Genomic DNA, 115343 nt, shown 5'->3' with positions numbered 1-115343 from the left:
TTCTTCGACCAGTTGCTGCTGGTCATCCGCGCCCTCGTGCCAGGAGAGCACCACCGGATCGAGCGTGTTCCAATGCTCCGGCGCGCGGACCCGCGTGCCCAGGCGCGGCTTGGCCTCGATGAAGCCCTTGGTCGACAGGATCTTCAGCGCCTCGCGCAAGGTCGTCCGACTGACGCGCAGATTGCCCAGCATCTCGGACTCCTTGGGCAGGATCTCGCCGGGCTTGAGTTCGCCGAGCGCAATCCGCCGGCCGATTTCCGCCGCGATCTGTGCGGGCAAGCCCCGGTCTCCGATCGTAAATGTCGTCATCAGCCGTCCGTTTCCGAAATCCCGGCGCGCACTTTGGCGCGATTCGACCCCTTGCTACCATAGCCGTCGCCACGCCCCAACAACGGGCGGTCGGCCCCTGGCATGGCGATAACGCCTATTCCTCGCCGAGCCGGCCAAGCTCTTCGGCAAAACGCTCAACCATCGCCAGGCCGGTCGCCGTCGGCCGCAGCGCCGGCGCACGGTCGAACACGGGCAGGCCGGCGCGTTCACCGAAGAGACGTTTGCCGTAGCACATCAGGTTCTCGATCCCCTGCATGGTGAACACCACGGCCGGCAGCATGTTGCGATAGGCCGCTTCCGCCTCCTCGTCCCAGCCGTCGCGATAGAACTCGTAAGCCCTGACGGCATGATCGATGCAGTCGGGCGCAAGAATGAAGCCGCGGCATCCGGCCCGCAGGTTGTCGATGAGTTCGAGACCGGCCCGGCCGTTGAAAACCGGCAATCTTCCCTCGGTAACCTCGATCAGTGCGGCGATATCGACCACCGGTCCCTCGCCCTTGATCAGCGTAATGTTCGGATGCTGGCGGACGAGCTCTGCAATATCGGTTGCGGTCAGTCCCCTCCCCATGAATGCCGGCGCATTCTGGATCGCGACAGGTACGTCGATCGCATCGGCGACACGGCCGAAGAAACGGATATACTCCTGGGCGGAGAACTGGCCGACGATCGGCGGCTGCAGGATCAGCCAATCGGCGCCAGCACCAACGGCATGGCGCGCCTGGCGTACCTGTTCCTCGACCGAGGGCCCGAAGATGGTGAGCGCCACCGGCACTTGGCCGGCCGTGTCTTCCACCAGCCATTCCATCACGGCCATGCGTTCGGCCTCGCTCAATTTCGAGGCTTCGGTTGCAAGACCGAGGGCCGCCATGCCATGCACGCCGGCATCAAGACAGACCTCAGTCTGGCGCCGCATGGCTCCGCGATCGAGCTTTTCGTCGCCGTCAAACAGCGCGTAGAGGATGGCGTGGATGCCGTGCAGGTCAGCGGGGTCGAACCGGGACATCGCCGCTCCTCCTCAGTGGCTTTCGCGCGGCACGGCGTGCCCGCGACAACCGACAAGGAAATCGAGATCAGCGCCGCGATCGGCCTGCATCACCCGTTCGACATAAAGGCCCTGGTAGCCGCCCGGCATGGCGATCTCAGGCGGCGTCCACAGCTGCCGGCGGCGAACAAGCTCCGCCTCGTCGACATCGAGGTGCAGCCGGCGCCCGGCGACGTCGAGTTCGATCCAGTCGCCGTCCCTGACCAACGCCAAGGCACCACCAACGGCCGCCTCCGGCGCGACATGCAGCACGACAGTGCCAAAGGCGGTGCCCGACATGCGGGCGTCGGAAATGCGCACCATGTCGCGCACGCCCTGCTTCAGGAGCTTCTGCGGCAGCGCCATGTTGCCAACCTCGGCCATGCCTGGATAGCCCTTGGGACCGCAGTTCTTCAGAACCATGATCGAGGTCTCGTCGATATCGAGGTCGGGATCGTCGATGCGCTGCTTGTAGTGGTCGATCGTTTCGAAGACGACCGCGCGTCCGCGATGCTGCATCAGGCCCGGCGTTGCCGCCGAAGGCTTCAGGATCGCCCCCTGGGGCGCGAGATTACCCTTCAGGACGGCGATACCGCCCTGCTGCGTCAACGCCACGGCGCGCGGCAGGATGACATCGGGATTGTAGTTTTCCGCATCCGCGATGTTTTCCCCGACGCTCTTGCCCGTCACCGTCGGGTTGTCGAGATCGAGCAGGTCGGCGATTTCCTTCATGACGGCGGGAAGGCCGCCGGCGTAACAGAAGTCCTCCATCAGGAAGGTGCCCGAAGGCATGAGATTGAGGATCGTCGGGATGTCCCGGCCGAACCTGTCCCAATCCTCGAGCGTCAGTTCGGTGCCCACCCGTCCTGCAATCGCCAGCAGATGCACGACAGCGTTGGTGGAGCCGCCGATGGCACCGTTGACGCGGATGGCATTGGCAAAGGCTTCCCGCGTCAGGATATGCGACGGGCGCAGGTCCTCGGCAACCATCGCGACGATCCGCCGACCGGAGAGCCGCGCCAGGCGCGCGCGATGAGCGTCGACCGCGGGATAGGCCGCGTTGCCGGGTAGAGCCAGCCCCAAGGCTTCGGCCATCGACGCCATGGTCGAGGCGGTGCCCATGGTCATGCAATGACCTGGTGAGCGCGACATTGCGCTTTCCGCCGCCATGAATTCGGCCGGCGTCATGACGCCGGCCCGCACATCCTCGGAAAACTTCCAGACATCCGTACCCGAGCCGATGGTCCTGCCCTTCAGTCGGCCGTTCAGCATCGGCCCGCCGGAAACGACGATTGCCGGCAGATCGCAAGAGGCGGCCCCCATGACGAGCGACGGCGTGGTCTTGTCGCAGCCGGCCATCAGCACGACGCCATCGATCGGGTTGCCGCGGATCGCCTCTTCCACATCCATGGAGGCGAGGTTGCGAAAGAGCATGGCGGTCGGACGCAGATTGGACTCGCCGCAGGAAAACACCGGAAATTCCAGCGGCAGGCCACCCGCCTCCAGCACGCCCGCCTTGATGTGTTCGATCAGGCCGCGAAAGTGGGCGTTGCAAGGTGTGAGTTCGGAGAACGTGTTGCAGATGCCGATGACCGGGCGTCCATCGAAGGCGTCATCCGGCAGGCCGTTGTTCTTCATCCAGCTGCGATGAATGAAACCATCCTTGTCGAGCCCTCCGAACCAATGCTGCGATCTCAGTTTTCTCGACATGTCCACTCCCCCGCCGTGCGCCCGCCCTCCGAGTGGCGTGTCGCGCTTTTTATTTCTCATATAATCGGAGTTATTCGCGGTCAAGCGTCAAACCGCACAACAAGCCGGCTTGCTCGCCCGTTCGAAAAGCGGGAGCAGCGATCGAGAAGTTGAAGGTTAGGCAGGATGAGGAGGTGAGAGCCGCGGTAAGCGCGCAGGGCGCTGCCGGCCCGGCATCAAACGGCGGCCGGCGGGGAACGCCAACCACCGCGCAGCGCAGTGATTGGCGAATGCAATTCAGACCAGACCTGCCGGTCTGGCTCAGGGATGGTGCAGGACGCTCAAGCCGCCGTCGACAGTCAGGCAGGTGGCGTTGATGAAGGTGCATTCGTCCGACACCAGGAACAGTGCGGCGCGGGCGATCTCGTCAGCCGTGGCGATGCGGCCGCCCGGATGCAGTTTCATCGTCTCGGCCTCAGCGGCAACCGGGTCCGGGAAGCTGTTCCAGTATTCGACCGCCTTCTGCGTCAGCACGTATCCCGGCGCAAGGGCATTCACCCGGATCCCCTTTGAAGCGTATTCGATGCCGAGCGACTTGGTCATGCCGAGAAGCGCATGTTTCGCCAACGGATAAGGGAAAGTGTGCGGGATGATGGTGAAGGCATGGGTGGACGCGATATTGAGGATGACGCCGCCGCCATCCTCGATCATGCCCGGCAAAACGGCCCGGCTGCAGTTCCACGCCCCCTTGAGATTGACGTCGAAGCAGCGCTGCCAGTCGGCGTCACTCAACGCCAGTGGTTCAGAAAAGACGTTGATGCCGGCATTGTTGACGAGCGCATTCGGGCGCCCGATCGTGTTTTCGGCCTGACGGATGGCTTCGGCAATCCCATCGGCGTCGGTAATGTCTGATGTCGTCGAGGCGACCGTGCCGCCAGCCGCCTTGAGCCTTGCTGTCTCCTGGTCGAGCAGCGGTCCATCGCGATCGATCAGAAAGAGGCTGGCGCCTTCCTTCAGAAATTCCTCCGCCATGGCGAGGCCAATGCCCTGCGCTGCCCCGGTGATGACGATGCGCTTGCCAGCAAGCCGCTTGCTCATGCCTGTTCCCTCTCTATCCGATCAGTCGGTGCGGCCGTTACCACTCGGCGACGCTGCCATCCTCATGACGCCAGATCGGGTTGCGCCAGCGGTGGCCTTCCTTGGCGCGCTCGATGACATAGGCCTCGTCGACCTCGACGCCGAGGCCAGGGCCCTGCGGGATCGAGACGAAGCCGTCTTCGTAGTGAAAGACGTCCTTGTTGGAGACGTAATCGAGGATGTCGTTGGCCTCGTTGTAGTGAATGCCGAGGCTCTGTTCCTGGATGAAGGCATTGTAGCTGACGGCATCGATCTGCAGGCAGGCGGCAAGCGCGATTGGGCCCAGCGGGCAATGCGGCGCCAGCGCCACGTCATAGGCTTCGGCCATCGACGCGATCTTGCGGCATTCGGTGATCCCTCCAGCATGGGAAAGGTCGGGCTGGATGATGTCGACATAACCGTCCGCCAGCACCGACTTGAAGTCCCAGCGCGAATAGAGCCGCTCGCCGAGCGCGATCGGGGTCGAGCAATGGTTGGCGATCTCCTTCAGCGCCTCGCGGTTTTCCGAAAGCACCGGCTCCTCGATGAACATCAGCTTGAACTGCTCGAGTTCCTTGGCCAGCACCTTAGCCATCGGCCGGTGCACCCGGCCGTGGAAATCGACGCCGATGCCGATATTCGGTCCGATCGCATCACGAATGATACCGATCGTTTCCACCGCCTTGTCGATCTTCTCGTTGGTGTCGACGATCTGCAGTTCCTCGCAGCCGTTGAGCTTGATCGCCTTAAAGCCGCGCGCCACCACGTCCTTGGCGTTGCGGGCGACATCGCTCGGGCGATCGCCGCCGATCCAGGAATAGACCTTGATCTTGTCGCGGCATTGGCCGCCGAGCAGGGAGTGCACGGGCTGGCCAAGCGCCTTGCCCTTGATGTCCCAGAGCGCCTGGTCGATGCCGGCAAGCGCGCTCATATGGATGGCGCCGCCGCGGTAGAAACCGCCGCGATACATCACATTCCAATGATCCTCGATCAGGAACGGGTCCTTGCCGACGAGATAGTCTGCAAGCTCGTGCACGGCCGCCTCGACTGTCAGTGCCCGCCCCTCGACGACGGGCTCGCCCCAACCGACGATGCCCTCGTCGGTCTCCACTTTGAGAAACAGCCAGCGCGGCGGGACGATATAGGTCGTTAGCTTGGTGATCTTCATGGAATGATGTCCGGTTCGGTGAGGATAGCGTGTCGTGACCAGCCGTGCGCGTGCATGCCGGCGGGAATTTTCAGAGAACGGGTTTGGCGGGGCTGTGCTGCTTGACCGCGGTTGCCAGGTCGCGCGCGGCGAGATCAAGCATGCGCGTCGAGCAGTCGCGCGCAGCGGCCTTGTCGCGCATGCGCAGCGCCTCGACCAGTTCGCGATGGATGTCGATCGCCTCGTCGCGCCGCTCGGCGGCTTCGTTGGAGGCATGCAGCGAAAACTTCAGCGCCGCCTGGATGATGCCGACCAGTTGCAGGAAAACCTGGTTGTGGCTGGCCTTGAGCAGGCAGGTGTGGAACGCTACGTCCGCATCGGTGAAGCCGGCGATATCGCGCTCGCCGTCACGCATCGCCTGCCAGGCGCGCTCGAGATCGGCGATTTCCTGAACGGTCGCGCGCTCCGCGGCAAATTCGGCCGCGACCGGCTCGATCGCCCGGCGCGCTTCCAGGATGCAATTCAACAGGTCGAATTCGAAGATGCGCTCGCCGATCCATTCGAGCACCTGGGCATCGAGGATGTTCCACTCGTCCTTGCCGCAAACGACGGTGCCGACCCGCGAGCGGCCACGCACCATGCCCTTCGATTCCAGGATCTTCAACGATTCGCGAATGACGGTTCGGCTGACGCCGTAGCGCTCACAAAGATCATTTTCCCGCGGCAGATAGGAGCCGACAGGAAAGATATCGGCGCAGATATCGGAAGCGATCGTCCGCGTCACGTTCTTCTGGACGCGCGGCCGGCGCTGTACTTGCTCCGCGGCCACGGCCTGCGGCTCCTGTCCTTCCATCTGCATCTCCACCCATCCCTTTCAGTTCCGCCGACGCTTTTATCCCAGATCACCTTTCCTCGCGACAGGGATCCGGGAGCACTTCAGCAATAGTTATACATCACTATCTCAATCATCATACAAAGGCAATTGACGGATATGATGATTCATCATACACAAAAGGCAACTGCAGGAGGCAGTTCACTAGGGAGAGAAATCATGCGCTTCTTCAAAGCCGCCATTCTGGCCGGCACCGTTGCCGTATTCGCAGCAACCTCGGCCTTCGCCGCCGACGTCAAGATCGGCTTCATCGTCAAGCAGCCCGAGGAGCCGTGGTTCCAGGACGAGTGGAAGTTTGCCGACGTCGCCGCCAAGGAAAAGGGCTTCACGCTGGTCAAGATCGGCGCCGAAGATGGCGAGAAGGTTCAGTCGGCGATCGACAACCTCGGCGCCCAGGGCGCGCAGGGCTTCATCATCTGCACGCCTGACGTCAAGCTCGGCCCCGGCATCATCGCCAAGGCTGAAGCCAACGACCTGAAGCTGATGACGGTCGACGATCGCCTCGTCAACGCCGACGGCAGCCCGATCGAGAGCGTGCCGCATATGGGCATCTCGGCCACCAAGATCGGTGAAGCCGTCGGTCAGTCGATTGTCGACGAGATCAAGAAGCGCGGCTGGGACATGAAGGACGTCGGCGCCATCCGCGTTTCCTACGACCAGTTGCCGACCGCCGTCGACCGCGTCGAAGGCGCGCTCTCGGTGCTGAAGGCCAACGGCTTCCCGGAAGCTAACATCTTCGACGCGCCGCAGGCAAAGACCGACACGGAAGCCGCGCTTAACGCCTCTACCGTCGTGCTCAACAAGAACGCCGGCATCAAGAAGTGGGTCGCCGTCGGCCTGAATGACGAAGCGGTGCTCGGCGCGGTGCGCGCAACCGAGACCGTCGGCATCGCTCCGGACAGCATGATCGGCGTCGGCATCGGCGGCGCAGACTCGGCGATCAACGAGTTCAAGAAGCCCGCGGCAACCGGCTTCTTCGGCACCGTGATCATCTCGCCCAAGCGCCACGGCTACGAGACCGCACTCAACATGTACGAGTGGGTCGCCAACGGCAAGGAGCCGGAAAAGCTGACGCTGACCGCCGGCCAGATCGCGCTGCGCGATACCTACGAGGCCGTTCGCAAGGACCTCGGCATCGAGTAATCGTCGTCTTCGATGACTTTGAAGCCCGGCGGTTCGACACCGCCGGGCGCCCCATTGCGGAGCGTCGCAGATGCAAGACTTCCTCGAATTCCGATCCATCTCCAAGGGCTATCCCGGCGTCCAGGCGCTGTCGAACGTCTCGTTCTCGGTGAAAAAAGGCGCCGTGCACGGATTGATGGGCGAAAACGGCGCCGGCAAGTCGACGCTGATCCGCGTCCTCTCCGGCGACCAGTCCGCCGATACCGGCGAAATCCTGATCGACGGCGCGCAGCAACACTACCGCTCGGTGCGCGACGCCTTCCACGCCGGCGTCATCGTCATCCACCAGGAACTGCAGCTCGTGCCTGAGCTGACGGTCGCCGAAAACCTCTGGCTCGGACGTTTTCCCGGCAAGGCCGGCGTCATCGATCGCCAGCAACTGATCGGATTCGTCTCGGCGAAACTTGCCGAGATCGGCATCGACGTCGATCCCTCCGTGAAAGTCGCCTCGCTATCGATCGGCGAGCGCCAGATGGTGGAAATCGCCAAGGCCGTCATGCTCGATGCGCGCGTGATCGCACTCGACGAGCCGACCTCGTCGCTTTCCTCCAGGGAAAGCGAGATCCTCTTTGCGCTTATCGATCGGCTGCGCGCCAATGGCACGGTCATTCTCTACGTCTCGCATCGCCTCGACGAGATTTTTCGTCTGTGCGACAGCCTGACGGTGCTGCGCGATGGAAAGCTCGCCGCCCATCACCCCGAGATTTCGAAGGTAACGCGCGACCAGATCATTTCCGAAATGGTCGGCCGCGAGATCGCCAACATCTGGGGCTGGCGCGAGCGGACGCTCCGGCAAGAGCGGTTGCGCGTGGAAGGCATTTCCGGACCAAAGCTGCGCAACCCTTTAAGCTTTTCCGTCCGGCGCGGCGAAATCCTCGGCTTCTTCGGGCTGATCGGTGCCGGGCGCAGCGAAATGGCTCGCCTGGTCTACGGCGCCGATGCCCGCAGCAGCGGAACGGTCTCTGTCGACGGCACCTTGATCCAGGCGGACAGCCCGCCGCACTCCATCCGCTCCGGCATCGTGCTCTGCCCGGAAGACCGCAAGTTCGACGGCATCGTCCAGGGACGCTCGATAGAGGAGAACATGACGATCTCCTCGCGCCGCCACTTCTCGCCCTTCGGCATCATCAACCCGAAGAAGGAGGGTGCGCTTGCCGACAAGTTCATCGCCAAGCTGCGCGTGCGCACGCCGTCGCGCCGCCAGGACATCATCAATCTCTCGGGCGGCAACCAGCAGAAGGTAATCCTCGGCCGATGGCTGTCCGAAGAAGGCGTCAAAGTCCTGATGATTGACGAGCCGACGCGCGGCATCGATGTCGGCGCCAAGTCGGAGATCTACGAAATCCTCTACGAACTGGCCGCCGAGGGCATGGCGATCGTGGTGATCTCCAGCGAACTGCCCGAAGTCATGGGTATCGCCGATCGCATCATGGTCATGTGCGAAGGCCGGGTCGCCGCCGATATTCCACGAGCAGACTTCGACGAGCGTCGCATTCTCGCCGCCGCCCTGCCGGACGTCCAAAACAACAACTCTCTTCCTCAGACACAGGCACGCTGACGATGACCTCCTTGAAAAAACTTCTTCTCGGCGAACAGGGCCTCGTCGTCATCTTCGCACTGGCCTTTCTCGTGGTGTCGCTGACGGTTCCCAACTTCCTGACCGAGCGCAACATGCTCGGCCTGCTGCAGTCGGTCGTCACCATCGGCATCGTCGCCTGCACCATGATGTTCTGCCTCGCCTCGCGTGACTTCGACCTCTCGGTCGGCTCAACCGTTGCTTTTTCCGGCATGGTCGCGGTCATGGCATCGAATGCGACCGGCTCGATCCTGCTCGGCCTTGTCGCCGCCCTCATCTGCGGCGGCCTGGTCGGCACGGTCAACGGTGTCGTCATCGCCCGCTTCCGCATCAACGCGCTCATCACGACGCTTGCCACCATGCAGATCGTGCGCGGCCTAGCGCTGATCGCCTCCGACGGCCGCGCCGTCGGCATCAACGATCCGAGCTTCTACCAGCTGGCACTGTCGCGCTTCCTCGGCGTCCCGACACCGATCTGGGTCATGGCGCTGTTCTTCGTAGCCTTCGGCTTCCTGTTGAACCGCACCGTCTTCGGCAAGAACACGCTGGCGATTGGCGGCAACCCGGAGGCATCGCGGCTTGCGGGTGTCGATGTCGCGCGCATGCGCATCTGGATTTTCGCCTTGCAGGGCCTCGTCTGCGCCGTTGCCGGCGTGCTGCTCGCCTCGCGCATCACCTCGGGCCAGCCGAACGCGGCGACAGGCCTCGAGCTTTCCGTCATCTCTGCCTGCGTGCTCGGCGGCGTGTCGCTTGCCGGTGGTCGTGCGGCGATGACCGGCGTGATCGTCGGCGTGCTAATCATGGGCATTGCCGAAAACGTCATGAACCTGCTCAACATCCAGGCCTTCTACCAATATGTCGTGCGCGGCCTGATCCTGCTGCTCGCCGTGCTGCTCGACAACCTGCGCTCGTCGGCGGCAGGACGGCGGGCTTAGCTGCCCTATGTCCGGGGACATTCTGCGGCTCAACAACGGTGCGCTTTCGATCGAGTTGAGCCGCTTCGGCGGCGCGATCCTCTCCGGCACCTATCGCGGGATCCCGATCTTTCGTCCTGCACGAACCGATGGTCTCGCGTCTCAGCGCCATGGCACTGAGGCAAGCTTTCCGCTCGTTCCCTTTGGCAATCGGCTGGAGGGCAACGCGTTCACTTTCTTCGGCCATCGCCACGCCCTCCTGAGGAACGCCGGCGACCCCTATTATCTGCATGGCGACGGCTGGCTGGCGACATGGGAAGTGGCCCCACACAGCGAAACCGAGGCATGCCTGCGCTACGTGCACGAAGCAATTGCGCCAAGCCCCTATGCTTATGACGCCGTTCAACATTTCCGCATTGACGGTGGCCACCTGACGATCACGCTTTCTGTCACCAACAGGTCGGGCCTGGCGCTGCCGATGGGCCTCGGACATCATCCCTTTTTCCCGAAAACTGCAGGCACGCGGCTGACGGCAAAGGCCGATCGTTTCTGGACCGAGCGTGCCGGCCACCTACCGGATCAGCCGGGGCCGATACTGCGCAATCTGGACTTCGAAGGCGGCAATCCACTCCCGCGCCAATGGCTGAACAACGCCTATGAGGATTGGGACGGCAAGGCCATGATCGAGTGGCCGGAACAAGATCTTTGCTTGGAGATCGAAGCGCAGGCGCCCTTCCGCCACTTCATGCTCTACACGCCTGAGGACGCCGACTTCTTCTGCTTCGAGCCGATGACACATCTGCCGAACGGCCATCATCTTCCTGGCCTCGGCGGTCTTTCCGTTGTTCAGAGCGGCCAAAGCCTTTCCGGCACGATGACGCTCACGCCGCGCCTGATTTCGGAAGGGCGTTGAAGGGGAACGGCGCGCCTGATCAGCCGGCTCGAATACCAGAGCGCCGTGCGTCACAATCGACACGCGGCACCTTGGCGGATAGTCGCTCGTTCGTCTCGCTGCCTACGCGGCAACCTGCTGCGACGCATCGAAGTCCGCCGCCCACTGCACCGATGGGCGCGCGGCGCAGCGCTCGATCCAGGCCTTGACGGCCGGCACGTCGGGCGTTGCTTCCGGGTACCATGCAAACGGCGAATAGAGCAGCAAGTCGGCAGCGGAGAATCCATCGCCCATCAGATAGGGGCTCGCAGTAAGCGCCGTCTCCAAATGATCCGCCATCTCCTTGGAACCACGGAACGTGGCCTGCAGATAGGGATGCGAAAGGCCGGCCGCTTCGGCGATCAGCACCGGCTCGACCACGCCGGCATACCAGGCAAGCCAGCTCAGATAGCAGCCGCGCTTGGGGTCGCCGGCAAGCGGCGCGAGTTTCTTTTCCGGAAACAGATCGGTCAGGTACTGGATGATGGCGATGCTTTCCCAGATGACGACGCCGTTATGGACGAGCAGCGGCACCTTGCCATCCGGATGCGGGTTCTTCGGATCCTTCGCTCCGCTGCCGTCGCCGCGGGTGATGTCAACGATGACAATGTTGACCTTGTCGAGCGCATCCAGCTCGCGAAGCAGCGAGATGATGCGCGAGGAGCGGGAACGCGGAGCGTGATAGAGCGTCAACATGGAAAGGACCTCGATTGCGGTTTCTGTCTGCCCTCTTTATAGATCGACCCAACTGTCAATTTCCGTCAGTAGGGTCATGGCACGCAGCGATCGTCTCTTTCGTCTTCTCCAGGCGCTTCGCAGCCTGCCGCAGCCGGTCACCGCAGCGCGGCTGGCGGAAGAGACCGGCGTATCGCTGCGCTCACTCTACCGCGACATCGACAGCCTGCGCGCGGCCGGTGCCGTGATCGACGGCGAGCGCGGCTTCGGTTATCGCCTGACGGAAGATATCGCCCTTCCGCCCCAGACCTTCACGCGCCTTGAAATCGAAGCGCTTGTGCTGGGGCTCGGCGAAGTCCGCCACATGGGCGAGCCAGAGCTCGCACGCGCTGCTGCAGCTGTGCTTTCGAAGATAACTGCCACTCTGCCCGACCGGTTGCAGCAGCAGACCATCCATGCGGTCTCGCAGGTTCATCGTTTCGAACAGAGGGCCGTGCCGGATATCGACGTCGGCCTGTTACGCGAAGCCTGCTGGCAGGAGCAAGCCATCGTCATCGACTATGTCGACGCCGGGGGACAACACAGCGAACGGCGCGTGCTGCCGCTTGGCATCGTCTATCTCGAACAGGTTCTTGTACTGCTCGGCTGGTGTTGCCTGCGCCAGGATTTCCGCAAGTTTCGCATCGATCGCATCGCCGAAGTCAGGACGACGGACGAGAGCTTCCGGCCGCGACGCGTACCGATGCTGCGCGACTTCATCGCCCGGATGAATGCCGGGACACCGGACGCGGCGCCGGCCCACCGCAAGGGATAGGCCGACCCCGCCAATACCGCATTGGAGCGGCGCTCAGTAATCCGGCGCCACGCCGAAGACGGGCTCAACCTGCTCGCCCGACATGTTGTCGTACTGATGGTCGGTTCCGGCCGGAATGTAGAAGCCGTCGAGCGGGTTGAGTTCGAACCAGTCCTGACCTTCCGCGTCGGGCACGTGGATGTTGAGCGTGCCCGAAACGACATGGAGGCATTTGTCGCCCTTGTGGCGCTCGACGCCGGTGGGTTATTCCGCAAGCGGCGTCGTCTTGCCGACGGTGAGCTGGTCGGTGGCGCAGTAGAGACCGGTGAAGGCGCCCGTGTTGCCGGATCGATACTCCAGAGCAGGTCGGCAACCCTGCGCGGCAATCCCACAAACGAAAAAGGCGTACCCCACCCGAAGGTGGAGCACGCCTTGCCGCACCGAAATGCGGTCTTGCCCTGGGAGGCAGCTTTATTCGGCGGGCTGCAGGCCCTGAACGGAACCTTCCGGCAGCGCCCGGCCGCCAAGGGTTGCGGCAAGCTGGGTCTCGTCCAGTTCGCCTTCCCATTTCGCCACGACGATGGTCGCAACCGCATTGCCGACGAAGTTGGTGAGAGCCCGGCATTCCGACATGAAGCGGTCGATGCCGAGGATCAGCGCCATGCCGGCGACCGGCACCGCCGGAACCACCGAAAGGGTGGCCGCAAGCGTGATAAAGCCGGCGCCGGTGATGCCGGCCGCCCCCTTGGAGCTCAGCATCGCCACCAGCAGCAGCAGCACCTGATCGCCGAGCGACAGCGGAATGTCGGTCGCCTGGGCGATGAAGAGCGCGGCCAGCGTCATGTAGATATTAGTGCCGTCGAGGTTGAAGGAATAGCCGGTCGGGATCACCAGCCCGACGACGGAACGCTTGCAGCCGGCCTTCTCCATCTTGTTCATCAGGCCCGGAAGGGCTGCTTCCGACGAAGAAGTGCCGAGAACCAGAAGCAACTCTTCTTTGATGTAGCGGATGAGGGCGACGATCGAGAAGCCGTTGTAGCGGGCGACCGCTCCGAGCACGACGAAGACGAAGAGCAACGAGGTGACGTAGAAGGTGCCGATCAGCATGGCGAGATTGGCGATCGAGCCGACGCCGTACTTGCCGATGGTAAAGGCCATGGCGCCGAAGGCGCCGATCGGTGCCGCCTTCATCAGGATCGCGACCAGCTTGAAGATCGGCAGCGTCAGGGCATGCAGGAAGTCGACGACGGGCTCGGCCTTCTTGCCGACCATGGCAAGCGCCAGGCCGAACAGGACGGAAATGAACAGCACCTGCAGGATATCGCCTTCGGCGAAGGCGCCGACGAGCGTCGTCGGGATGATGTTCATCAGGAAGCCGGTGATCGACTGCTCATGCGCCTTTTCGGCAAACGAGCTGACCGCCTTGACGTCGAGCGATGCCGGATCGATGTGCATGCCGGCGCCCGGTTGCACGACGTTGGCAACGATAAGGCCGATGATCAGCGCCAGCGTCGAGAAGGTCAGGAAGTAGATCATTGCCTTGCCGGCGACCCGCCCGACCTTGGCAAGATCGGTCATGCCGGCAATGCCGGTGGCAACCGTCAGGAAGATGACGGGCGCGATGATCATCTTCACCAGCCGGATGAAGGCATCGCCGAGCGGCTTCAGCTGCGTGCCGATCTCGGGATAGAAATGGCCGAGCAGAATGCCCGCGGCGATTGCCGCCAGAACCTGGACGTAGAGGTGGCGATAGAAAGGTGTCTTGCCGCGCGGTTCCGCGGATTGGTCGATAATCATGATATCCTCCACTTGGCCCAGTCCGGCGTCATGCCGGGCCTCCCGGGCCCTATTTCCGAAGCGCGACAGCTCGGGCTGTCATGAGGATGTCATTTGCAATGGGCGTGCCAGATCGCAGCGCGAACGACCAGCCCATTGAAATATCGATATGTTTTATTGGAAACCGGCTTAGGCACACAAATATTTGAGCGGATATCCGCACAGAATACCTGGAAATATGAGCGGAAACATGCACAATTCCGCCATGTCTACGCCTGCCTCGCCCACCACGAAACCAGCCGATCTTGACCGGCACATGCGCCGCGCCTGGCTGATTTACGCTGCGATGGCTTTGGCTCTTTTGGCGACCGGACTTTATGTCGCCGGCGAATATGGGCGAAACAAGGCGCTCGAGACCGTCGACATCCAGAGCCGCATCGACGCCAATCTCAAGGCGTCGCTGCTGCGCGCCGTGCTTGAGCGGCAGCGCGCTCTGCCTCTGGTTTTGGCCGACGATGTCGAGGTGAAGGCCGCCCTCGAAAAAGACGGCGAGCAACCGCTGCAGCGGCTCAACCAAAAGCTGGAGGCGCTCGCCGCCAACACGGACGCGGCGGTGATCTACGCGATCGGTCTCGACGGCGTGGCGATTGCGGCGAGCAACTGGCGCGAACCGACCAGCTTCGTCGGCAATGACTACGCGTTCCGGGAATATTTCCGCATGGCGATGCGCGACGGCAAGGCCGAGCATTTCGCCATGGGCAATGTCAGCAAAAGGCCCGGTCTTTACATCTCCAGACGGGTCGACGGACCCGCCGGCCCGATCGGCGTTGTGGTCGCGAAACTCGAATTCGATGGAGTCGAGGCCGACTGGCTCGCCTCCGGCAAGCCAGTCTATGTCACCGACAGGCGCGGCATCGTGCTGATTACCAGCTTCCCGTCCTGGCGGTTCATGACGACCCGCAACATCCCCGGGGATCGTCTTGCCGCCATCCGCGAGAGCCTGCAGTTCGGCGATGCATCCCTTTTGCCCCTGCCGTTCCGCCGGATTGAGCCGACAAGCGACGGATCAAGCATGCTGACAGCGCTCCTGCCCGGTAGCAGCGAGAAGCAATTCCTGAGGGTCGAGACGATGGTGCCCTCGACCAGCTGGCGGCTGGAGCAACTGGCGCCGCTGGATGCCGCTCTGAGCGCAGCGAGTCGCGAAGCACGGCTGCTGGCGTTGGCTGCCCTCGTGCCGCTGCTGGCGCTTGCCGCATTTCTCCTTCGCCGGCGTCAGTCGTTGACGCTGGTCGCGGCCAACGAGCGGGTCGCACGCGATGAACTCGAGCGTCGCGTTGCCGAGCGCACACAGGATCTCAGCCTCGCCCGCGATCACCTCGAAACCGAAATCGCCGACCACCGGCGCACCGGCGAAAAGCTGCAGGCGGTGCAACAAGAACTGGTCCAGGCCAACCGATTGGCAATCCTCGGGCAGGTGGCGGCCGGCGTTGCCCACGAGATAAACCAGCCGGTCGCGACCATCCGCGCCTATGCCGACAATGCCCGCACCTTCCTCGACCGCGGACAGAAGGAAACCGCGGTCGAAAACCTCGAAAGCATCGCGGCGCTGACCGAGCGTGTCGGCACCATCACCGACGAGTTGCGAAGCTTTGCGCGCAAGGGCCGTTTCGTTGCCGAGCCGACGGCGGTGCGTGAGGTGATCGAAGGCGCGCGGATGCTGCTGCGCAGCCGCTTTGCCGGTCGCATGGACGCGATCGTCATCGACCTGCCCGACAACGGGCTCAGTGTGCTCGGCAACCGTATCCGCCTGGAGCAGGTGCTGATCAACCTGTTGCAGAATGCTCTGGAAGCCCTCGGCGATCGGCCAGATGCCGAGATCCATGTCCGTTGCGAAAACGGTCCCAACGATACTGTTTTGCTTGTTGTCGCCGACAATGGTCCGGGCATAAGGCCCGATATCCTTGAAGACCTGTTCACGCCGTTCAACACCTCCAAGGATCAGGGTCTCGGACTCGGCCTTGCCATTTCCAAGGAGATCGTCGTCGACTACGGCGGCGACATCGACGTCAAGACCGGGCCTGAGGGCACCGTCTTCACCGTCCGTCTGAAGAGGGCCTGAGCGATGCAGCAATCCGTATGCCTCGTCGACGACGACAGCGACCTGCGCAAGGCGATGAAGCAGACGCTCGAGCTTGCCGGCCTGAGCGTGACAGACTTTCCCGGTGCGGCGGATGCGCTCGCCGTGCTCGACCCCGACTTTGGCGGTATCGTCATCAGCGATATTCGCATGCCGGGGATCGATGGCCTCACATTGTTTCGCCGGGTCGCCGGCTTCGACCCCGACCTTCCCGTCATCCTGGTCACCGGCCACGGCGATATTCCGATGGCCGTGCAGGCCCTTAAGGACGGCGTCTATGACTTCATTCCGAAACCCTTTGCTGCCGACCGTCTTGTCCAAAGCGCGCGCCGCGCGCTCGAAAAACGCCGACTGGTGATGGAGAACCGCGCGCTGAAGCGCGCGGCCGAAACGGCCGGCGAAAGCCTGCCGCTGATCGGCCAGACGCCGGTCATGGAACGGCTGCGCCAGACCTTGCGACATATCGCCGACACCGACGTCGACGTGCTCGTCGCCGGCGAGACCGGCAGCGGCAAGGAAGTGGTGGCGACGCTGCTGCACAACTGGAGCCGGCGCCGGGATGGGAATTTCGTGGCGCTGAATTGCGGCGCGCTGCCGGAAACGGTGATCGAAAGCGAGCTCTTCGGCCACGAACAGGGCGCCTTTACCGGTGCGCTGAAGAAGCGCATCGGCCGCATCGAGCATGCGAGCGGCGGCACGCTTTTCCTCGACGAGATCGAGGCGATGCCGCCGGCAACGCAGGTCAAGATGCTGCGCGTGCTGGAAGCCCGCGAAATCACCCCGCTTGGCACCAACGTGGTGCGTCCCGTCGATATCCGCGTCATCGCCGCGGCCAAGATCGATCTCGGCGATCCGGCCCAGCGCGGCGACTTTCGCGAGGATCTCTATTTCCGGCTGAACGTCGTAACCCTGTCGATCCCGCCGCTGCGCGAGCGCCGCGACGACATCCCGCTGCTGTTCTCGCATTTCCTGACGCGGGCGGCGCAGCGCTTCAAGCGTGACGTGCCCGACGTCTCGCCTGCCGTGCGCCACCACCTCTTGTCGCATTCCTGGCCTGGCAATGTGCGCGAGCTCTCGCATTTCGCCGAACGCGTCGCCCTTGGCGTCGAGGGTCCCCTCGGACAAGCGACCGCCAGCCCGACAGCATCCGCTGCTGCCCTTCCCGAGCGGCTTGAGCGCTACGAAGCGGAGATTTTGAAGGAGGCGCTGAGGGCGCAGCGCGGCGACGTCAAGGCGACGATCGAGGTGCTCGGCATTCCGCGCAAGACCTTCTACGACAAGCTTCAGCGGCACGGCATCAACCGCGCCGACTATGCCGAGCGACCGGCATCCGAGAAGCCCGGACGCTAGCAAGCGATCAACAGTCGAAGGGTACAACCTTCGGATTAGCGCTTGACGGCGCATCCGGATCGATGGCTATCTCTCGATATTCACCAGGGGGGTCCCGTCAAGGGGCTGAGAGTCTGCTGGTCGGATCGGCGTTGCCGACCGAGGCGCAGTGACCCGTTGAACCTGATCCAGTTCATACTGGCGTAGGGACGGTGCAGACATCGACGCCACGATTCCGTTCTTTCAGCGGGAATTAGGGCGAACCTGTCTTTTCCTTCCGGCTTCAGAACTGGGTCTCCAACCGCAAACTTGGAGCCTCATCATGAATATTGCCACCAAACCCGCAGACCTCTCCGTCACCAAAGGCCCGCTTCCCGCTTCGAAGAAGGTCTATAAATCCGGCACGATCCATCCTGACATCCGGGTGCCGATGCGCGAGATTGCCCTGCACCCGACCTCGGGCGAGCCGCCAGTCACGGTCTATGATGCCTCAGGGCCATACACCTTCGAAGACGCCAACATCCGCATTGAGGACGGGCTGCCCAGACCGCGGCGCAACTGGATCATCGCGCGCGGCGATGTCGAGGCCTATGACGGTCGTTGCGTCCGGCCCGAGGATAACGGTTTTGCCACCGGCGACCGGCTGACACCGACCTTCCCCTTCCGTCATGCACCGCTGCGGGCAACCGGAAGGCGCGCCGTGACGCAGCTTGCCTATGCGCGCGCCGGCATCATCACGCCGGAAATGGAGTTTGTCGCCATCCGCGAAAACCTCGGTCGCGACGCCACGCGCACTACATCGCGCGACGGGGAAAGTTTCGGCGCCCAGATCCCCGATCACGTCACGCCGGAATTCGTCCGCCAGGAGATCGCCAGCGGCCGCGCCGTGCTGCCGGCCAACATCAACCACCCGGAATCCGAGCCGATGATCATCGGCCGGAATTTCCTCGTGAAGATCAACGCCAATATCGGCAACTCCGCCGTCACCTCCTCGATGGCCGAAGAGGTCGAGAAAATGGTCTGGGCGACGCGTTGGGGCGCCGATACGGTCATGGACCTTTCGACCGGGCGCAACATCCATAACATCCGCGAATGGATCATCCGCAATTCGCCGGTGCCGATCGGGACCGTGCCGCTCTACCAAGCGCTCGAAAAGGTCAACGGCATCGCCGAGGATCTGACTTGGGAGGTCTATCGCGACACGCTGATCGAACAGGCGGAACAAGGCGTCGACTACTTCACCATCCATGCCGGCGTCCGGCTTCACTATATCCCGCTCACGGTCGGTCGGGTCACGGGCATCGTCTCGCGCGGCGGCTCGATCATGGCCAAGTGGTGCCTGCATCACCACAAGGAGAGTTTTCTCTACGAGCACTTCGAAGAGATCTGCGACATCTGCCGCGCCTATGACGTGTCGTTCTCGCTCGGCGACGGCCTGCGTCCCGGCTCGATTGCGGACGCCAACGACGCGGCGCAATTTGCCGAACTGGAAACGCTGGGCGAACTGACGAAGATCGCCTGGGCCAGGGATTGCCAGGTGATGATCGAAGGCCCCGGCCACGTGCCGATGCACAAGATCAAGGAGAACATGGACAAGCAGCTCGCGGTCTGCGGCGAGGCGCCGTTCTATACGCTTGGGCCGCTCACGACCGATATCGCGCCCGGTTACGACCACATCACGTCCGGCATCGGGGCGGCGATGATCGGCTGGTTCGGCACCGCCATGCTCTGCTACGTGACGCCGAAGGAGCATCTGGGGCTTCCCGACCGCAACGACGTGAAGACCGGGGTGATCACCTACAAGATCGCCGCCCACGCCGCCGACCTCGCCAAGGGACATCCGGCCGCCCGCACCCGCGACGACGCCCTGTCGCGAGCTCGTTTCGAATTCCGCTGGGAAGACCAGTTCAACCTGTCGCTCGATCCGGAGACGGCACGCGCCTTCCACGATGAGACCTTGCCGAAAGAGGCGCACAAGGTCGCGCATTTCTGCTCGATGTGCGGCCCGAAATTCTGCTCGATGCGGATCTCGCACGACATCCGCGCGGAGGCGCAGAAAGAAGGGTTTCAGGCGATGGCGGCGAAGTATCGTGAGGGCGGCGACCTCTATATGCCGGTGGAGGCAGTTGTGGCCGAAGGATAGCGACGACGGCGGAAGGGTCGGCGAAGGTCGATTGTGGTGCGTCTTTCTGAACGCAAGGCGCACCAGCACCCGTGAGCTTGCGAACTTTGAATGCTGCCGCTCCCCTCTCCTCGGTCATGCTCGGGCTCGACCCGAGCATCCATTCGCGAGCCTCGACGCCGTCAACGCGCAAACATCCTTCTCAAAGGGTGGATGTGGTTGGATCCTGGGGTCAGCCCGAGGATGACGGGAGGGGATGCCCGACTGTCGGTGGCTCACCGTCTCTAGGGTCGGCCGGCGATCCGCATGGCCACATCAAGCAAAACATTGGCCCCGGCGACGAGGTCGGCCGGGTCCGTGTGCTCGCGCGGATTGTGGCTGATGCCGTCGCGACTTGGAACGAAGATCATCGCCGCCGGCGCGATGCGGGCAATCATCTGGGCATCGTGGCCGGCACCGGAGGTCATCCACCGGCTCTTCAACCCGCGGGCGCCCGCCGACGCCTCGATCATCTGCACTATGGCGCGATCGAAGGCCACCGGCTCGAAGCGCGCCAAGCGTTCAACCGTTGCCGTCACGCCCTCCTCCGCAATGATCACCCGCAATTCCGCTGCAAGTGCCGCTTCAAGCGCCTGCAGACGCTCCTCGTCCGGGTCACGCAGGTCCACGGTAAAAACCGCGCGCGAGGGGATGACGTTGATCGCGTCCGGCTCGAAGCGCATGGTGCCGATCGTCGCGACACTCGGCGCGTTCGATCGCGCGATATGATCGCGCAGGAACAGCCCGACACGGGCGGCGGCAAGGCCCGCATCGCATCGCATCGCCATCGGCGTGGTGCCGGCATGATTGGCAACACCCTCGATCGTCACGCGTTGCCAGGAAATCCCTTGCAGGTTTTCGACGGCGCCGATGGCGATTGCCTCGCGCTCCAGCACCGGCCCCTGCTCGATATGCAGTTCGACATAGGCATGAGGCTTCAGGAAGCCAGGCTCGACAGCGCCGGCATAGCCGATGCGCGCCAATTCCGATCCGAGCAACGTGCCATCGGTTCCCACCGTCGCAAGCGCTTCCTCGATGTCGAGGCCGCCGACATGGACGAGCGAGCCCAGCATATCGGGCGCGTAGCGCACGCCCTCTTCGTTGGTAAAAGCGGCGACGGCGATCGGCCGCGCGGGTTCAAAACCCTGCTCCTTCAAAGTCTCGATCACTTCGAGCCCAGCCAGTACGCCGTAGCAGCCGTCATAGACGCCGGCATTGATAACGGTGTCGATATGCGAGCCCAGCATCAACGGCGATTGCCCGGCGTTGTCCTCACTTTGCCAGATGCCGAAGACGTTGCCGATCCGATCGATGACGACCTCGAGACCTGCGACCTCCAGCCAACCGACAAGACGATCCCGCCCCTGCTTCTCGCTGTCGGACGCCGCAAGCCGGGTCAATTGGCCCCGATCGTCGCGCCCGATTGTGCCGAGGTCCTGGATGTGTGCCAGCAGACGCTCGGCATTGATGGAAGGGTGAGGCATGTCGATGTCGCCTTTGAAGGTGCTGATTTTGGGGACGACGACAGTCATTGGCCGACATCCGGAAAGGCCAGTCGCTGCCGGGTGATTTCGGCGTGGAACCGGGCGCCGAAGATCAGGGCATCGTCGTTGAAGTCATAGGTGGGATTGTGCAACGGCGCGGACTCCTTGCCATTGCCGATAAAGACGAAGCAGCCCGGAACATGGGCAAGAAACCGCGCAAAATCCTCCGAGCCGGTCATCGGTTCGGCAGCCACGCCGACATTCTCCGCCTCGAAAACCACATCGGCGGCCGCGAACGCATGGTCGACGAGCGCGGGATCGTTGAGGAGCGGCACGAACTCGCGGGTATAGTTCACCTCGACCTCGCAGCCGTAGGCATCCGCGGTACCCCTGGCGATCGTGCGCATCTGCTGCTCGATCTTGGCACTGACCTCGGGCCGAAAGCTGCGGGCGTCGCCGAGGATGCGGGCAAGGCCCGGAAGCGCGTTGCGGGTGCCGTCCGTGATCACTTCCGTCACCGAAACGACGGCGATATCGGCCGGAGAGAGCCTTCGCGAGACGATGGTCTGCAGATTGACCACCGTCGCGCAGGCCGCAACCAGGGTCTCGTTGCCGATGTGAGGCCGGGCCGCATGGCCCCCGACACCCTTGAGTGTGATTTCGAAATTGTCCTCGGCCGACATGATGGCGCCCGGACGCGTTTCGAACTTGCCGACGGCAAGACCCGGCATGTTGTGCAGGCCATAGATCTCGTCGAAGGGAAAGCGCTCCATCAAGCCGTCGGCGAGCATGGCAAGCGCCCCCTTGCCCCATTCCTCAGCCGGCTGGAAGACGAAGTGTACTGTGCCGTCGAAACCGCCCTCCTCGGCGAGCAGCTTCGCCGCGCCGAGCAGCATTGCCGTGTGGCCGTCATGACCGCAGGCGTGCATCGTGCCCGGCCGGGTTGAGCAATAGGCAGCAGTCCCCTGCTCCGTTATGCGCAACGCGTCCATGTCGGCGCGCAGGGCGATGGCGCGGTTTCCCGTTCCACGTCGCAGCGTGCCGACAACGCCGGTGCCGCCGATCCCTTCTGCGACCTCGTCGAGGCCGAACGCGCGCAGCTTGGCGGCAACAAAGGCGGCCGTTCGTTTTTCTTCAAAGCCGAATTCCGGATGAGCGTGCAGATCGCGGCGCCATGCCGTCATATCCGCCACAAGCCTGTCGTTCGTGCTTGTCATCCGCATCACACCCTTTCCACGCTCAAGGCCCCTGCGACCTCAGCGGGTGCGAGACCGACCAGTTCTTCATACCGCTCCGGATCCGTGGCGCCTTCCGTATTGATCACCAGGATCCGCGATCGGGCATCGATACCAAGGGCGGCACGCATGTTCCGGTCTCCGGCGACGGTGACAAGGCCTGCCAGACCGACGCCACCGCTTTCGCCGGCAACGATTGCCGGATCGCTGCATTTCGGGCGCGCCAGGCGGTTCATGATCGAAACGGCATCCTCCTCCTCGACGGTCATGAAGGCGCAGGCGACGCGCGAAAGAATACGCCAGGCGACAAGCGAAGGCTCATAACATTCAAGCATCGCCATGACGGTGGGCTCGCCATGCGCCACCTTCACAGGATGACCGGCCTTTGCCGTTTCGAGGAGGCATGCGGCGCGCGCGGGCTCGACGACGACGAAGCGTGGCCGGTCTTGACCATAACGCAGCGCGAGATGACCTGCCGTTGCCGCGGCAATGCCGCCGACGCCGGCCTGGACGAAGACATGGGTCGGCGGTGTCCCGATCTCCCTCAAGGCCTCGCACAGGAGCGCCATGTAGCCCTGCATCACCAGTCCGGGAATATACTCGTAGCCCGGCCAGGACGTGTCCGAGACAACCGTCCATCCGCGATCGTCACAAACCTTCGCGGCAAACTCGACCGAGTCGTCGTAGGTTCCCTCGACGCGGACGATCTCAGCTCCATAGTCTGCGATGGCGTCGATGCGTTTCTGACTGACGCCGGCATGCACAAAGATCACCGATTTCGCGCCCACAAGCTGCGCACCCATCGCAACCGACCGACCGTGGTTGCCGTCCGTGGCGCAACCGAACGTCATCTCTCGGGCAACCGCGCGAACATCGTCACGCGCCAGGTCGTCGATGTCGACGTCCCGGCCGGTCCGCTTTCGAGCCTCGTCAAGCACCAGACGGATTACCGCGTACGATCCGCCGAGCGCCTTGAAGCTGCCAAGCCCGAGCCGATGGCCCTCGTCCTTGACCAGGATCGCGTCGACGTCGAGTTCACCCGCGAGCGCCGGCAGGGAATGAAGCGGTGTCGGCCGGTGGTTATCGCGGCGCGAAAGCTGACGCTCGACCTCGGCGGCAGCGGCAATCGAAAGCATTTCGGCATCCTCCGGAAGCAGCGGCGATCCGAAGTCGGCATGATGGTTGCGAATAAGCATGCGGGGCAGTCTCCCTGTTTGGTGAAATTCTATTTCAGCTCGAGAGAGAAATGCGCTCTAAATAGCGACCTTGGATGCAAGTTTGTAAACAACAGCGAGGGAACGATGGCCGTTTCAAAGACTGCACCGTCTGAGCTTGACCGCTTCGATCTGGCGATCCTGGCAATCCTGCAGAAGGACAACACGACGCCGCAGCGGCAGATCGGCGAGGCCGTCAACCTGTCCGCGCCGGCCGTGCAGCGCCGCATCAAGCGCATGGAAGAGAACGGCGTCATCCGCAGCAATGTGGCGGTGATCGATCCGGCCCGCGTCAACCAGGCCTTGACGATCCTGGTCGAGGTGGAGGTGGAAAGCGAGCAGATCGACCTGCTCGATGCGGCGAAGGCTGCCTTTTCGGCGGCTCCCGAAGTGCAGCAATGCTATTATGTCACTGGCGATGTCGATTTCATGCTTGTCGTGATCGTGCCGACGATGGGCGACTATGAAGCCTTCACCCGCCGCATGTTCTTCGGCAACCCGAACATCCGGCGGTTCCGGACATTCGTGACCATGGATCGCGTCAAGGTCGGCCTGTCCGTTCCGGTGGAAAGGCCGCGCTGAGGCTACTTCGGGCCGGCAAGTGCGTTCTTCTCGGCCTCCGCCTCAAGCGGCGCACCGGCGCCGATCGAGGTCAGATAGGCATCGACGGTTTCAAGTGACGACGCCGGCGCGAAACCTTCGCCGGTTTCCGGGGTGACGATCGCAAGCTGCGTCTGCCAGCCGGCGGCGCTACGGCAGGCAATCGAGACGAAATCCGGCTGATCCGGCCGCTTCATTTCGTACTCGCGGCAGATCTGTTCGCCACCTGCCGTGAACGTCGAAACCAACCGAACCTGTCCGTCGCCGACGACGATTTCCTCGCCCGAGGCGCGCTGGTCGAGAATACCTGACACGATCGGATCGACCAGGCCCGCAACCTGCGGGCCCTCGACGTCCGTTCGGCCTGCTCCGCCAGCAAAGTATCCGCCGACGCCACCGACGACGATGAGAAGCGATGCGGCCAACGCCATCATCAGCGACGAAGGACGGCGCGGGGTCTGAGCCGTTGGCTCCGGCCTGCGGAAGGCAATGATGTTGTCCGCACTCGCACTTTCGTTAGCCGCATCAGCGGCCCGGCTGCCGCCATCGCGTGCTGCCGCCTTGGCGGCCATGGCGCGGACGTTCTCAACCAGTTGATCCGGAACCGCCTCGTCGAGCATCGGCTTCAGCGCCTCGCTCGAGGCCGCCCGCGTTTCCATGAACATGGCGACGCGGGCCATCAGGTCGTCGTCCGTTTCGAGCGCCGTCTCGACAAGCCGCGTCGTCTCGTCGTCGAGTTCGCCATCGGCGAATGCCATCAGGATCTCGTCGGTGAATTCCATATCGCTCATCTCGCCCCGCCTCTCATATCCGGTGAACGCGCGGCCGCAGGTTCTATTCCCGCGGCTTCAGCAAGATTCTTGCGGGCGCGGGCGAGCCTGCTCATCACTGTACCGATAGGAATGCCGAGCACCTCGGCTGCCTCCTTATAGGAGAGATCCTCCACGCATGTCAGCAGCAGCACCTCGCGCTGTTCCAGCACGAGATCGTCGATGGCAGCGGCCACGCTTTTCAGCGTCATACGTGCCTCGGATCCCGCTTCTCCGGAGGGAACGGCAAGCTCCGGCTGAGCTTCGATCTCCTCGGTCGGACCGGCCGTCTTCTGGCGGCGGAGCTGGTCTATCCAAAGATTGCGCAGAATGCGGAACATCCAGGCGTCGAAACGCGTGCCCTCCTCGAACCGCTCCGAGCCGGCAAGCGCCTTCTCGCAAGCGGCTTGCACCAGGTCGTCGGCGATATCGCGGGAGCGGCAAAGCGAGATGGCAAAGCGGCGCAGGTTGGGCAGGAAAGCGACGAGGCGCTCGCCGAAGGCGATGTCCTGATCGGTCATTCCGCGTTCCTTCCGGCGCTTCGATTGGCACGCGGGGGAATAATTTGTCCATTCATCCGTTGAGCGATATGGGAAGCACACGCAAAAGTCACCACCGGCGAGCCTGCCTTTCACGGTAAGCTGATCCACTCCGGCGCGGTCGGGACAAGGAGAAAGCCTTGATGAAACGCCTGCTTCGATTGACCGCCGCATCGCTCTGCGGCCTCGCAGTCGCCAATGGCGACCTTGTTCCCTCGGGGATCACCGGCACCACGACCACCAATTCCTTCGCCTTCATCACGCCAGCCCATGCGGACGACGACGATGGCGGCGGGGACGACGATGACGGAGGCGGGAGCGGTGGAGGTTCATCGTCGAGCCGGTCCTCCGATCGCGGTTCCGGCGGTGCCTGGCGCGGCGGCGGCAATCTTTTCGACCTCTTCCGGGGCACGCCGGAAAAGCGCGCTGCCCGACGGCCTGCGCCTGTGCGCAAGCCTATCCATGTGCCCGGCGAACTCATTGCGCTTGGGCTGGACGAAGCCGCGATCCAGCGTCTCGGCGAACGCGGTTTCACGACCCGGGCGCGACAATCTCTCGGGCTCTCCGGCTCTGAGATCGTCAAGCTTTCGATTCCCTCTGGAATGACGCTTGAGGCTGCGCGGCAGGAGGTCGCCTCGGCCTCGCCGGGAGCCGTCGCCGATCTCAACCATTACTTCGAGCCGAACGAAGGTGCCACCCAGCCGACACCGTGCGGCGAAGGACGGTGCGCTCTGGTGCGCACAGCCATCGGCTGGCCTGAGCCCGACGCAGCGAAGGCCTGCGCCGCTGCCGGTCCGATCGGGCTGATCGACACCGCGATCAACCCAGACCACCCGGCGCTTCAGGGCGTCGATCTCGAGATCGTCCGCCTGGCGGCCGACGAAGTGCCGGAGTCCGGGCGCCAGCACGGGACGGCCGTTGCCGCCCTCCTTGCCGGCCGGCAGGACAGCCGCGCGCCCGGTCTGCTGCGCAACGCGCGATTGATCGCAATCGACGCGTTCCAGAAGACGAAACGCGATGCAGACGTCGCCGAGACCTACGATCTGGTGAAGGCAATCGACCTTTTGGCAGCCCGCGGGGTCACAGTGATCAACATGAGCCTTTCGGGACCCCACAACCAGTTGCTGGAGAAAACCGTTGGGCTGGTCGCGGAGCGCAACATCCTGCAGGTGGCGGCCGCCGGCAACGACGGTCCCAGGGCAAAGCCGGTCTATCCCGCCGCCTACCCCGAACTGATCGCGGTTACCGCCGTCGACCGCAATTTTCGCCCCTACCGTCGCGCAGCACAGGGCGAGCACATCGACGTCGCGGCCCTCGGCACGGGCGTCTGGACGGCCGCTTCGATCGACGGCGGCCGGCCACGCACCGGCACATCCTTCGCTGCACCGTTTGTGACCGCCGCGGTCGCCATTCTGAGGGCTTCGAACCCTTCGCTTTCGGCCGAAGACATCGGCAAGCTCGTCGCGCAAACGGCAGAGGATGTCGGCGCACCCGGCAAGGATCCGGTTTTCGGCTGGGGTGTTTTGAACGCCCGCGAACTCTGCCGCTCGTAGCAGCCGAATTTATGTCAAGGCGAAAGGCTTGCAACCGATCAAGCCTGATAGCAGTCGTGACGATCAAAAAAGCTCCGGCGGAAAGAAGGTGTCGCATCGCGCACCTCCTTTCCGCCGGAGCGTAATGCCCGTTCTGATCAGGCGGCAAGGCCCCGCTCGGTCAGCAGCATGCCGACCCGCACCATGCGCACGGCATCTTCCGCCGCACGAACAAGCAGTTTCGGCGCAGCGTTGATCGCGTCGTCAAGGCTGCAGGGTGCTTTCAGGATAGAGGCAAAGGCATCGATGCCATGCTCGAAGTTCAAGGTGACACCCTTGCCGATCGTGCCGGCGAGTGCGATCACCGGCCGTCCGGCCTCCTTGGCACGATGACCGACTTCCGCCGGCACCTTGCCGAAGGGCGTCTGGCCATCAAGGCTACCTTCCGCCGTGATCACCAGATCGGCCCGCGCGATCATGCTGTCGAGATCGAGATATTGCATGACGATGTCGTAGCGCGGGTGCAGCTTGCCGCTGAGCAGTCCGAGCACCGCAGCGCCGAGCCCGCCCGAGGCGCCGGCACCCGGCGCGCTGCCAACGTCGACGCCGGTCGTGCGGTGGATTGCCTCGGCATAGGTCTCCATCGCATCGGTCAGCACTTCGACCTGCTCGGGCGTCGCGCCCTTCTGCGGGCCGAAGACCCGGGCAACGCCGCGTTCGCCGAGCAGCATGTTGTGCCAGTTCACAGCCGCATCGATGCGAACATCGGCCAGACGCGGGTCGCGCGACGACAGATCGATGCGAGCCAATTGGCCGAGTGCGCCGCCGCCGGGCGGCAGTGGTAAACCGTCCTTGTCGAGCAGACCGACGCCCAGCGCCTGAGCCATGCCGGCTCCGCCGTCATTGATGCCGCTGTCGCCGCAGCCGAGCAGGATCCGGCGCGCGCCGGCGTCGAGTGCTGCACGGATCAACTCGCCGACGCCATAACTGCTCGTGATGCAGGGGTTGCGGCGATCGCGCGGCACCAGCCGGAGGCCGGCGGCAGCCGCCATTTCGATGATGGCGACCGGCTCATCCTGCCCGCCGAGAAATCCGAAATGCGACAGGACCGGCGTGCCCAGCGGCCCGGTGACAACGCATTCGTGCAACGTGCCGCCCGTGACGGCGACCAAGGCCTTGGTAAAACCTTCGCCGCCATCGACCATCGGCACTTTCAGAACCTTTGCCTGGGGGCAGGCACGCAGCACACCCTTCTCGATGCAATCGGCCGCTTCTTCCGCCGACAGACTTTCCTTGAAACCAGACGGTGCAACCAGAATGGTCAATGTCATGTGACAGTCTCCTTGCGTTTTTGTGACAATGCGGATGCAAGGGAGGAACGGTCGCTCGGAGGGTTTATTCCGCCGAATACCAAACTATTTCGCGGTTAGTACAAAAAGCAGCAAAGGCCGGAGCTGGCGGGCTCCGGCCTTTGCTAAAAACACATATTTTCAGATGCTTATATCAATCTCCAAGACCCATCAGCGGCCAGACGAAGGCGGCAACAAGCGTCAGGAGCCCGATGAAGGGGATGAGCAGCATCGCGGCCAGCCGCATCAGGTCCGACGGCGTGAACGCAGGCGGTTCCATGCTGCCGAACAGCGCCACCGGCTTGGCCGAAACCATCAGGGTCTGGCAGAAGCCACTACCCAGAGTAGCGGCCATGATGAGAACCGCCGGTTCGACGCCGAGACCTGCGAGCGGCAAGGCGAGTGCCGGGATCAGCACCGTCGCCCGTGCCGTCCGCGAGGCGACGACGATATGCGCCAATGTCGCCAGGATCACGGTGAACAGGATCACCAGCCAGACCGGCGGTTTGCCGATAAGGCTGAGCAGGCCGATGGCGCGGTCGGCCAGCAGAGCCGCCGTCCCGGTGCTCATCAGTGCCTCGCCGATGACCAGCGTGCCGGCCAGAAACAAAAGCAGGTTCCACTCGACGGTTTTCAGCGCCTTGCGGAAGGGCATTCCCGAGATCTTTTCCGAGGCCATCACCAGGGCGCCGATCAAGGCGACGAAGGGCAAGGCAACACTGTGGAGGCTTGACGTCGCAAGCGCCAGGACAATGAGCGCCGTTACGGCCAGCACGGTCCGCTCCGGCGCAAGGAGCGGCTGCTTTTCGGTTCTAGCGCTTGCCTCGAACATGGCGTCGCGATCGTCAGTACCAAGGAAGAATCGCAGAATGAGACCGCAGGCCATGAGGCTCGTAAACAATCCAAATGGGGCTGCCAGCAACGCCCACTCGAGGAAATCCGGCGCGTCACCGCCGCTGCGGCGAATGAAATCGACCGCCACCAGGTGCGCGCCGGCACCGGTGAGCGAAGCGGCGGCAGACAACAGGATCACCGACGGAAAGAGCAAGGCAAGCGCGCGTGTAACGGTGGGCCGATCGATTGCGGCCGTCAGCCCCAGAAACACCGGCATGAAGATAGCCGCGCGCGCCGACGTGGAGGGAATGATGAAGGCAGTGGCGAAGATCGTCAGCGTGACCGCCCAGAACAGGCTGCTGACGCGTCGGAAAGGCGCCAGCAGCCTGAAGGTGAGACGCTCCACCAACCCGGACGCCTGCAGCACCGAGGCGATGACGAAGGCGGCAATCATCAGCCAGACGATATCATTGCCCAGCGCCGCAAAAACCGCTTCTTCACTGACGGTGCCGGTGGCACCAAGCGCCAACGCTCCGGCAAGCGCCACCGGCGTTTCCGGCAGGGCAAAGATCGTCCAGCAGACAAGCGTTGTCGCAAACACCATCAGCGCCAGGCGCATCGGCATGGTCAGCCCGTCGGCTGCCAGAAAAATCAGGATCGCCGCGAAGAGAAGCAGCATGGACCCCGTCAACAGCCGCACCTGGCGCAGCGGCATCTGCCCGCCGAAATCGCCCGCTTCGTTGACGGAGGAGATGATGATGTCCTTCGCCGGTGCAAATGTTTGAACGCCGGTCATGGTGGCCCAATCCTTTTCTGCTGGCGGCCGGTTCGCGGCGAAAACCCGCGTGCGACGCCCGGCCTTCACGAGGTGTCGTTGAAGGCCTAACGGCGCTGCACGCTGTTTATTCCACCCGCAGCGCCACCGGGTTTCGATTTATCGGTAAGCAGAGGCAATGGGATGCCCGATGAGGCGGAGCCGCATCGGGCCTTGGCAATCACGCCTGTCAATGTTGACGCATTGCGCCATATTAATGCGGTGGACCGCGAAATGCCTGCAGTCTTTGGGTAGCGTCTCACCGCAGGAGGAAGCGAAACATGTTCGTCAGGGAATTGTCGCGTGAGGAATGCATCGCACTTGTCTCCTCGCACCATATCGGTCGGCTGGCCTGCGCCAGGGATGACCAGCCCTACATCGTGCCCGTCCAGTACGCCTTTACTGCAAACCGGCTATACGGCTTCTCGATGCCCGGACAGAAAATCGACTGGATGCGCGCAAACCCTCGCGTCTGTGTCCAGATCGACGCGTTCTCCGACGGGGGAAGCTGGAAAAGCGCGGTCATCTACGGCAGATATCGGGAACTGCCGGATACCAAGCAATGGCACCAGGAGCGTCTGCAGGCATGGTCGCTGCTGGAGAAACGCACCAACTGGTGGGAACCGGGCGGATTGAAACCGGTGGAACAGGGCGTCGTCGGCACGTCGCCCCATCTGTTCTTTGTGATCGAGATCGACGAGATGACCGGGCGTGCCATGGACGAAGATCCGGTGGACATCTCCTCGCACTCACGAAGAGACGCCTGAACGGGAGGCTAGGCCTATCAGGTCGACGGGGGCTGCGCCCCCGCCAGCCTTAGACAAGCATGATCATGCGCCCTTGCGCGCGACGACGGGCACGTAGTGCTCAAGCTCAGGCGCAGGGAACTGCAAGGTGGCGTTGATCTCGGCGGAGCGATAGAGACCCATCAGCATCTCGACCACGGCAAGGCCATCCTCGAAGGTTTCGAGCGGCTTCTGGCCCTTGCGGAAGCATTCCACCATGTGGCGGTTCTCGTCGGTGTAACCATAGACGCCGGCCTCGTCTTCGAGCACCGGCATCAGCCCCTGCTCGGCATTCTGCTTCTCGACCAGATCCTCGCCTTCCGAACCGGTGACTTCGCGGGACATGAAGATCTTCAGGCCGGTGCTCAGCGAGTTGTATTCGAGCGCATATTCCGGACCGAGCAGTTCGAGCTGGATGCGCAGCCCTGCGCCGACATACGCCCAGGAGGTCGTCGCCTCGATCATCAGTTCGTTGCCGTCCTCATCTTCGAGCGTCACCGTGGCGCGGGCAAAATCCTCCGAAGGGCGGTTGCGATAGTCGACATCGTTGCCGAAGCGCTTGCGCAACTGTTCGGCATAGTTGGGGCGCGTCCATTTCAGGTTGGCGACCGTGCCGTTGACCGCCTTGATCTTCAGCGAACTGCGCGGTGCGCCCGGCGCGGTCAGCAGATAACGCGCCACCTCGACGCTGTGGCACATCATGTCGGAGAGGACGCCGCCGCCCTGCTTGTCGCCCTGCCAGAACCAGGGCTCATGGGGGCCGGAATGTTCCTCAGCCGCACGAGCAAGGTAGGGCCTGCCGGTTGTGGAGGCAGCCCGCCGCCAGATGATTTCCTTGCCGCGCAGCACCGGCGTGCAGAACACCTGGTTTTCGAGATAGCCGTGGTTGAGCCCGGCATCTTCGGCCAGCGTCAGCATCTCGCGCGCTTCCGCCACCGTGCGCGCCAAGGGCTTTTCGCAGGCAACCGCAAACACCTTGCTGCGGCCCGACTTGATTGCCCCGTGCAACGAACGCATGACGTCGAGGCGCGTGTAGTTCGGCGAAAGAATCCAGATCGCGTCGACATCATCGGCGGAAAGCAGTGCTTCCAGGCTCTCATGCACGCGGCAGGATCCGAGCCCGAGTGTTTCGACTTCCTTGGCAAACGTCTCGCGGTTTTCCGCCTTGCGGCTGAACACGCCGGTCACTTCGACATTGCGCACGCCGATCATCGACTTCAGGTGGAAATGGGCGATGAAGCCGGTTCCGACGAACCCCACGCGCAGCGTCTGCTTCGGTAGCTGTGTCATTCTCTTCTCCCAGATTATAAGGTTATTGGCGCGGCGAGGCGGTGCTGGCCCGGATACTCAAGGCAGTCGGCAGCACGACCGGCGGGGCAAGCCCCACCTCCTCGCCGGACAGCATGCGCAGCAGCAGCGACATCGCCGTCCGGCCAATATCGGCGCGCGGCTGGTTGACCGTCGTCAGCGGCGGATAGAAGGCCCTGCTCAGGTAGAGGTCGTCGAAGCCGACGACGGAAACGTCGCCCGGCACGTCGCGGCCGAGGCGGCGCAGCTCGTGAATGGCGCCATAGGCCATTTCGTCGTTGGCAGCAAAAAGTGCTGTCGGCGGTTCGGACAGGGCAAACAATTGGCTGCAGCAGAGCTGGCCGGTTTCGAGCAGATAGTCGCCGCGAACCTCGTAACCTTCTGGGATCGCGAGGCCCGCTCCCTGCATGGCTGCGCGGTAGCCGTCGCGCCGGTGCACGGCCATGACCTCGGGCAACGGCCCGGCGATATGGGCGATCTTGCGGTGGCCGAGTGAAATCAGATGCTCGACCGCGGCCTTTGCCGCGGCGATGTTATCGACCTGAACGTGCGGCAGTCCGGAGGATTCGATCATTTCCAACGCGACGACCACGGGCAGGTGCGCCACATCGAGTCCGCTATCGTGGCCTGGCGGCGGCAGCTTGCCCGTCATAAGGATCATGCCATCCGCATGGCCGTCGCGCAGCATGTTGAAATATTCCGTCTCGCGATCCGGATCGTTCTCGGTGTTGCCCATCAGGACCGAGTAACCGGCCTCGCGCGCCGTCGCCTCGACGCCCTTCAAGATGTCGAGATAGAACGGGTTGCCGACGTCGCGCACGACCAGCAGTACCGACATCGACTTGCGGGTGCGAAGGTTGCGCGCGCTGACGTTTGGCCGGTAGTTGAGTTCACGCGCAAGCGCGTGGATGCGCTGGCTCGTTTCGGCGGTCACCAGGCCGGAATCGCTGAGCGCCCGCGAGACGGTTGCGACCGAAACGCCGGCACGCTCGGCAATGTCCTTGATCTTCGGCCGATCGTTCATGCCCGCATCGCCTTTCCACGCCCATAGAACAACATCAGCAGCAGCAGCGTCGCGCCAAACACCATCTGGCGGCCGGATTCGTCGATGTTGACCGTCGTCAGGATGCCCTGGAGGATCACCAGCAGCAGCGCGCCGGCCATGGTTCCGGTGTAGCCGCCCTTGCCGCCGGCAAGCGAGGTGCCGCCGAAGACGACGGCGATGATCGAGGAGAGCATGTATTGCTCGCCGACATTGGCAAAGGACGAGCCGGAATAGCCAAGCAGGCAGAGACCGGCGATCGCCGCGAACATGCCGGAGATCATGAACAGGCCGATGCGCATGCGGCGGACCGGAACACCAGCCATATAGGCCGCATGTTCATTGGAGCCGATCGCATAGATGCGATGGCCGAAGACGGTGCGGTTGAGCAGGAAGGCCATGAACAGGCCGATGGCGATCCAGAGCCAGATGATGCCGGGAATGCCGAACACCAGCGGCTGCGTGACGAAGGCGGAAAGGCCGGGAGCGGCACGGCCGGAGGGAATGCCGTTGCGGATGACGACGAGCAGGCCCTGGAGGACGCCGAGCATGCCGAGCGTCATCACAAGCGGCGGAATGCGCAGAAGCGTGACGCCGAGCCCGTTCAGGAGCCCGAAGAAGGCACCGGCCGCGAGGCAGGCAAGGATCGCCGGCAGGATGCCGCCGTCGGCGCCGTTCATGACATTGCCGGCAATGATCGCCGAGAGCGAGACGACGCCACCGACCGAGAGGTCGATGCCTTCGCGGCCGCCGAGGATGACGACATTCTGGCCGGCGGCGACAATGCCGAGAAGCGAGGCAACGATCAGCAGGCGCAGGACTTGGTCTGCCGAGGCGAAGCCCGGCGACAGGCTCTCGCCGAGATAGAGCAGCGCCACGATCAGAAGCAGCGCGATCACAAGCGGCCTCTTGAGGAAGGAAAGGACGGCGTTCATGCGCGGACCCTCCGGCCGGCCAGCACGCCGGCCATCAAGACGAGAAGAATGGCAAGGCCCTGCACGAAGTTCTGCCACTCCGACGGCGTGCCCATGAAGAAGACCAGCGAATTGACGAGACCGATCGTCAGTGCGCCGAGCAGCGAACCGACGACGGTGGTCCAGCCGCCCGCAAGCGCGCTGCCGCCGAGCACCACAGCCGCGACGCTGTAAAGCGTCATCTTGCCGCCAACGAGCGGATCGCCGCTGGCGGTGTCGCCGGTGAGGCAAAAGGCGGCAAGTGCGGAGAACAGGCCGCAGAGCGCATAGCCCTTGATGCGGACCAGAACCACGGGAAGCCCGGTCTGGTAGGCCGCCTGCTGGTCGTCGCCAACGGCCAGAAGCTGGGTGACGAGGCGGGTGCGCGACAAAAGGAAGAGCAGCAGGGCCAGTGCCGCGAGAACGTAGAAGACGAAGGGAAGACCAAGCAGCCTGCCGCCATAAGTGCGCCAGAAGAGTGCCGGCGCCGGCGTGCCGGCGACCGGCATGACATAGAGCGCGACACCGGTGAAGAAGATGCTGGTGGCGAAAGTGGCGACAATCGCCTGCAATCGGAGCGCTGCAACGACGATGCCGTTGATCACCCCGCAGGCGAGCCCGAGCAGGATGCCACACAGCATGGCGCCGATCACGGCTGCGCCGCCACCTCCCCATTTCTCCATCAGGACGACGATCGCGACATTGACGAGCGACAGCGTCGCGCCGGCCGAAAGATCGATATCCCCTGCGGAGACGACATAGGTCTGGGCGATCGCCAGCATGATCAGCGCCATGTAGGTGCTGAGCAATCCCGTCAGCGAGCGGTAGCTGAGGCTGTTGGGCGAAAACGCGCCGTTCAGCGCCAGAAGGCCGACGACGATGATCAATGCCGGCAGGAACGGATAGCGTTCGAGCCAAAGCTTCAGGCCGCCGGAGCGGATGGGTCGGGTTTCTATCGTGGTCGGTGTCATCACGCGGCCTCGTATGCAGCCTGGTAGAGATTGTAGCGGGTGCGATCCTCGCCGGTGAGTTCGCGCGTCACCGACCCGCCGTTGAAGACGAGGATGCGATTGGCATTCCCGAGCAACTCGGCATCCTCGGATGAATAGAGCAGGATCCCGAGCCCGTCTGCCGCCAGTTGGCGAATGAGGGCAAAAAGATCCGCCTTCGCCGAGAGGTCGATGCCCTTGGTCGGATCGTCGAGCAGCAGCACGTCCGGCCGGTCGATCAGCCAGCGGGCGATGATCACCTTCTGCTGGTTACCGCCGGACAATGAGTTGATCGGATGCAGGAGGCTGGCAAACTTCGTGTGCATGGCTTCAAGCGCTGGCATCGCCTTCGCCTTGAGGCCTGACGGGCGCGCTATCATGAGCCGGTCGCGCAGGTAATGGATGGGCGTGACGTTCTCGATGATCGGCCTGCCGGCGATGACGCCGTCGCGGCCACGGTCGCCCGAGACATAGGCGCAACCGCGCCGGATGGCGTCACGCGGGCTCTTCGCATCGAAACGGTCGCTGCCGATTCGGATCTCGCCTGACGTTACCGAGCCTGCGCCGAAGATCGCACGCAACACCGCCGACTGTCCCTGGCCGTGCAAACCACCGAGCCCGAGGATCTCGCCCTTGGCGACCTCGAAGCTGACATTGCGGAACCCGGCACCCGAAAGCCGGTCGACTGTCATGGCGGCACCTGCCGAAAAGCTCGCAACGGCAGGCGCGGACGATTGCGAGGCCGGCATGTCGCCGGCACCACCCACCATCAGCCGGATGACGGCGGCCGGATCGGTTTCAGAGAGATTCAGCGTCTGGATCGTCTCGCCGTCGCGGATGATCGTCACCCGGTCGCCGATCGCGGTGATCTCGTCCATGCGGTGCGAGATGAAGATGATGCCGCGGCCGTCGCGCTTCAGTCGGCGCAGGATGTCGAAGAAGCGGTCGACCTGGGCTCGGTCGAGGGCCGATGTCGGTTCGTCGAAGATCAGGATCGGCGCTTCGCTGGCGAGCGCCTTCATGATCTCGACGAGCTGGCGCTGATCGGCGCGCAGGTTGCCGACGAGCGTTTCGGCCGCAAATCCATCACCGGAAACGCCGGCGAAAAGCTCGATGTAACGCGCGGCCCGCGCCTTCAGGGCGGGGCGATCGACGAAGAACGCAGCTTTCACCGGTAGCATGGCGAGGCAGATGTTCTCCTCGACCGAGCGGTTCGCCGCAAGGCTGAGTTCCTGGTAAAAAATGCCGATGCCCTGCTCACGCGCCGACTGCGGACCTGAAATCGTGACGGGTCGGCCGTCGATTAGGATCTCGCCGCCATCGGGACGCACGCTGCCGGCGATGATCTTGCACAATGTGCTTTTGCCCGAGCCGTTCGAGCCCATGAGCACATGAACTTCGCCTGCCGCGATCTCGAGGTCGCCGCGGCGCAAAGCCAGGGTGGCGCCGTAAGCCTTGCTTACGCCGTTCAACGTCAGTTTCGACATGGGGTCTGGTCCGTAAGGTCGGGTCCGGGATGCCGGGCGGATCGAGAGATCCACCCGGCTGAAGGCGCTTACTTGAACAGCGCTTCGGCGTCTGCGATCGAAAGAGCGCTGGTGTAGGAGTAGTAGCCCGGTTTGCCGTCGACCTGCTTGGCGGCATCCGCCAGGTTCTTGCTGTCGATGAACGGGATCGGCAGGTACATCGCGTTCTTGTACTGGCCGGCCGTTGCCGGTTCCTTCAGCTCCTTGCCCTGCAGCATGAGCACGGCGACGTTGAGCGCGCTTGCCATGACGCCGGGCGGGTTGACGGTCGCGCCGGAGTTCAACTTGTCCTTGCTCCAGAGATCGATGAAGTCCTTGCGGATCTCGCCGGTTGCGGCGATCTGGCTGGCCTTGCCGGCATCCATGATCGACTTCCAGGCGCCTGCTGCCATGCCGTCCTGCACGACGACACCGTTGACGTCAGGATAGGTGGCGAGGATGTTCTGCATGGCCTGCTGGCCCTGCGCCTGGTCCCAGTTGGCATTGACCTCGTTGACCACCTGGATATCCGGATAGTCCTTGAAGACACTCTTGTAGCCGGCGACGCGCATCTCGTTTGCCGGGTGGCCGGCAACGCCGTTGATGGCAACGACCTTGCCCTTGCCGCCGAGCGTTTCGGCCAGCCACTTGGCACCGGAAGCACCCCAGGCCGTCTGGTCGATGCCGACATATGTGGCATCCGGAGACGAAACTTCGGCGTCGGTGGCGATCACCAGGATGCCCGCTTCCTTCGCCTGCGCGAAGATCGGGTCGAAGGCCGTCGGGCTGTTCGGGTTGATGATAATGGCGTTGACGCCCTCGGCAATGAAGTTGCGCACATGGGCGATCTGCCCGGGCACGTCGACATTGGCGCTCTGGACGGTGACTTCGACGTCAACGCCCTTTTCCTTCCATTTTTCCGCAGCCGCCTTGGCCTCGTCGATCATTTGCGTGCGCCACTCGCTGCCGACCCAACCATTGGACAAGCCAATCTTGAAGGTCTCGGCATTGGCGAGCGAAGCGGAGATGGCGATGGATGCGACGGTGCCGAGTGCTACGGCGATAAGCTTCTTCATAAGATCCTCCCAAAATCTTGCGAGGACCATCAAGCCAGAAAATGTAATCGATTTCAATGGGGGTTTTCAGCGATTTTTGGTGGGTTTTTTTGAATTCTGGCCCTGAATCCGCAGACAAACGGATTTGGCTGCGCCGATCGGCCCGATTGCTGGGGAAAGCAGTTGTGTTTCAGGCTTCTGGTCCGGACTTGGTCGAATGCGCCCTTGGCCACGGCGGTGGCACATGCAAAAGCCAGAGCAGGCGAAAACCCGATTCGCATCCGCACGGCGCCAATGCAGGACTGCAACCATGAAATGACAGACAGGACGCGCGGCTTTTTCAAAGGCCGCCTTCAGCTCAGCGGCTGTTGCTGGAACTGCAACACTTCGTTGCTCGCCGACCGGCTAGCCGGAATTTGTCCTCAGCCCATAGTGTGAAATCTGGGCAAAGAACAACAACTGGTCCCCAACCAGAGGAGAACATCATGACCGGAAAACCCGGAGCCGCCACGGGCGGGCTCTATCTGCACGTCCTTGTGCTTGCGATCGTCATCGTCTGCGAGCTGATCGGCATTCAACGACTGTCGATCGGCCTCGGCACCGTGATCTTCCTGCCGATCCTTTACGCCTTCGCGCTCGGCATCCTGCTCAATCCCGCCATTTTCAAGGCCAGCGCCAAATTCCTTTCCAAGGATGCGGTCAAGCTTTCCGGCGCCATGATCACCGTTGCGATCATGCCGTTCATCGCCAAGTTCGGCACGACGGTCGGGCCGCAGATCTCCAAGATCATCGAGGCCGGGCCGGCACTCGTGCTGCAGGAGCTGGGCAATCTCGGCACCATTCTCGTCGCCTTCCCGGTCGCCGTCTTCCTGCTCAAGATGGGCCGCGAAGCCGTCGGCGCCACCTACTCGATCGACCGCGAGCCAAATCTGGCGCTGATCGCCGATAAATACGGCCTCAACTCGCCGGAAGGTGCTGGCGCCATGGGCGTCTACGCCACCGGAACGCTGATCGGCACCTTCGTCTTCGCCATCATGCCGCCGCTCGTGCACGGCCTCGGCATTTTCGACGTGCGGGCGCTTGCCATGTCCTGCGGCGTCGGCTCCGGCTCGATGCTGGCTGCCTGCACCGGCGGTCTCGTCGCCGTCGTTCCCGACCAGAAGGACATCATCCTGGCGCTTGCGGCGGCCAGCAACATCCTGACCTACGCGACCGGCCTTTACGTCGGCATGTTCGTCGCCCTGCCGCTGACGGAATGGCTTTACAACAAGGCCCGTCCGTCCGACCGCAAAACAGCCTGATCGGGGAGACAGGAACAATGGCCAATCAAACCAACACCACAGCAAATCTTGCAGACGACCTGCCGCTTAACGCAGAAGACGAGCGCAAGATCGACGTCGTCAAGCATTCCGGTCTGCTGCTGATCGCCTGTGCCATCGGCCTCATCGCCAACTGGGTCGGCACCGGCACGTCGCCACTCGTCGCCCTGCCCGGCATGGCGGTCCTTTACGTCGCCTGCATCATCGGCCTCGGCTTCGCGCGCTTCGTGCCCTTCTACCTGCCGAGCGTCGCCTGGGTCTCGCTGATCGCGATCCTGATCACCATCCCGGGCGTGCCGGGTGCTGCCTGGGTCAGCGAGCAGGTCGAGCACCTGAACTTCCTGGCGCTCGCCACGCCTGCGCTCGCCTATGGCGGTCTTGCGCTGACAGCCAGCGAATTTGCGATCGCCCGCCGATCCGGCTGGAAGATCGTCATTGTCGCGATCTGCGTGATGATCGGCACCTATATGGGCTCCGTCGTCGTCGCCGACCTGTTCCTGCGGCTCGGCCAGTAGGATAGAAACGAGGCCGGCTGCCTTGGCGGCCGGCCTTCCATTTGCAAAAACAGGATGAACGAGATGAGCCGCCACGACATCAGCCCCGACCGTATCGCGGAAACGATCGCCTGGCGCCATCATCTGCACGCCCATCCGGAACTCGCTTTCGAGGAACGCGAAACCTCGGCCTTCATCGCCGCCAAGCTTGCCGAATGGGGCGTTACCGTCAAAGGCGGCTATGGCGGCACGGGCCTCGTCGGCACGCTGTCGCGCGGCACCTCCCCCCGCACCATCGCCATCCGCGCCGACATGGATGCACTGCCGATCGTCGAGGCCAGCGGCGTTGCCTACGCGTCGAAAACTGCGGGCAAGATGCATGCCTGCGGCCATGACGGCCATGTCTCGATGCTGCTCGCCGCTGCGCGACAGGCGTCAGAGATGGAATTCGACGGCACCGTCCACTTCCTTTTCCAGCCGGCCGAAGAAGCCGAAGGCGGCGCCCGCGCCATGGTCGCCGACGGCCTATTCCGGGATTTTCCGACTGACGCCGTCTACGCGCTGCATAACTGGCCGGCGCTGGACGTCGGCACCTGCGTTGCCCGCGACGACGCGATGATGGCCGCATTCGGCGTGTTCGAGATCCGCGTCACCGGCCGGGGCGCCCACGGCGCCATGCCGCATGAGGGCGCCGATCCCCTGGTTGCCGCAGCCCAGATCGTCACTGCGCTGCAGACGATTGCCAGCCGCAACGTCTCGCCGCTCGATGCCGCCGTGCTCTCCGTGACCCAGATCCATGGCGGCGACGCCTGGAACGTCATCCCGCAGGAGGCCATCATCCGCGGCACAACCCGTTGGTTCGCAAAGGACGTGGGCGACATTCTTGAAAAGCGCATGCGGACGCTGGTCGAAGCCGTTGCAGAAGGCCTCGGCTGTTCGGCCGATCTCGACTATCAACGCCGTTATCCCGCGACGATCAACGATGCCGCGTCCGCCGCCTTCGCGCGTTCCGTCGCAGCACAGGACGGCGCCCTTGTCGTCGTCGATGCCGCTCCGAGCATGGCCGCGGAGGATTTCGCCTTCATGCTGGAGGAACGTCCCGGTTGCTACATCTGGCTCGGTGCGCGCCGCGACGGCAGCAATCCCGGCCTTCATTCGCCGCACTACGATTTCAACGACGCGATCATTGCGCAAGGCGTTGACCTCTGGACAAGGCTGATCGCCTCGTCTCTTGGTCGTTGACCTCAAGCGGTTTCCGTCGCATCCATGACCACCATGGACGTGCTCGACGCGAAAGCGCTCAAGATTTTTATGGCGGTCGCCCGCATCGGCTCGATCCGGGGTGCTGCGGAACATATGGGGCTGGCGCCTTCGGTCGTCAGCCGCCAAATCGCCGACACCGAACGCGAAATAGGACTTGCCCTATTCGAACGCACCGCGCGCGGCACGGTGCTGACCGATGCCGGCGAGCTCGTTCTCGAACATGGCAAGCGGGTTCTTGAAGACAACGGCCTACTGGCCGAGCAACTCGATCAGATCCGCGGCGTGCAGCAGACCCGCATCCGCATTCGTTGCGGCGAAGGGTTCATGGCAGACCTCGTCGAGCACGGGCTGTCGTCGTTCTCGAAGGCGCATTCCTACGTGCGCTACATCGTCGAACTCGGCAGCACCGAGGATGTGGTCGATGCCATCGCCAACAGCGACGCCGATATCGGTATCGCCTACACGCCGTTGACCGATCCGCGCATCCGGGCGCTGGCAATCGCGCGCCAGCCGCTCTGCGTCATCGTTCCGAACGGGCATGCCCTTTCCAACCGCACCGAGCTGAAGCTGGCAGACTGTCTGACCTCGCCCTGCGCCCTGCTCGGCAAGGGCAATGGCGTCACCCAGCTCGTCGCCCGTGTGGCGGCCGATGCCGGCATGGCGCTGGCGCCGCTGCTCGAAACACACTCGATCGAAGTGCTACGCCGCTTCGTCGCCTCGGGTCTCGGCATCACCTTCCTGCCGCGTGCCGCCGTCTCCGGCGAAATTGCCCGTGGCGCCATGCAGGCGGTCGATCTGGAAGATCCACTGCTGCGCGAGGCAAGCGCCCATCTGATGGTGCGCGCCCATCGGCGCCTGCCGCTGTCGGTGGAAAAACTCGGCCAGCACCTGGCGCTGGAGATGCAGTCTTTTCGGGCCTGACATCGACCAGGCAACCCCGTTCAGATCATTGCCTTGGGCAGGGCCGCTGCCAGAGCATCGACTGCCAGGCGAACCTTCAGCGGCAGATGCGATGTTCGCAGCCACAGGGCATAGTTGTCGAACACATATCCTGGCTCATCCTGCAACACTTCGACAAGAACACCGGCCCTGATGCGCTGACGAACGAGCCAGGACGGCAGCCACGCCAGTCCCATTCCAGCAGATGCGGCATCCGCCACTGCCTCGAGATCGTCGAGCCGCAACCGATTGGCGGGCGTCACCTCCAGCGCCGAGCGACCATCACGCGGGAACAGCCAGGGATGCACCCATCCCGGTCGGTTGTAGATGACGGCATGGTGGCCGCTGAGGTCGTCGATCTGTCGCGGGGCGCCATGGCGCTCGACGTAAGACGGCGAAGCGCAAACGATCATGCCGTGGCTGGCAAGCCGGCGGGAGATCAGGCCTGCCCTGTCCTCCAGAGCGCCGGTGCGGATGGCGAGATCGTAGCGATCCTCGACAAGATCGACGATGCGATCGCCAAACGACAGCTCCAGCTCGAGCCCCGGATATTTGCGGGCAAACTCCATGAGGATCGGTGCGACGCACCGCCGGCCGAGCAGCGCAGGCATGGTGACCCGCAGCCGGCCGCGCGGCTCGCCAAGCTGGTCGGCCGCAAGCGCGTCCGCGGCTTCCGCCTCCGCAAGGATGACCCGGCAACGATCATAATAGGCGCGGCCGAATTCAGTCAGGCTCTGCCGGCGCGTGGTTCTGTTGATCAGCCGCACGCCGAGCCGTCCCTCGAGAAATCGAACATGCTTGCCAACCATCGGCCCCGAGAGATCGAGGTCCTCCGCGGCGGCTGCAAACGAGCCGAGATCCACCGCTTTGACAAACACCGTCATGCTTGTGAGGCGATCCATAATTCGAAACTCCTGGTTTCTACTGTTCTGCGTAACCGATGATTTATCCAAATCAAACGGAAAGGCATAGCTTATCCAGTTCAGTCATTATGGAGTTGGAGCATGGCTCGCGTCGTTCGTTTTCATGAGCATGGTGGTCCCGAAGTCCTGCGCATCGAGAGTCACGATGTCGCCTTGCCCGCAGCCGACGAGGTCCGCATCTGCGTCAAGGCCCTGGGGCTCAATCGCGCCGAGGCGCTGTTGCGCACGGGCCGGTATATAGAAACGCCGATGCTGCCGTCCGGTCTCGGCCTCGAGGCCGCCGGCGTGATCGAGGCCATCGGCGACAAGGTAGAAGGATTTGTGCCAGGCGATGCCGTCAGTGTCATTCCGCCGATATCGATGGTCCGTTGGCCCGCCTATGGCGAGCTTGTCACCTTCCCCGCCTCGCAAGTCGTCAAGCACCCTTCGTCGCTCAGCTGGGAAGCGGCCGCATCCGTGTGGATGCAATATCTGACCGCCTATGGCGCGTTGCTCGACATCGCCAGGTTGGGCAAAGACGATACGGTGGTGATCACCGCTGCCTCAAGCAGTGTCGGGTTGGCAGCGATCCAGATCGCCAACCTCGTCGGCGCAACGCCAATTGCCGTCACGCGGACCTCCGCCAAGAGACAGGCTCTGCTTAACGCGGGCGCCGCGCATGTCATTGCCTCCGCGGAGGAAGACGTCGGGGGCCGGCTGAAGGAGATCAGCGGGGTTGAGGGCATCCGGGTGGTGTTTGACCCGATCGGCGGACCGATCTTCGAACCGCTGACGGCAGCGATGGCGCGCGGCGGCATTCTCATCGAATATGGCGGCCTCAGCCCCGAGCCGACACCTTTTCCGCTGTTTCCCGTCCTCAGCAAATCGCTGACCCTGCGCGGCTACCTCGTCCACGAAATTATCGGCGATCGCCGGCGACTGGAAGCGGCCAAGGCCTTCATCCTCGACAGCCTGGCATCGGGTTCGCTCAAGCCGGTAATCGCGAAAACCTTTCCGTTCGAAGAGATCGTCGAGGCGCATCGCTATCTGGAGGCGAACGAGCAGTTCGGCAAGATCGTCGTCACAGTCTGACGATCGGAGGCAGGCCCCGGCAGTCGCCTGCCCCTTCGCATGCCGACGTTGCAGGGTCAGCAACGCAGTGTACCGGCCGCGCCGTCTACCGGCCCCAGAGACCCCGTGCCACCTTCTCAGCACCAAAACAAACGCTGAGGGTGAAATCGGATATGACGACGAAAGACACAGCCATAGGCGTGGTCGGGCTTGGAGCCATGGGGCTCGGGATGGCGACCACGCTCGCAAGCAACGGCTTTGCAGTAAAGGGTTTCGACCTTTCCGACAGCAGGCGGAATCTCGCCGCCGAAGGCGGGGTGACGCCGTGCGAAACGCTGGCCGACGTCTTTGCCGGCACTGAATTCATCGTCTTCTCACTGCCGACCGCCAAGGATGTCGCGGCTGTCGTCGAAGCCAATCTCGACGCCCTGAAGGGTGCGGCGGACCGGGTCGTCATCATCGACACATCCACGTCGGAACCGGATGTTTCACGCGATCTTGCCGCCGGCCTGAACGCGCTCGGCCACGGCTTCCTCGACGCGCCCGTCTCCGGTGGCCCGGCGGGCGCGGCAAGCGGCAAGCTGACGATGATGATCGGCGGCAGTGACGCCGATGTTGCCCGCGCCGCTCCCGCTATCGACGCGATGTCGGCCAAGGCCCTGCATGTGGGCCCAAGCGGTGCAGGCAATGTCGCCAAGCTCGTCAACAACCTGCTGGCCGCCGCCCATATGGTGACGACGGGCGAAGGGCTGAAGCTGGCGCTTTCCGCTGGGCTCGAGCCAGAGCAGGCACTGAAGGTGCTGAACGCTGCCTCCGGTAAATCGATGATCAGCGACGTGCATTTCCCGACCTGGGTGATGAACGACCGCTTCGACAGCGGCTTCACCATGGGCCTGATGCGCAAGGACGTCAGGCTTGCAAGCGAGCTTGCGGCCCGCACCGGTGCCGCACTGCCGCTCTCAATGGAGGTTGCCCGGCTCTGGGCCGAAAGCCCGCTCGACAATACCGACGATTTCACCCGCATGGGCGCATTCCGCGCTGCGGCCAACGACAACCGATAAGACCAGGGGAAGACGATGAACGACATGACCATGCCGGCCGGAAAGGCCGAGCGTATCCGCGAACTCTTCCATGGTTTCCTGCCGGGCAGCGAGATCGGCAGCTATGTCGACGGCGCACTGGTGGCAGGCTCCGGACCCGAACAGGACCTGACCGACCCGGCAACCGGCTCTGTTTTCGCGACGTTCAAGGACGCTGGATCCGACGTCATCGATGCAGCGATGGAAGCGGCCACGCGCGCCCAGCGCGAATGGATCGCGATGACGGCATCGGCGCGCGGCCGGGTGATGAACGAGATCGCCCGCAAGATCCGCGAGCGCGCACCGGAACTGGCCGAACTGGAAAGCCGCTCCGCCGGCCGGCCGATCCGCGATATCCGCGGCGAGGCGCTGCGTGTCGCCGAGATGTTCGAATATTACGCCGGCTGGTGTGACAAGCTGCATGGCGAGGTCATTCCGGTGCCGACGTCGCACCTGAACTATGTCAGGCACGAGCCGGTCGGCGTCGTCGCCCAGATCACGCCCTGGAATGCGCCGCTCTTTACCGGCGGCTGGCAGATCGCGCCGGCGATCTGCGCCGGCAACGGCGTCGTGATCAAGCCATCAGAACTCACACCGCTCAGCACGCTCGTACTCGGCGCACTTTGCGAGGCGGGCGGCGCGCCGCGCGGCCTCGTCAACGTCATCGCCGGGGCGGGCCTGACGGCGGGTGCCGCCATGGTCGCCCACCGAAAGACAGCGCTCGTCGTTTTCGTCGGTTCGGCCCAGGCTGGCTCTGCGATTGCGGCGGCGGCTGCGAAAAACGTCGTGCCCTGCATTCTCGAACTCGGCGGCAAGTCCGGCAACATCGTCTTTGCCGATGCCGATCTCGACCGCGCCATCGTCGGCGCACAGTCGGCGATCTTCTCCGGTGCGGGCCAGAGCTGCGTTGCCGGATCTCGCCTGCTGATCCACCGTTCGGTGCATCAGCAGTTCGTCGAGCGTTATGCCCGCGCCGCCGAGCGCATTCCGGTCGGCGATCCCTATCTCGACGCCACCCAGATCGGCCCGATCAACAATGCCCGCCAATGGGCGAAGATCGACGAGATGGTACGCCAGGGCGTCGCCGAGGGTGCTACCCTTGCGACCGGTGGCAGCAAACCTGCGGCACTCTCGTCCTCCGGCGGTTTCTTCTTCGCCCCGACCATTCTCGACAACGTCAAGCCGGACATGACGATCGCGCGCGAGGAAGTCTTCGGCCCCGTCGTCGGCGTCACCGTCTTCGACGACGAGGAAGAGGCAGTCGCCCTTGCCAACGATAATCCCTACGGCCTTGCTGGCGCGGTCTGGACAAAAGACGTCGGTCGCGCCCACCGCATGGCGGCGCGGGTGCGCGCCGGCACGTTCTGGATCAATGGCTACAAAACGATCAGCGTCATGTCGCCCTTCGGCGGCTTCGGCCGGTCGGGCTATGGCCGCTCAAGCGGTCGCGACGCGCTGCTCGCCTATACTCAGACGAAGAGCGTCTGGGTGGAGACCGCGGAAAACCCGGCCGTGGTCTTCGGCTATTCGCCGGAGGCGTGACGGCAAATGAATGACTAAATAACAGAAGGGCCGGCGATTGCCGGCCCTTCGCTTTTGCTTCCGCACGCCTTTCAGCGTCAGGCGGCGCGGCTCCAACTCTCGCGCGTTACAGCCCCTTCGAGCTTGAACTTCGCCAGCATCGTGCGCAGCTGACGGCTTTCTTCGGCAAGTGTTCCGCTTGCTGCCGTCGTCTCTTCGACCATGGCCGCGTTCTGTTGGGTCATCTGGTCCATATGATTGACCGAGGTGTTGATCTCCTGCAGCGCGGTTGCCTGTTCGCGGGCGGCCGTAGCGATCGTGTTGACGTGGCCGCTGACATTGTTGACCAGGGTCTCGATCTCCAGCAGCGCCTCGCCGGTCGAGCGCACCAGCGACACACCGTTTTCGACTTCACTTGCCGAACTGTTGATCAGTGTCTTGATTTCTTTCGCCGCGTTCGCCGAACGCTGGGCCAGTTCGCGCACTTCCTGGGCAACGACGGCAAAGCCGCGTCCCGCTTCACCGGCACGAGCCGCCTCGACACCGGCATTCAATGCCAGCAGATTTGTCTGGAAGGCGATCTCGTCGATCACCGAAATGATCTGGTTGATCCGGTTGGACGAATCCTCGATGCGCCCCATCGCGTCGATGGCACTGCGCACGATCGCGCCGGAACGACCGGCACTGTCCTTGGTGGCGCGCACCATGTCGTGGGCCTCGTTGGCGCGCTGCGAAGCGGTGCGGACCGTCGAGGTGATTTCATCGAGGGCAGCAGCCGTTTCTTCGAGTGCCGCCGCCTGCTGCTCGGTGCGCTTGGACAGATCGTTGGCTGCCGAGCTCAGTTCGACGGAATTGTCGTTGATCGTTCCAGCCGCCGTGCGCACGTTCTGCATGGTCGAGCGCAGCGTCACCATCGTCGCGTTGACATTGGTCTGCAGCTCGGCAAACGCACCGTGGAATTCGCCGCGCATATTCTGCGTCAGGTCCGCGTCGGCAAGAGCTGCCACGACACGGCGGACTTCGTTGACCGTCAGGTCGACGCTCGACACCAGCTCGTTGACGCTGGCAGCGAAGCGATTGAGGTCCTCATTGTCGTAGTCCTTGGTGATGCGGCCGGTGAAATCACCGGCGACGGCGGAGGCAACGACGATGCTGATGTTCGACTGGAGATCGCTGCTGCGCGCATGCAGCACCGCCTCCTGGGCCTTCATGTCGCGCATGCTGATGGCGTTCCTGCGGAAGACCTCGACGGCACGGGCCATCTCGCCGATCTCGTCGCGGCGCGACACGTCAGCGCCCTCGCCATCCAGCTTGCCGTCGGCAAGTTCGCTCATGATCGCGGTCAGCGACTGCACCGGAACCACGATGCCGCGGCGGGCGACGACGAGGCTGACGCCCACGCCGAACACGATACAGGCACCGGCCGCCCCCAGAAGGATCGTCATGGCAACGGAGGAGGAGGACAGCGCCTCGGCACGGGCTGTTGCAAGCGCCTCGCCGGAATAGGTGGTATAGGCCTTGACCGTGGAGGTTACGGTCTTCTGGGCATCGAGCGCCTTGTCGAGGGCTGCCTTGACGGCAGCGGTGTCCGCGCCATTGGAGCCGGCAACGGCAACCATCGCCCGGATTTCGTCGAAGTAGCTGTTGAGCGTCGTACGGATGTCGTTGAGCAGCTTGTCCTCGGCATCGTCGGCAACCGCCTCGATCTTGGTAACGCGAGCGAGCATTTCGGTGGCGCGCGTTTCGGTCTCGGCGCCGAACTCGGAAGCCTTCGCAGGCGTTGCCGCCAGCTGATAGGTCATGCGGCTGATGGCGATGATGTCGACCCGAAGATCCATCGCCTCGCGGGCGGCTTCTTCGCGGGCGCCGACTTCTACGATCGTCGTTCCAAGCGAGGAGAGCCCGCGCGCGCCGGCAAGCGCGATCAGGGTCGAGGATAGGCCCATGACCACGACCACGAGGCCGACCTTGGTCAATATCGATAAATTCTTGAACGTCACTGCCGTGACTCCTGTGATGTCGCGATCGCGCTGGTTGGCTGGACATGGTCGGGCAAACCGGTGGGAGGAGACCCGGAATGTTGCGCGCGCTCCGTGGGAGGAGGCGGAGAGCTTTGGCGCACCGACCGAGCTATCCTTAGTAATTGCGAATTTAAATTAACGTTAAAACAGCAACACCAGGATCGGCTCGACCGGGACGCGCATGCGCCAAGCGCCGTTGCAAACGCAACGCGGGCGGGCGATTGCTCGCCCGCCCGCAGACCACCGCAGCAGTCTTGGGAGATCAATCCTTGCCGTAGCCGCCGCCGGTCGGCGTGACCACGGTAAAGGCCTCGCCGGCCTCCAGGACCGTGTGGGCGCAGCCCGCCAGTTCCTCTGTGCGGCCGTCGTTGCGGCGAACGAGGTTCTGGCCGAGATTGCCAGCCTCACCGCCCTTGATGCCGAAGGGGGCGACGCGGCGGTGGCCGGAGAGGATGGCGAAATCGAGCTTTTCCCGCGCACGGATCGTGCGCTTGGTGCCGTCGCCGGCCGACCATTTGCCCTTGCCACCGGAGCCGCGGCGGATGTGGAAATCTTCCAGCACCACCGGGAAACGGGTCTCGAGGATCTCGGGATCGGTCAGGCGCGAGTTGGTCATGTGGGTGTGGACCGCATCGGCACCATTGTAACCCGGCCCCGCCGGTGCGCCCGAGCAGATCGTCTCGTAATACTGATAGTGCGCGTTGCCGAAGGTCAGGTTGTTCATCGTGCCTTGCGCGCCTGCCTGGCTTTCGACAGCGCCGAACAGGCAGTTGGTGACGGCCTGGCTGACTTCGACATTGCCGGCAACGACGGCGGCCGGATAGCTAGGGGTCAGCATCGTGCCCTCCGGGATGACGATGTGGATCGGCCTGAGGCAGCCGGCGTTCATCGGAATGTCGGCTTCAACCAGCACGCGGAAGACATAGAGGACGGCGGCGCGCGTAACCGGGGCCGGCGCGTTGAAGTTGTCGCCGCGCTGCTCCGACGTGCCGGTGAAGTCGACGGTCGCCTCGCGGTTGTCGCGATCGACGGTGATCTTCACCACGATCTTGCAGCCCTGGTCCATCTCGTAGGAGAACTCGCCGTCCGGCAACTGGTCGAGCACGCGGCGCACGCTTTCGGCGGCATTGTCCTGGACGTGGCCCATATAGGCCTCCACGACGTCTTCGCCGAACTGGGCGATCATCTTCTTCAGTTCCGCCACGCCCTTTTCGTTGGCGGCGACCTGGGCCTTCAGGTCGTTGACGTTCTGGACGATGTTGCGCACGGGATAACGCGCGCCGTTGAGCAACGTCTCAAGCTCGGCCTCGCAGAACCGGCCGGCATCGATGAGCTTGAAGTTGTCGATATAGACGCCTTCCTCTTCGATGTTGGTGGCAAGCGGCGACATCGAGCCCGGAGAAATGCCGCCGATATCGGCATGATGGCCACGGCTTGCGACCCAGAAGCGGATCTCCCGGCCCTCATCGTCGAACACTGGCGTGCAGACCGTCAGGTCAGGCAGGTGCGTGCCGCCGTTATAGGGCGCATTGATCAGGAAGACGTCGCCCGGATGGATGACCGGGTTCTCGCGGATCGCCGTTGCGACCGAGGCATCCATGGAGCCCAGATGCACCGGCATGTGCGGCGCGTTGGCAACCAGATTGCCCCTGGTGTCGAAGACCGCGCAGGAGAAATCGAGTCGTTCCTTGATGTTCACCGAATAGGCGGTGTTCTGCAGCGTCACGCCCATCTGCTCGGCGATCGACATGAAGAGATTGTTGAAGATCTCGAGCATGACCGGATCGGCCTTGGTGCCGATCGCGCTGCGCTCGGGCAGTGCCTTGACGCGGCGAAGAACGATATGGTCCTTGGCGGTCAGTTCCGCCTGCCAGCCGTCTTCGACGATCACCGTCTGGTTCGGCTCGATGATGATCGCCGGGCCGTCGAGGCGCTGGCCGGGCTTGATGTCGGAGCGAAGCGCCACAGGCGCATCGTGGAACCGGCCCTGGGAATAGAAGCGAGTGCTGCGGCTGAGCGCCGGCGCTCCTTCGACCGTTGCCATGCCTTCGCCTTCCATCTGGGCAGCGCCGCCGCCGACGGTCTCGACTTCGACCGCGTCGATTACCAGCGCCTTGTTGTCGGCGACGAAGCCGAAGCGACGCTTGTGCAAGGTTTCGAATTCGGCACGCAGGCGGGCGATATCGTCATGCTCAGGGAAAGTCGCATCGACAGCCAGAACCGTATCGGTACCGGCGTAACGGATATGGGCGCGAAGATGGGTGCGGATCTCATCGCGGGCGATCCCCTGCGCTTCGAGCTCGCCCAGGCATTCGACCTGCAGGTCTGCGCCAAGTGTTGCAAGGGCTGCAGGCGCGTTGTCGTCGAGCGCGACGCCGAGCGCCTTCTGACGGGTGGCGCGGATATCGGCAAGGCCCATGCCATAGGCAGACAAGAGGCCCGACATCGGATGCACCAGGATGCTCTTCATCCCCAGAGAATCGGCAACGAGGCAGGCGTGCTGGCCGCCGGCGCCGCCGAAGCAGCTGAGCGCGTAGCGCGTCACGTCGTAGCCGCGCTGGACGGAAATCTTCTTGATTGCCTCGACCATGTTGGCGACCGCAATGCGGATGAAGCCGTCGGCCACGTCCTCAGGCGTGCGGCCATCGCCGATCTCGGCGGCCATGGCCGCGAAACGCTGACGGACCGCCTCGACATCGAGCCGTTCGTTCTGTTCCGGACCGAACAGGGCCGGGAAGAACTCCGGCATCAGCTTGCCGAGCATGACGTTGGCGTCGGTGACCGCCAGCGGCCCGCCGTTGCGATAGCAGGCGGGGCCGGGATTGGCGCCGGCCGAATCCGGGCCGACGCGGAAGCGCTCGCCGTCGAAGTGCAGGATCGAGCCGCCGCCGGCGGCAACCGTGTGGATCAGCATCATCGGCGCGCGCACGCGCACGCCGGCCACTTCGGTCTCGAAGGCGCGTTCATACTCGCCATCAAAATGCGCAACGTCGGTGGAGGTGCCGCCCATGTCGAAGCCGATGACCCGGTCGAAACCGGCAGCTTCACCCGTCTTGGCAAGACCGACGACGCCGCCGGCCGGGCCCGACAGGATCGCGTCCTTGCCCTGGAACATGTCGGCAGCCGTGAGCCCGCCGGACGACATCATGAACATGACGCGGGCGCCGGAGCGCGCGACGTCGAGCTCGCTCGAGACCTGCGCCACGTAGCGACGCAGCACCGGCGAGAGATAGGCGTCGATGACGGTGGTATCGCCGCGACCGACATATTTGATCAATGGCGAGACTTCGTGGCTGACCGAGACCTGCTCGAAACCCATCTCGCGGGCGAGCCGGGCGACCAGCGCCTCATGCTCGGGATATTTGTAAGCGTGCATGAAAACGATCGCGACGGTGTTGTAGCCCTGCTCGCGCAATGCCGTCAGCGCCTGACGCGCTTCCGCCTCGTCGAGCGCCTGCTCGACCGTACCGTCGGCCAGCACCCGTTCGCCGAGTTCTACGATGTCCTTATAGAGCGCTTCTGGCTTGATGATCTCGGTCGCGAAGATGTTCTTGCGTTCCTGGTAACCGATGCGAAGCGCATCGCGGAAGCCGCGCGTCGTCACCAGCGCCAGTGGTTCGCCCTTGCGCTCAAGCAGCGCATTGGTCGCGACCGTCGTGCCCATGCGTACTTCGCTGATGAGGCCGGCAGGGATCGGCGCGCCGGTCGGCAGTCCCAGATGCAGGCGGATGCCCTGCACGGCCGCATCGCGGTAGGCTTCCGGATTCTCCGACAGCACCTTGCGCGCATGCAGCACGCCTTGCGGGTCCCTGCCGATCACGTCGGTGAAGGTGCCGCCACGGTCGATCCAGAAGTCCCAGCTGCCGGTTTCGCGTGCGCTCATCGTCCATCCCTCTCACTCGTATGCCGCCAGCTCGGGTCGGCTCCGAAATTCATCAAAGCAGTTCGTTGACAAAATGTCGATAAAATGATGACATAAAATCGTCAAGATGAGGAAGTGCTGAATGACGAAGAAGTCTGAGGAGAGCTTTGACGGCAGGGAGTGGGCGCAGGACGCTCTGCCCGGCCATATGAAGCCTGTGGCCGCCATCGGCCCGATCGTCTCCTCCGCACATCTTGCCGAAGGCGGGTCCCCGGGCCTCTCCGAAGTCGAGTACGGCCTGATTCTCGCTTCGCACGCGTTTCACCGCTGGATGGTGCGCTGCATGGCCGCCGCCGGCGTTCCCGGCCTCTCATCCACAGAAATCCTCATCCTGCATACGATCCGCCACCGCGACCGTGGCAAGAAGCTCGCCGACATCTGCCTCGTGCTCGACATCGAAGACACCCATGTCGCCACCTATGCCATCCGCAAGCTCGAGGCGGCAGGCCTTGTCACCACCGGCAAGGAAGGCAAGGAAAAGACCATCCAGATCACCGACAAGGGGGCAGAGGCCTGCACCCGTTATGCTCAGATCCGCGAGCGCCTACTCGTGACGTCAACGGCCAATGCACGGCCCTCTGAGGACACGCTCTCGGAAATCGCCGCCGTGCTGCGCTTCATGTCGGGTGCCTATGAACAGTCCGCGCGCGCCGCGACCACATTGTGACAAGGAAGATCGCGTGACTGCTGATACGACACCCCCGCTGCTGGCGGTCGAGAACCTATCCGTCGCCTTCAATGGCAATGCCGTCGTCGAAGACCTGAGCTTTTCGGTCACCGCCGGCCGGACGCTCGCAATTGTCGGTGAATCGGGCTCCGGCAAATCGGTGACGTCGCTGTCGATCATGCGGCTCGCCGACATGATGGGCGGAAAATTCCCGACCGGAAAGATCCTGTTCCAGGGCAAGAACGGCGAAGTGAATTTGACGGTCGAACCGCAGAAGGCGATGCGCAGCATTCGCGGCAAGGAGATCGCCATGATCTTCCAGGAGCCGATGACCTCGCTCAACCCGGTGTTCACGATCGGCGACCAGATCGCCGAAGTGCTGATGCTGCACGAGAAGATGACGAAGCAGCAGGCGCTCACCGAGACATGCCGGCTGCTCGACATGGTGCGGCTGCCCGATTCGGCCGAACTCGTCGGCCGTTATCCGCACCAGCTGTCCGGCGGCATGCGCCAGCGCGTGATGATCGCCATGGCGCTTGCCTGTCGCCCCAAGCTGCTGATCGCCGACGAGCCGACGACGGCGCTCGATGTGACCATCCAGGCGCAGATCCTCACCATCATCCGCGACCTCCAGAAGGAGCTCGGCATGGCGGTGATCTTCATCACCCATGACATGGGCGTCGTTGCCGAGATGGCCGACGATGTCGTGGTCATGTGGAAAGGTCGCAAGGTCGAGGAAGGCCCGGTCGCCGAGATCTTCGCCAACCCAAAGCACCCCTATACCCAGACGCTCCTGTCCGCAGTTCCCAAGCTCGGCAGCATGACCGGCGAGGACTTCCCCAAGCGCATGCCGCTGACGATGATGATCGACGGCGCGCCGACGCTGGTGGGCGAGGAGCACATCCAGCGCACCGCCCGCTACGATGCAGCGCCGATCCTGTCGGTGCGCAACCTCGTCACCCGCTTCGACGTCAAGAAGAACCTGTTCGGCAAGACAACGCACCGGGTTCACGCCATCGAAAATGTCAGCTTCGACATTTTCCCCGGCGAGACACTGGCGCTCGTCGGCGAGAGCGGTTCCGGCAAATCGACGATCGGCCGCACGATCCAGCAGCTTCAGAACGCCACCTCAGGCGAAATCCTCTTTGGCGGACGTCCGGTCTCCTCCATGAGTTTTGCCGAGCGCCAGCGGCTGAAGCAGGAAATCCAGTACATCTTCCAGGATCCGTTCGCCTCGCTCGACCCGCGCAAGACCGTCGGCTTCTCTATTGCCGAACCGATCCGCACCCATGGACTGATCCTCGGCGAAAAGGCGATTGCCAAGCGCGTCGACGAATTACTCGAGCGCGTCGGGCTGACCTCCGCCCATGCCCAGCGTTACCCGCACGAGTTCTCCGGCGGCCAGCGCCAGCGCGTCTGCATCGCCCGCGCGCTGGCTTCACGGCCGAAGCTGATCATCGCCGACGAGGCCCTGTCGGCGCTGGACGTCTCGATCCAGGCGCAGATCATCAACCTGTTCATGGAACTGCAGGAGCAGGAAGGCCTCGCCTACCTCTTCATCAGCCATGACATGGCCGTGGTCGAGCGCATGAGCCATCGCGTCGCCGTGCTCTATCTCGGCCAGGTGATGGAGTTCGGCAGCCGCCGCCAGGTGTTCGAGACCCCAGGTCATCCCTATACCCGCCGGCTGCTTTCGGCAGTCCCCGTCGCAGATCCCGGCAAGGGTCGTGACCGCGGCATGATCGAGGGCGAGATCCCGAGCCCGATCCGGCGTGTCGGACAAGAACCCGCGGTGCTACCGCGCAAGGAGATCGCGCCAGGCCATTTCGTGGCCCTGGACGCGTAAAGCCGCTTTCTCTCTTCCAAGGGAAGGCAGTCGAAACAGGAGTGAGTAAAAAATGATCAACAAAAAGGGGATCCACGCCGCCTTCATCGCGCTTGCGCTGACTGGCAGCCTTCTGACGACCGGGCCGGCCTTTGCCGCTGGCACATTGACGGTTTCGTCGCCGCAGGATCCGGGTAGCTGGGATCCGGTCGACACCTTCCTCGTCAACTGGGCATCTGTCTCCACCAACATTTTCGACGGCCTGACCTATCGCGGTCCTGACCGCAAGCTGGTTCCCGGCCTCGCGACATCATGGGAAGAGCTCGATGGCGGCAAGCGCCTGCGCTTCACGCTGCGCGAAGGCGTCAAGTTCCACAACGGCGAACCCTTCAACGCCGAAGCCGTGAAGTACACCTTTGACCGCCTGCTCGGCGAAGAGGGCTCCAAGGGCCCGCAGAAGTCGAACTATGCCGCGATCGAAAAAGTCGAGATCATCGATGAGAAGACCGTCGATCTGCACCTGAAGGCGCCGGATCCGGTCCTGCTGACCAAGCTCGCCGGCTACGGCGCGATGATCGTTCCGCCGAAGTACATCCAGGAAAAGGGCGAGGATTACTTCAACATCCATCCGGTCGGCACCGGCCCGTTCAAGTTCGTCTCCTATGAGCCGAAGGTCGCAATCAAGCTCGAAGCCTTCGCCGAGCATTGGGGCGGCGCGCCGAAGCTTTCCAACCTCGACTTCCGCTTCATCGCCGAGCCGGCGACAGCCGTTGCCGAACTGCAGGCCGGCCGCGTCGACCTCGTCATCCCGCCGACCATTCCGATCGGCATGATCCCGACGATCCAGGGTGACGACAAGCTCGAGATCGTCTCCACCCCCGGCCCGACGGTTTATGCTCTGCGCTTCAACACCCGCGACGGCATCACCAAGGACCCGAAGGTTCGCAAGGCGCTGATCCTCGGCGTCGACCGCGACACCATCATCCAGTCGATCCTCGGCGGCCAGGCTGCTCCGATCGCCAGTTTCCAGGGTGAACTGTCGTTTGGCTTCGACCCGTCCATGAAGCCGCTGCCCTACGATCCCGAGCAGGCGAAGGCTCTGCTGAAGGAAGCTGGCGTCGCACCGGGCGCCTCCGTCCAGATCGACGTGCGCGGCAACGATGCGACGTTCAACGAAGTGGTGCAGGCCGTCGCCAGCTATCTGCAGCTCGTCGGCATCAACGCGACGATCAAGCCCTACGAGACCAACGTTCTGCTGAACGACATCATCCCCGCCGGCAAGACCGGTGCGATGTTCCAGCAGGCCTGGGGCGGCTGGACGCTCGACTACGACAACACTGCCTACTCGATGTACCACTCGGGCGAAAAGTGGAACCCCTACGACAAGGACGCCGATCTCGACAAGCTGCTGGAATCCCAGCGCTCGATCACCGATCAGCCCAAGCGTGAGGAAATCCTCAAGCAGATCGCCAACTACGCTGCCGACCGTGCGCTGGAAATGCCGCTCTACAACCTCAACGCCATCTACGGCGTGAGCAAGCGCGTCAAGAACTTCACGCCCGTTCCCGACAGCCGCCTGCGGCTGACGGACGTCACGGTAGAATAACAATCAGATCCGCCGCCCGCTTTGGCGGGCGGCGGATCGTCTTCATGAAGGGCGGGTAAGTTGGCCGGATTTTTGATCAAACGTGTTCTGCAGGCGGTGTTCGTCGTTTTCGTCGTGACGCTCACCGTCTCCTTTGCCATCCGCCTGACCGGCGACCCGGCACTGATGCTCGCTCAAGGCGCTGGCAGCATCACCGAAGAAGACCTTGCGCGCATCCGCGAGGCGCTCGGGCTCAACCAGCCGTTCCTGGCGCAGTATTTTGCCTTCATCAAGGGCCTCTTCGTCTTCGATTTCGGTCGCTCTTTCATGGGCGGGACCCCTGTTTCGCAGCTGATTTCCGCCGCCCTGCCCGCCACGATGATGCTCGCCTTCGCATCGCTCATCGTTTCGATCATCATTTCAATCCCGCTCGGCATCAAGGCTGCGGTTGCCCGCGGCAAGTGGGCCGACCAGGCAATCCGTATCCTCTCGCTCGTCGGCCTGTCGTTCCCGAACTTCTGGCTGGCGATCATGCTGGTGCTGTTGTTTTCGATCACCCTGAAATGGCTGCCGCCGAGCGGCATGGACGGGTTTGCAAGCTTCATCATGCCGGCTGTCACCATGGGCATCATCCTGACGGCGACCAATGTGCGCCTGGTGCGCACGGCGATGCTCGAAACGCTGCAGTCGCAATACATCATGGTCGCCCGCGCCAAGGGCCTCAGCGAAAGCAAGGTGCTCTACAAGCACGCCCTTCGTAACTGCGCCATCCCGCTCATCACCTATTTCGGCCTCCAGTTCGGCGGCCTGCTCGGCGGCATCGTTGTGGTCGAGCGTGTGTTCAACTGGCCGGGCATGGGCACACTTGCCTTCGACGCCGTCGGCGCGCGCGACTATCCCGTGCTGCAGGCCGTCATCACCGTGCTCTCGCTGATGATCGTCGGCGTCAATCTCATCGTCGACATCGCCTATGGCCTCGTCGACCCGCGCATCCGGACGGAGTGAGCCGATGACCACCAAGGCCGCAAACTCGCGTTTTGCCCGTTTCCGCAACCTCGAATTCATCCTCGGGGCGCTGCTTGCCGGCGGAATGTGCCTCGCCGTTCTGTTCTCCGGCGTGCTCTTCCCTGGTGGCGCCGACAAGATCGATCTGATGGCGCGGCTGACACCGCCCTTCGTCAACTGGGCGCACCCGTTCGGAACCGACCCGCTCGGCCGTGACGTGCTGGCGCGCGTTGTCGCTGGCGGCAAGATTTCGCTTCTGGTCGGCTTCACGTCGGTTGCCGGCGCCGTCGTCGTCGGCGTGGTGATGGGGCTGATCTCCGGCTACTACCGTGGCTTCTGGGACATGGTGGTCATGCGTTTCGCCGACGTGCAGCTGGCGCTTCCCTTCATCCTGCTTGCCATCACCTTCATCGCCATCGTCGGTGGCGGCCTGACCAACACCATCATCCTCCTGATCGTGTCGCAATGGGTGCAGTATGCCCGCCTGGTGCGCGGCTCGGTGCTGTCGCTGCGCGAGCGCGAGTTCATCCAGTCGGCCCGCGCCATCGGCGTTCGCGACTACAAGATCCTGTTCCAGCATCTGCTGCCGAACCTGATCGGCCCTGTTATCGTGTTGATGACGCTGAACGTCGCCAACAACATCCTGCTCGAAAGCAGCCTGACCTTCCTCGGCCTCGGCGTCGACCCGCTGATCCCGAGCTGGGGCGGCATGCTGGCCGACGGCCGCACCTACCTGCAGAACGCCTGGTGGGTCAGTGTCTTCCCGGGCCTTGCAATCCTTCTCACCGTCCTTGGCCTCAACCTTCTCGGCGACTGGCTGCGCGACAGTCTCGACCCAACAGGCAGAACTTCACGATGACCACGATATTCGAAGGGACCTTCGAGCGCACGCTCGACACCATGCTCGCAACCTACGGCAAGGAGGCTGCCCGCGGCACCCGGCTGGAGGCATGGCTCTTCGATGACCGCAAAAGCCGAGAGGCGGCCGAGCAGAAGCTCGCCGTCTTCGGGGTCGAGGCGAAGTTCAGGAGCGCCTACAAACCGCTCCTGCATTTCTTCCTCGAGGAAGTCGACCTCAAGGCGCTGAAGTGCGTCAATATCCGATATCCGCAGCCGGAAGGTTGCCCCGCGAACCGCTTCCTGCTCGAGACCTATCCGCTGGCAGCGCTGGTCGGCGATGCCGAGATCACCTTCGTCGGCGGCAGCGACCAGGCGCTGACCTACGACGTCGCGCTGACTTTTGCTGACGGCCGCCTGGAAACCCACGCGGTGTTTGCACCCAACCGCCAGCACACCGATTTCATCGGCGAAACGCTGCTTTCCCCGACAGGCTGGGTGCGTCTTGACGACACCAGCAGCAAGCGGCGCGAATGCCATCTCGAAACCGATTATGAGCGGCTGTTTACAGGCGCCATGCGGGCGATCGCCGAACATGGTTGGGGCGACAGCGAACCCTATTTCGACGAACTCAACATCCGCGCGACGCTGCCGATCAACGACCTGCGGCTGCCGGTCGGAGAAGAGGTGGTCAGCCTGCGTGAAGCGCTGCACGAGGACTTTTATTTCTCGCTGCTCGAATTCTTCCAGAAGAAGTCCGGCCGCCCGCTCGGCGATCGCGGGCTGAAACCCGGCCAGATCGTGCCGGAAATCGTCTTTGCCGACGGCAAGCCCGCGATCCGGGTCGAGACTAGGCCGCTCGCGACGACGGACGCCGAGGGCGACGCCCAGCCGCTCGACACGGCGCAGGCACCGCTTGCCGTCGCGCAGATCCATGCCGAGTTGGAAAAGATAGAAGGCCAGCCTTTTGAAGCGCATTCGCGCGCCGGTCGCTCGGTCAAGGCGCGCTATCACAAGGGCACAGATGCCGCCGTGATGATCAGCGGCGGCCAGCACCCCAACGAGACCACCGGCATCGTCGGCGCGCTACGGGCAGCTCAGACGCTCGCCGCCCTCCCCGGCACGCACTTCACGATCTCGCCGCTCGAAAACCCCGACGGTTACGCCGTTCACCAGCGCCTGCGCGCTGACAACCCGCTGCACATGCATCACGCCGCCCGCTACACGGCGCTTGGCGACGATCTCGAATACCGCACCGGCACGGCCCTCAACGAGCGGGCGATCCGCAACGAGGCGGATGCGCTCTCGGGTGCCGAACTCCACGTCAACCTGCACGGCTACCCCTCGCACGAGTGGACGCGGCCGCTGTCGGGATACGTGCCGCGCGGCTTTGCCATGTGGACCTTGCCGAAGGGCTTCTTCCTGATCATGCGCCACCACGCCGATTGGGAGGCGCGCGCCGAACAACTGATCGAGGCGGTGACTGCACGCTTGGCTGCGGTCCCGGGCCTGCTTGGCTACAACGACAGGCAGATCGCGCTTTACGAAACCCATGCCGGCGAAACCGGCTTCCGCATCATCAACGGCTTCCCCTGCCTCATCTCCGTCGACGATCGCCACAAGGCGCCGCTGACGCTGATCACGGAATATCCAGACGAAACCATCTATGGCGACGCCTTCGTGGCCGGCCATGACGCGCAACGCGAGACGGTTCTGGCTGCCTATGAGGCGTTTCAATCGATGATGGTAATCGCCTAGGCGTTCGCTCGGCGCGACCTACGCCGATGAGGGGACGGCCCTTCGAGGCCGTCGCATCTGCCTGGATCAGCGGCACTCTCAACCGCGACCGTCATGGCCAACGGTGGACGTTCGGCACCGCACCGTTCCACGTACGGATAGCAAGGCTCGTCCTGCGTCTCGGGCCAACGCCGGCGACTAAATCAGCCGCAGGCTGTCGTATTGCTTATCCAGGTGAGATCGAGCACCGTCAGCGTTTGCCGCTGTGGCGTGAGCAGGAATTGCTGCCCGTCGGGATGCCGTCAGCGTGCAAAGGCTGTGCGACCCACTGAAGGGTTGGACGCGGCTCCAGGCCCCGCCCCATTCTCCGGCGGTGAACGTGTTGGCGTCGAGGGTGGCGTTCGAGCTCGATCGGCGGCAAAAGCGACCGCGGGAAGATCAAATCTGTTTGCGTCGATTGGGAATGGGGAACCTTTCGCAACGTGCAAAGTTGAATCCAAAAGTGCATGTGATCTCGCAGCGATACGGAGATGCAGATGAAACTGGAGAAGATTGGCCGAGCGAGGTTGAAGCTGCGCCTGCCTCTCTATCGGCATGTTCTGTCTGACTTGAAAAGCCCTTCTTTGAGCGAGATTTTCGTCGCCTATGCCGAAGCCTCGATGCAACTTGATGCCCTGCGGTCGAGTGATCACCCCGATCAGTCTTTGATTGAGGAATACGAGCGAGCTTGCAGGGAGATCGAAAACAGCATCGAACCGTACCTGCGCATGTTTCGGCCACCCCTGACAATGGGTGGTCGCTAAGGAGAGCGCGGAGAAGGACGCTCCTGTGCGACCGTTCCGGCGGCCCTGCCGGACCGTTATCATGTCCCAGCTTGGCCAGAGCGAACCTGAAGCTGGACAAGAAAGTGCCTAACCGATGGAACTCGAACGCCTCATGGGCGTTACTCCACCGGAGGTGCAGTCATGTCCAAACATACCCCTGAGCAACGGCTGAATACGCAACCGCCCAAACCGGTGTTCGATGTCGTAGAACACTGCGTCCGGCACAGCATAAACAGCAAGGAACAGGGAAAACTCCTTTCCCTGTTGGGAAGGTTCGCGAGCAGACATGAACTCGAAACCAACGCCCCGCCAAAACCCCCGCGCTTCCGCTGAGCGATGCGCTGAAACGGTCAGGCAAGTGCACGTGAGCCAAAGAGGCTGCGTTGTACCGGCTGCTGCGCGGATGTGCGTCCCGGGGCGACCGGAGTTGCCCCAATTCATTGACGATCAGGCGTTCGCCGCTTTTAGCACCGCCACGCCACCGGCGTCGCGTCGCTTCACGGCTTCGATATCACGATATCGATCTGCAGGGTGAGTGATCGGCAGATAGGGACCTTCGCCGAAGAGTTTCTCGCGCAACGTGCCCGGCCTGTAGGTCGTGGGATAGGCTCCGCGCTTTTGCAGTTCTGGCACGATATGCGCGACGACATCCTCGAAACTGTCTGGCGTCACCGCATAGGCAATGTTGAAGCCGTCAACATCCGTGTCGTCCACCCACTCCTGCAGAATGTCGGAGATACGTGTCGGCGAACCGACGAAGGCCGGCCCCATACCGCCGATGCCCCCGAACTGGGCAAGCTCGTCGATGGTCCAGGATTTGTCGCCACCAGCGATATGCTCGACGAACGAGTGGATCGCATTCGTCTCGATCTTTTCGACGACGTCGGTCGGGGCATACTGGCCGAAATCGATCCCGCTCCAGCCAGACATGAACGTCAGTGAACCGTCGTAGGAAACGTAGCTCTTGTAATCCTCGAACTTGCGCTGCGCCTTCTCTTCTGTCTCGTCGGTGATGATCGTGATCAACGTGTAGATATAGACCTTCTTCGGGTCGCGGCCGGCGTCGGCGATGCGTTGTCGGATATCGGCGACATAGGCCTTCAGCACGGACTTCGTCGGCGCCGCCACGAAGATGCATTCCGCATGGGCTGCGGCAAAGGTCTTTCCGGGGCCAGATGCACCTGCCTGGTAGAGGACTGGCGTGCGTTGCGGCGACGGCTCCGTCAGGCCGTAGCCTGGAACTTCGAAGAACTTGCCCTTGTGGGCGATTTCATGGACCTTTTCCGGATGGGTGAAAATGCGCTTGTTGCCGTCGCGCACCACAGCACCCTCTTCCCACGATCCTTCGAGCAGCTTGTAGAGCACCTCGACATACTCGGCGGCGACCTCGTAGCGGTTGTCGTGCTTGCGCAAGCCACCCTGCCCGACATTCTTCGCACCGCTTTCCAGATAGGACGTGACGATGTTCCAGCCCAGGCGGCCCTTGGAGTGGTGATCGGCCGTGGCCAGGCGCCGGGCGAACGTATAGGGGTGCTCGAACGAGGTGGACGCGGTGAGGCCGATGCCGAGATGCTCGGTGGCAAGGGCGATGGGCGCGACAAGCTGCAGCGGATCATTGACCGGGATCTGCGCCGCCTGGTGAATGGCATGGTAGTTCGAGCCCTTGTAGACGTCGTAATAGCCGATGACGTCAGCGATGAAGATGCCGTCGAAAACGCCGCGCTCCAGCGTACGGGCAAGATCCTGCCAGTAATCAAGATCCTTGTATTTCGAGGACTTGTCGCGCGGATGCGCCCAGAGGCCGGGCGACTGATGGCCGACACAGTTCATATCGAAGGCGTTGAAACGGATGTGGCGTGCCATGGCAATCTCCAGCTCATTGACGGGATGCCAGCTGGCATCATTTCTACAACGGTAACGCGCTTAACAGTCTGATCCTTTTACGCTTTCTCGTTGGCGTATTCGGGTTCCGGCTCTTTGGCGTGGTCGAACAGTGCCAGCACACTGCCACCGTGAGACCGGTGATCGATGCGGACGTTCAAGGCAAAATCGCGCAGCAAGACCCTAAGTCCTTGCAGCCGCCTTGCGGTTGGCAAAGCCAATCGCAAGAACCGAGAAAATGAGAAGCCCCGTGCCGACCTGCTGCCAGTAGAAGTTCAGGCCGGAGAGAAGCAAACCATTGGCGACGATGCTGAGCAAAAGCACGCCGAGCACCGTGCCGGGAATGTTCGGCCGGCCATGCGGGCTCAGCGTCGTGCCGATGAAGGTGGCGCCAATGGCGTTGAGCAGGAAGGCGTTGCCCGACGATGGAATATAGACGGTCACCGTCGAGGTGAGGATCAAGCCAACAATGGCCGCAATGCCCGACACGAGGATGTAGGTCGCGGCCGTGTAGCGCCGCAGCGCAATGCCTGAATATCGCACAACGCTGGCCTGAATGCCGCTTGCAAGCACCACGCGACCGAACCTTGTGCGCGAAAGGACAAGCCAGGCGCCCGCGACCACCAGGGCAGCAACGACGAGCGGAACCGGAATGCCCACGATGGTTCCGTGGCCGAGAAATCGGAAGGCGTCCGGTACGCCCGTTGGCGGCAGATAGACCGGATTGCCGCCATTGGTCAGCAACTGTTGCACACTGCGACCGACGAAGAGCGTGCCAAGCGTGGCAAGAAACGGTGAAATGCCGATACCCGCAATCAGCACCGCATTGAAAAGGCCGACGACAACACCGCCGACAAGTCCGCCAAGTGCGGCAATCGGGATAGGCTGCCCAGCGAGGACGAGGGAGACAAAGGCAAAGCTCGCGAAATCGATGGCGGTGCCGACCGAGAGGTCAATGCCGCCGGCGGAGACGGCGAATGTCATGGCAATCGCGACAATGGCGAGAAGCGCGAAATTGTTGACCAGAACGCTGAGCAAGTTGGCCCCGGAAAGGAATGCAGGCGCAAGCCATGCGAAGAGAACGAAGACCGCTGCAAGTGCTGCAATGAGCGCGTGGCGCCCGATGCTGCGGGCGACTGTCGGGATGGAAACGGAAAGCTGTCGAGCCGACATGTTAGACATTCTCCTGGCGACGCAGCAGCGTCGTTGCGGACACCACAAGCAGGATGAGCAGGCCCTGAACACCGCTAACCAGCGTGCTCGAGATGTTGAGAAGCTGGAAACCGTTGATCAGGAAACCGACGAACAGCGTCGAGAGCAGCGTTCCCGTGATCGTCGGCACCAGCCGGCGCGAAAACACCGAGCCGAGCAACGCCGTGACGACGACCGGGAGCAGCATATCGCCCGCCCCCGTTGTGCTGCCGCTCAGAAAGGACACGGAGAGGATCCCGGCAAACCCGCCACACAGCCCACTTGCGAGGAAGGACCCGGCGACGAAAGACTTGACGGGCAGCCCGGCGGCACGCGCAGCCTCGGGAAACTCGCCGACCGCATAGAGCCTCAGCCCCAATGGCGTAAACTGCACGACGGCGGCAACGAGCAGTGTGAAGCCAAGCAGAACATAGGCGAGCACGGGGATGCCGAACGGCCCGCTTGCCGACAGGGCAAGAAGAAGTTCCGTCGAAGCCGGTACCACCGTATTGTTCGTCAGTACCAACTCAAGGCCGGCGACAACGTTCATCACCGCCAGTGTCGCCAGTAGCGGCACGATGCCGGCGAGTGTGATCGCAGCCGCGTTGACGGCACCAATGGCGAGCCCCGTCCCCAGCGCGGCGATGACTGCCGCGGGGTCTCCGTACCCCGCCTGCACGAGCGTCGCATAGACGGCCGCACTCAGCCCCATGTTTGCGGCAAGCGAAAGATCGATGCCACCCGTCACGACGTTGGAACCGCCGCCGATCACGACGATCGTCAGGCCGATCGCAAGAACGCCGGCGATGGCGGATTGTCCAAGCACGTTACCGACATTGCCGATCGTCAGGAAGAACGGCGCTGTCACGGAGAAGAACACGAGGACGCCGATAAAGACGGCCAGCGAGCCGCCGCGCAGCGCAAGTGCCGCCACCCGCTGCCCGTATGCGGGTCCGCTAGCTTGCGGATCCTGCGGATTGCTTGGAGCCGGTTCGGCCAAGGAGCCGGGAATATAGTATGGGGCGTCAACCAACATTGCTCAGCGTCTCGTAGGCACCGGTCACTTCCGAAAGGATCTGATCGGGGCTCGTTTGGGAGGAGATGAATTCCCGCGTGACCTGGCCGCGGAAGAATACGAGGATGCGGTCGGTAACCCCGAGCAATTCCTCAATATCGGACGAAAGCACGATCACGCCCGCGCCGCGTTGGGCAAGCTCGCCGATCAGCGTGTAGATCTCGACCTTGGCTGCGATATCGACGCCGACTGTCGGCTCGTCGAGCAGGTAGATCTCGGACTGGCGGCTGAGCCATTTGGCGATCGCCACCTTCTGCTGGTTGCCGCCGGACAGCGTCTTGACCAGCGCGTCGATGCCATCAGTCTTGACCTGCAGCCGTTTGACGAGCTCTTCGGTCGCACGCCTTTCGGCGCCCTGATCGAGCACGCCCTTGGAAAAACGGTCGAGGCTGGCAAGCGTCGTGTTTTCCGTCACGGAAAGATCGAGCGCCACGCCGTCCCGCCGGCGGTCTTCCGGCACAAGTGCGAGACTTTTGGCCGTAGCCTTCGCCGGACTTGCGGTGAAAATCGTCTCGCCTTTGACCGCCACCGAACCGGCGGTGGCTGTTTGCAGACCGAAGAGCGTGCGGAGGGTCTCCTTTGCACCCGATCCCAAGAGCCCCGTCAGCCCCAGTACTTCCCCCTTGTGCAGGGTGAAGGATACGCTGGCGTAGCGGTTGGACAGGCTGAGGTCATCCACCGCAAGCAGCGCCTCGCCGGCAACGACCTGCGGCTTCGGATACAGATCGCCAATCTCGCGATTGACCATCAGCGCGCCGATTTCGGCAGCCGAGGTCTGCTTGAGCGGTAGCGTGGCGACATCGCGGCCGTTGCGCAGAACCGTCACCGTGTCGCAAAGTGCTGCGATTTCGCCGAGGTAATGCGAGATGTAGATAATCGTGACGCCATCGTCCCGAAGGCGCCGGATGAGCTGGAACAGCAGATCCGCCTCACGCCGGACGAGCGCTGCCGTCGGCTCGTCAAAGACGAGGACCTTCGGATTATCGAGCAGCGCCCGCGTGATCTGGACGATCTGCTTTTCGGCAGCCGAAAGATCCGCAATCAGCGCCGAATGCGGCAGCCTAAGGCCGAAGTAGCGATCAAGGATTTCCGCAGACCGGCGACGCATCAGTGCACGGTCAAGGAAGGGTGTGCCTGCAATGCGCGGCTCGCGGCCGAGGAACAGCGCTTCACCGACGGTGAAGGTTGGAACCAGCAACCGATCCTGATGGATGAAGTGGATGCCGAGGTCCTCGACCAGATGCGGCGTCAGCCGGTCGTAGACCTTGCCATCGATCTCGATCGTCCCCTCGTCTGCCTCATGAAGACCGGCGAGCAGCTTGATCAACGTCGACTTTCCAGCGCCGTTCTGGCCGACGAGGCCGTGCACGGTACCGCGCCTGACGACGAGCGATGCTCCGGAGAGCGCCTGCGCGCCTCCGAACCGCTTCACGATGGCATCAAGGCGAATGATATCGCCGCCGTCGCCCCTCACTGCCTCGACCATTGCTGTTCGCTCCTTGCCTCGTCAAAACGGATGGATCGCAGCCATCCGTCGCTGTCCGTTGTCGACGTGGTGTCAGCCGATGCCGAGCTTCCTGGAGATTTCGCCGACATTCTGCTTGTTGGCGAGCAGAGCGGGCACATAGGTTTCCCGCGCCAGCGTCTCGCCGGCGAGGTATCTCGCAACGTTCTGGATCGCGACGCGACCAAGCTCCGCCGGCTGTTGGGCGACGTCGGCAGCAGCCGGCGAATTCGCGTCGGCAACGAGCTGGAGCACTTCCGGGCTGCCGTCGACGCCATAGGTCTTGATCTCGGTGCGGCCAGCTGCGGTCAGGGCCTGCGTCGCCCCGAGCTGCGGGATGTCCCAGGCCGACCAGATCGCCTTGATCGAGCCCTTCTCCGGGTACTTGTTGAGGATTGCGGTAATCTGGGTGAAGGCGTCCTGCACCGTGTTCGGGATCACGTCGCGCAGTTCAGGCTGCACGATCTGCACCTTCGGGAAGTACTTGATGACGTTGACGAGCTGGTCATAGCGGATCGCGCATGGCGTGACGCCGTAAAAGCCGTTGAACACGACAATATTGCCCTCTCCCCCGATATCGGAAACGAGCTGGAGAGCGAGGTCCTTGCCGATACCCCAGTTGTCGGACGTGGCGTTGTTGATCGAGTTGACCGAGCCGACATCGATCGTGAAGACCGGAATGCCCGCATCGCGCGCTTTCTTCAGCCACGGATCGATGACGCTCAGCGTGCCGAGAAGCTGGACGATCGCATCCGGCTTCTGCGCAATGAGGGTTTGAAGCTGGGAGACGAGCTTGCCGTCGTTGCGCCCGGCATCGACAGCGATCGGTTCGCCGCCGAGGCGCTTCACCTCTTCGACCTGGGCATTGTAGGCCTGCAGATCGAAGAAATGGTCCGTGCCGGCGGTGCTGATGCCGATGCGCTTGCCCTTGAGCGAGAGCTCGCCTTGAGCGAAGGCGGCACGACTTGTCAGAAGCCCCGACCCCGCGACGATGCCGGCTGCGGCCGTAAGCTTCAGAATGTTGCGGCGGTTGACGCCGGTGCGGGTCTCTTCCGTCATGCTGGTTCTCATCCTCTGGATTAAAGATATAATCCATAAATTAAGTGAACTATTGTTGCGAAACAGAGAGAATTTTCCAATTCCCGACCGGAGACGGAAATATTAGCGCTGTCGCCGGCGCCTCTCGCGCCTCCGGCCCGACCTTCAACCGCGACGATCGAGGCGGGAGACGAGCCGATCGCCGAGCCACTGGATGCCGCAGACGAGCACGATAAGAACGGCGACGACGGCAACCATGACGGCGGTTTCGAAGCGCTGGTAGCCGTAGCGGATGGCAAGGTCGCCGAGCCCGCCGGCGCCGATCGCACCGGCCATGGCGGAGGCGCCGATGAGAGTGACCAACGTGACGGTAAAACCGGCGACGATGCCCGGCATTGCTTCCGGGATCAGCACTTCGCGAATGATTGTCCAGCGATTGCCGCCCATGGCACGCACGGCCTCGATCAACCCGCGCTCGACCTCGCGCAGCGATACTTCGGCGATGCGGGCGTAATAGGGCGTCGCGGCGATCGCCAGGGGCACGATGGCCGCCCAGGTGCCGATCGACGTGCCGACGATCAGGCGCGTGACGGGAATAAGCGCGACTAGCAGGATGATGAAAGGCACGGAGCGAAAGCCGTTGATCACCGCGCCGAGCGCGCGGTTGACTGCGAGATTTTCCGCAATCCCTCCGCGCGCGGTCGCCACCAGTGCAAGCCCGAGCGGCAGACCGAAGACGAGCGAGATGAAGCCGGAGGCGGCCGTCATCACGATGGTTTCCCAGAGCGAGCGGAAGAGCAGTTCAAGCATGATCGGCGACATGGCCGAGGACCTCCACCTGTGCGCCGAGGCGCTCGACAAAAGAAACAAGGCCCGCCGTCGATGCTGCCGGCAGGGCGATGAAAAAGCGCCCTACGGGCTGTTTCTGGATATGGTCGACGCCGCCATGGATCAGGCGGTAGCCACCCGGGAATGCCTTCAAAAGATCCTGCAACAGCGGGCCGGTGGCAGCTGGACCGGCGATGTCGATGCTGAGCACCACGTCACCCGACCCCTCCGAGGAAAGCGTCCGGGCGATATGGTCGGGGAGTTGGGGGCGTATGCCGCTCAGCAGGCTCCTGGTCGTTTCCGTCTGCGGCGTTGCAAACACCTGCCAGACCGGCCCTTCCTCGACGATGCGACCCGCATCGATGACGGTCACGCGGTCTGCGATGTTGCGCACCACCTCCATCTCATGGGTGATGAGGAGGATCGTCAGGCCGAGCTTGCTGTTGATGTCCTTGAGAAGCGCCAGGATCGAACGTGTCGTCTCGGGGTCGAGCGCCGACGTTGCCTCGTCGGACAACAGCAGAGCGGGGCTTGCGGCCAGCGCCCGGGCGATGCCAACGCGCTGCTTCTGGCCGCCGGAAAGGGCCGACGGATAGGCCTTCGCCTTGTCGGACAGACCGACCAGCTCCAGAAGTTCCGCCGCCCGCGCCAGCCGCTTTGCCTTTGGCCACCCCTCGATTTTCAGCGGCAGCGCCACGTTTTCCTCGACCGTCTTGGCAGACAGCAGGTTGAAGTGCTGGAAAATCATGCCGATGCGGCGCCGGAGCGGCTGCAGCTCGGCCTCGCCAAGGCCGGTAATCTCCCGACCCTCGATCTCGATGCTGCCGCCATCCGGCCGTTCGAGACCGTTAAGGCAACGGATGAGCGTGGATTTTCCCGCGCCGCTGCGCCCGATGATACCCAGGATCTCCCCGCGTCTGACGGCGAGCGAGACCCCGTCGAGGGCAGCCGTCTCGCCAAAGCGACGGCGAACGTCGGCAAGCCGGATGACGTCGCCGCTATCGGCGGCCGTTTCGGCCGGCGTCCAGGACACATGTCTGTTCATTCTGGTTCCCTTCCGGAAACGGCGAGACAGCCCGCGATGGACCAGGGCCATGGCGGGCTGTCTCGGCTGATCTTCACATGCCTCAGTAGGCGCTGATGCCCGTGCCCTTGTAGACACGCTCGAACTCGGCCTTCACGACGTCGTTCTGATAGGATTCGACCAGTGGCTTCACCCAGGGCTGGTCCTTCGATTCCTCGCGCACGGCGATGAAATTGCGGTAAGGATTGTCAGCGACCGGCTCCTGCGCGATGCGGTTGTCCGGCGTCAGGCCGCTTTTCAGCGCCCAGTCGGTGTTGACAACGGCGGCATCGAGGTCATCGACCGAGCGGCCGACGATACCGGCGTCAAGTTCCTTGATCGCGACATTCTTCGGGTTCTCAACGATATCGGCGATCGTCGCAAGGATTCCAGTGCCCTCCTTGAGCTTGATCACGCCCTCGTTCTGCAGGACGCGAAGGGCGCGGCCCTCGTTGGACGGATCGTTCGGCACGCCGATGACGGCGCCTTCCGGCAGATCGGCGATCTTGGTGTGCTTCTTCGAATAGAGGCCGATCGGCCAGACGCCGGTGTAGCCCACCGGGACGATCTTGTAGCCGTGCGCTTTGATCTGGTTTTCGAGGTATGGAAGGTGCTGGAAGGCGTTGGCATCGACCTCGCCACGGGCGAGCGCCTCGTTCGGCTGGGTGTAATCGTTGAAGACGACGGTTTCGATGGTCAGGCCCTTCTTGGCGGCTTCCGCCGTCACGGCGCGCCAGACGTCCTCGTCTTCGCCCGAGATGATACCGACCTTGAGTTCCTTCTTGTCTTCAGCGACCGCCGGTGCAGGCGCGGCCAGGCTGACGGCAGTGACCGCAGCCGCTGCGAAAGCGGCAAATGCGGCGCGCCGTGAGAGGAGAATGGTTTCCAGGAGGTTTGTGCGGATCTTCGACATGGTGATCTTGCTTTCGCGATTGGGAGGATCAACTTCGAAACACGATTGTTTCTGCCTCAAAAATCGCAAATGCCGCTTTTGTGAACAACGAATGGCGATTTATGGAAGCTCGGGAACGGGAACTTTCCCTATCGCAATCACACACGTCGGAAGAATATATTTTCTACTGAATTTATCGACTAATGAGATTTTTGGCGAGGTCGAACCGAGTTGCGTGCTTCTGCAGTTGGATTTTCGGAATGACCGACACAGTCCCGCGATCGATGAGAAAGGCGCTGAGGGCGTTGCGTCATAGGCCGCGCGTCGGCAGCGAATGAGCGCGCGGACGGCAATCATGCCAGCAGGCTTGCGGAAACGGAACCACAGGGCGCGGACACCGGGCTTACTTCAAGCGCGATGGGAAGGTCGCGACCTTCGACAACCGCATGGATTTTTTCGATCTGCCGCTGCCAAACACCACTAATACATTTTATCCATATATTATAGTCTTTTAGTGGATTGCAAATGCACCCTTTGATCGCCTGACCCCGCAGTCGCTATCCCAATGATCAACTGTTCATCTTTTGCTGCCGTGGAATATTGGCATTCGACGTCGCCGCAGCGCTCAGGCCGCCCTCGAGAGGCGAAAGACGCTCCAGGAACATTTCCGGCAAATTCGAGACGAACAGGAGACGACGATGAACGAGGTCCGAGTTCCCAGGCCCGGCCATCAGGCCGAAGCATCGGAAGGCAAGGTGCGCCGTTCCCAGGCAAAGCTCCACTACGATCGGGACCGGCCCCTTCAGGACTACGTCCGCCAGCATGCACGCGCCGCGCCCGCGGCAACGGCCATCGTCTTCGATGATCGGTCGGTGAGCTATGGGGAGCTTGACCGGCTGTCCGATGCTCTTGCTGCCTACCTCGCGGCAGAAGGCGTCGGTAAGGGCGATATCGTCTGCCTCTTCGTGCCCCGCTCGCTCGACAGCGTGATAGCGATGCTTGCCATACTGAAAACGGGTGGCGCTTATCTGCCGCTCGATACGACGTTTCCCGTCGAACACCTGAACTACGTGATCGGCGAATGCGCGCCGACGATGATATTCGTCGACAGGTGCACGTCGGGAACTATGCAGTTGGTGGCGGGCACGCACGGCAGGACCGCCGATCTCAAGGCCGCGATCGAAGGTCTTGCAGTGTCGGAGACCGGACAAGCGCCCACCGTCGACGTCGGCGGAGACGATCTCGCCTATGTCATGTACACCTCAGGCTCGACGGGCCGACCCAAGGGCGTCGCGATACCGCATCGCGGCATTGCCCGTCTGGCGCTCGACCAGAACTATGTGGAAATCAGTAGCGCTGACGTCGTGCTGCACGCAGCAACCATCGCCTTCGATGCCGCTACCTTCGAAATCTGGACCGCACTGACCAATGGCGCTTCGATCGCGGGCTTGCCGGACGGCACTTTTTCGATTGGTCGTATGCGCGACCTTATCCGCGACCGTGCCGTCACGGTGTCGCTGATCACGACGGGTCTGTTCAATCTGCTGGCCGATTTCGCATCCGGCCCGCTGCCGTCGCTGCGGCATATGCTGTTTGGTGGAGAGGTCGCTTCGGCTGAACATGTCAAACGATTCCAAACCGCCCACCCCCATTGCCGATTGACCAACTGCTACGGTCCGACGGAAATTACGGTTCTTGCAAGTACCTTCGACATACCAGCCGGATTCGACGGCAAGGACGTGGCGATCGGCGGTGCCGTGAACCACACCGGCATCCTGATCGTCGACGACAATCACAAGCCTGTGGTCAAGGGCGTCGAGGGAGAGCTGTTGCTGATCGGCGATGGCGTCGCGATCGGCTATTTCAAGCGCCCGGAACTGACGGCGGAACGCTTCGTCACTGTCGAGACGGAGGGCAGCACTGCGCGCGGTTATCTCACCGGCGACCTGGCCGTCCTCGACGAGCACGGTGTCGTGATTTTCAAGGGGCGCAGGGACAGGCAGATCAAACTCAACGGCAAGAGGATAGAGCTCGACGAGATCGAGGCTGCACTGCGGCGCGATCCGCGCCTCGCCGATGGCGTGGTGATCTGCCAGGATCTCAGCCCTCAGAACAAGCGTATTGTCGGCTATCTGTGTCCATGCGAAGCCATCACCATTGCCCGTTCCGAGCTCAAACGCGGCGTCATGGAAAGGCTGCGCAGCACCTTGCCGGCCTACATGATCCCAAGCGTGGTCATGGTTCTTGATCAGCTTCCGCTGCATCAGTCCGGCAAGGTCGATCGGAGCAGGCTGCCCTTGCCCGCGGATACGGCTGCGGTCGATCACATACCGGTCGCGAACCGGACCGAAGGGCTGCTTGCCGAATTGTGGCGTAACATCTTGGGCATCCAGGCGGTGGAACCGGATCGCAATTTCTTTGATCTCGGCGGGACATCGCTTCAGCTCATGCGGGTGCAGGCGGCGTTGGAGATGAGCCTCGGCCGCACGATCGACGTGATCGCGCTGTTCCAGTATCCGACGATCCGGGACCTCGCGCGCTACATCGACGGCAAAGCAATGATAGGCGCCCGGGCGATAGCGGCAGCCGAGCGGGCAGCCTTGCGGCGCAGGACATTGTCGCACCTTCGCAGGGCCGAACCATGAGGGAAGCCAAGTCGCCTGCCACCGGTCCTCTCAGTCCCTTGCGACCACGGACATTCTTCGTCGGATACACTGAGCGACCGGGTTTTCCCGTCCCAACTGACCGCATATTCAATCCCGGCGCCGACGCCGATTGATATCAAACACCAATACAGACCTGCCGGCGGCCGCACGATGCTGTCCCGACGTGGCGTCGTTTCAAATCCATTTCTGTTCATGGAAAGCAAAATTTAACCATACTTGTTCATTCTTTGTCGATCGGTCGTCAAGAAGGGACAATCCGGGAAATCGCGCAGCGTGTTCGCTCGGGGGCCTAAGGGCCTTTTGCGGGATCTACTGGCTTGAATTGCGTTGTGAGTAAGGTCGTTCGTCCAAAGCCTTTGCACCGTTTGCTACGTCCACTGCTGTTCACCTGCTGCGGCCTCGCCTTGGCCGGCGTGGCCGTGGGGTCGGTGGCTGGCATGGTCGCGATGGGCAGCGTTTTTGCCTTCGGTTCGGGCCAGATCCTGCCGAAGCCGCAGCTCTATGTGGTCCATCGAAAAGAAGAGCGCTCTTGGGTCAAGCAGGCACGGGTCGAACAGACGCCGAGGCTGATCGCTGCCGTCGCCAAGCCGGCCGCCCTGGCAAGCATCGCCGGCGCCGAAGGGAAACTCCCCCGCAGTGCCGATATCTTTGGAGATGCGGCGACCAGTGGCAAGGCCGCGCGCCTTGCCACCGGCGTGGAACAGGCCGCATTGACATCCGAGCAGATCATCCGCCACTTCAAGGCTTCTCATTCCATCACGCCGCGCAGCGCGGTTGCCAGCATTGACTTGCCTGCATCGGAACGGTTTGGGCCTCCGTCCAACGGCGTAACCGACACCCCCCTCGTCTCGCTGGCCTATGCGCCCCCCTCACAGAGCGCATCGGAAAACACTGTGTTCTCGGCGTTGCTGACGGTCCCATTGGAGGACGACATCGCCGCCTCGCAGGACCCGAACGCCGAAGATGAAGCCGTTGCTCTGCCAGACTATGAGGATACGCCGTCCTCGGGACCGATGCCGCAATTCCGTCCCGGCGGCGACCGAGCCCAAAAGCCTGTCTCTGAAACGGAAAAACCGGAAACCCGGCGGGCCATAGCCAACGCAGAACCGAAGGCCAATGAGCGCGAAACGCCCAAGCAGCAAGAGCTTGCCTTTGTGCGACCGAACAATCCGGCAGACAATAAGTCGGGTGGCGGCCTCAGGGCGCTGCGGGACCTGTTCGGTGGTGGGACCCGGGCCGGAAATGGCGTCGCCGTCTACGACATCAGCGCCGCCAAGGTCTACATGCCCGACGGCAGCGTCCTCGAGGCCCATTCCGGCATCGGCAAGATGGCCGACAACCCGCGTTATGTGACTGTCAAGATGACCGGACCGACCCCACCGCACACCTACAATCTCAAGATGCGCGAGACGCGCTTCCACGGCGTCGAAGCAATCCGCATGTTGCCGATCGACGGCAGAAACAAACACGGCCGCGACGGCTTCCTGACCCACAGTTACCTGCTGCGCGGCAACCGGGCGGAATCGCATGGCTGCGTGGCCTTCAAGGACTATCCGCGTTTCCTCACCGCCTTCAAACAGGGCAAGGTCAGGCAGATCGTCGTGGTGCCGAGCGGCGGCCGTGCAGCCGGAATGCAGATGGCATCAAACGGCAAGAACACCTGACAGGCAGTACCCGCCAGTCGATTGGGTGAAGGAAGGCACGACGATCGGCCCTTCCGCGGGCGAAGCGTGGGCATTAAGATCTCGACTTCCAGAGGAGCGAGAATTAGAGGCGCGGGAGCCAGTCATGTGCCGAAACATAAAACCCCTGTTCAATTTCGATCCGCCTGCGACTGACGAGGAGATCCACGACGCCGCGATGCAGTTCGTGCGCAAGCTGAGCGGAACAACCAAACCGTCCAAACGCAATCAAGCGGCCTTCGAGCAAGCGGTCATTTCGATCGCAGCCTGCGCCCGGGAATTGCTCGTCACGCTTGAGACGTCCCACCCCCCGCGCAACCGCGAAGAAGAAGCAAGCAAGGCACGCGCCAGAATGGCAGCTCGGTTCGCCTGACAGGCGGCCATTGCTCAATGGTGGTGCACCAGTCTGCCGGAGGCAAATCTTTCTCCACGAGGTCCTCGTGCAGACGGGCGAAGCCGTAGCCGCTCACGCCGGCCCGAGCATGATAAAGGTTTCGCTTTTCGAGACGCCATCGATTGCCCGAACCGTTGAGATGAGCTCGTTCAGCTCCGACATCGTCGAAACCTCGATCTCCGCGATTATGTCCCAGACCCCGTTGGTGTTGGACACGGCAGCCACCCCTGGAAGGCGCTTTACGGCCGATACTGCCGGGCGTGGCGAGCCGTCTATCATGATCAGGATGAAGGCCCTGATCAGATCCTTGCTGATGTCATCCTTCAGGCGGACCGTGAAGCCCTTGATCACGCCGTCGGTGACAAGGCGATCAAGCCTCTTCTGTGCCGTTGCGCGCGCGACGCCGAGAAGTTGCGCCAGTTGCGGCACCGAAGCTCTGCCGTTGATGCGCAGCTCTGCAATGAGCCGTCTATCAAGATCGTCCACCGATTACTTCCTATTTCATCATTTTTGCTACTATTTCGGCAGAAACAGGAAAATTCAAGCACTTTGTCTTCTTTTTTGTTTCCCCCAACCGCAATACGAATCCCTCATCGAAACAGAACAGCCGGAATAAAGCGGGACCAGACAAGATAGCCCGGCCTCACGTTCTGTCGATCGATCCATGCCTTTGGAATTGGCGTCGTAAACCACGCGATGATCCGTGATGTCGGGTCGAATTGGGAGATGATACAGATGAAATTGCACCGCGTTCTTTCTGCCGTGATGGTCGCTGCCGCGATCTGCATGCCGCTCACCTATGCACAGGCTGATGATCTCCAGAAGATCGAGGAGGCCGGCAAGTTGTCGGTTGCTCTCTCGGGCGTGTTTCCACCCTTCAGCTTCGTGGACGAAAGCAACAAGGTCGTCGGTTTCGACGCCGATATAGGCTCCGAGATCGCCCGCCGACTGAAGGTCGAGCCGAACATCGTGACAACGGCCTGGGACGGCATCATCGCCGGGCTCGTCACCGGTCGCTATGACACGATCATTGGTTCCATGAGCATCACCGAAGAGCGCAAGAAGGCCGTCGACTTCGTCGGCCCCTACTACCGTTCCGGCCTTGCCGTCTTCGTTCGCAAGGGCGCCGGCGTCGCCAGCGTTGACGAACTGAAGGGCAAGACGATCGGTGTCACACTCGGCGAAGCCGCCGAAAAATGGACGCGCGACCAGAACACATTCGAGATCCGCACCTACAAGGGCCTTCCCGAAATGCTTCTCGACCTTGGCGCAGGCCGCGTCGATGCCATCGTTGCCGACGACGTTCCCGTGTTCGTAGCGATCGCCAAGAGTGATGCGCCGATCGAACAGGTCAAGGACGACAAGCTTCCCCGCTACGACATCGGCATCGCAATCCGCAAAGACAATCCGGCGCTCGCCGCTGCCATGCAGAAGGCACTGGACGACATGATGGCCGACGGCACCTACGAAGCCATTTCGAAAAAGTGGATCGGCCAGGACATCCGCTGACGGGCTCGGCCGGGACACGAGATGTGTCCCGGCCCGCGATCCTTCATAGGGAATGACCGTGTTCGGCCTCTGGATGTCAGGCCGCCGGATCCGTCGAGATTGGCAGCTCCAGGGCAGGTCACCTCAGGGTGCCGTTTCGCGCGGCCCGAACAAGGCGACGCATCGCCCGCGAGCCTAGAGCGTCCTTAGAGGCTGGAATGGATATTCAACTGATCGGGCGATTATTGCCCCATATAATGGAAGCGTCGCTGTTGACGATCGGCCTTACGGCCTGCTCGCTGGCGATCGGACTTGTCGTCGCCACGGCAGTGGCGGCAGGACGCTTCTCCAGAATGAGACCGATACGCTGGCTTGCTACGGCCTATGTCAGCGTCATGCGTGGCACCCCCCTGTTGGTACAGCTCTTTATCGTCTTTTTCGGCGGTCCGCAGTTCGGACTGGAGCTGACGCCGTTCATGGCCGGTGTGCTGACCATGGGGCTCAACATCGGCGCCTACATGTCGGAGGGCATCAAGGGTGCCATCATCGCCGTCGACAAGGGACAGGGCGAAGCGTCGCGTTCGATCGGGTTCGGCCGCTTCGACACCATGCGGCTCTTCATTCTGCCGCAGGCAGCGCCGCTGATAATCCGGTCGCTGGGCGTCAACACGGTTATTCTGTCGAAGAGCACCGCGCTTGTGTCGACCATCGGCGTCGTCGAGCTGACCTACTCGGCACAGCGTTTCGTCACGTCCACCTACAAGCCGTTCGAGGTTTTTGCCGTTGCAGGCGCTGCCTACATTGCCATCGTCGCCGTGATTTCACTGATCGTGCGCGGCGCTGAAAAGCTTTTCGATGCCGACAGGAGGGTCGCAGCATGACACTCGATTTCGGCGTCGTGCCGTCCTACTCGCAGCTTCTGTTCACCGGTCTGCTCTGGACGATTTTCATCACCGTACTCGCAGGCTCCGTCAGCATCCTGCTCGGCATTGCCATCGCCACCACAACACTCCACGGGCCAAAGTTCGCAAGCCTGCCGGTGCGCGGCATCAGCTTCCTTTTCCTGGGCACGCCACTGCTGCTGCAACTCTACCTGCTCTACTACGGCCTATCGCAGGTGGGCGTCATGCTTCCTGCCTTCTGGACCGGGGTGGTCGGACTTGGCCTGCACTACGCCGCCTACAACGCGGATATCTTCCGCGCATCACTGCAGGCGGTCGATCCCGGGCAGGCCGAAGCCGCCCGATCATTGGGATTCAGCCGCGGCGCCACCCAGCGCCTCTTCATCATGCCGCAGGCCATCGTGACGGCGCTGCCGCAAGTCGGCAACAACAGCATCATTCTCCTGAAGGACACGGCCGTCCTCTCGGTTCTTGGCATCGCCGAACTGGTCCTGAACGCGCAGCGTGCGATCAGCGAGACCTACCGCCCCTTTGAATTCTACTTCACCGCAGCGCTTCTCTATTACGTCGTCAATCTGGCGATGGAATTCCTGTTGGGCATTGCCGCCCGGAAAGCGGAGGAAATCCGATGACGACACTAACTCCCATGGTCGAACTGCGGCAAATCCGCAAATCCTACGGCAGTCACGAAGTGCTCAGAGGGATCGACCTCAGTGTCGCGCGTGGCAAGATCGTTTCCATCATCGGCCCGAGCGGTTCGGGGAAAAGCACGTTGCTGAGATCCATCAACATGCTGGAGGAAACATCCAGCGGCGAGATCTGGCTTGACGGCCATCAGGTCAACCGACCGTTGAAGGGGCGCGCTTTCGAGAACCACATCAACCATATCCGCCGGGAAATGGGCATGGTGTTCCAACAGTTCAATCTGTTTCCGCACCTGACCGTCCTGCAGAACATCACGATCGGCCCTATGCGCCTCAAAGGCTTGACCAAGGCCGAAGCCCTTGACCGGGCCAACGCACTCCTTGCCAAGGTCGGACTGTCGGAAAAAGGAAATGCTTACCCCGCACGGCTCTCGGGTGGTCAGAAACAGCGTGTCGCCATCGCCCGCGCGCTCGCAATGCAGCCCAAGGTCATGCTGTTCGACGAGGCGACCTCGGCGCTCGACCCCGAACTAGTCGAGGAAGTGAACCAGGTCATGAAGCAGCTTGCCGCCGAACACATGACCATGCTGATCGTGACGCACGAGATGCGGTTTGCCGCCGAAGTGTCCGATCACGTGATGTTCATGGATGCTGGCGTGGTGATCGAACAGGGAGAACCCACGCAGGTTCTTTCCGACCCGCTGGAAGAGCGCACGCGCGCTTTCCTTCGCAAGCACCTTTCGAATTGAACGACGGAGAAACAGGATGACGAACCCACAACAACAACATGTTTCCCGAACAGGAACCCGGATCGACAGCAATCGCGCCCGGGAACTTGCCCTGCGCATTACCTCATGGTCGAGCGAAACCGGTACTCCCGGCGAAGCCGGATTCGCCGATCAGTTGCACGAGCTTCTGAGCGAGCTTGCCTATTTTCGCACGCACCCCGAGAATCTTCGCCTGGTGGAAAGCCATGGAGAGCCCCTCACCCGCAATGTCGTGGCGCTCGTTCGTGGCACCGGCAAGCGCACGCTGGTCATGGCGGGGCACTTCGATACGGTCTCGACCGATAACTATCACGAACTCAAGCCGCTGGCGTGCGATAGCCTTCGGCTGAAGGAAGCCTTGATCGACACCCTCTCGGCACGGGATGACCGTTCCGAGCAGGAGGAAAGGGCGTTGCAGGATCTGCTGAGCGGTGACTTCCTGCCCGGCCGCGGTCTGCTCGACATGAAGAGCGGTATCGCGGTTGCGATCGCCTGCCTTGAAAACTTCGCGGCCGACCCCGATCGGCAGGGCAATCTGATGCTGGTCGCCACGCCCGATGAAGAGCGTGAAAGTCGCGGCATGCGCTCGCTGCGCGACGCGTTGCCGAACCTCACGTCAACATTGGACATCGACATTGCGGCCGGCATCAACCTGGATGTGACGTCGGATCAGGGCGACGGCAGCGAAGGCCGCGCCGTCTATGCCGGCACGATCGGCAAACTTCTGCCTTTCGCGCTGGTGATCGGCTGCAGCTCCCACGCAAGCTACCCGTTCGAAGGCGTCAGCGCGCAGGCCATGGCCGCCGGAATTCTGGCGCGTCTCGAAGGCAATGCCTCGCTGGCCGATTGCGACGAGAACGATATTTCGCCCCCGCCGATCTGCCTGGAGGCCAAGGATCTGCGCGATGGCTATGAGGTAACGACACCGGAGCGCTTCTGGATCGCGTTCAATTGGCTGTATCACGCAATGCCAGCGGACGACTTGTTCGCCCGCTTCGCGCAGGAAGTGCTATCCGGCGCAACCGAAGCGGTGGATCGCTTCGCTTCGCAATCCGCGGAATATGGCAGGCTCGCCGGCAGAAGCGCGGGCGCCACGCCGGGCAGGCCGCGTCTTTTGACATTCAAGGAATTGCGCGCCTTGGCCAAACAGGTTTGCGGCGAAGGTTTCGACGCTCTTTACGCGGCTCAGGAAACGTCACTCGGCGCTATCGACAATCCGCTGGTCTTCACGCGGCAACTGACGGAGTGGCTGGTCGGGATCGCCCGATTGTCCGGCCCTGCCATTGTCATCGGCTTCGCCGGGCTTCACTATCCCTCCAGCCACCTGCGGCTCGACGAACCGAATGACCGCGCCCTGCATCAGGCCATCGAAAAGGCGCGTGTGGGTCTCGGCAACGATCCGGACCGCAGCCTGGTCTGGAAGCCGCATTTCCAGGGTATCTCCGACATGAGTTTCCTGGGCTTGACGGCGAGCGGCAGTCAGGTGGTTTCGGACAACACGCCGATCTCGCGGTTGATCGATCGACCGCCGGAGAATGCGCTGCGCTTCCCGGCGGTCAATCTCGGTCCCTGGGGCCGCGAGTTCCACCAGAAGTTCGAGCGCGTGCATGAACCCTATGCCTTCGAGGTCCTGCCGGATCTCGTTTCCGAAATCGCCAGAACATTCCTCGCCGACAACAGCCAAGGGAATTGATGCCGCCAATGGGTGCGCATGGGACCCATTCCTCGTATCCTCAAGCCGAGTGTCTGAACCAAAAGGATTGAACACCGTGACTGCTCATTCAAATCTGAACATCGTACCGTTCGTCAGTGTGGACCATATGATGAGACTGGTGCTGAAGGTCGGGATCGAGACCTTTCTCACAGAACTCGCCGCAGTGATCGAGGACGATTTCCGCCGGTGGGAACAGTTCGACAAGACGCCGCGTATCGCGTCGCACTCCAAGGAGGGCGTGATCGAGCTGATGCCGACAAGTGACGGCACGCTCTACGGCTTCAAATATGTCAACGGTCACCCGAAGAACACGAAAGAAGGGCGCCAGACAGTCACCGCCTTCGGCGTGCTCTCGGATGTTGGCAATGGCTACCCCATGCTTCTCTCGGAAATGACCATCCTGACAGCGCTTCGCACGGCAGCGATGTCGGCAGTCGCCGCCAAACACCTCGCTCGCGCGAACGCAAAGACCATGGCGATCATCGGCAACGGCGCTCAGAGCGAGTTCCAGGCACTTGCCTTCAAGGCGATTGTCGGCGTGAGCGAGCTTCGGCTCTTCGATATCGACCCGAGCGCAACCGAGCGCTGCGCCAGAAATCTCGCCGGCAATGGCTTTGCGATCAAGTCGTGCAGCTCTTCCCAGGAAGCGGTCGAAGGAGCCGACATCATCACGACAGTCACGGCTGACAAGCAGTATGCCACGATCCTGTCCGACAACATGGTCGGTCCGGGTGTGCATATCAACGCCGTCGGCGGGGATTGCCCCGGCAAGACCGAGCTGCACAAGGATATCCTGCTGCGCTCAGATATCTTCGTCGAATATCCGCCGCAAACCCGCATCGAGGGCGAAATCCAGCAGCTCGACGCAGACTATCCGGTGAAGGAACTCTGGGAAGTGATCGCCGGCAAGCGTGAAGGCCGTCAGTCCGAGCGGACGATTACGCTGTTCGATAGCGTCGGTTTTGCCATCGAGGATTTTTCGGCGCTGCGCTACGTGCGCAGCAAGCTTCAGGAGACCGGGCTTTATGTCGATCTCGATCTGCTGGCCGATCCGGACGAGCCTCGTGATCTCTACGGCATGCTGCTGCGTTGTGAGGCGAAGCTGGGCGAGGCGTAGCATCGTCTTTCACATCCCTGCTCGCGGAGGCCAGACAGCAGAGCCAGCCACGCTGTGGCGTGATACGGGGGCGATCTCCCACTCTGCCACGACACCGCTGGAAGTCCCCTGGCGGCGATCCGGGGAAGACGAGGAATTCCACAGCCGCAGTGGACTAGGATTGGGACCGAACCCGTTGGCACCAGAACAAGAGGAGCGGGTTTCCGGTACAGCGCATGGCGAGGTCGTTGCCCTCGTCGCTGAAGAATATGCCACCCGGCGAGCGAACGGACCAATCGTCGTCGTTGAGGCGCACTTCGGCGCGTGACAATGCGAGAAAGACGGTCGGATGTTTCTTGCGGTGATCCGGAAAGCGGCTATAGGGCGCCATGATCGTCGCGCCGATATGGACGTCGTCACGCTCCTCCATGCCGCCAGGTCCCACCATCAGCGCATGTGCATGACCCCGTACGAAATTGATGCTTGCGAAAGGCCCCGTTCTCGATCGGTACCAGCGAAGGTCTGGCGCGATTTCCGCGATGGCTTTTCCAAGGTCTGCGATAGGTCCGCCCGCCTTGACTGCCACAGCCAGGGCTTCCGTCAGATATCCCGAGGCTGGCAAGGTGTTGCGGGCGACGCCGAACATTGACGACGGCTTGGAAAGATCGTGGAAGATCTTGCCTGCGGTGTAGCGCGCCATGGACGGGACATCGTGAGCAAACAGAAGGTTGCCCGCTGCATTGATCAGTCGCTGCAATGCGATGGGCCGATGTCCCCAAACCGAGATCGGCCCGTGTCCTTCCGGTGAAGGATCGCAGTCGACCGCGGGAAGGGTCGCACGTGTCGTCATGTTGTGTTCCCTATGAACGGTGCGAACTCCATAGCTGCTACCAAAATGTGTCGCAACACACTTCGTTCATTGCACATTTTCCCTGCCCGCCAGAAGTCCTTCGGCAGGCTCTCCGGCGCCAAGACGATAGTTTCACACAGAGCGCTCGAACTCTTCGTCCGACGTTTCCCGCGCCTTTGGCCAAGTCACGTCTAGACCAATGCATCGTGCTCGGTTCGGCTGTTTGCCACAACCTGATGTTCACTACCAGACGGGCATTCTCCTGCACAAATCAAGCGGTGGCGACCGTGGAATGCCGTCGTCGCCCACAGTCAATCCGCCATGCGCAATTATTCAGAATTTTCACGCTTTATTTTAATAGTTCCGCAAAATCACAATTTTTGACCAATCATTGGCAAACAATTTGACGATTATTTCAATAGGCTTCCGTCAACTGGGAGACGGAAATGGACATTACAATTTTGGATCGGCAGCCCTGTCACCGATCGCCGGGTACAGAAGGCATGCCAGGTTATCTGACCGTGGATCTTGGCGCTCTCGCCCGCAACTATGAGAAGCTGGCGGCCGCCGCAGCGCCGGCCCGCACTGCGGCGGTCGTCAAGGCCGATGCCTATGGCCTTGGCGCCGAGCAGGTGGCCATGAAGCTTTATGCTCATGGCTGCCGCCACTTCTTCGTTGCCCAGTTTGGCGAGGCTCTCCGCCTTAGACCTTGCTTGCCGCTGGACGCGGACATCTTCGTGCTGAACGGCCTGCAGCCCGGCAACGAGCGCGCCTGCGCCCAAGCCGGCATCGTTCCGGTCGTCAATTCGCTGGAACAGCTCCAGCACTGGTCCAGGGCTGGTCAAAGCCTCAACAGCCGTCTGAGAACCGTGGTGCAATTCGACACCGGCATGTCTCGCCTCGGCGTACCGCCGAACGAACGGTTGGCCCTTGCCGAGGCACTGCAGGATGCCGGCTTCATTGAACTCCTCTTCATCATGAGCCACCTTGCCTGCGCCGACGACGTCGAAAGCGCCCAGAACAATGCCCAGCTTGCCGAGATGAGCCGCATCGCGGCGGAGTTCCCCGGCTTCGACATCTGCGTCGCCAACTCTGGCGGCATCTTCCTCGGCGACGCCTATCACTGCGCGCTCGTCCGCCCCGGCATCGCGCTGTACGGTGGCGCGCCGACGGCCGGCATACAAAACCCCATGGAAGCAGTTGTGCGGCTCGACGTCGCGGTGGTGCAGACACGCAGCGTCCCCGCCGGCGCAAGCGTCGGCTACAGCGGCGGCCATGTGACGACGGCGGAAACCCGCCTTGCAACCATTGCCGCAGGTTACGCCGATGGCCTTCCGCGCAGCCTGAGCGGCAACGGCGCCGTCTATTGCGACGGAAATCGGCTTCCGATCGTGGGACGCGTGTCGATGGACAGCATCACGGTTGACATCTCCGCATTGCCGGAAGGCCAGCTAAGGCTCGGCACGCTGGTGGAAATCCTCGGCCCGAACCAGACGCTCGAAGACGTGGCGCGCGATGCCGGCACCATTTCCTATGAGATCCTGACCGGTCTCGGAAGCCGCTACGGCCGGAGATACGTCTGACCATTGTATCCCCAGCCGGCCCATCGAGCGGCTTGTCGTGATCGGCATCATCGGCTTACAGCAGGCGTGCCGAAGACGTGCCATCGCTGAAAACGCGGTTGCCGAATTGGCGAAGCGCCAAGGAAGAATGCATCGTTGCTTCGCAGCGACGCAAAGGTCCCCTTGCCATCGTGTTTTACTTTGACGCGTGGTCGCGAGGCGAGACAAACCCAGAGGGCGGACGGCAACCTCGGCGCTCCCCCACGCTCGGCAAACGCACACTGAACCTGTGGAGGGCCGACCGAAGGGGCACGCGGGGTGCGCAAGACAACTTCCATTGTCCGCCGGAACAATCGCGGCAGCACACTCTTGACAGGTTCTTCTAAAACATTGCAAGCTTAGTGACAGTGTAGGTTTACGCCTCACAAGAATCGCCCCGTTCAACGCACGTTGATGACGATCCGGAGTTCGCACCTCCTGGAACAGGGTCCTAGCGAAACTGGCCAACGGTCAGTTCAACTATGGAGCTGGTGGGGCATGGAGACCGATCTCCCCTTTCGTAATATTTTTTGCTTTGACGGCAATGGGAAAACCCCGCCCGATGGTGGGTTAGTCTATGGCTTTCACCGCGTTACCTGCCGGAACACACGTTCGCGTGAAGCCCGTCACGGGGCCCCGGCAAGCACGCCTGAAAATCCGTCGGGGCGCCCCGCCTCTGTTGCACGAAGAGACATCTCTCGTGCGCGTTCCAGCAACGACAATCGGCACCGATCTCTGCATCGGGCATGAGCCCATGCTGCGGCATGAGCCTCTGCCCCGATGGCTATGTCGAAGTGTCTGATTGAAATGGGGTTCAACTCGAAGCGCAACGTCAGCAAAGGTATGGAGGAGTTTACCTTGGCAATTATAAAAGAGGGAAGTGCATCAAGCAGGCGCCCGGAAGACGAAAAACTCAGCATCGGCGCCAATATCGCATATGGACTGCAGCACGTTCTGACGATGTATGGCGGCATCGTCGCCGTGCCCCTTATTGTCGGTCAGGCTGCGGGGCTTAGCCCAGGTGACGTCGGCCTCCTGGTAACGGCCTCGCTTTTTGCCGGCGGTCTCGCCACCATCCTGCAAACACTGGGATTGCCATTCTTCGGGAGCCGGTTGCCGCTTGTGCAGGGCGTCTCGTTCTCAGGGGTTGCGACAATGGTCGCGATTTCCGGCAACGGAGGAATCCCGTCCATTCTGGGCGCCGTTATCGCAGCTTCCTTGATCGGGCTATTGATTACGCCTGTGTTCTCAAGGATTACCCGGTTTTTCCCTCCCCTTGTCACCGGGATCGTCATCACCACCATTGGACTGACGCTGATGCCGGTCGCGGCATTCTGGGCGATGGGTGGCAACAACACCTCACCCGATTTCGGAAGCCCGGCGAACATTCAGCTGGCCGCCACGACGCTCGCCATCGTTCTGTTGCTCAGCAAGCTCGGAAGCGCATCCGTCTCGAGGCTCTCCATCCTGCTTGCGCTCGTGATCGGCACAGGCATCGCCTATGCCGCTGGCATGACCGACTTTTCGCAAGTGACAAACGGCCCCCTCTTCGCCTTGCCAGCGATATTTCATTTCGGCTATCCGACCTTTGAGATCGCCGCCATCGTCTCCATGCTGATCGTCATCATCGTGACGCTCGTCGAGACATCGGCCGACATTCTCGCCGTTGGCGAAATCGTCGAAACCAAGGTCGATTCGCGCCGCCTGGGCGATGGCCTTCGAGCCGATATGCTGTCGAGCATTCTCGCACCGGTGTTCGGGTCGTTCACGCAGAGCGCCTTTGCCCAGAACGTCGGGCTTGTCGCCGTAACCGGCGTCAAGAGCCGCTACGTGGTCGCGACAGGCGGTGTTTTCCTCGTCGTCCTCGGCCTTCTCCCGGTGATGGGACGCGTTGTTGCAGCGGTGCCAAGTTCCGTTCTCGGTGGAGCCGGCATCGTCCTTTTCGGCACGGTCGCGGCAAGCGGCATCCGCACGCTCTCCAAGGTCGACTACCACAACAACATGAATTTGATCATCGTCGCGACGTCGATCGGCTTCGGCATGATCCCCATCGCGTCACCGGGATTTTACGAACATTTCCCCACCTGGGTTGCAACGATCTTTCATTCTGGGATCAGCTCCGCTGCCTTGATGGCGATCGTCCTCAACTTGCTGTTCAACCATTTCAAAACGGGCAATGCCGACCAGCAGTCAGTGTTCGTGGCGGGCACGGAACGAACGATCCGCTACAAGGACATCGTCCGGCTTCGCGACGGCGACTACTTCCTCAACGGCAAGCTTTACGACGAAAAAGGCATCGAAATACCGATGATTCCTGAAGGCGCCCACTGAGCAGCGCTTTGAAAACACCTTCCGGACCGAGGTCCAAGCTTTGGTCCGGATCAATTTCATTCCCGACATTTCAAGGAGAAGAAGAATGTCAGAACAAATCGAACCCGCACGTCTGCTCGACGCCCTGCTCACCGCCATGGAGGAGGGTATCATTCCCGCCACGGAGGCCGGCGTTGCCGCCGGCAACAAGATCTTCGGAGCGGCACTCCTGCGCAAATCGGACCTTTCCACGGTCCTTGTCGAAACCAACAACGAGACTGAAAATCCCCTGTGGCACGGCGAAGTTCACACCCTGAAGCGCTTTTATGAGATGACAGGTTCCGAGCGACCGGACTCAAAAGACCTCATTTTCCTGTCGACCCATGAGCCGTGCTCAATGTGCCTTTCGGCGATCACCTGGGCAGGGTTCGACAACTTCTTCTATTTCTTCAGCCACGAGGATTCCCGGGATGCGTTTTCCATTCCCCACGATCTGAAGATCCTGAAGGAGGTCTTCACCTTGGAGCCAGGGGGGTACAATCGATCGAATTCGTTCTGGAATGGCCAGTCGATCGGGGGACTGATCGATCAATTGCCCGAGCCGCAGCGCTCCGATCTGAAAGAAAGGGCTTCCGCAATCGGACGGAAGTACGACGACCTCTCTGCCGTCTATCAAGCCGGCAAGGGCGAAAATGCAATCCCCCTCAACTAAGGCCCCGCTCTCCCCGTTTTGCGTCGGTTTTGATGGAAACCGCTGCTGACGGGCTGACGGAAGCGTTCGGTGTAGCTCTTGGTGGGCTACACCGAATTCCATGACACGCAACCCTTGCGCTGCGGCCGGTTGGTCGTACGGTCGCGGGCCAGGCAGCCCTCGCAATCATTGCGGCCAGACCTTGCATGCTCCCGCAGAAAGTTGCGGATATCAACCAATACGAGCATTTCTTCTGCAAAGCCACATTGACGCAACCTACAAAATCGGCACAACGCGTCGAAGCTACAATCGGCTGGAATCACTCAACTCTTTTGGGGACATCTCGCAAGGGCATCCTAGACAGACTGCATCGTGGGGGCGATGGCTAGATGAAGATACTGAAACGCGTGCGTCAATCTATGATTGAGGGCCTGCCAAACCGGCAGTTTGTCCAATTTACAAACGGCACCAGCGTATTGAAGGGCTACCGCCATCGCATCGCGATGCATAGCAACGACAATACGATGACGGTCATGGACGGAAACGACAAGCTGCGTATTTGCCGCCGCGACCGGCTCTGGCTCTATAAGCGCGGTATCAGCGCCCGCGTGAACCAACTGGCGGAATCCTATCTGCTTCATCACATATCGGAACCACTCCAAGGCGCTTTTATCGATTGCGGCGCCAATGTCGGCGAACTGGGTGCATACAGTCGTTCGAAGGGCCTGGAGTACCACGCCTTTGAGCCGGAGGGCCTGGAAGCGGACTGCTGCGACCGTAACAATTTCGGCGGCAAGCCCCAGACAAACCGGTTCGGGCTCTGGTCGAGTGACGGAGAACTGACATTTTACTCCAAGCCCGGGACTGCAGACGGTTCGCTTTTCGAGACCGAGCAATATGCCGACCGCTTCCAGGTCAAGGTCAGGAGCCTCGATAGCTATGCAGCTGAGACGGGCCTGACGAATGTTGCCATCTTGAAGATCGAAGCAGAGGGTGCGGAACCGGAAATCCTCGCTGGCGCTCGCGAAACCCTGAAGTCGACGCGCTATGTCACCGTGGATTGCGGCTTCGAAAAAGGGGTGGCAAAGGAAAGCACCCTCATCCCGGTCTTCAATGTCCTACTGGACGCCGGCTTTGAAGCGATCGACTGGAACCCGCGACGAGTGACGGCTCTTTTCAAGAACCGGGCCACGTAGGTTCGAGGATCGCATGACCGTATAACTGATCCTCTCTGAAGGCGCATTCTCCAGGGATGTGCGCCGAAGAGCCTGTTGGAGCGCGTGGCAAAAAACATCGCGGCGAATTCGTTCAGTGCTGCGACCAAACAAAACTCGTCGCCGACGTTGCGATGGCCGCGATATACCGCCGCCTTTTGGTCTCATTTTATCCATGCCACGTCCACCGGCCATCGAATATCGCAACCGCCAATGACGACGGCTGCGATTGCATTGCGTTTCCATTGGGGAGTGTGCACTCGATCTGCGCACCAGCCGCAACCTTGCGGCAATGCTCCTCAATCAAATGTGCCGCCGTCGCACAGACACATTGGAGAATCGATGCATGCGCCTACTCCTTGTAGAGGACGAGCCCGAGATGGCTGCCGCGCTCGGCGTCGCCCTTGGTCGGTATGACATGATCCTTGACCACGCGCCGTCGCTCGATCACGCCATCGCCGCGATGGCCAATCAGGTCCACGACGCGATCATTCTCGATCGGCAACTGCCCGACGGCGACGGATTGACGCTCATTCCGCGTGTTCGTGCGCTGAAGTCGGGCATTCCGGTGATCGTGCTGACGGCACGTGGCAGCGTCGACGAGCGGATCAGGGGACTGGACATGGGCGCTGACGATTATCTCGCCAAACCCTTCGCCGTCGAGGAGTTGCTGGCAAGGCTTCGCGCGTTGATGCGCCGTGCGCCCGATATCGCACCGATGACTGCACGCATCGGCAACCTTGTCTTCGATTTCGATGGTCGGGAAGCCCGCATCGACGGCCGCGTCCTGGAGCTTCCCCGCCGCGAACTGCTTGTGCTGGAGGCGTTGGTGCGGCGGCAGGGCAGAACCGTGCAACGTTCGACACTGGAGGAGTCGGTCTACGGATACGACGACGAGATCCAGTCCAATTCGCTCGACGCACATGTTTCGCGGCTGCGCAGGAAGCTGCTGGAATCGGGTTCCGGCGTTGAAATCCACGGCATTCGCGGGGTTGGATATCTGCTGAGGACATTGTCGTGACCACGAGCACCAACCACTCGCTGAAGAAGCGGCTGATCTGGCATATCCTGACATTTCAGGTGCTTCTGCTCGTGGCCGTCATTGCCGGCTTCATGGCCCTTTTGATCAGGGCCGATCTCGGCGGCATGATCCTCGACGCCGGTTCGGCATCGCTCGCCGCCAGCTCAGTCGAGGTTGGCCCGGACCAGAAGCTTAAACTGAAAGACACGCCCGAGTTGCGCGCCATGCGCGCCGAGACGCCGGGCTTCTGGTTCGTCGTGCGCAACGATCGCGGCGAGACGGTTCAAAGCGGACCGGTGCCCGACGCCTATCGCAGCATCGGCGAACATCTCGATCGCGTGACATTTGCCGATATCCGGGACGGTATGGCGCCTTACATGCTCTCGGCCATCGCCCGGGTGGTTGAGACCGAGACCGGTACCTATACCGTCCTGACGGGCGGCGGACGCCTGTGGAGCGCCTCGTTCGCCGTGTTCTTCCTGACGAACCTGCTGCTGCTGCCGATCGTTCTGATCCTCGTTCTCATCCCCGCCTTCGCCATTCCGATCATCGTGCGCCGTGCCTTTGCAAGCCTTGCCGAGGTCGCCGACCATGCCAGGAGCATCGATGTCGACCGTCGCGGCGCCCGCCTGCCCGATGGTCGCGTTCCCGGTGAAGTGCGCCCGCTCGTGGAAGCGGTCAACGGCGCGCTGCAGCGATTGGACGAAGGTTACGAACGACGCCAGCGCTTCATCATGGATGCCGCCCACGAGCTCAGGACACCGGTCGCAATTCTGCAGACGCGTCTTGAGGGCATGGACTTCGGCCCGCTGCGCAGCCGCCTGCTGGTTGACACCGCCCGTATTGCCGGGCTCGCCGAACAATTGCTTGACCTCGAGCGCATCGATCGCGACAGCGCTCACTTCGCCCCAATCGACCTGGTCACACTCTGCCGCGATGTGGCTGCCGACCTCGCCCCTCTCGCACTGTCGGCCGGCTGCGACATCTCCTTTACCCACGGACCCGATCAGGTCAGTACGCGCGGAGATGCCGGCGCCCTGGAGCGTGCCGTCACCAATCTGGTGCGCAACGCGATCGAGCATGCGGGCGGGCTGATTTCCATTCACGTCGAACGTGGCGGTATCATCGAGGTTAGCGACGCAGGTCCCGGCATTCCCGAAAGCGAGAGGGAACGGATCTTCGAGCCATTTCACCGGCTGCAACCCCGCGACCACGGCGCGGGCCTTGGGCTCCATCTCGTCAGCGAGATCGTCAGCCGCCACAAGGGGCACATATCGGTGGTCTGCGCGCAGACTGGTGGCGCCTGCTTCCGGATGATCCTACCGGCCGCGTGAGACGGGCGCGAGCGTCGGCTTGCCTTGGCTCCGCCACAGAGGCTAACAGGTTATTAATAATGAAATCAGCACTTTAATCGATATTTGCAATGTTGATGCAATCCGCGCGGCGCACAAATGCGCACATCTTCCAGCATCGATGATCGCGCCAGACCGGCGCGAAACAGCGAGCGGAGATGAGAGCGCCATTCCCGGCGCCATGTCCAATCCACGGAGCAACGCCATGCAGCAGCATTACAAACTTTCCCTCTGGCTCGGTATCGCCTTCCTGGCAACAGCCGGTATGCAACAGGCACGGGCCGCCGACCCCTATTCGCCGGAACCGGCGTCCTCCTACCAGGATCCGCCCGCCTTCAACTGGAGTGGTGCCTATGTCGGCGCCCATGGCGGTCTCGGCTTTACCGGCAGCCCCAATCCGTTTGCCGACCGCAACGGCGTCGCCTTCGGTGCTCAGGCCGGCTACAACATGCAGATGGGTCCGGGCATCGTCGGCGCTGAAATCGAAGGCTCCTATCTCGGCGATACGGAACACAATGTCAGCGGCGGCAAGCTCAAGGAGAAATGGCGCGGCGCGATCAAGGCGAAGGCCGGCCTCTCGTTCGATCAGACGCTTGTTTACGGCACTGCCGGTTATGCCATGACCAGCTACAAGAAGGGTGGCGGCGTTCAGAACGATGTCGGTTTCAAGGGCGGCTATCTGCTCGGCGCCGGCGTCGAACAGGCCTTTGCCGGCGGCCTGTCGGCAAAAATCGAATACAACTACATCACCACCCCTGATGTGCGCACCAACACGGCCTTCGGATCGAGCGAGAAGGACATCAACAGCCATGTCATCAAGGCCGGCGTAAACATGCGCTTCTGATGTTTCTCGCGTGATCCCTGCGCCGTTGCCCATTCCTCCCAAGGCGGCGGCGCTCAGATCGAAATGGAACGACCAAGGCGATGGCCGGAGCGGCCCTCGCCTTCACGTTTCGACCTTCCGCGCGAACGGCGGCAAGGTTGCCCGCCCGTCCCTCTGCGCCTAAGCCGCAGCCTCCGAGACCTCGACTTCGGCGTTCGAAAGCCGCCGCCAGATTGGCGCCATTGCGTCGGCAATATCCCGATAAAGCTCGTAGCGTCGCGTGTAATGGCGCGCCATGGCGGCGTTCGGGCGGTAGTGACGTTCCGTCTTCACCATCGCTGCGGCACCTTCCGAGAAATCAGCAAAGATGCCTGCCCCCGTGCCGGCGGCGATTGCGGCCCCCAGCGCGCCGGTCTCGCGCGAACGGGCGACCGACACCGGAACCCCGAGCACGTCGGCAAAGATCTGCGGCCAAATCAGGCTGCGCGATCCGCCGCCCGAAAGCACCGCCTCGTCGAAGGTCGCTCCTGCAGCGCGCATGGTGGCGATGTGCTGGCGATGACCAAAGGCGACACCTTCGAGAACCGCGCGAACGAGATGCCCCTTCGTGTGCCAGCCGGCAACGCCATAAAATCCAGCCCGAGCATTGCCGTCCTGCTGCGCGCCATAAAGGAACGGGTGATAGATCGGATCGTTGGCGGCAGGCTCGATCTCGGCAGCAAGCGCGCAGCAGACATCGTATGGCGATCGCCCGTCTTCGATGCCGCTTTCTGCGAAGAACTCGCGCACCAGCCATTCGAGATTGGCCGCCGAGGTCGCGCTCGATTCGATCGCCATATAGCGGCTGCGATCGAAGGTGGAGGACATGAAGACCGGACCGGAAAGGTCGGGGCCGTCGATGATGACCTGATTGATGCTCCATGTCCCCGCGATGATCGAGGCAGCGCCAGTGCGGGTAACGCCTGAGCCGACGGCCGAGGCGATGACATCGAAGAGACCGCCGACCACCGGCGTGCCAGCGGCCAGCCCTGTCTGCGCCGCCGCCTCCGGCGTCACGGTGCCGACAACATCGGCACTTTCGGCAAGATCCGGCAACAGGCCGGTTGCCTCGCCGAGATCGAAGGCGGCCATCAGATCACGATCGTAGTGCCGGTTGACGACATTCAGGAGACCGCAACCGGTCATATCAGAGACATCGCTGACCCGTTTGCCGGTCAGGCGGTTGACGATGAAATCCTTGCACAGGAACACCGTGCCTATCCTGCCGAAGGTCTCCGGCTGGTAGCGCTTGAGCCAGGCCAGCAGGGTTGGCGTTTGTGACGGCCAGGGGCGTTGTCGGCCGATGGCGTAGGTCCGGTCCCCGACCCCTTGAGCCTTCCATTCCTCGACCAGCCCGGCGGCGCGGGTGTCGAGCGACTGGATGCCGAGAAGCGGTTCGCCGCCTTGATCGAGCGCGTAAAGGCCGTTGCCATGGCCCGCACAACCGATCGCGACGATTTCCTCGGCGCGGATGCCGGCCCGCTCGACGCATTGGCGGATGACTGCCCGGGCATGGGTCCACAGCTCTTCGAGCCCCCGCTCGACATGCCCGGGCCGCGGAACCCGACTGTGCCCCTCCTGCGCAGCCGCCGCGATCTCATTGCCCTCAAGGTCGAAGATCACCGCCTTGATCACGGTGTTTCCGGCGTCGAGTCCCAGAAGATAGTCTGCCATTGAAGAACCCCTCCAAGGTTCGGATCGTCGTCCTTATACCAGCCCGGCCGAGATCAGCCCTGCTGATACAATGCGAAGGCGGCTTCGCCATCGGCGTCGTCGTGCACGATGGCCATCAATCCGCGGACGACGGCGCTCGGGTTTGCATGCTGGTAGATGTTTCGCCCGTAGACCATGCCGACAGCGCCCTGTCGCATCAAGGCCGCGGACTTGTCGAACACGGCGCGCAGGTCTTCCTTGCCGCCGCCACGCACCAGAACCGGGCAGCGCGCCGCCTCGACCACCCGGTGGAAATCCTCCGCGTTGGTTGTCGGATCGGCCTTGACGATGTCGGCACCCATTTCGCGGGCAAGCCTTGTCAGCGTGACGATTTTCTCCGCATCGCCATCGACCATGTAGCCGCCGCGCTCGGTCACCGGCTGCATCACAAGCGGCTCGATCATCAGCGGCATGCCGTATTTTTCGCAATCGGCGCGCACGCGGGAAATGTTGGCGACGCACTGGCGGAAGAGGTCCGGCTCGTCCGGAAGCATGAACAGGTTGACGACCACGCAGGCGGCATCCATCTCCAGCGCGCCGATCAGCGGTTCGGCCTCGTTCTGCAGCACTGCCCACATGTCGCGGTGGCGAATGCGGTTGTAGGGATTGCCCATGTCGATGCGCATGACGAGGGCCGGCTTATCCTTGCCCGGAATATCCTGCAGCAGATCGGCCTGGCCGTAGTTCATCTGGATCGCATCGGGCCTGGCATCGACCAGCGCCTTGACGACGGCCTCCATGTTCTCAAGGCCGTCAAGGAAGGACGGCTCGTTGCAGACGCCATGGTCGATGGCCACGTCCAGGCAGCGTCCTGCGCCAAAGAGACGGTTCATCCGGACCTTGCGGTTGTTTCGCATAATGCACTCCTTTGTTGGTTCCGTGCGGAAAGCATGTCTTCGTCGACGCCATGGCGTTCGAGGAGAAGGGTGAGAAAACGGGTGCGCTCCTGCGCCTGACGTGCCGCAGACCAGCGTTTTTCGGCCGCGAGCAGCGCCAGCACGGCATCCGCCATGTCGAGAGACAGTTCGCCGGTGATTGCCAACGTGGTGCGACGTAGCAGCAGGTCGTCCAGATGCTCGACCTTCTCGCTGTGAATCAGCAGCTGGATTTCGCGGCTCGAATAACCGGCATGCGGAAGTGGTGTATCGGGTGCTGCCGCCGTGAAGGCCGCAATGCGCTCGGCATCCGTCCCGTAGCGCTTGAACAGTGTTTCGACGCGCTCCGACGAAAGGCCACTCGCCGCGGCGACCCGGGCGATCCAGGCTTCGCGATCGGCCGGAAAATCCCGACCACCGCCGATCGGACGCTCTGATGTCGAGACGCGCCGCGCCCGCGCCAGCCGCTCCAGCACCTGGTCGGCCGCCATCTCCCCGAAGGAGCGGAACGTGGTCCACTTGCCGCCGATCATGCAAAGCACCGGCGGGCCGGCATCGGTCGTCTCGACGAAGGTGCAGTAATGATCACGCGGTATGCGGCCGGTGAAACTGTCCTTGCTCGCCGGCAGCGGCCTGACCCCTGAGAACTGGAAGACAATATCTTCGGTTCTAACCTTGATCGTCGGCAGCACGAAGGCGAGCGACTGCAGGATATAGTCCCGTTCCGCCGTCTCGCAGCGCACGGTTTCGGGATCGTCGACGCGAATGTCGGTGGAGCCGACCAGGACCTTGCCGAGATAGGGAAACAGGATGCAGATGCGCCCGTCCTCGTTCTCGTAGTAGATCATGTGACCATCGAGCGCGCGCGTCAGATCGTCGTTGTCGATGATCAGGTGCGAGCCCTTGGTGCCGCCCATCAGGGGTGCCGGACGGGCAGCCTCGGAAAACAGGCCCTGATTGGCGATGTCGATCCAGCCGCCTGTCGCGTTGACGATCAGGCCCGGCTCGATCGAAATCTCCGTGCCGCCGACCGTGTCCTTGATCACGTAGCGTCCCGGGGTGGTCAGTTCGAGTTCGGCATAATTGACGGCCCGTGCGTGAATGCCGGCAGACAGTCCGTCCTCGAGCAGTTCGATGCCGAGGCGCTCGGGCTGGCTGACCCAGGCGTCGTAGTAAGTGGCGGAATTCTTGATTGCAGGATTGAGCGCCGGCCACCTCGTGAGCGTCGAGCGCCGTCCGCGAAATTCGTGGCGGGGCATCAAGGCGCGCTTGCGCGTCAGGAAATCGTAGATCGCGAGCCCCGCCTTGATGACGATAGCACCGCGGCGGCTCGGCCGACGGGACAGTCCGAGAAACCGGACGGCGCCGTTGGCAAGGCCGGAGAACACATCAAAGACGGGAACCGTCGTCGGCAACGGACCGACATAATGCGGCGCGTTGCGCAGCAGCCGGTCGCGCTCGACCAGGGATTCCCGCACCAGGCTGAATTCACCGTTTTCGAGATAGCGCAATCCGCCATGAACCATGCGCGAGAGTGCGGCGCTGGCACCGGAACAGAAATCGTGTTTCTCGACGAGCACGACATTGACGCCCTGCAGCGCCAGCTCGCGAAAGACGCTGAGGCCGTTGATGCCGCCGCCCAGCACGCAGACGTCCACCTTCGGGCTCTGGCGGAGCCCGTCAAAGATCTCTTCTCGGTTCATGATGGCGGTCCGTTACCTATCCATGTTGGCGAGTTTCGCCGCTATCGCTTCGTCGATCGCCGCGAGATCCGGGCCGTCGAGCCGGATCGTGCCGGCCCGGGCATTGTCGAGCGCCTGCGCCGGATTGCGTGCGCCGCAGAGCGCAAACGTGACGCCGGGCTGGGCGAGCGTCCAGGCAATGACCGTCTGCGCGATGCTGGCTCCATGCTTTTCGGCAATCGGGCGGATCGCCTCGGCAAAAGCCGTCGCCTTCTCGCGGTTTCCGACCGAGAAGCGCGGATTGTCGCGGCGCTGATCGTCGCCCGAAAACACCCTGCTCGGGCCGACCGTGCCGGAGAGCAAGCCAAGCGCCAGCGAGGAATAGCTGAGGGTCGCGACGCTGTTCTTCGTCGTCCGCGGCAGAAGCTCGGCCTCGATCTCGCGATCGATCATGCTGAAGCGCTCTTGGATCGCATCGAGACGACCGGTGGCGATATAGGCCTCGAGTTCGGTCCGGTCGACATTGCTGGCGCCGATCGCGCGGATCTTGCCGGCAGTCTTCAGGTCTTCGAGCGCCCGCACCGTTTCCTCGATCGGCGTCGTCGGATCCTGCCAATGGGTGATGTAGAGGTCGATGTAATCGGTCCCGAGCCGCTTCAGGCTCTCTTCGACTTCGTGAAAAATTGCATCGCGGCCGAGATAGCGATGAACAGGTTTTCCATCCTGGTCGAAGAAGTGCTTGCCCTTCGTCGTGTGCCAGACGAGGCCGCATTTGGTGGCGATGACGGCCTTGTCGCGGCGCCCGGCAAGCGCCTTGCCGACGATTTCCTCGGAGCGCCCGAGGCCATACGCGGGCGCCGTATCGATCAGGGTCACACCGGCATCGAGCGAGGCCTGGATGGCGGCAATGGACTCTCCTTCGTCCGTTCCGCCCCACATCCAGCCACCGATCGCCCAGGTGCCTAGCCCGACGGCGGATGCCTTGACACCGGAGCGGCCGATCTCGCGCGTCAATTGTTCATTGCTCATGCCGAAAGTCCCTTTTCGCTTGCCATGGCAAGGATGCGCTCGCCGGTCGCCTCGTCGGTCACGAGTGTATCGAGATGCCTGCCGCGCAGGACGCTGAGGATCGGCCCGGCCTTGTTCGGTCCGCTCGCGACCCCGATCTTGGTCGGGATCGACGCAAACTCGTCGAGGGTGAGCGAAACCAGCGAGCGGTTGAGGCTGTAGTCGCAGACCCGGCCCTGGTCGTCGAGCAGGTGCGCCAGCAGTTCGCAGCTTGCGCCCGAGCGCTGGATCGCGGCGCGGTCGGTGCTCGAGGAGGGGTGCAGGTCGTAGTAGCTCGAATCGTCGGAAAGGATCGAACCGATACCGACGATCGCGACCTTGGCTTCCCTCGCCCGTTTGAAGACATCCGCCACCGAGCGCATGTTGATCAGCATGGCACGCTCGGCCGCACTGTCGGCAAAGAGCGGCGCATGGATCTGGTAGGACCTGCCGCCGAGCCGGTCCGCCATCAGCGTCGAGACATGGTTGACGTCGGTATAGTGCTTGCCCTGGACACAGCCCGTCGCCGGGATCACTTCGATGTCGAGGCGCCGCGACGGATGCAGGCCGGCAACGACAGCGCTGACGCCCTTGCCGCCGGTGATGCAGATGGTGTCACCATCGGCGATCTCTTCCATCAACAGACGGGCTGCCGCCTCGCCGACCGCCTGCAGCGCCGTCTGCTGATTGTCCGACACGGTCGGGACGACGACGGCGCGGCTGATGCCGCCGAGCGCCAGCAATTGCTCTTCCATGTCGACGAGCGGCTCGATCGGCGACTTGATCTTGATTTCGACGAGGCCGAGCTGGCGGCCACGCTTGATCAGACGGTTGACCGTCGGCTGGGAAATGCCGAGCCGTTCGGCAATCTGCGACTGGGTCAGGCCTTCGAGGAAGTGCAGCACCAGCGCCTGGTGCATCTGCCGGGCAACGACGAGTTCCTCGCGGACGCTGGAGATGATGTTCTGATTGGGATTGGCGATCGGCATGGTCAGCTGGCCTTCCGCTTATGCAGGAAATGGTCGATGGAAACGGCTGCCAGCAGAATGCAGCCCTTGATCATATCCTGCCAATAGACCGAGACGTCGAGCAGGATCAGCGAACTGGTGACGACGGACAACAGAGCCATGCCGAGAATGGCGCCGAAGATCGTACCAGATCCGCCGTTGAGCGACGCCCCGCCGATCACGGCAGCGGCGATGATGTTGAGTTCCATGCCGACGCCGAAGGTGGGCGTGGCGGCGCCGAAGCGCGACATGTAGATGACGCCTGCGACACCGGCGAGCGTCGAGCAGAGCACTGTCACCCAGAACTTTACCTGCTTGGTCTTGATGCCGGAATAGAGCGCCGCCTTCTCGTTGCTGCCGGTGTAGAACACCTTGCGAAAGGCGGTTGCCCGGCGCAGCAGGAAGTCGAACAGGACGACGACGGCGACGAAGATCAGGATGACATAGGGGATGCCGTTGAAGGTGCCCTGGCCGACCGCCTTGAACGATGGCGGCAGGGTGAAGAGCGACAGCGGCGTGCCCTTGGTGATGACGAGGCAGAGCCCGCGCACGATCACCATGGCCGCAAGCGACGTGATGAAATGGTTGAGCCCGACGACGGTGACGAAGAAGCCCATGATCGCGCCAATGAGGCTGCTTGCGAGGATGCCGACGAGCGAAGCCGTCCAGGGATCGACGCCGGCGAGGAACAGCGACCCGGCCAGCACCATGGCGAAGCACACGACCGATCCGACAGCAAGGTCGATGCCGCCGACGATCAGGAGGATCGTCATGCCGACGACGACGATGCCCTCGACCGAGAAGCTCATCAGCATCGCGCGCATGTTGCCGAAGGTGAGGAAGTGCGGCGAGGCGAAGCTCATGATGATGCCGAGCGCCAGAATGATGGCGATCAGCCCTGCCTCGCGCATCGTGCCGATCCGTCGCCAGGCCGGAACCTGCACCTGCGTTGCAACCACCGTATCGACTGCCATTTCCGCCTCCCCATTCACTCTGCTTGTCTCAGGCAACATGCTCGGCCGCCCTGCTTTTTAGTGGTTCACCATGCTGCCCGACCCCGGAGGCAAGACGGATCACCGCCTCTTCCGACATCTCGGCCTCGCCGAGTTCGCCGGCGATGCCGCCTTCGCGAACGACCAGAACCCGGTCGCACAGTCCGAGAAGCTCGGGCAGTTCCGACGAGATGACGACGATGCCGATGCCCGAGCGCGCGAGGTCGCGCAGCAGCCGGTGAATTTCCGATTTGGCGCCGACGTCGATGCCGCGCGTCGGCTCGTCCATGAGAATGACCTTCGGCCGCACCGCGAGCTGCTTGGCGATGGCCACCTTCTGCTGGTTGCCGCCCGAGAGCGACGACACCGGCATGGCGATGCCGCCCATGCGCACGCCGAGCCGCCGGGTAAACTCGCTGGCGAGGTCCGCTTCCGCCTTCGCGTTCATCAGCCCAAGCGGCCCGGTCAGCGTCTTCAGATCCAGGACCGAAATGTTCTGGGCGATCGACATGTCGACGAACACACCGGATCCCTTGCGATCCTCGGAGAGGTAGACGATGCCGGTATCGACAGCGTCTCGATAGTTGCCGATCGCCTGCGTCTTGCCGTGCAGCAGCACGTCGCCGCGCACCTTGCGGCGCAGGCCGCAGATGGCTTCGGCGATCTCGGTGCGACCGGAGCCGATCAGTCCACCGATCCCGAGGATTTCGCCCTTGCGCAGCTCGAAACCGACACCGTCGATGCGCTCGCCGTCGCCGAGGCCGCGCACCGACAGGATGACCTCGTCGGATTGCTCGCCCGCTGCCTGTTTGGGCGGATAGAGCTGGGTGATCTCGCGGCCGACCATGCGACGCACGACATCGTCCGGTGTCACGTCGGTAATGCGTTCCGTCGAGACATGGCGGCCGTCGCGAAAGACAGTGACGCGGTCGCACAGGCTGAAGATTTCCGCCATGCGATGGCTGATGTAGATGATGGAAATGCCAGCGGCCTTCAGGTCGCGGATGATGCCGAACAGCGCCTGCGCCTCGGCCTCCGTCAGCGCCGCCGTCGGCTCGTCAAGGATCAGCACCCGGCAGTCGAGCGTCAGCGCCTTGGCGATCTCGACCAGCTGCTGGCTGGAAATGGAGAGGTCGGCGACCTTGCGGCGCACGTCGATCGGCGCCAGCCGGTTCATCACCTTTTGCGCATCGCGGGCAAGCGAGGCGTAGTTCATCAGCGGCGATCGCCGCCGGTTGGTTGCCGCCATGAACATGTTTTCCGCCACCGTCGCATCCGGGCAGAGCGCGATTTCCTGGTGGACGAGGCCGATGCCGAGCGTTTGGGCTGCGGCCGGCGAAGAAATCTTCGTCGGCGTGCCGTCGACGAGGATTTCGCCCTCGTTCGGCTGCAGCACGCCGGCGATGATGTTCATGAGGGTGGATTTGCCTGCGCCGTTCTCGCCGCAAAGCGCGTGGATCTCGCCTTTTTCGAGGTTGAAATCCACATTGGTCAACGCCTTCACAGCCCCGAAGTGCTTGGTGACGTTGCGGACCTGAAGGACCGGCTGCGATATCATCGCCTTCTCCACTCTCATGCGTTCGACTGGCTATCCGGACATCCGGATAGCCATGTCAAAGACCCTTACTCGTCAATGCCCTTGGTGCCGCGGCGCTTCAGGTACTTGTCCCAGTAGAAGTCGTCCGCATTGGCGGCGGTGACGATCGACAGACCATTGTCGACGAAGGGAATGCTCATCGGGTTGAAGCCGGAACGCTTGGCGTCGTTCATCGGATCGATGAGTTCGGGGTGCTTGGCAAGCCACAGCAGCATGAAGCCCATATAGCCCTGCATGCCCTGGTTGGGGTTGATCGAGCCGAACACTTCGCCGGCCTTGATCATGTCGAGGATGTTGGCGTTGACGTCGGCGCACATGACGAGAACCTTGCCGCCGCTTTCCTTGCTGGCCTGTGCCGCACCGATCGCCGAGTTGGCTTCCGGCATGAAGACAGCGCCGAGGTTCGGATTGGCCTGGATCAGGCTCATCAGGCCCTGATAGGCCTTGTTCGGATCCTGGTTGGAAGCGGCGCGGCCGACCAGTTTCATGTCGGGCCACTTTTCAGCCATGCGGCCGACAAAGGCCGTGATGCGCTTGTCGTGGTTGTCCTGGCCGGGGTTTTCCAGAACGGCGTATTCGCCCTTGCCGCCCATCTTCTCGGCGATCGCGTCGGCGGCATAGACGCCTTCGCGGGTGTTGTCCGAGGTGATGAACGAGATGCGCTTGGAGAGCGGCGAGTCGGCGGCAAACGTGACGACCGCCGTGCCCTGGTCGATGGCGCGGTTGATCGGCTCGATGAAGGGATCCGAGTTCATCGGGTGAACGAGGATGCCCGCCGGGTTCTGTGCCAGCGCCTGGTCGAAGGTGGCGATCTGCTTGTTGACGTCATATTCCGGCGTGCCGGTGTATTCGGTCTCGCAGCCGAACTGCTGGCCGGCCTGCTTGAACATTTCATAGACCGGGAACCAGTATTCGACGCCCGATACCATGACGTTCATGACATATTTTTCGCCGGGTTCGCAGCGAAACGGGTTGGCCGTCTCCGCGTTGGCAGCGCCAGCCAGAAACGTAGTTGCAATGACCGCCAGTGCGGTCGTGCTCAAAAAAGTGCGCAAGCGTCCTCCTCGAGGCCGAAGCCCCTCCCAAAAACCAATCGTGCCGTCAGAAATGACCGCTGATGTGTGAGTTTGCCGGAACTCCTCCTCGACTTCCGACTGTCATGATTAAAACCACGCCCCGGGGTTATGTCAATATAATTCACGCTATGAATAATAATTCATGACTGCATGTATATTGTCGCCTCCAATCAGAGTCATTCGCCCATCGCCGCTGCCAGCTGCGCGTTCGAGGCGGCGGCCTCGGCGATGATCCACTCGCGGAACGCCTGGATCTTCTTCTGCCGTCGGTGGCTTTGCGGATAGACAAGCCAATAGGCGCGGCCGTCCCTGACCACATGGTTGAACGGCCGGATCAGTTTTCCGCTGCGAAGCTCCTCGATCAGGAAGGTCGAGACGGCCATGGCGATACCGTGGTCGAGCAATGTGGTCGCCACATCCATCGCCTGGACGTCGAAAATCAGCTCGGTGCCGTTACTGGCGGGTGGCTCCACGCCGGTCTCGACCATCCAGCGCCGCCACCAGCTGGCATTGCCGAAGCGGCGCACCTTGAGTACGTCGGAGGGATGCCTGAGCTGATGTTTTTCCAGGAATGTCGGCGTGCATACCGGCAGGTATTCGATCGGGAAAAGCGGAAACACGTCGTGGCCCGGCCAGTCACCGTTACCGCTGCGCACCACGAGGTCGATCGCATCGCGCTTGAAGTCGATCAGCTCGGTCGACATGTGGACGCGAATGCTGATGTTCGGATGGGCCGCCTGGAACGAGGCGAGCCTTGAGCCGAGCCAGCTTGAGACCACTGTCGGAAGCACGGAGATATGCAGGTGATGTTCGGTCTTGTCGGCAATCTCGGAGAAGGCCGTCCCCAGGAGATCGATCGCTTCCGTCACCTTCGGCGCGAGCTGTCTGCCGGCGGCCGTCAACCGCACTTCCCTGGGCAGGCGGACAAAAAGAGCCGTGCCGGTGCGGTCCTCCAGCAGCCGGATCTGATAGCTGACTGCAGCCTGGGTCATACCCAGCTCCTGCGCCGCGCGGGTGAAACTCAGGTGCCGGGCGGCAGCCTCGAAGGCGCGCACCGCGCTCATGGGGGGAATCTTGCTCATGCGTTGAGATAAGCATTCTTTATGGCAGCATGCGAGAAACCGCTTTGCGCGAAACCGTGAAAATCCTCAATTTTCTCGCGAACACACCACCGCAGAAATGAAGGGGTTAGCAATGCCGAGCGCACTGCGATCGATCATCCGCCATGTCTGGAGTTTTGCCAGGAGAGCCGCCGACATCACGACGACAGTCGATACATTCAGCGAATTCCAGCTCCGAGACATCGGCCTGACGCGCGACAATGACAGCATTCGCGCGCGTGCAGGCGACATTGCCATTCCATGGCAGCCCGTAAAAGAGCCCGATCCCGGCAACGCTCCGTCGCCGCTTGTAGCCGATGACGGCGTGGTTCCCCTGCAGCAGCCTGTCGTGATGCGGTGCCGCGCGCCGTTGCCGCAAAATTCCCCAGCCCATCGAAACTTGAAAATAAAGACATAAACATTTCTTTATGCGATTGACCTGCCCGTCTTTGCAGGGCATTGTCAAACAATCGTGGTTCTGCGGCCCGTCTTGCGACGGGCCGGAGCTAAGAGGGAATACGGTGCGGCGCCGCAAGGCGCCCATGCCGGAGCTGCCCCCGCAACTGTAAGCGGCGAGCGGCCGTCCAATGATGTCACTGAGGGAGACGCCTCGGGAAGACGGGACGGTTCGTGTTGACCCGCAAGCCAGGAGACCTGCCGCGATCGATAACGTCCACGGGCGGGGTGTCCGATGTGCCGCCTTGACGAACGAGCCTGCCTCGGTCGTGGATGCGTCGCATTCAAAGCCTTGCCCACAACCTCGGGGTAAGGAAATGACCATCAAGACAGCCAATCTCGGCTTCCCACGTATCGGCAGACACCGTGAACTGAAGTTCGCGCTGGAGCGCTATTGGGCCGGCAAGATCGACAGACAGGATCTGCTCGCCGTTGCCGCGAGCCTTCGGGCGGAAAACTGGGCCGCGCAAAAAACGCGGGGGATCCAGATCATTCCATCGAACGACTTCTCACTGTACGATCAGGTTCTCGACACATCCGTGCTCGTTGGCGCGGTGCCGCCGGCCTATGGCTGGAAAGGCGGCCCGGTCGATCTCGACACGTACTTCGCCATGGCACGTGGTTCGACGACCGCGACCTGCGCTTCCGGCTGCACCCATGGCGGCCCGGACGGCGGCAACCAGGCGCTGGAGATGACCAAGTGGTTCGACACCAACTATCACTACATGGTCCCGGAATTCGCTGAGGACCAGCGCTTCGAGCTGACGCGCAACGCACCGCTGGAGGCCTTCCTTGAAGCGAGCGCGCTTGGGCATGTCACCCGTCCCGTCGTGCTCGGCCCCGTGACCTTCCTGAAGCTCGGCAAGGCGCCTGCCGGCGGGTTCGAGCCGATCGAGCTGATCGAGCGGCTGGTGCCCGTCTATGTGAAACTTCTCAGAGAGCTTGCGAACGCCGGTGTCGAATGGGTGCAGATCGACGAACCCTGCCTTGTGCTCGATCTCAACGAGCGGGAACGCCAGGCGCTGGCACTGACTTACCGGACGTTCGCTTCGGAAGTACCGCAGTTAAAAATCATGCTTGCGACCTATTTCGGCGCGATCGGTGACAACCTGCCGATAGCGCTTTCACTGCCGGTCACCGGGCTGCATCTCGATCTCGTGCGGGCGCCGCAACAGCTGGACGCCCTCATCGAGTCGGCGCCAGCACAGCTGGTTCTGTCGCTCGGGGTCGTCGATGGCCGCAATGTGTGGCGGACGGATCTTGCCGGTCTCTTCCGCCGGCTGCAGCCGCTGGTCGAGGCGCATGGCCGCGACCACATCGAGCTTGCGCCGTCGTGCTCGCTGCTGCATGTGCCTGTTGATCTCGATCTCGAACGGGCGCTCGACCCGGAGCTCGTCACCTGGCTTGCCTTCGCTCTGCAGAAACTGGACGAGCTCAGCCTGCTTGCCCGCGCCTTCGAGCCCGGCCTTGCCCATCCCGAACAGGTCTTTGCAAAATCGATCGCGGCCGCCGAAGCGCGGCTCACCTCGCTGAAGGTCCATGACCCGCTGGTCGCCGGACGCCTGAAGAACCTGACGGCAGCCGACAGCCGTCGCCAGTCGGGCTTTGCGACGCGCCGTCGGCTGCAGGAAGACAGGCTGGCCCTGCCGCTCTTCCCGACAACGACCATCGGCTCCTTCCCGCAGACGCCGGAGGTGCGCCAGGCGCGATCGCTGCATGCCAAGGGCGAACTCAGCTATGTCGACTACCTTGCTTACCTGCGCCAGGAGACGGAGAAGGCCGTGCGCTGGCAGGAGGAAATCGGCATCGAGGTGCTGGTGCATGGCGAGTTCGAGCGCAACGACATGGTGCAGTATTTCGGCGAGCAACTCTCCGGCTACGCCTTCACGCAGAGCGGCTGGGTGCAAAGCTACGGTTCGCGTTATGTGCGCCCACCGATCATCTTCGGCGATGTCTCGCGGCCGAACCCGATGACGGTGGATTGGGCAACCTATGCGCAGTCGCTGACGTCAAGGCCTGTGAAGGGCATGCTCACCGGCCCGGTGACGATGCTGCAATGGTCGTTCGTGCGCGACGACCTGCCCCGATCGATCGTATGCCGGCAGATCGCGCTGGCGCTGCGTGACGAGGTCACCGATCTCGAAACGGCCGGTATCGCCGTGATCCAGATCGACGAACCGGCGCTGCGCGAGGGCCTTCCACTGAGACAGGCCGATCGAAAGACCTATCTCGACTGGGCGGTCGAATGCTTCCGCATCAGCGCCTCCGGTGTGGGTGACGAAACGCAGATCCACACCCACATGTGCTACTCGGAGTTCAACGACATCATGGCGGCGATCGCGGCGATGGATGCCGACGTCATCTCCATCGAAACCTCGCGCTCGAGAATGGAACTGCTCGGCGCCTTCACTGATCAGGCCTATCCGAACGAGATAGGCCCCGGCGTCTACGACATCCACTCGCCACGGGTGCCGACCGTGGACGAGATGGTGCACCTGATCGAAAAGGCGACCGACGGCCTGGCGCCGGCGCAGATCTGGGTCAACCCGGATTGCGGCCTCAAGACCCGCCGCTGGGATGAAGTGCGCCCGGCGCTCGTCAACATGGTTGAGGCGGCCCAGGCGCTGAGGCAATCTTTCGCCGCCTCCCGCCGGGATGCAGCAAGCGCATGAAGCGTAACAGCGATATCGAGATGGCGCCGGGGGAAACCCCGGCGCCTGCCACCTTGGTCGACATCGTCTTTCCCGGCGACACCAATCATCACGGTACGCTCTTCGGCGGCGCGGGCCTGGCGCTGATGGACCGGATTGCCTTCATCGTCGCCACGCGCCACGGCCGCGTTCCGTTCGTCACCGCCTCCTGCGACCGTGTCGATTTCCGCGCCCCTGCCCGCATTGGCCAGATCGTCAGTTTTACCGGCCGTCCGATAAAGGTCGGCCGGAGGTCGATGGTGGTCGAAGTCGACATGATCGCCGAAGACCTGATCGGGGGCACAAGTGATCTGTGTACCCGCGGCCAGTTCACCATGGTGGCGATGCCCGAAGGCAAGCACGCCGGATGGTCGCTGCCTCCGCTCGACAGCACTACGATCTCGCCGGCAAAAGACGATGCCGTCCGTATGGTCGATATCGTCTTCCCCGATCAGGCCAACAGCTTCGGCGCCATGTTCGGCGGCGATGCACTGGCGCAGATGACCAAGGCGGCCTTCATCGCCGCCACGCGGGCAAGCCGCAGGACAACCGTGCTTGCCTCCTGCCAGCACATCGATTTCAAGCATCGCATCACCGTTGGTTCGATCATCGAGGTCGTTGCCCGGATCGTGAGAACCGGACGGAGCTCGACAACGATCGAGGTCGAGTTGTGGTCGGAAGATTTGGTGGGCACAAAACGGACGCTGACGGCCCGTGGCGTCTTCATCATGGTGGCCGTCGACCGCGACAACCGCCCGGTGCAAGTCTTCGCGGCCTGACGCGTTCGACGCGGGGAGCCGTCAACGACGGCTCTTCATCCACAGGCTTTGTTGGAACCGCGCATTTACTCCCCGTTATCCACACCCGGGAAAATATTGTCCGTTCCCGCGGGCATCGGCACCATCGAACCTATTGACGCAATTTCCCGGCCATATACTATATCTAGTGTTCGAGGTTCTTCCGATTCGCAAGGATTGGGAGCGAAGATGGGAATACGGTGCGCTGTGGCGATTTCGCCTGGCTAAGCCGTGGCTGCCCCCGCAACTGTAAACGGCGAGCAACTGTCCAGCATTCGGCCACTGAAGCATGAGGCTTCGGGAAGGTCCGGACAGAAGCACCGACCCGTGAGCCAGGAGACCTGCCTCGATCGATAAACGTCCACGGGCGGGGTGTCCGGAGAGGTCAGAGGTGTGCTTGCGGCAGGATGAAACCTGCCTGTTCGTCTCGACGTCTCCCCGGAAGCGCCGTCTTCAACTTCGGGGTGAAGTCATGTCCGCGTCATCGAATTCCTACTACTCGCCAATGAAGAGGCGCTGGAACCCGCGCATCTGACGAAGAGGTGCGCTCGGTCGTTTCGGCCAGAGCAAGCCGTCATCCTGCCAGCCCTGCCCTTTCGCCGGAGCGTGTTCGCGCGCCCGCATGCCTTTTCATGCCCAGATCCAGCCGACCCAACGAGGAAGAAATGAACGTCACCGTCTACAGCAAGCCCGCCTGCGTCCAATGCACCGCCACCTACCGTGCGCTCGACCGCAAGGGCGTCAACTATGAGGTCATCGACATCTCGATCGACGAGGACGCGCTTCAGACGGTCAAGGGCCTCGGCTACATGCAGCTTCCCGTCGTCGTCGCCGGCCCGGAACATTGGGCAGGCTTCCGCCCCGACAAGATCAGCGCCCTCTCCTAAAGAGAGGTGCGGCGCGATGGGGCTGCTCGTCTATTTTTCCACCCGCTCGGAAAACACCCATCGCTTCGTCGGCAAGCTCGGCCTGCGCGCCAAACGTATTCCCGTCAGCCCGACCGACGGGCCGCTTGAGATCAAGGAACCCTATGTGCTCGTCGTGCCGACCTATTGCGGCGACGACGGCCGGGGCGCAGTGCCCAAACAGGTAATCCGCTTCCTGAACGATGCGGACAACCGCTCCCACATCCGCGGCGTGATTGCCGCGGGCAACAGCAATTTCGGCGCGACCTACGGGATCGCCGGCGACGTGATCTCGGCCAAGTGCCAGGTTCCGTATCTCTACCGGTTCGAATTGCTTGGAACCGACGAGGACGTCGCCAATGTCAAAAACGGGATGGAACGATTTTGGACGTCTCAACACTCGAACGCCCCTTGAAGGCGACGGAAGCGGCGCTTGATTACCACGCGCTGAACGCGATGCTGAACCTCTATGACGAGGACGGCCGGATCCAGCTCGACAAGGATCGGCTGGCGGCGAAGCAGTACTTCCTGCAGCACGTCAACCAGAACACCGTGTTCTTCCATAACCTGCGCGAGAAACTCGACTACCTCGTGGTCGAGGGCTACTACGAGCAGGAGGTTCTCGACCAGTATTCGTTCAACTTCGTGCGCGACCTGTTCGATCACGCCTATGACAAGAAATTCCGTTTCCCGACCTTCCTCGGCGCCTTCAAGTATTACACCAGCTACACGCTGAAGACCTTCGACGGGAAGCGTTACCTCGAGCGCTACGAGGACCGCGTCTGCATGGTGGCGCTGGCGCTTTCGCGCGGCGACGAAGCGCTCGCGCGCGACATGGTCGACGAGATCATCTCCGGCCGCTTCCAGCCGGCAACGCCAACCTTCCTCAACGCCGGCAAGAAGCAGCGCGGCGAGCTTGTCTCCTGCTTTCTGCTGAGGGTCGAGGACAACATGGAGAGCATCGCGCGCGGCATCAATTCGGCGCTGCAGTTGTCGAAGCGCGGCGGCGGCGTTGCGCTCTCGCTCACCAACATCCGCGAGGCCGGCGCGCCGATCAAGCAGATCGAAAACCAGTCCTCGGGCATCATCCCCGTGATGAAGCTCCTGGAGGATTCGTTCTCCTACGCCAACCAGCTCGGCGCGCGCCAGGGCGCAGGTGCGGTCTACCTCAACGCGCACCACCCCGACATCATGCGCTTCCTCGACACCAAGCGCGAAAACGCCGACGAGAAGATCCGCATCAAGACGCTGTCGCTCGGCGTCGTCGTCCCGGACATCACCTTCGAACTCGCCAAGAACAACGAGGACATGTACCTGTTTTCGCCCTATGACGTGGAGCGCGTCTACGGCGTTGCCTTCACCGACATCTCGGTCACGGAAAAATACCGGGAAATGGTCGCCGACAGCCGGATCCGCAAAAAGAAGATCAAGGCGCGCGAATTCTTCCAGGTCCTAGCCGAAATCCAGTTCGAAAGCGGTTACCCCTACATCATGTTCGAAGACACGGTGAACCGCGCCAACCCAATCGCCGGCCGGATCACCATGAGCAACCTGTGCTCGGAAATCCTGCAGGTCAGCGAAGCCAGCGAATACAATGACGACCTGTCCTACAAGCACATGGGCAAGGACATTTCCTGCAACCTCGGCTCGCTGAACATCGCAGCCGCGATGGACAGCACGGATTTCGGCAAGACGATCGAGACCTCGATCCGGGCGCTGACGGCGGTGTCGGACATGAGCCACATCTCGTCGGTTCCCTCCGTCGAGAAGGGCAACGACGACAGCCATGCGATCGGCCTCGGCCAGATGAACCTGCACGGCTATCTCGCCCGCGAACGGGTCTATTACGGCTCGGACGAAGGCATCGATTTCACCAATATCTACTTCTACACGGTTACTTACCACGCCATCCGCGCCTCAAACCGCATTGCGGTCGAACGCGGCACGAGCTTCAAAGGCTTCGAGAACTCGAAATACGCCTCCGGCGAGTATTTCGACAAATACACCGAACAGGAATGGAAGCCGGCGACGGAGCGGGTGCGCGAGCTGTTCGAAACCGCGGGCATCGATATCCCGACGCAGGAAGACTGGCTGGCGCTGAAGCAGGCCGTGATGACCTCCGGCCTTTATAACCAGAACCTGCAGGCGGTACCGCCGACCGGGTCGATCTCCTACATCAACCACTCGACCTCCTCGATCCACCCGATCGTGTCGAAGATCGAAATCCGCAAGGAAGGCAAGATCGGCCGCGTCTACTACCCGGCCGCCTTCATGACCAACGACAATCTCGACTACTACCAGGACGCCTACGAGATCGGCCCGGAAAAGATCATCGACACCTATGCGGCCGCGACCCAGCATGTGGACCAGGGCCTGTCATTGACCCTGTTCTTCAAGGACACGGCGACGACCCGCGACATCAACCGGGCGCAGATCCATGCCTGGAAGAAGGGCATCAAGACGATCTACTACATCCGCCTTCGTCAGATGGCGCTGTCCGGCACGGAAGTGCAGGGCTGCGTCTCCTGCGCTCTTTGATATCCCGGGGAACACAATGAACATCCAAGTAAAGACCAAGGCGCCCAAGGGTCCGCAGGCCGTGCGCGCCATCAACTGGAACCGTATCGAGGACGACAAGGACCTCGAAGTCTGGAACCGGCTCACCGGCAATTTCTGGTTGCCGGAAAAGGTGCCGCTGTCGAACGACATTCCCTCCTGGGCAGCACTTCGCCCGGAAGAGCAACAGCTGACGATCCGCGTTTTCACCGGCCTGACCCTGCTCGACACGATCCAGACGAGCATCGGCGCGCCGACCCTGATGGCGGATTCGATCACGCCGCATGAGGAAGCTGTCTATTCCAACATCTCCTTCATGGAAGCGGTGCACGCCCGCTCCTACTCCTCGATCTTTTCGACGCTTTGCTCGACGCCAGACGTCGATGATGCCTATCGCTGGTCGGAGGAGAACGAGCATCTGCAGAAGAAGTCGGCGCTCATTCTCGAGCACTATCGCACGGCCGATCCGCTGAAGCGCAAGATCGCCAGTGTCTTCCTCGAGAGCTTCCTCTTCTACTCCGGTTTCTACCTGCCGATGTACTGGTCGAGCCGCGCCAAGCTGACCAACACCGCCGACATGATCCGGCTCATCATCCGCGACGAAGCGGTGCACGGCTATTACATCGGCTACAAGTTCCAGAAGGGCCTCGAGCGCCTGAGCGAAGAGCGCCGGCAGGAGATCAAGGACTTCGCCTTCGACTTGCTGCTCGAACTCTACGACAACGAGGCGAAATACACGGAATCGCTTTACGACAGCGTCGGGCTGACCGAGGACGTGAAGAAGTTCCTGCACTACAACGCCAACAAGGCGCTGATGAACCTCGGCTACGAGGCGCTGTTCCCGGCCGATGCCTGCAAGGTCAACCCGGCGATCCTCTCGGCGCTGTCGCCGAACGCCGACGAGAACCACGACTTCTTCTCCGGCTCCGGCTCGTCCTATGTCATCGGCAAGGCGGTCGCCACCGAAGACGAAGACTGGGATTTTTGAGCGCAAGGACGTCTTCCGACGCCCCAGCATTTTTTCTCGGACCAAACTGGTCCGGGGCTGAAAGCCTTGAGCGGCTTGACCGTGCTGCCGGCCCATGTCGGCCGCAGGATTGACTGCCGGCCCACTTTCAACTAGTGAGTGCGCCAATCCGTATTGCCGCGGCTGCTGACCCCAAGGCAACGGAGAATCCAAATGTCCAACCAACATAATCCTATCGTCCGGAACGATGTCGTCTCCGGGCATGCGATCAGGTCCGTCGTCGCGATCGACGAGCCTGAGCATCAACGCGCGCGCGCACTTAACGATCTCGCCTCGGCCCTTCCATCGCCGGAAGCACTGGCGATCCGTGGTGCGGTCGCCGGACGCATCGTCACGACCCCGGATTTCCATCCGGGCAAGCCGGTTCCGGTCGGGCTGGTCGCCGACATCGAGAATGCCGTCCTTCCGCATCTGATCGGCAACGATATCGGCTGCGGCATGCGCATGATCGTGCTCGACGACATCCGCGAGGACGAGCTCGGGCCTGGCCTGGAGGGACAGCTGCGGCATGTCTTCTTCCAGGGAGGGCGCGATATCGCCCTGACCGGCAGGGATCGTCACGCAGCCCTCAGGGACGGCGTACCGGGCCTGCTCGAAAGCCTGGCCGGCAAGCGTCAGGGGCTGCTCGCCCGCCTCGATCTGGCATCAGCCTGGGCGGATGTCGCGCGCATGTCCGACGACGGCTGCTTCCGCTCGGATGGCATCGATCCGGACTTTGCCGACTATGCGGCACCCGATGACCGGCACCGGCATGACGCCATTCTCGGCACCATCGGCGGCGGCAATCACTTCGTCGAGTTCGGCGTGGTCGAGCGCATCGTCGACGGCGGTTTTGCCCGTATCGCCGGGGTGAAGCCGGAAAGCGTGGTCATCGTCGTGCATTCGGGCTCGCTCGACTTCGGCCAGCGGATCGGGACGGCGGCGAGAGAGCGGGCGCGTCAAAACGGTGCGGCGGAGCTTGACGACCGGATCGTTTCCGAGGCCCGTCACGCCGACCACTATCGGCGGTACATGAACGGCCATGCCAATGCTGCGAATGCCGCCTTCGTCAATCGCTTCCTGATTGGCCTGGCGGCGGTGGAAGCGCTCACGCGAACGATCGGCCGGCCGGTTGCACACCGGCTGGTCTACGACGCGCCACACAACACCGTGTGGCAGACCGGCAACACCGTTCGACACCGCAAGGGCGCCTGCCCGGCACGCGGTCCGGGCGCGCTCAAGGGGTCACCCTACGAGTGGACCGGCGAACCGGTGATCCTGCCGGGCTCGATGGGCGATGGCACCTGGTTGTTACGCGGGCTGGGCGAAGCTGACGGCATGGAGTCCTCGGCCCATGGCGCCGGGCGACGGCTGTCCCGCCAGGAGGCCCGTGGAGCGACAACGACGCTTGGCGGTCTGCGCGTCATCGGCCCGGTCGACACCGCGAGCCCGGCTATCCGCAGCCGGCCGGACATCCTCGCCGAACTCCAGGGCCGGCTCAAGGAAGAAGCCCCGGCCGCCTACCGGCCGATCGACCAGGTTGTCGATCCAATGGTGGCAACCGGCCTTGTCGGCCGCGTTGCCCGCATCAGGCCGGTCCTGACAGTCAAAGGCTAGGCCTGTCCGAGAACCGAAATGCCGGGGGAGCAGAATGCTTCCCCGGCATTTTCACACGTTTTTCCTGGATTTTCCGGGCCACTTCGCCGGCACCATACGACGGCGGCCGATGGCAACCTGCGCCGGCAGCAATCTGGTGACGCCTTGAACAAGACCGACGGCGTCTGGCGATCCGGCAGCTATAAACCCATTTGCGAATGTCGCCGGATAGCCGCGATTTGGTTCGTGCGTGCGTCGCTTCAACCGAAAGGGGCGGCGCACGTACCCTAGCCAGTAATCTGGAACCCCTGAACCGGATCGGGCAGGGCCACCGGCTCGGTTTCGACACTGACGACGGAGGCTGCTGCCGGCCCGATCCAGAGCCGTTCGACCATGTTTGCAAGGGCAGCGTCGGAACCGACGATCATCGCTGCCACCGACCCGTCGCGCTCGTTGCGCACCCAGCCGGTCACACCAAGGCGTTCGGCTTCCCGGCGGGTCCAGATGCGGAAGCTGACGCCCTGCACCCTTCCGCTGACACGAACCAACATCGCCTTGCGCTCTCTGATCATGATCGCACCTGCTTTCGCTACAGAAGGAAACTGGAGCGAAGACGAACAAAGGCAAGCCACAAGGCACCATGCACGTCGGCGCTAGAGCGTTTCCCCCGGAGGGTTTTGGCGCTTTTCCGGGCGGCCAGCGGACTTCGCATTTTTTGCAGGGCATTGCCTATGGCGCTGCCACCGACAGGCGGCCCTTCATGTTGGGATGAAAGCGGCAATAATAATCCACCTGCCCTGCCTCCGGCATGGCGAGGCTTGCCTTGCCTTTCGCCGGGATCAAGACATCCCATCCACCCTTCACGGTCGCGGTATGGACGAGAATGTCCTTGTTGACCCACTCGATCGTATCGCCCACCCGAGCCTCGATTTCCGCCGGGACGAACGCCATCTTTTCGATGGTCACGCGGATTGTTCTGGCCTCTGCATCCGCGACGCCATTGCCGAGCACGAGCCCGGCAATGGCGATGAGATAAAGGACGGATCGCATGGCCGCGTCCTACTTCAGCGTGGCGGCGACATGTTCGGCATGCTGCTGATGGCCCTGAAAAATCTTCAGGCCGGTTTCAAGCAGCGCCTTGAGCTCGGCATTGTTGGCCGAGGGAATGAGCAGGGTCGTAAGCGCGCCGTTCACCTGCTTGTGGTAGGCGACTTCGTTGTGGACATAGGCCTTGTCGAAACTGGCGCCGTCGAGCTTGGCGAGCTTGGCGCGCTCGTCGTCGGCCGCCTTTGAGAGCGCCTTGCTTGTATCGTTATCTTCAGGCGTCACCTTGAGCTTCTTGACGAGGTCGAGCGCCTGCGTATTCACCGCCTCATGGTCGCGGACCATGTCCTCGGCAAAGGAGACGACCTCCTTGTTGCCGGACTTCGAGATCGCGAGTTTGGCATTTTCCACGTCGATCACGCCGGCCGTATAGGCGATGTGGGCGATCTGCGGATCGCTCGGCTTGTCCGCTGTCTGTGCATGAGGCGCAAGGGCGAGCAGGCAAAGCGTGGCAAGCGCAGTCATGGGCCGAATGTTCATGGTAACCTCCTCATTCCACGCAGGGCGCGGAAGCTGTTTGCATTTGACACCCATTGGATGTCGCCTGCCCGCAAAGGTTCCCGCAGCTCAGATGGCCCGAAGATCAAATAGAAAGGCCGAGGCGCTCCATGACGGCAGCGGTCAGCCGCGCGCAGCGACGCCCGGCAAAGGGGAATGCGTCGAGCAAGACCGGGCCGATCTGTTCATGCAACTGCTTGCGTACGAGGTGCCTTGCCCGATGCAGCCGGGTCTTGACCGTTTCGGGACGCAAACCAAGAAGATCGGCCGTCTCCTCCATGCTCAATCCCTCGATCACCCGCGCAACGAAAACGGTCCTGTAGATGTCGGGCAGGTTGTCGGTTGCGCGCTCGACCAGATGCAGGATCTGTCGCTGCGCCATCGTACGCTCGGGGTCGTCGACGCCCGCCGGCACGGGGAACTGGATAATCGTCGCGTCTTGCCCGCTGCCGATTGACCCCAGCATCTCGGCCTTGCGGCGCCCTCGCCGCAGCCGGCCAAGCGCCTCGTTGATGACGATGCGTGACAACCAGGTGCCAAGCGACGAGCCGCCGCGAAAACTGCCGAGATGCGCATAGGCACGCACATAAGCCTCCTGCACGACATCTTCCGCCTCACTGTCGTTTCGCACGACACCCCTGGCAATACGATAAAGGCGTTGGTTGTGAGCCTGCATGATCGACAGGAACGCCTGCCCGTCCCCGGAATGCGCCCTTTGTGCCAGTTCCACATCCGCAGCCGGATGCGTGATCGCAAGCGTGTGTGTTCGAGTGCGTGCCATGAACGAGCCTCCCGCAGCATTCGATGCACGGTTCCGCCAAAGGTTCCCGCATTTTTCAGCGGCAGGCAACGCCCCTCGCCTTGGAACGTTCTGCGGGAGAGCGTTTGCGCCCTTCCGGCCGGTTCCAGTTCCACTGTCTGACCACTTAACTCGGTGTCGACCACTCACGCGGGAGGCGACATACTTTCTCGCGCTACCCTGTTAATAATTCCATCGTGTATTTTTAAAAATTGACGCGCGCAAAGTTTTATGGTTTTTACACCATCGCCAAGACGGTGATGGGAGGGCCCTCCTGCTTGGCCGCCAAGACCAAAGGCCCACGTCGTTTCCAGGGAGGAAACCCATGAACATGCCTCGTATTCTGAAGGCGCTTGTCGCCGGCACGGCACTGACCCTGATTGCATCGGCCGCA

General features: G+C 62.6%; 97 protein-coding genes, 1 pseudogene and 3 riboswitches (2 of these 101 cut by a window edge). Of the genes and pseudogenes, 49 read left to right on the top strand and 49 right to left on the bottom strand.

The window, feature by feature from the left end; translation table 11 throughout:
• The 6 genes from AC1Q80_RS17735 to AC1Q80_RS17710 form a co-directional block, all read right to left on the bottom strand.
• Nucleotides 1-309 carry the start of a FadR/GntR family transcriptional regulator gene (locus AC1Q80_RS17735; RefSeq protein ID WP_492361317.1) on the bottom strand. Its footprint begins 402 nt before the window's first position, so only the first 309 of its 711 coding nucleotides appear in the window; it begins with the start codon at nucleotides 307-309; the stop codon falls past the left edge of the window.
• A gap of 115 nt (nucleotides 310-424) precedes the next feature.
• Nucleotides 425-1333, bottom strand: a complete 909-nt coding sequence (locus AC1Q80_RS17730) for a dihydrodipicolinate synthase family protein (RefSeq protein WP_492361316.1) — start codon at nucleotides 1331-1333, stop codon at nucleotides 425-427.
• 12 nt (nucleotides 1334-1345) lie between these two features.
• Complete coding sequence (locus AC1Q80_RS17725) at nucleotides 1346-3061, bottom strand: IlvD/Edd family dehydratase (protein ID WP_492361315.1); 1716 nt, start codon at nucleotides 3059-3061, stop codon at nucleotides 1346-1348.
• Nucleotides 3062-3361: 300 nt separating this feature from the next.
• Nucleotides 3362-4138 carry an SDR family oxidoreductase gene (locus AC1Q80_RS17720; RefSeq protein WP_492361314.1) on the bottom strand — a complete coding sequence of 259 codons (777 nt, stop codon included), beginning with the start codon at nucleotides 4136-4138 and terminating at the stop codon, nucleotides 3362-3364.
• Between the two features lie 37 nt (nucleotides 4139-4175).
• Entirely contained in the window at nucleotides 4176-5324 is a 1149-nt protein-coding gene (dgoD, locus tag AC1Q80_RS17715) for a galactonate dehydratase (protein WP_492361313.1), read from the bottom strand.
• 70 nt (nucleotides 5325-5394) lie between these two features.
• Nucleotides 5395-6156, bottom strand: coding sequence for a FadR/GntR family transcriptional regulator (locus tag AC1Q80_RS17710; RefSeq protein ID WP_492361312.1), 762 nt, complete (start codon nucleotides 6154-6156; stop codon nucleotides 5395-5397).
• Nucleotides 6157-6354: 198 nt separating this feature from the next.
• Between AC1Q80_RS17710 and AC1Q80_RS17705 the strand changes: the two genes are divergently transcribed.
• The 4 genes from AC1Q80_RS17705 to AC1Q80_RS17690 all read left to right on the top strand — a co-directional run bounded on the left by AC1Q80_RS17705 (nucleotide 6355) and on the right by AC1Q80_RS17690 (nucleotide 10780).
• Nucleotides 6355-7338, top strand: a complete 984-nt coding sequence (locus tag AC1Q80_RS17705) for an arabinose ABC transporter substrate-binding protein (protein ID WP_209789515.1) — start codon at nucleotides 6355-6357, stop codon at nucleotides 7336-7338.
• A 70-nt stretch (nucleotides 7339-7408) separates the two neighbouring features.
• Nucleotides 7409-8935, top strand: coding sequence for an L-arabinose ABC transporter ATP-binding protein AraG (gene araG / locus AC1Q80_RS17700; protein WP_492361311.1), 1527 nt, complete (start codon nucleotides 7409-7411; stop codon nucleotides 8933-8935).
• 2 nt (nucleotides 8936-8937) lie between these two features.
• Nucleotides 8938-9888 (top strand): L-arabinose ABC transporter permease AraH, encoded by a 951-nt coding sequence (gene araH, locus AC1Q80_RS17695; protein WP_492361310.1) that lies wholly within the window; start codon nucleotides 8938-8940, stop codon nucleotides 9886-9888.
• A 7-nt stretch (nucleotides 9889-9895) separates the two neighbouring features.
• The gene (locus AC1Q80_RS17690) at nucleotides 9896-10780 is read left to right on the top strand and encodes an aldose 1-epimerase (protein ID WP_492361309.1); all 885 of its coding nucleotides are present in this window, start codon (nucleotides 9896-9898) and stop codon (nucleotides 10778-10780) included.
• A 102-nt stretch (nucleotides 10781-10882) separates the two neighbouring features.
• On the opposite strand, the gene AC1Q80_RS17685 is transcribed toward AC1Q80_RS17690, so the two are convergent.
• Nucleotides 10883-11494, bottom strand: a complete 612-nt coding sequence (locus AC1Q80_RS17685; RefSeq protein WP_492361308.1) for a glutathione S-transferase family protein — start codon at nucleotides 11492-11494, stop codon at nucleotides 10883-10885.
• Nucleotides 11495-11570: 76 nt separating this feature from the next.
• Between AC1Q80_RS17685 and AC1Q80_RS17680 the strand changes: the two genes are divergently transcribed.
• Nucleotides 11571-12287 (top strand): helix-turn-helix transcriptional regulator, encoded by a 717-nt coding sequence (locus AC1Q80_RS17680; RefSeq protein WP_173421750.1) that lies wholly within the window; start codon nucleotides 11571-11573, stop codon nucleotides 12285-12287.
• Nucleotides 12288-12320: 33 nt separating this feature from the next.
• Here the strand turns inward: AC1Q80_RS17680 and AC1Q80_RS17675 are convergent.
• A pseudogene (locus AC1Q80_RS17675) lies at nucleotides 12321-12509 on the bottom strand (cupin domain-containing protein); the annotation flags it as partial.
• A 228-nt stretch (nucleotides 12510-12737) separates the two neighbouring features.
• A complete protein-coding gene (locus AC1Q80_RS17670; protein ID WP_492361307.1) occupies nucleotides 12738-14063 on the bottom strand; it encodes a dicarboxylate/amino acid:cation symporter in 1326 nt (441 codons plus the stop codon).
• Nucleotides 14064-14292: 229 nt separating this feature from the next.
• Between AC1Q80_RS17670 and AC1Q80_RS17665 the strand changes: the two genes are divergently transcribed.
• The 3 genes from AC1Q80_RS17665 to thiC all read left to right on the top strand — a co-directional run bounded on the left by AC1Q80_RS17665 (nucleotide 14293) and on the right by thiC (nucleotide 19651).
• A complete protein-coding gene (locus tag AC1Q80_RS17665; protein ID WP_492361335.1) occupies nucleotides 14293-16161 on the top strand; it encodes a sensor histidine kinase in 1869 nt (622 codons plus the stop codon).
• Nucleotides 16162-16164: 3 nt separating this feature from the next.
• Nucleotides 16165-17529, top strand: a complete 1365-nt coding sequence (locus tag AC1Q80_RS17660; protein ID WP_492361306.1) for a sigma-54-dependent transcriptional regulator — start codon at nucleotides 16165-16167, stop codon at nucleotides 17527-17529.
• A 75-nt stretch (nucleotides 17530-17604) separates the two neighbouring features.
• A riboswitch (TPP riboswitch) is annotated at nucleotides 17605-17736 on the top strand.
• 94 nt (nucleotides 17737-17830) lie between these two features.
• Nucleotides 17831-19651 carry a phosphomethylpyrimidine synthase ThiC gene (thiC, locus tag AC1Q80_RS17655; protein WP_492361305.1) on the top strand — a complete coding sequence of 607 codons (1821 nt, stop codon included), beginning with the start codon at nucleotides 17831-17833 and terminating at the stop codon, nucleotides 19649-19651.
• Nucleotides 19652-19914: 263 nt separating this feature from the next.
• Here thiC and AC1Q80_RS17650 read toward each other — a convergent pair whose 3' ends face one another.
• The 3 genes from AC1Q80_RS17650 to AC1Q80_RS17640 are packed head-to-tail and all read right to left on the bottom strand — an operon-like array spanning nucleotide 19915 to nucleotide 23584.
• On the bottom strand, nucleotides 19915-21153 hold the full coding sequence (locus AC1Q80_RS17650) for a Zn-dependent hydrolase (protein ID WP_492361334.1): 1239 nt from the start codon (nucleotides 21151-21153) through the stop codon (nucleotides 19915-19917).
• Between the two features lie 44 nt (nucleotides 21154-21197).
• Nucleotides 21198-22370: a M20 aminoacylase family protein gene (locus AC1Q80_RS17645; RefSeq protein WP_492361304.1), complete on the bottom strand. Its 1173-nt coding sequence runs from the start codon at nucleotides 22368-22370 to the stop codon at nucleotides 21198-21200.
• Nucleotides 22371-22375: 5 nt separating this feature from the next.
• Nucleotides 22376-23584: a diaminopropionate ammonia-lyase gene (locus AC1Q80_RS17640; RefSeq protein ID WP_492361303.1), complete on the bottom strand. Its 1209-nt coding sequence runs from the start codon at nucleotides 23582-23584 to the stop codon at nucleotides 22376-22378.
• Nucleotides 23585-23689: 105 nt separating this feature from the next.
• On the opposite strand from AC1Q80_RS17640, the gene AC1Q80_RS17635 reads away from it, so the two are divergent.
• Complete coding sequence (locus AC1Q80_RS17635) at nucleotides 23690-24184, top strand: Lrp/AsnC family transcriptional regulator (protein ID WP_492361302.1); 495 nt, start codon at nucleotides 23690-23692, stop codon at nucleotides 24182-24184.
• Nucleotides 24185-24186: 2 nt separating this feature from the next.
• On the opposite strand, the gene AC1Q80_RS17630 is transcribed toward AC1Q80_RS17635, so the two are convergent.
• Together AC1Q80_RS17630 and AC1Q80_RS17625 are read right to left on the bottom strand one after the other, a co-directional pair.
• A complete protein-coding gene (locus tag AC1Q80_RS17630; RefSeq protein WP_492361301.1) occupies nucleotides 24187-24993 on the bottom strand; it encodes an anti-sigma factor family protein in 807 nt (268 codons plus the stop codon).
• The gene (locus tag AC1Q80_RS17625) at nucleotides 24990-25532 is read right to left on the bottom strand and encodes an RNA polymerase sigma factor (RefSeq protein ID WP_209789508.1); all 543 of its coding nucleotides are present in this window, start codon (nucleotides 25530-25532) and stop codon (nucleotides 24990-24992) included. The genes AC1Q80_RS17630 and AC1Q80_RS17625 overlap by 4 nt, the downstream gene beginning before the upstream one ends.
• A 161-nt stretch (nucleotides 25533-25693) precedes the next feature.
• Here AC1Q80_RS17625 and AC1Q80_RS17620 point away from each other — a divergent pair, with 161 nt between their 5' ends.
• Entirely contained in the window at nucleotides 25694-27103 is a 1410-nt protein-coding gene (locus AC1Q80_RS17620) for a S8 family serine peptidase (protein WP_492361300.1), read from the top strand.
• Between the two features lie 137 nt (nucleotides 27104-27240).
• On the opposite strand, the gene AC1Q80_RS17615 is transcribed toward AC1Q80_RS17620, so the two are convergent.
• Both AC1Q80_RS17615 and AC1Q80_RS17610 read right to left on the bottom strand, forming a co-directional pair.
• Nucleotides 27241-28413 carry a glycerate kinase family protein gene (locus tag AC1Q80_RS17615; RefSeq protein WP_492361299.1) on the bottom strand — a complete coding sequence of 391 codons (1173 nt, stop codon included), beginning with the start codon at nucleotides 28411-28413 and terminating at the stop codon, nucleotides 27241-27243.
• 172 nt (nucleotides 28414-28585) lie between these two features.
• Nucleotides 28586-30061 carry an SLC13 family permease gene (locus AC1Q80_RS17610; protein WP_492361298.1) on the bottom strand — a complete coding sequence of 492 codons (1476 nt, stop codon included), beginning with the start codon at nucleotides 30059-30061 and terminating at the stop codon, nucleotides 28586-28588.
• A gap of 299 nt (nucleotides 30062-30360) precedes the next feature.
• Here AC1Q80_RS17610 and AC1Q80_RS17605 point away from each other — a divergent pair, with 299 nt between their 5' ends.
• Nucleotides 30361-30846 (top strand): pyridoxamine 5'-phosphate oxidase family protein, encoded by a 486-nt coding sequence (locus AC1Q80_RS17605; RefSeq protein ID WP_492361297.1) that lies wholly within the window; start codon nucleotides 30361-30363, stop codon nucleotides 30844-30846.
• 63 nt (nucleotides 30847-30909) lie between these two features.
• Here the strand turns inward: AC1Q80_RS17605 and AC1Q80_RS17600 are convergent, their stop codons facing one another.
• From AC1Q80_RS17600 to AC1Q80_RS17575, 6 genes are all read right to left on the bottom strand, one after another.
• The gene (locus tag AC1Q80_RS17600; RefSeq protein WP_492361296.1) at nucleotides 30910-32154 is read right to left on the bottom strand and encodes a Gfo/Idh/MocA family protein; all 1245 of its coding nucleotides are present in this window, start codon (nucleotides 32152-32154) and stop codon (nucleotides 30910-30912) included.
• Between the two features lie 22 nt (nucleotides 32155-32176).
• Entirely contained in the window at nucleotides 32177-33196 is a 1020-nt protein-coding gene (locus AC1Q80_RS17595; RefSeq protein WP_492361295.1) for a LacI family DNA-binding transcriptional regulator, read from the bottom strand.
• Complete coding sequence (locus AC1Q80_RS17590; protein WP_492361294.1) at nucleotides 33193-34149, bottom strand: ABC transporter permease; 957 nt, start codon at nucleotides 34147-34149, stop codon at nucleotides 33193-33195. Before AC1Q80_RS17590 ends, AC1Q80_RS17595 begins: the two co-directional genes overlap by 4 nt.
• Nucleotides 34146-35138, bottom strand: a complete 993-nt coding sequence (locus tag AC1Q80_RS17585; protein WP_492361293.1) for an ABC transporter permease — start codon at nucleotides 35136-35138, stop codon at nucleotides 34146-34148. Before AC1Q80_RS17585 ends, AC1Q80_RS17590 begins: the two co-directional genes overlap by 4 nt.
• Nucleotides 35138-36643 (bottom strand): sugar ABC transporter ATP-binding protein, encoded by a 1506-nt coding sequence (locus AC1Q80_RS17580; RefSeq protein ID WP_492361292.1) that lies wholly within the window; start codon nucleotides 36641-36643, stop codon nucleotides 35138-35140. Before AC1Q80_RS17580 ends, AC1Q80_RS17585 begins: the two co-directional genes overlap by 1 nt.
• A gap of 68 nt (nucleotides 36644-36711) precedes the next feature.
• Nucleotides 36712-37737 carry an ABC transporter substrate-binding protein gene (locus AC1Q80_RS17575; protein WP_492361291.1) on the bottom strand — a complete coding sequence of 342 codons (1026 nt, stop codon included), beginning with the start codon at nucleotides 37735-37737 and terminating at the stop codon, nucleotides 36712-36714.
• 464 nt (nucleotides 37738-38201) lie between these two features.
• On the opposite strand from AC1Q80_RS17575, the gene AC1Q80_RS17570 reads away from it, so the two are divergent.
• From AC1Q80_RS17570 to AC1Q80_RS17555, 4 genes are all read left to right on the top strand, one after another.
• The gene (locus AC1Q80_RS17570) at nucleotides 38202-39017 is read left to right on the top strand and encodes a DUF3100 domain-containing protein (protein WP_173421731.1); all 816 of its coding nucleotides are present in this window, start codon (nucleotides 38202-38204) and stop codon (nucleotides 39015-39017) included.
• A 17-nt stretch (nucleotides 39018-39034) separates the two neighbouring features.
• Entirely contained in the window at nucleotides 39035-39550 is a 516-nt protein-coding gene (locus AC1Q80_RS17565) for a hypothetical protein (RefSeq protein ID WP_173421730.1), read from the top strand.
• A gap of 63 nt (nucleotides 39551-39613) precedes the next feature.
• Entirely contained in the window at nucleotides 39614-40771 is a 1158-nt protein-coding gene (locus AC1Q80_RS17560) for a M20 aminoacylase family protein (protein WP_209789498.1), read from the top strand.
• A gap of 24 nt (nucleotides 40772-40795) precedes the next feature.
• Nucleotides 40796-41713, top strand: a complete 918-nt coding sequence (locus AC1Q80_RS17555; protein WP_234941684.1) for a LysR family transcriptional regulator — start codon at nucleotides 40796-40798, stop codon at nucleotides 41711-41713.
• A 20-nt stretch (nucleotides 41714-41733) separates the two neighbouring features.
• Here the strand turns inward: AC1Q80_RS17555 and AC1Q80_RS17550 are convergent, their stop codons facing one another.
• Nucleotides 41734-42633, bottom strand: a complete 900-nt coding sequence (locus tag AC1Q80_RS17550) for a LysR family transcriptional regulator (RefSeq protein ID WP_492361290.1) — start codon at nucleotides 42631-42633, stop codon at nucleotides 41734-41736.
• A gap of 102 nt (nucleotides 42634-42735) precedes the next feature.
• Here AC1Q80_RS17550 and AC1Q80_RS17545 point away from each other — a divergent pair, with 102 nt between their 5' ends.
• From AC1Q80_RS17545 to AC1Q80_RS17535, 3 genes are all read left to right on the top strand, one after another.
• A complete protein-coding gene (locus AC1Q80_RS17545) occupies nucleotides 42736-43725 on the top strand; it encodes a zinc-dependent alcohol dehydrogenase family protein (protein ID WP_492361289.1) in 990 nt (329 codons plus the stop codon).
• Nucleotides 43726-43877: 152 nt separating this feature from the next.
• The gene (locus tag AC1Q80_RS17540; RefSeq protein ID WP_492361288.1) at nucleotides 43878-44765 is read left to right on the top strand and encodes an NAD(P)-dependent oxidoreductase; all 888 of its coding nucleotides are present in this window, start codon (nucleotides 43878-43880) and stop codon (nucleotides 44763-44765) included.
• Between the two features lie 15 nt (nucleotides 44766-44780).
• Complete coding sequence (locus tag AC1Q80_RS17535; protein ID WP_492361287.1) at nucleotides 44781-46325, top strand: aldehyde dehydrogenase family protein; 1545 nt, start codon at nucleotides 44781-44783, stop codon at nucleotides 46323-46325.
• A gap of 77 nt (nucleotides 46326-46402) precedes the next feature.
• Here AC1Q80_RS17535 and AC1Q80_RS17530 read toward each other — a convergent pair whose 3' ends face one another.
• Nucleotides 46403-48304 carry a methyl-accepting chemotaxis protein gene (locus tag AC1Q80_RS17530; protein WP_492361286.1) on the bottom strand — a complete coding sequence of 634 codons (1902 nt, stop codon included), beginning with the start codon at nucleotides 48302-48304 and terminating at the stop codon, nucleotides 46403-46405.
• A 283-nt stretch (nucleotides 48305-48587) separates the two neighbouring features.
• Complete coding sequence (locus AC1Q80_RS17525; protein ID WP_492361285.1) at nucleotides 48588-52208, bottom strand: hydantoinase B/oxoprolinase family protein; 3621 nt, start codon at nucleotides 52206-52208, stop codon at nucleotides 48588-48590.
• A gap of 121 nt (nucleotides 52209-52329) precedes the next feature.
• On the opposite strand from AC1Q80_RS17525, the gene AC1Q80_RS17520 reads away from it, so the two are divergent.
• The 7 genes from AC1Q80_RS17520 to AC1Q80_RS17490 all read left to right on the top strand — a co-directional run bounded on the left by AC1Q80_RS17520 (nucleotide 52330) and on the right by AC1Q80_RS17490 (nucleotide 60706).
• On the top strand, nucleotides 52330-52914 hold the full coding sequence (locus tag AC1Q80_RS17520) for a winged helix DNA-binding protein (protein ID WP_492361284.1): 585 nt from the start codon (nucleotides 52330-52332) through the stop codon (nucleotides 52912-52914).
• A 13-nt stretch (nucleotides 52915-52927) separates the two neighbouring features.
• The gene (locus tag AC1Q80_RS17515) at nucleotides 52928-54760 is read left to right on the top strand and encodes an ABC transporter ATP-binding protein (RefSeq protein ID WP_492361283.1); all 1833 of its coding nucleotides are present in this window, start codon (nucleotides 52928-52930) and stop codon (nucleotides 54758-54760) included.
• 52 nt (nucleotides 54761-54812) lie between these two features.
• Entirely contained in the window at nucleotides 54813-56345 is a 1533-nt protein-coding gene (locus AC1Q80_RS17510) for an ABC transporter substrate-binding protein (RefSeq protein ID WP_492361282.1), read from the top strand.
• Nucleotides 56346-56405: 60 nt separating this feature from the next.
• Nucleotides 56406-57329, top strand: a complete 924-nt coding sequence (locus tag AC1Q80_RS17505; protein ID WP_492361281.1) for an ABC transporter permease — start codon at nucleotides 56406-56408, stop codon at nucleotides 57327-57329.
• Between the two features lie 4 nt (nucleotides 57330-57333).
• Nucleotides 57334-58188: an ABC transporter permease gene (locus tag AC1Q80_RS17500; RefSeq protein ID WP_492361280.1), complete on the top strand. Its 855-nt coding sequence runs from the start codon at nucleotides 57334-57336 to the stop codon at nucleotides 58186-58188.
• A complete protein-coding gene (locus AC1Q80_RS17495; protein ID WP_492361279.1) occupies nucleotides 58185-59924 on the top strand; it encodes a M14 family metallopeptidase in 1740 nt (579 codons plus the stop codon). Before AC1Q80_RS17500 ends, AC1Q80_RS17495 begins: the two co-directional genes overlap by 4 nt.
• Before the next feature lie 515 nt (nucleotides 59925-60439).
• A complete protein-coding gene (locus AC1Q80_RS17490) occupies nucleotides 60440-60706 on the top strand; it encodes a hypothetical protein (protein ID WP_173421718.1) in 267 nt (88 codons plus the stop codon).
• A 468-nt stretch (nucleotides 60707-61174) separates the two neighbouring features.
• On the opposite strand, the gene AC1Q80_RS17485 is transcribed toward AC1Q80_RS17490, so the two are convergent.
• From AC1Q80_RS17485 to AC1Q80_RS17450, 8 genes are all read right to left on the bottom strand, one after another.
• On the bottom strand, nucleotides 61175-62590 hold the full coding sequence (locus tag AC1Q80_RS17485; RefSeq protein WP_492361278.1) for an LLM class flavin-dependent oxidoreductase: 1416 nt from the start codon (nucleotides 62588-62590) through the stop codon (nucleotides 61175-61177).
• Nucleotides 62591-62791: 201 nt separating this feature from the next.
• Complete coding sequence (locus AC1Q80_RS17480) at nucleotides 62792-63781, bottom strand: ABC transporter permease (protein WP_234902942.1); 990 nt, start codon at nucleotides 63779-63781, stop codon at nucleotides 62792-62794.
• 1 nt (nucleotide 63782) lies between these two features.
• Nucleotides 63783-64835 (bottom strand): ABC transporter permease, encoded by a 1053-nt coding sequence (locus tag AC1Q80_RS17475; RefSeq protein WP_492361277.1) that lies wholly within the window; start codon nucleotides 64833-64835, stop codon nucleotides 63783-63785.
• Nucleotides 64825-66360, bottom strand: a complete 1536-nt coding sequence (locus AC1Q80_RS17470) for a sugar ABC transporter ATP-binding protein (RefSeq protein WP_492361276.1) — start codon at nucleotides 66358-66360, stop codon at nucleotides 64825-64827. The genes AC1Q80_RS17475 and AC1Q80_RS17470 overlap by 11 nt, the downstream gene beginning before the upstream one ends.
• A gap of 72 nt (nucleotides 66361-66432) precedes the next feature.
• Nucleotides 66433-67437 carry a sugar ABC transporter substrate-binding protein gene (locus AC1Q80_RS17465; RefSeq protein ID WP_492361275.1) on the bottom strand — a complete coding sequence of 335 codons (1005 nt, stop codon included), beginning with the start codon at nucleotides 67435-67437 and terminating at the stop codon, nucleotides 66433-66435.
• 144 nt (nucleotides 67438-67581) lie between these two features.
• Nucleotides 67582-68238: a methionine ABC transporter permease gene (locus AC1Q80_RS17460; RefSeq protein WP_173421712.1), complete on the bottom strand. Its 657-nt coding sequence runs from the start codon at nucleotides 68236-68238 to the stop codon at nucleotides 67582-67584.
• A complete protein-coding gene (locus AC1Q80_RS17455) occupies nucleotides 68219-69289 on the bottom strand; it encodes a methionine ABC transporter ATP-binding protein (protein ID WP_492361274.1) in 1071 nt (356 codons plus the stop codon). Before AC1Q80_RS17455 ends, AC1Q80_RS17460 begins: the two co-directional genes overlap by 20 nt.
• A gap of 82 nt (nucleotides 69290-69371) precedes the next feature.
• The gene (locus tag AC1Q80_RS17450; RefSeq protein WP_492361273.1) at nucleotides 69372-70220 is read right to left on the bottom strand and encodes a MetQ/NlpA family lipoprotein; all 849 of its coding nucleotides are present in this window, start codon (nucleotides 70218-70220) and stop codon (nucleotides 69372-69374) included.
• A 677-nt stretch (nucleotides 70221-70897) separates the two neighbouring features.
• Between AC1Q80_RS17450 and AC1Q80_RS17445 the strand changes: the two genes are divergently transcribed.
• The 3 genes from AC1Q80_RS17445 (at nucleotide 70898) to AC1Q80_RS17435 (ending at nucleotide 74920) form a co-directional block, all read left to right on the top strand.
• Nucleotides 70898-72844 (top strand): non-ribosomal peptide synthetase, encoded by a 1947-nt coding sequence (locus AC1Q80_RS17445; protein ID WP_492361272.1) that lies wholly within the window; start codon nucleotides 70898-70900, stop codon nucleotides 72842-72844.
• A gap of 458 nt (nucleotides 72845-73302) precedes the next feature.
• Nucleotides 73303-74529, top strand: coding sequence for a DUF2778 domain-containing protein (locus AC1Q80_RS17440; RefSeq protein WP_492361271.1), 1227 nt, complete (start codon nucleotides 73303-73305; stop codon nucleotides 74527-74529).
• Nucleotides 74530-74653: 124 nt separating this feature from the next.
• Nucleotides 74654-74920, top strand: coding sequence for a DUF2277 domain-containing protein (locus tag AC1Q80_RS17435; RefSeq protein ID WP_492361333.1), 267 nt, complete (start codon nucleotides 74654-74656; stop codon nucleotides 74918-74920).
• Nucleotides 74921-75013: 93 nt separating this feature from the next.
• Here AC1Q80_RS17435 and AC1Q80_RS17430 read toward each other — a convergent pair whose 3' ends face one another.
• A complete protein-coding gene (locus tag AC1Q80_RS17430; RefSeq protein WP_209789479.1) occupies nucleotides 75014-75427 on the bottom strand; it encodes an Lrp/AsnC family transcriptional regulator in 414 nt (137 codons plus the stop codon).
• A gap of 249 nt (nucleotides 75428-75676) precedes the next feature.
• Here AC1Q80_RS17430 and AC1Q80_RS17425 point away from each other — a divergent pair, with 249 nt between their 5' ends.
• From AC1Q80_RS17425 to ocd, 6 genes are all read left to right on the top strand, one after another.
• A complete protein-coding gene (locus AC1Q80_RS17425) occupies nucleotides 75677-76450 on the top strand; it encodes a transporter substrate-binding domain-containing protein (RefSeq protein WP_492361270.1) in 774 nt (257 codons plus the stop codon).
• 197 nt (nucleotides 76451-76647) lie between these two features.
• A complete protein-coding gene (locus tag AC1Q80_RS17420; protein WP_492361269.1) occupies nucleotides 76648-77310 on the top strand; it encodes an amino acid ABC transporter permease in 663 nt (220 codons plus the stop codon).
• Entirely contained in the window at nucleotides 77307-77963 is a 657-nt protein-coding gene (locus AC1Q80_RS17415) for an amino acid ABC transporter permease (protein WP_492361268.1), read from the top strand. Before AC1Q80_RS17420 ends, AC1Q80_RS17415 begins: the two co-directional genes overlap by 4 nt.
• On the top strand, nucleotides 77960-78724 hold the full coding sequence (locus AC1Q80_RS17410) for an amino acid ABC transporter ATP-binding protein (protein ID WP_492361267.1): 765 nt from the start codon (nucleotides 77960-77962) through the stop codon (nucleotides 78722-78724). The genes AC1Q80_RS17415 and AC1Q80_RS17410 overlap by 4 nt, the downstream gene beginning before the upstream one ends.
• 16 nt (nucleotides 78725-78740) lie before the next feature.
• Nucleotides 78741-80435, top strand: a complete 1695-nt coding sequence (locus tag AC1Q80_RS17405; protein WP_492361266.1) for a M20/M25/M40 family metallo-hydrolase — start codon at nucleotides 78741-78743, stop codon at nucleotides 80433-80435.
• A 76-nt stretch (nucleotides 80436-80511) separates the two neighbouring features.
• Entirely contained in the window at nucleotides 80512-81573 is a 1062-nt protein-coding gene (ocd, locus tag AC1Q80_RS17400; RefSeq protein WP_345791053.1) for an ornithine cyclodeaminase, read from the top strand.
• A gap of 154 nt (nucleotides 81574-81727) precedes the next feature.
• Here ocd and AC1Q80_RS17395 read toward each other — a convergent pair whose 3' ends face one another.
• Nucleotides 81728-82402: a dimethylsulfonioproprionate lyase family protein gene (locus AC1Q80_RS17395; RefSeq protein ID WP_173421701.1), complete on the bottom strand. Its 675-nt coding sequence runs from the start codon at nucleotides 82400-82402 to the stop codon at nucleotides 81728-81730.
• 446 nt (nucleotides 82403-82848) lie between these two features.
• Between AC1Q80_RS17395 and alr the strand changes: the two genes are divergently transcribed.
• From alr to AC1Q80_RS17360, 7 genes are all read left to right on the top strand, one after another.
• On the top strand, nucleotides 82849-83985 hold the full coding sequence (gene alr / locus AC1Q80_RS17390) for an alanine racemase (protein WP_492361265.1): 1137 nt from the start codon (nucleotides 82849-82851) through the stop codon (nucleotides 83983-83985).
• 861 nt (nucleotides 83986-84846) lie between these two features.
• Nucleotides 84847-86334 (top strand): nucleobase:cation symporter-2 family protein, encoded by a 1488-nt coding sequence (locus AC1Q80_RS17385; protein ID WP_492361332.1) that lies wholly within the window; start codon nucleotides 84847-84849, stop codon nucleotides 86332-86334.
• 85 nt (nucleotides 86335-86419) lie between these two features.
• Nucleotides 86420-87025: a nucleoside deaminase gene (locus AC1Q80_RS17380; protein ID WP_173421699.1), complete on the top strand. Its 606-nt coding sequence runs from the start codon at nucleotides 86420-86422 to the stop codon at nucleotides 87023-87025.
• 368 nt (nucleotides 87026-87393) lie between these two features.
• The gene (locus tag AC1Q80_RS17375) at nucleotides 87394-88200 is read left to right on the top strand and encodes an FkbM family methyltransferase (protein ID WP_492361264.1); all 807 of its coding nucleotides are present in this window, start codon (nucleotides 87394-87396) and stop codon (nucleotides 88198-88200) included.
• A gap of 364 nt (nucleotides 88201-88564) precedes the next feature.
• Complete coding sequence (locus AC1Q80_RS17370; protein ID WP_173421697.1) at nucleotides 88565-89239, top strand: response regulator transcription factor; 675 nt, start codon at nucleotides 88565-88567, stop codon at nucleotides 89237-89239.
• Nucleotides 89236-90573 carry a sensor histidine kinase gene (locus AC1Q80_RS17365; protein WP_492361263.1) on the top strand — a complete coding sequence of 446 codons (1338 nt, stop codon included), beginning with the start codon at nucleotides 89236-89238 and terminating at the stop codon, nucleotides 90571-90573. The genes AC1Q80_RS17370 and AC1Q80_RS17365 overlap by 4 nt, the downstream gene beginning before the upstream one ends.
• Before the next feature lie 223 nt (nucleotides 90574-90796).
• Nucleotides 90797-91435: an outer membrane protein gene (locus tag AC1Q80_RS17360; protein ID WP_209789471.1), complete on the top strand. Its 639-nt coding sequence runs from the start codon at nucleotides 90797-90799 to the stop codon at nucleotides 91433-91435.
• 159 nt (nucleotides 91436-91594) lie between these two features.
• Here AC1Q80_RS17360 and AC1Q80_RS17355 read toward each other — a convergent pair whose 3' ends face one another.
• The 10 genes from AC1Q80_RS17355 to AC1Q80_RS17310 all read right to left on the bottom strand — a co-directional run bounded on the left by AC1Q80_RS17355 (nucleotide 91595) and on the right by AC1Q80_RS17310 (nucleotide 103002).
• Nucleotides 91595-93127: an FGGY-family carbohydrate kinase gene (locus AC1Q80_RS17355; protein WP_492361262.1), complete on the bottom strand. Its 1533-nt coding sequence runs from the start codon at nucleotides 93125-93127 to the stop codon at nucleotides 91595-91597.
• 53 nt (nucleotides 93128-93180) lie between these two features.
• The gene (locus AC1Q80_RS17350; RefSeq protein ID WP_427858278.1) at nucleotides 93181-94023 is read right to left on the bottom strand and encodes a class I fructose-bisphosphate aldolase; all 843 of its coding nucleotides are present in this window, start codon (nucleotides 94021-94023) and stop codon (nucleotides 93181-93183) included.
• Entirely contained in the window at nucleotides 93996-95744 is a 1749-nt protein-coding gene (locus AC1Q80_RS17345) for a glycerol-3-phosphate dehydrogenase/oxidase (RefSeq protein WP_492361261.1), read from the bottom strand. The genes AC1Q80_RS17350 and AC1Q80_RS17345 overlap by 28 nt, the downstream gene beginning before the upstream one ends.
• 12 nt (nucleotides 95745-95756) lie before the next feature.
• Nucleotides 95757-96752 (bottom strand): aldo/keto reductase, encoded by a 996-nt coding sequence (locus tag AC1Q80_RS17340; protein ID WP_492361260.1) that lies wholly within the window; start codon nucleotides 96750-96752, stop codon nucleotides 95757-95759.
• Nucleotides 96749-97759, bottom strand: coding sequence for a sugar-binding transcriptional regulator (locus AC1Q80_RS17335; RefSeq protein WP_492361259.1), 1011 nt, complete (start codon nucleotides 97757-97759; stop codon nucleotides 96749-96751). The genes AC1Q80_RS17340 and AC1Q80_RS17335 overlap by 4 nt, the downstream gene beginning before the upstream one ends.
• 2 nt (nucleotides 97760-97761) lie before the next feature.
• Nucleotides 97762-98751 (bottom strand): ABC transporter permease, encoded by a 990-nt coding sequence (locus AC1Q80_RS17330; protein WP_492361258.1) that lies wholly within the window; start codon nucleotides 98749-98751, stop codon nucleotides 97762-97764.
• A gap of 28 nt (nucleotides 98752-98779) precedes the next feature.
• The gene (locus AC1Q80_RS17325) at nucleotides 98780-100327 is read right to left on the bottom strand and encodes a sugar ABC transporter ATP-binding protein (protein WP_492361257.1); all 1548 of its coding nucleotides are present in this window, start codon (nucleotides 100325-100327) and stop codon (nucleotides 98780-98782) included.
• A gap of 65 nt (nucleotides 100328-100392) precedes the next feature.
• Nucleotides 100393-101421 carry a substrate-binding domain-containing protein gene (locus AC1Q80_RS17320; protein ID WP_492361256.1) on the bottom strand — a complete coding sequence of 343 codons (1029 nt, stop codon included), beginning with the start codon at nucleotides 101419-101421 and terminating at the stop codon, nucleotides 100393-100395.
• Between the two features lie 197 nt (nucleotides 101422-101618).
• Nucleotides 101619-102524 (bottom strand): LysR substrate-binding domain-containing protein, encoded by a 906-nt coding sequence (locus tag AC1Q80_RS17315; RefSeq protein WP_492361255.1) that lies wholly within the window; start codon nucleotides 102522-102524, stop codon nucleotides 101619-101621.
• 106 nt (nucleotides 102525-102630) lie between these two features.
• Complete coding sequence (locus AC1Q80_RS17310) at nucleotides 102631-103002, bottom strand: hypothetical protein (protein ID WP_492361254.1); 372 nt, start codon at nucleotides 103000-103002, stop codon at nucleotides 102631-102633.
• Nucleotides 102999-103218, top strand: a riboswitch (cobalamin riboswitch). It overlaps the preceding gene by 4 nt.
• 97 nt (nucleotides 103219-103315) lie before the next feature.
• Between AC1Q80_RS17310 and metE the strand changes: the two genes are divergently transcribed.
• The 7 genes from metE to AC1Q80_RS17275 all read left to right on the top strand — a co-directional run bounded on the left by metE (nucleotide 103316) and on the right by AC1Q80_RS17275 (nucleotide 112569).
• Nucleotides 103316-105670, top strand: coding sequence for a 5-methyltetrahydropteroyltriglutamate--homocysteine S-methyltransferase (gene metE, locus AC1Q80_RS17305; RefSeq protein ID WP_492361253.1), 2355 nt, complete (start codon nucleotides 103316-103318; stop codon nucleotides 105668-105670).
• The gene (locus AC1Q80_RS17300) at nucleotides 105667-106467 is read left to right on the top strand and encodes an acyl-CoA thioesterase (RefSeq protein ID WP_492361252.1); all 801 of its coding nucleotides are present in this window, start codon (nucleotides 105667-105669) and stop codon (nucleotides 106465-106467) included. The genes metE and AC1Q80_RS17300 overlap by 4 nt, the downstream gene beginning before the upstream one ends.
• Nucleotides 106468-106623: 156 nt before the next feature.
• A riboswitch (cobalamin riboswitch) is annotated at nucleotides 106624-106848 on the top strand.
• 302 nt (nucleotides 106849-107150) lie between these two features.
• Entirely contained in the window at nucleotides 107151-107372 is a 222-nt protein-coding gene (nrdH, locus tag AC1Q80_RS17295; protein WP_077501226.1) for a glutaredoxin-like protein NrdH, read from the top strand.
• Between the two features lie 16 nt (nucleotides 107373-107388).
• Complete coding sequence (gene nrdI / locus AC1Q80_RS17290; protein WP_492361251.1) at nucleotides 107389-107805, top strand: class Ib ribonucleoside-diphosphate reductase assembly flavoprotein NrdI; 417 nt, start codon at nucleotides 107389-107391, stop codon at nucleotides 107803-107805.
• On the top strand, nucleotides 107775-109928 hold the full coding sequence (gene nrdE, locus AC1Q80_RS17285) for a class 1b ribonucleoside-diphosphate reductase subunit alpha (protein ID WP_492361250.1): 2154 nt from the start codon (nucleotides 107775-107777) through the stop codon (nucleotides 109926-109928). The genes nrdI and nrdE overlap by 31 nt, the downstream gene beginning before the upstream one ends.
• A 16-nt stretch (nucleotides 109929-109944) precedes the next feature.
• On the top strand, nucleotides 109945-110934 hold the full coding sequence (gene nrdF / locus AC1Q80_RS17280) for a class 1b ribonucleoside-diphosphate reductase subunit beta (protein ID WP_173421681.1): 990 nt from the start codon (nucleotides 109945-109947) through the stop codon (nucleotides 110932-110934).
• Nucleotides 110935-111126: 192 nt separating this feature from the next.
• Nucleotides 111127-112569 carry an RtcB family protein gene (locus AC1Q80_RS17275; RefSeq protein ID WP_492361249.1) on the top strand — a complete coding sequence of 481 codons (1443 nt, stop codon included), beginning with the start codon at nucleotides 111127-111129 and terminating at the stop codon, nucleotides 112567-112569.
• Between the two features lie 266 nt (nucleotides 112570-112835).
• Here AC1Q80_RS17275 and AC1Q80_RS17270 read toward each other — a convergent pair whose 3' ends face one another.
• From AC1Q80_RS17270 to AC1Q80_RS17255, 4 genes are all read right to left on the bottom strand, one after another.
• The gene (locus tag AC1Q80_RS17270; RefSeq protein WP_173421679.1) at nucleotides 112836-113120 is read right to left on the bottom strand and encodes an acylphosphatase; all 285 of its coding nucleotides are present in this window, start codon (nucleotides 113118-113120) and stop codon (nucleotides 112836-112838) included.
• Between the two features lie 157 nt (nucleotides 113121-113277).
• Nucleotides 113278-113598, bottom strand: coding sequence for a cupredoxin domain-containing protein (locus AC1Q80_RS17265; RefSeq protein WP_492361248.1), 321 nt, complete (start codon nucleotides 113596-113598; stop codon nucleotides 113278-113280).
• Nucleotides 113599-113607: 9 nt separating this feature from the next.
• Nucleotides 113608-114132, bottom strand: a complete 525-nt coding sequence (locus AC1Q80_RS17260; RefSeq protein WP_492361247.1) for a DUF4142 domain-containing protein — start codon at nucleotides 114130-114132, stop codon at nucleotides 113608-113610.
• A gap of 103 nt (nucleotides 114133-114235) precedes the next feature.
• Nucleotides 114236-114931, bottom strand: a complete 696-nt coding sequence (locus AC1Q80_RS17255) for an RNA polymerase sigma factor (RefSeq protein WP_492361246.1) — start codon at nucleotides 114929-114931, stop codon at nucleotides 114236-114238.
• Nucleotides 114932-115274: 343 nt separating this feature from the next.
• Here AC1Q80_RS17255 and AC1Q80_RS17250 point away from each other — a divergent pair, with 343 nt between their 5' ends.
• On the top strand, nucleotides 115275-115343 hold the beginning of the coding sequence (locus AC1Q80_RS17250) for a substrate-binding domain-containing protein (protein WP_173421675.1). It continues 822 nt past the right edge of the window; 69 of the gene's 891 nt are visible here — the first part of the coding sequence; its start codon is at nucleotides 115275-115277; the stop codon falls past the right edge of the window.

Source organism: Ensifer sp. GW823-FHT05D09 (assembly GCF_058795755.1).
Note: the sequence above shows the minus strand (reverse complement) of the source record. Positions and strands in the feature narration are given on the sequence as shown.

Coding starts and splice junctions, on each gene's coding strand:
- AC1Q80_RS17525 (WP_492361285.1), bottom strand. CDS start 52,208: ATGAGCGCACGCGAAACCGGCAGCTGGGACTTCTGGATCGACCGTGGC.
- AC1Q80_RS17720 (WP_492361314.1), bottom strand. CDS start 4,138: ATGAGCAAGCGGCTTGCTGGCAAGCGCATCGTCATCACCGGGGCAGCG.
- AC1Q80_RS17635 (WP_492361302.1), top strand. CDS start 23,690: ATGGCCGTTTCAAAGACTGCACCGTCTGAGCTTGACCGCTTCGATCTG.
- AC1Q80_RS17410 (WP_492361267.1), top strand. CDS start 77,960: ATGACGACACTAACTCCCATGGTCGAACTGCGGCAAATCCGCAAATCC.
- alr (WP_492361265.1), top strand. CDS start 82,849: ATGGACATTACAATTTTGGATCGGCAGCCCTGTCACCGATCGCCGGGT.
- AC1Q80_RS17650 (WP_492361334.1), bottom strand. CDS start 21,153: ATGCCTCACCCTTCCATCAATGCCGAGCGTCTGCTGGCACACATCCAG.
- AC1Q80_RS17710 (WP_492361312.1), bottom strand. CDS start 6,156: ATGGAAGGACAGGAGCCGCAGGCCGTGGCCGCGGAGCAAGTACAGCGC.
- AC1Q80_RS17600 (WP_492361296.1), bottom strand. CDS start 32,154: ATGACACAGCTACCGAAGCAGACGCTGCGCGTGGGGTTCGTCGGAACC.
- AC1Q80_RS17565 (WP_173421730.1), top strand. CDS start 39,035: ATGGCCAATCAAACCAACACCACAGCAAATCTTGCAGACGACCTGCCG.
- AC1Q80_RS17665 (WP_492361335.1), top strand. CDS start 14,293: ATGCACAATTCCGCCATGTCTACGCCTGCCTCGCCCACCACGAAACCA.
- AC1Q80_RS17300 (WP_492361252.1), top strand. CDS start 105,667: ATGAAGCGTAACAGCGATATCGAGATGGCGCCGGGGGAAACCCCGGCG.
- AC1Q80_RS17535 (WP_492361287.1), top strand. CDS start 44,781: ATGAACGACATGACCATGCCGGCCGGAAAGGCCGAGCGTATCCGCGAA.
- AC1Q80_RS17500 (WP_492361280.1), top strand. CDS start 57,334: ATGACCACCAAGGCCGCAAACTCGCGTTTTGCCCGTTTCCGCAACCTC.
- metE (WP_492361253.1), top strand. CDS start 103,316: ATGACCATCAAGACAGCCAATCTCGGCTTCCCACGTATCGGCAGACAC.
- AC1Q80_RS17645 (WP_492361304.1), bottom strand. CDS start 22,370: ATGACAAGCACGAACGACAGGCTTGTGGCGGATATGACGGCATGGCGC.
- AC1Q80_RS17725 (WP_492361315.1), bottom strand. CDS start 3,061: ATGTCGAGAAAACTGAGATCGCAGCATTGGTTCGGAGGGCTCGACAAG.
- AC1Q80_RS17630 (WP_492361301.1), bottom strand. CDS start 24,993: ATGAGCGATATGGAATTCACCGACGAGATCCTGATGGCATTCGCCGAT.
- AC1Q80_RS17690 (WP_492361309.1), top strand. CDS start 9,896: ATGTCCGGGGACATTCTGCGGCTCAACAACGGTGCGCTTTCGATCGAG.
- AC1Q80_RS17405 (WP_492361266.1), top strand. CDS start 78,741: ATGACGAACCCACAACAACAACATGTTTCCCGAACAGGAACCCGGATC.
- araH (WP_492361310.1), top strand. CDS start 8,938: ATGACCTCCTTGAAAAAACTTCTTCTCGGCGAACAGGGCCTCGTCGTC.
- AC1Q80_RS17335 (WP_492361259.1), bottom strand. CDS start 97,759: ATGCCGATCGCCAATCCCAATCAGAACATCATCTCCAGCGTCCGCGAG.
- AC1Q80_RS17340 (WP_492361260.1), bottom strand. CDS start 96,752: ATGAGCAATGAACAATTGACGCGCGAGATCGGCCGCTCCGGTGTCAAG.
- thiC (WP_492361305.1), top strand. CDS start 17,831: ATGAATATTGCCACCAAACCCGCAGACCTCTCCGTCACCAAAGGCCCG.
- nrdI (WP_492361251.1), top strand. CDS start 107,389: ATGGGGCTGCTCGTCTATTTTTCCACCCGCTCGGAAAACACCCATCGC.
- AC1Q80_RS17475 (WP_492361277.1), bottom strand. CDS start 64,835: ATGTTGGTTGACGCCCCATACTATATTCCCGGCTCCTTGGCCGAACCG.
- AC1Q80_RS17270 (WP_173421679.1), bottom strand. CDS start 113,120: ATGATCAGAGAGCGCAAGGCGATGTTGGTTCGTGTCAGCGGAAGGGTG.
- AC1Q80_RS17325 (WP_492361257.1), bottom strand. CDS start 100,327: ATGATATCGCAGCCGGTCCTTCAGGTCCGCAACGTCACCAAGCACTTC.
- AC1Q80_RS17585 (WP_492361293.1), bottom strand. CDS start 35,138: ATGACACCGACCACGATAGAAACCCGACCCATCCGCTCCGGCGGCCTG.
- AC1Q80_RS17265 (WP_492361248.1), bottom strand. CDS start 113,598: ATGCGATCCGTCCTTTATCTCATCGCCATTGCCGGGCTCGTGCTCGGC.
- AC1Q80_RS17330 (WP_492361258.1), bottom strand. CDS start 98,751: ATGGCAGTCGATACGGTGGTTGCAACGCAGGTGCAGGTTCCGGCCTGG.
- AC1Q80_RS17350 (WP_427858278.1), bottom strand. CDS start 94,023: ATGCGAAACAACCGCAAGGTCCGGATGAACCGTCTCTTTGGCGCAGGA.
- AC1Q80_RS17465 (WP_492361275.1), bottom strand. CDS start 67,437: ATGACGGAAGAGACCCGCACCGGCGTCAACCGCCGCAACATTCTGAAG.
- AC1Q80_RS17545 (WP_492361289.1), top strand. CDS start 42,736: ATGGCTCGCGTCGTTCGTTTTCATGAGCATGGTGGTCCCGAAGTCCTG.
- AC1Q80_RS17485 (WP_492361278.1), bottom strand. CDS start 62,590: ATGGCACGCCACATCCGTTTCAACGCCTTCGATATGAACTGTGTCGGC.
- AC1Q80_RS17450 (WP_492361273.1), bottom strand. CDS start 70,220: ATGTCGAAGATCCGCACAAACCTCCTGGAAACCATTCTCCTCTCACGG.
- AC1Q80_RS17435 (WP_492361333.1), top strand. CDS start 74,654: ATGTGCCGAAACATAAAACCCCTGTTCAATTTCGATCCGCCTGCGACT.
- AC1Q80_RS17490 (WP_173421718.1), top strand. CDS start 60,440: ATGAAACTGGAGAAGATTGGCCGAGCGAGGTTGAAGCTGCGCCTGCCT.
- AC1Q80_RS17620 (WP_492361300.1), top strand. CDS start 25,694: ATGAAACGCCTGCTTCGATTGACCGCCGCATCGCTCTGCGGCCTCGCA.
- AC1Q80_RS17480 (WP_234902942.1), bottom strand. CDS start 63,781: ATGTCGGCTCGACAGCTTTCCGTTTCCATCCCGACAGTCGCCCGCAGC.
- AC1Q80_RS17460 (WP_173421712.1), bottom strand. CDS start 68,238: ATGTCGCCGATCATGCTTGAACTGCTCTTCCGCTCGCTCTGGGAAACC.
- AC1Q80_RS17520 (WP_492361284.1), top strand. CDS start 52,330: ATGACGAAGAAGTCTGAGGAGAGCTTTGACGGCAGGGAGTGGGCGCAG.
- AC1Q80_RS17415 (WP_492361268.1), top strand. CDS start 77,307: ATGACACTCGATTTCGGCGTCGTGCCGTCCTACTCGCAGCTTCTGTTC.
- AC1Q80_RS17455 (WP_492361274.1), bottom strand. CDS start 69,289: ATGAACAGACATGTGTCCTGGACGCCGGCCGAAACGGCCGCCGATAGC.
- AC1Q80_RS17555 (WP_234941684.1), top strand. CDS start 40,796: ATGACCACCATGGACGTGCTCGACGCGAAAGCGCTCAAGATTTTTATG.
- AC1Q80_RS17570 (WP_173421731.1), top strand. CDS start 38,202: ATGACCGGAAAACCCGGAGCCGCCACGGGCGGGCTCTATCTGCACGTC.
- AC1Q80_RS17730 (WP_492361316.1), bottom strand. CDS start 1,333: ATGTCCCGGTTCGACCCCGCTGACCTGCACGGCATCCACGCCATCCTC.
- AC1Q80_RS17610 (WP_492361298.1), bottom strand. CDS start 30,061: ATGACCGGCGTTCAAACATTTGCACCGGCGAAGGACATCATCATCTCC.
- AC1Q80_RS17580 (WP_492361292.1), bottom strand. CDS start 36,643: ATGTCGAAACTGACGTTGAACGGCGTAAGCAAGGCTTACGGCGCCACC.
- nrdF (WP_173421681.1), top strand. CDS start 109,945: ATGAACATCCAAGTAAAGACCAAGGCGCCCAAGGGTCCGCAGGCCGTG.
- AC1Q80_RS17615 (WP_492361299.1), bottom strand. CDS start 28,413: ATGACATTGACCATTCTGGTTGCACCGTCTGGTTTCAAGGAAAGTCTG.
- AC1Q80_RS17510 (WP_492361282.1), top strand. CDS start 54,813: ATGATCAACAAAAAGGGGATCCACGCCGCCTTCATCGCGCTTGCGCTG.
- AC1Q80_RS17315 (WP_492361255.1), bottom strand. CDS start 102,524: ATGAGCAAGATTCCCCCCATGAGCGCGGTGCGCGCCTTCGAGGCTGCC.
- AC1Q80_RS17605 (WP_492361297.1), top strand. CDS start 30,361: ATGTTCGTCAGGGAATTGTCGCGTGAGGAATGCATCGCACTTGTCTCC.
- AC1Q80_RS17590 (WP_492361294.1), bottom strand. CDS start 34,149: ATGAACGCCGTCCTTTCCTTCCTCAAGAGGCCGCTTGTGATCGCGCTG.
- nrdH (WP_077501226.1), top strand. CDS start 107,151: ATGAACGTCACCGTCTACAGCAAGCCCGCCTGCGTCCAATGCACCGCC.
- AC1Q80_RS17275 (WP_492361249.1), top strand. CDS start 111,127: ATGTCCAACCAACATAATCCTATCGTCCGGAACGATGTCGTCTCCGGG.
- AC1Q80_RS17260 (WP_492361247.1), bottom strand. CDS start 114,132: ATGAACATTCGGCCCATGACTGCGCTTGCCACGCTTTGCCTGCTCGCC.
- AC1Q80_RS17685 (WP_492361308.1), bottom strand. CDS start 11,494: ATGTTGACGCTCTATCACGCTCCGCGTTCCCGCTCCTCGCGCATCATC.
- AC1Q80_RS17380 (WP_173421699.1), top strand. CDS start 86,420: ATGTCAGAACAAATCGAACCCGCACGTCTGCTCGACGCCCTGCTCACC.
- AC1Q80_RS17550 (WP_492361290.1), bottom strand. CDS start 42,633: ATGGATCGCCTCACAAGCATGACGGTGTTTGTCAAAGCGGTGGATCTC.
- AC1Q80_RS17640 (WP_492361303.1), bottom strand. CDS start 23,584: ATGCTTATTCGCAACCATCATGCCGACTTCGGATCGCCGCTGCTTCCG.
- AC1Q80_RS17540 (WP_492361288.1), top strand. CDS start 43,878: ATGACGACGAAAGACACAGCCATAGGCGTGGTCGGGCTTGGAGCCATG.
- AC1Q80_RS17440 (WP_492361271.1), top strand. CDS start 73,303: ATGGTCGCGATGGGCAGCGTTTTTGCCTTCGGTTCGGGCCAGATCCTG.
- AC1Q80_RS17375 (WP_492361264.1), top strand. CDS start 87,394: ATGAAGATACTGAAACGCGTGCGTCAATCTATGATTGAGGGCCTGCCA.
- AC1Q80_RS17660 (WP_492361306.1), top strand. CDS start 16,165: ATGCAGCAATCCGTATGCCTCGTCGACGACGACAGCGACCTGCGCAAG.
- AC1Q80_RS17560 (WP_209789498.1), top strand. CDS start 39,614: ATGAGCCGCCACGACATCAGCCCCGACCGTATCGCGGAAACGATCGCC.
- AC1Q80_RS17420 (WP_492361269.1), top strand. CDS start 76,648: ATGGATATTCAACTGATCGGGCGATTATTGCCCCATATAATGGAAGCG.
- AC1Q80_RS17255 (WP_492361246.1), bottom strand. CDS start 114,931: ATGGCACGCACTCGAACACACACGCTTGCGATCACGCATCCGGCTGCG.
- AC1Q80_RS17385 (WP_492361332.1), top strand. CDS start 84,847: ATGGAGGAGTTTACCTTGGCAATTATAAAAGAGGGAAGTGCATCAAGC.
- AC1Q80_RS17495 (WP_492361279.1), top strand. CDS start 58,185: ATGACCACGATATTCGAAGGGACCTTCGAGCGCACGCTCGACACCATG.
- AC1Q80_RS17470 (WP_492361276.1), bottom strand. CDS start 66,360: ATGGTCGAGGCAGTGAGGGGCGACGGCGGCGATATCATTCGCCTTGAT.
- AC1Q80_RS17705 (WP_209789515.1), top strand. CDS start 6,355: ATGCGCTTCTTCAAAGCCGCCATTCTGGCCGGCACCGTTGCCGTATTC.
- AC1Q80_RS17355 (WP_492361262.1), bottom strand. CDS start 93,127: ATGGCAGACTATCTTCTGGGACTCGACGCCGGAAACACCGTGATCAAG.
- AC1Q80_RS17345 (WP_492361261.1), bottom strand. CDS start 95,744: ATGAACCGAGAAGAGATCTTTGACGGGCTCCGCCAGAGCCCGAAGGTG.
- AC1Q80_RS17310 (WP_492361254.1), bottom strand. CDS start 103,002: ATGCCCTGCAAAGACGGGCAGGTCAATCGCATAAAGAAATGTTTATGT.
- AC1Q80_RS17595 (WP_492361295.1), bottom strand. CDS start 33,196: ATGAACGATCGGCCGAAGATCAAGGACATTGCCGAGCGTGCCGGCGTT.
- AC1Q80_RS17425 (WP_492361270.1), top strand. CDS start 75,677: ATGAAATTGCACCGCGTTCTTTCTGCCGTGATGGTCGCTGCCGCGATC.
- AC1Q80_RS17670 (WP_492361307.1), bottom strand. CDS start 14,063: ATGATTATCGACCAATCCGCGGAACCGCGCGGCAAGACACCTTTCTAT.
- AC1Q80_RS17445 (WP_492361272.1), top strand. CDS start 70,898: ATGAACGAGGTCCGAGTTCCCAGGCCCGGCCATCAGGCCGAAGCATCG.
- AC1Q80_RS17625 (WP_209789508.1), bottom strand. CDS start 25,532: ATGACCGATCAGGACATCGCCTTCGGCGAGCGCCTCGTCGCTTTCCTG.
- AC1Q80_RS17360 (WP_209789471.1), top strand. CDS start 90,797: ATGCAGCAGCATTACAAACTTTCCCTCTGGCTCGGTATCGCCTTCCTG.
- AC1Q80_RS17395 (WP_173421701.1), bottom strand. CDS start 82,402: ATGACGACACGTGCGACCCTTCCCGCGGTCGACTGCGATCCTTCACCG.
- dgoD (WP_492361313.1), bottom strand. CDS start 5,324: ATGAAGATCACCAAGCTAACGACCTATATCGTCCCGCCGCGCTGGCTG.
- araG (WP_492361311.1), top strand. CDS start 7,409: ATGCAAGACTTCCTCGAATTCCGATCCATCTCCAAGGGCTATCCCGGC.
- AC1Q80_RS17680 (WP_173421750.1), top strand. CDS start 11,571: ATGGCACGCAGCGATCGTCTCTTTCGTCTTCTCCAGGCGCTTCGCAGC.
- AC1Q80_RS17370 (WP_173421697.1), top strand. CDS start 88,565: ATGCGCCTACTCCTTGTAGAGGACGAGCCCGAGATGGCTGCCGCGCTC.
- AC1Q80_RS17575 (WP_492361291.1), bottom strand. CDS start 37,737: ATGAAGAAGCTTATCGCCGTAGCACTCGGCACCGTCGCATCCATCGCC.